Genomic DNA, 115,343 nt, shown 5'->3' with positions numbered 1-115,343 from the left:
GCTCAACGGTCCACCCTGCCCTTGCACAGTCAGGGTGTAGGTGATCGGCTTCTGCGGAAACACTGGATAACTGCCCGAAACAAGGTCGCCCCGGGGAATCACGTAATCGCTTTGCCCCGGTGCGCTGATAACCGCCGACAAGGCGGCGCGGGTCTGCCAGGTCAGGCTCACCCTGGCCGGCAGCGTGCCGCTGTAGGCAGTGGCGACAAAGGCATCCAGCGCCACCGGCGGCACATTCACAGTGAACTGCGTGGTGAAATCCGGGGTGGCTGCATTGAGGGTCTTGTAGGCATTGAGCGTGAACTGGGTGGTGGTGTCGAGCTTGATCTTGTACTGGTCAATGCCGCTCACCCCAGTGCCGATCTGCCCCTTTGCGCTGTCGAGGGTCGTGTCGCCGAACTGCAGCTTGACCTGCTGCACGTCGAAGCACTGCCAACGCAAAGTGACCTCGTCCCCCAGCTTGGCCAGATTGGAAGGGACGGCATTGAAAAAGATGATGTTCGGCGTCGGCTCGCGCTTTTGCAGCACCAGGGTGAAGTAGCCATCGTCATAACCCGGGAAGTCGCTGTATTGCAGGTAGGCCACCGTGGCCCCGCGGGGCGCCTGGGTGGTGATCTTCTCTACGACAAAAGCGGCCGTCGCGCCGCTGGCGGGCCCCAGCACGGCCCGGTTAGTGTTGACCGGCTTGAGCGTCCAGACCGGGTCGTTGGCACCGGCACCCGAGTCGGGGTTGGTCGCATCCCATTCGTAAGTCTGATGGCCGTCATGGTACGTGGCCTCGACCGACGTCTTGATGTTCCAGGCCGAGAACGGGTCTTTGGGGTCCGACGGGGTCAACGCCCCGATGCTGTCACCATAGACGAAGGACAACAGCACAGTCGGCGTGTCCACCCAGGGTTTGGTGACCAGGTCCTCGCTGGGCTTGAGGTTGGTCAACTGCAGCACCAACAGGTTTTCGATGGTGACGTTGTCCAGCGGAGTGACATAAACGCTGCTGTCAGGCAACAGTTGCACCGCCATGTTCTGGCGCAGATCGCCGGCAAACTCGGGGTAACGCAACAGGAAGATCTTGTACGGCGGCGAGATGTTCTGCCCGTTAACGCGCACACCGAGATCGGCGTTGGTCTGGCTGGTGAGGCTTGAAACAACGCTGCCAAGCTTGATGATGAGAGTGCCGCCCGCATCGATTAGCTGGCTCCCCTTGAGCACCAGCATGTTGCCCTGCACTGTCGCTGCCCAGCCGGTAGTGAGCACCTTGATCTGCGCCACATCCGCGGCATTGAACAAGGTGCCGGGGAATTGCAGGCGAATATCTACGGCCGTGAGCGCCGAGGGGCTGCGCAGGGTTAGCGTGTAGCTGCCGAGGTCCGAGCGCCCGATGTAGATTTCGGGCTTTTGAGTCGAGTCGTTCAAAAATGTCGCGCTGACAGCCATGTCGTGGCTCCTTTGGTTTACCCGGTATCTACTTGGTTTGCGGCGCAGGCGTCAGCTTGAGCCAGCCGTCCTCGGCCGTTTGCGGTGTATAGGAAAACGCGGCCCGATCGCCCACCTGGCTGGCCGGTAACGGTTCGTCCTGCGGAACCTGCTGGCCGTCCTGCAACACGCTAGTGGTCCATTCCCAGACGAATCCCGATTCCGGCGGTATCGGCAGGCTCAATCGCTGCTGGCTGCGCAGGATCGGATGGGTAAAGAAGGTCATTTCGATGTTGCGCAGCGCCGCCGCCGTGATGTCCGGTGGGATACCGATGGCCTTCACCGGCAACAGGCCCGTTGTGGCATGCACCATCGCCCGAGGGTCGACCAGCAGGCTCAGGGTTTTCTGCGCCGGGATGCGTACATCTCGCAGATCGTCAATCTGCGCCTTGGCATCGGCGTAAGGGTGTGTCGGCGGATCAATATTGGCGTGTAGATTCAGGGTGATGGTCTGCGCGGTCGGCCGCTCGATCCCCGCGACTCCCGGGCTGGGGGCCGCTGGTGCATAGAGGGTGGTGTACGGTGTGTCGCTGTCGAGCAGGTACGCCACCAATCCATCCTCGAGGTGGTCGCGATCACCCAGGCGCACCGGAATATCGATGCCGCGTATGTCGGCACTGTCGCGTTGCGTCCAGTCATAAGTCTTGTCGTTCTGGCCGGGTAACAAGCGCGCCAGTTCGTCGCTGCTGGTCACGAACGCCGGCAGCCCCTGCACCTCGCAACGCAAGCCGGCGCGCACCAGGGCCAGCGGCTGGCCCATCAGCACTGCTTGGGCCTGAGCGGCCTGTTTGTCGTCCGGCAGGATGTAGGTGTGGGCATTTTCGATGGTACCTAGCAAGGTGGCAAAAAATGCCCTGGGTTTACCCAGGATGAATGTGGCCAACTTCACAAGGTGCGGGTTGGCGTCGGCGAGGTCTTCCTGCATCGAACGGGCGGCATTGCCAGGCGCCGAATGCCAGGCAACGGCCTGCTGCGCACCAAATACCCCAAGCGAACCCAATACCTCGCCGGTGCCGGTGAACAGCATCAGCGCGTTTTCCAGGTAGTTCGGCACAATCCAACCACACAGTGGGGAGGTCGAGGGCACCGGGTTCATCTGTACTTCGTCGTTCCCGGCACTCAGCCAGCGGAACAGCAAACGACTGGGCTGGGCAATGCGAGGCGCCAAGTAGCCTTTACCTGTGACACCGTCGGGCGCCTGCATCTGCCAGGACACCGAGACCTTCTTGCTGTCCTCGAACTGCTCGGTGTCGACCAGCAGGCGTTTGCGCCCGAACACATCGACAAGTTGCAGTTTCGATAAGGTGAAATAACCGGCCCGCATCAGGTTGTACAGACTCTCCTGGCTGATCGGCACCTGTCCGGTCTGCTCGCCCGCCGCCCAAGCCACGAAATGGGTCAGGCTGTTGACGTACTGCGTGTTGTCAAAGCTGTCGACCAGCGCCGTCGGCGTCGACTCCTCGTCGTAGAACGGGTTGAACGGATTGAGCTGCAAGCCCGCCGCTCGGGTGATGAACCCGGCGTTGACCCCGCCCAACCCTTGCGCCAGCAGCGGTTTGTCCACCAGGTACTGCACGATCGCTTGCAGGTCGGGGTTGTCGTTGTGTTGCAGGTAGCGGCGCAACTGTTCGATCAGCGGCTCGGCCACCTTGGACGACAACAGGATGCTGTCGGTCAGCTTCACCCGCCCCTTGGCCGGTTGCGGCGGGGTCTTGCCGAAGACCAGTTCGATCTCTCGTTCATCCAGCTGGAACTGCTCGGTGATATAGCTGGCCTCATAGTCCTGCGATCCGCTGGTGCTGTGCTCGAAAGGCACGTAGGTGGCTTCCCAGACCAGGAACAGCGGCAGGAACGGGTCCTGCCAATCGAGCGCATGGTTCAGGGCCAGCCCCTGCGGCGCTTGCCCACTCCAGGTGAGCGTGAGGCCGTTGCTGGTTTCGCTGGGGTTTTCGATGATCGGTAGGTTTTTCCACGGGGCCGCCGCGTTTTCCGTCCAGGCTTGCTGGATCTGCGCGACGAGCGCTTGCTGTGCGGCCGCGACGTCCGTCTGTGGCGTCCCTTTGAGCGCCCCGGCGATCTGCGGCACCAGCAACGGGTCGAGCAGGCACTTTTCCCCCAGCAGACGGCTCAGATCGTCGAGAATCGGCTGCAGGTCGCGTGCTTCAGGGCTGCCGGCCGGATTGACCTTGGGCACACCGAGCGTCAACGCGCTTTGCAGGGCGGCGGCCGTCAGGCTGGCGCCGCTGGTGTTGGCGCTGACCTGGCTCAGCAATTGAGCACCAAGCCGGCACGGCAGACGTTTGACGTTACCGTTGCGCCGGGCCGGTTGCAGCGTGTCGCCGGTCACCACCAGTACCGGCTCGTTGGGCTGCCAGAAGCGCGCGGCGTTGGTGGTCTGCAATTCGAACTGGCTGTAGGAGGAGGCAAGCAGGCTCACCAACGTATTGGCCTGCGTCACCAGTTGCCCAACCAGACTCTGCGCGGACGCCTTGCTGACGTAACTGCCGTCGGCGGCCTGACTGAGAAAATCCTGTGGCCCGCAGTAAAACACCGGAATGTTTTGGGTGGCCGGGGACGCAGCAGCGGCCTTGCCGAAGGCAGCTTCGAACTTGGCCCACAAATCGAGAATCTGCTCGGCCAGGTAAGTGTTCAGTTGCGTGACGTCGAAAGGCACTGAGCCGGTATCGTCGTAGAGACCGGTGATGTACTTGTACCAATCCATGAAGATCTGCTGACGGCAGGACACGATGATGTTGAGCAACGCATCCAGGCGCTGCTGGTACAGGTTAAGCGCATTGAGCTTATCGCCCAACTGATTGTGATCCTCAGGCAGCACCACCTGTGGCGCGGCGTACTGCGAGCCGCTACCGGTCTGCTTCTGCCGAATCATCCAAATGCGCCCGGCTTGCAGGGCGCCGAAGCCGTTCTGATGTACTTCCTGCTCAAGCTGAACCAGCGTCAGCGAGCTGCCAAGCCGCTCCAGCAAACCCATCTGCAGCGCGTCCAGGAGAAATTCCAGGTTGTCTTCGATCTCCTGGCCGGCGCCGTCAAGCTGGCCCTTGGGGTCCTGGGGTTTTCTGTTGCGCCATTGCTCCTTGATCAGCGCGGCCAGTGCCGACGAACTCGAACTGCCCATGGCGGCGCGCACTGATTCGTCGCGGTCGGTCACGGGTACCAGGTAGCACTTGGGAAATCCCGGCTTCGCATTGGGGAACACCGGGTTCTGACCGGTGGTATTCCAAGGGATGTTCGCCACCTGCGCCGTGTAGACACAGCGCGAGGGAAGCTGTGCGGGCGTGGGCGTGTACTGCCACAGGTAAAACCCTTCCACCACCTGGGCGAGCAGTTGCTCCGGGGTCAGTTGCTCGTCGAGCGGCGCCTTGCCGTTGTCGACACGAGCCTGCGCGAGCGCCTGTTCGAAAGCTGTACTTTGCAAGGGGTCGTCCGCCGCGCTGCTGTGCCAGCCGCTGACCTGGTACGACACCTCGAAACGCGCATTGCCCAGGTCAAACCCCTGCCCTATATCCTGGAATGTGTCGTGGAAGCCGAATGCACTGGCGCAGTCCGGGTAATAGGCACTGAACGTCGGCCCGCTGTTGCCCAACGCGCTGATCGCACCCAGGCTTTGCCCAGGCGCCATGAAGTTGCTACCCGACAGGACGAACGCTGGCAGGTGGCGCACATCCGTCAGCGCTGTACCGGGCAAGTCCGGCTCCGGTTGCCAGGTTTGCAGCTCGAACACCCGGCCCATGCGCCGCGACGGCGGATAATAAGCGGCGCCGCCATTGCCGGCGATGTCGTAGCCAGGTGGTACATCCCAGCCCACCGGCAGGGAAATGCTGGTGCGCTGGCTGGAGGGGTAATAGTCCGAGACGTACTCCTCGGGCGTCATCAGGTAGTCGCTCTCGACCACCCACTGTTTCACTTGCGTGCCCTGCTGCCCCTGGAGGATGCGCGTCACCAGCCAGCGGTTGGGTGCCGGCGGGTAGTCCACCGTGCCGTCCGGTGCCTGGCGCCCTTGGGCTATGGTGTCGGGCAGCGCCCAGTGCAGGTGGATGCCCGCCTTGAGCTGCTCGATCACGTTCTGGCTCAAGGGATTGTAGGTGTTGCTGCTGACGTTGGCCTTGGTCCAGGTGCCGCTATGCACGATGGCGCCGTTACGGCCCGGTTCGCGCCAGGGCAGCCCCTCATAGGCGGTCGTGCCGCCGGAAAACAGCTCAGTGCTTTTGGTCACCAGGCTCGCGTCGTTCGGGCTGACCCGCAATGCCTGTACGTTGACGGGGATGATCAAGGTCATTATTCAGATCCTGCGCTGAGGTCGAACGAAACGAGGCCGACACCCTTCACCATTTGCAAGGCAAATTCGGAGGACGGCAGATGGTCGAAGCCGCTGTAGATACCCTGGATGTAGTCGCCGTACTTGGGGTCGTGCAGGTTCTTTGACAGCCGGTAAAGGCGCAGCAGCCGCCGCTCGCTCGCATCCCGGAACGGTACGCTCTGGAACACGCCAGGCACCTGCTCGCCCGCCGTATTCGTTTGGGTGGCGTTGGTGAAGTTGTAGCGCAGGTTGATGGCTTTGGGCTCAGTAGCCGCGACGCCAAAGTGCAAGCCTTCGGCGGGCTCATGGATATCCACCGAGCCCAGCGTCTGACCGTCGAGGTCAAACAGGCACAACAGCACGCCGGGGGCCAGACGCTCGAAGCGCACAATGTCCATCGCCTTGCCGTCGGGGGTATAAGCGTTCACTTCAAGCCCCGGCCAGCCCTGCACCACGTCCGAGCGCAGAATGAAACCGCTCACCACGTCCATGTCGATTTTTTCCTCGGCCTGTTCTTTCAACCCCAGCGCGATGCTGCGGCTGATCGAGGCATGCCGGGTGGTGTGCAAATTGACCCTGGCCTTGATCGCAACATCGTGGGCGATGGTCGGGTCGGCGGCATTACCGGTCACGGCCCGGCCGATACTCAGCGCACCGTCCAGCAAGCTCTGAATCCAGTTCTCGTCCAGATAGAAGAAGCGTATCGACTCCGGCGGCAACATACGCTCGTCCGGCACCAGATAGTTGAACGGGACGCCATCGAGCAGCTTGAGCTTGGCCAACCAGGTGTAGATCTCCAGCGGCACGCTGAACCGAGCGTCGCCGATGGCGAGCAACTGCGTCGCGTCCGAAAGCACCTCCCGTTGGTACCTGACGCGCCCGGCGCGAGCAACAGACAGGTTGCCGGTGGCCAGGAGTGCGTCGGGGGTTGGCAGGAAGGGCTTGAGCAAGGGATAGATCAGCGAGTCGCTTTGCAATTGCTGCTGGATTTCATCAAGCGACTGCTGCAACACGATAGCTTCCATCTGCGCCACGACATCGCGCAGGTTGTCCCGGCGCCAATTGTAGAGCAACACCGAGAAATGCTTGTTCTGCAAGGCCAGCAACTGACCCATTTGCCATGCCGCCGCATAGGAAATATCGAACAGCCCGGTGTCGGGGTCGTACTGGGTCGCGGCATCGGCGGAGGTCCAGGTCGGCGGCACGGTGTCGGTCTTGATCTGATACGGCGTCAGCGGTCCGCGGTACCACGACACGGTATTGCCTGCATCGCGGGTGTGGTGCTTGAGCGCTGTATAGCCCATTTGCAGCGCATTCTTGGCCCGCCGGGTTTCGTCCGTGTCGCCCTCCTCCACCGCCGCGACCGGCAAGCCCAGAGCAAAGTTGGCGGCGACTGTCGACGGCGTCGCCTGACCTGCCAGCGGGTTCTTTGGCTTGAGTTCGAGCAGCAACTGCTCGAACCGCTTGCCCGTACCGGTGGAGGTGAAGGACCAACTCGTCAGCGAGACCAGGCGCATGAACCCTTTGTCATCGATGGCAAACGCCGGTTCGTTCGGCGCCTGCACGGAGCGTGGCCGGCTGACTTCGCCACCGTTGTCCGAAGTGGCCGGGTCGATCGGCAGGAACGGCTCCATGGCCTCCAACGACACCAGGTGTGCGATACAACGCTTGCCGGTTTGCGGCAGGCGGTTGCCGGTGACGATGGCGAAGTTGGAAGTGCCCGGCACTTTCGAAAGGTCGTTGCGCGAGGCCGGGACGCCGTTCTGTGTCGCCTTGCGGATGATCTCGACATTGCGCACGTGGGCCATCATTTTCAAGTCGTCCAGTGACGGCGCAACGCTCCAGAACAACCCCAATGGGACATCAATGTAGTTGCAGGCGTCGTCCGCGTGCTGGCCGTAATCCAGATACTTCTCCAGCCGTGCCGCATCGCTTGAACTGTCCAGGTCTGCGGCGGCGTAGAAGTACGAATAGCCCTGCGCGATCTGCGTCTGCGGACGCTTGAAGAACAGGTCGCGCAGCTTGCCGGCGCTCGGGCTGGCACTGAACCCCTGTTGCTTGAAAGCCAGCTCGTCATCTTCGTCGAAAATCAGCACAGCCATCCAGGTGGGCACGTCGTGATCGTGCTCCTGGTCGGGAAAACTGACCACCGGCTCAGCAAGACTCGGGCGGCGCATCCAGGGCAACGTCTGTTTGGTAAACACTACATGCGCCAACGTATTGGTGTATTCGCCCTGGGTCTGGTCAGGCGGGAACACGGTCTGGATATCGTTGCTGTCGAGGGTGAAACGCGGCGCCTGCACCGCAAAGTGATACTGATTGGCATAGTGCTGCTGCTCCTGCGAGACGCGCTGGGAGACCGTGAACTGGTACTCGCCCGCCTCCAGCCCGGGCAGGTTGTGCTGGATGAATTTGACCGTCCCTTGAATGGGGTGTTCTCGATTATCAGTCACTGCTTATCTCCAACACGTAGTGATCAAATTGCACTCGTTTCCTCGCCGAGCACACGAATCAGCGGCCAGTCCCAGAGCGGGTAACGGGCCAGACGGCTGACATCGAGTGCGGCGCTGTCAAAGTTGAAACCGAGCGAGTCGAGGCTATCGACCATCTTCTTGCGTTCGGCGGCGACCGCTGCCGCCGCCAGGTCGGCCAGTTCGAAGTTGACGTTGCGGATACTGGCGGTCGCACGGGTGTAGGTCAGCACGGTGCCCTCCTCGCTGATGACGGCGGCGAAGCTGTCGCGGGTGGCGACGGTGGGTGTATCGAGCAGCCAGAGCATCTTCTTCGTGGTGTCGAAAAGCAGCGCCCAAAGGTCCGCGTCCGCGGTGATTGCCGGGTGACGGATCATTGGCGAGAGTTCCAGGCCACTCAGGGTGTTGGCGATCATCCGCGCCCCGTTGATGCCAGGGTCCTGCCCGGCCCACAGGGCCGACTGGGCGTTCTGCAAGGCGATGCCGACCGCCACTTCGTTGACCGGCACGTTGTAGTTTTCAGGTTTGGTGTAGTCCTCGCCGGCTGGCAGGCGAGTCAATTGCATCTGATGGTCGACGCTGAACTGGCTAGCCTTCAGCGCCATGGGCAGGACACCGAAATCATCGGCCCAGCCCGCACCATCGTCATTCGCGCCATGGGCCGTGGGCATCGCGGCGGGCGTGCCGCTACCGACATAGGTGAACGCGCCCGCCGGGGTGAACGGCGTATTGACCTTGAAGTCGTTGAACCGCGCCGTCTTGCTGGGAATGACCATGCTCGAGGCGATACCGAAATGATTGGGGTCGAGTACCCAGTCGAAGAAGGCCGTGCTGTCCTTGGCCTTGAGGTCGCTGATCAAACCCTGCTGGACCGTGCCCCTGACCAGTTGGGTTGGCTGTACGTCACCGGCCTTGTCGGCGTCGGTGCGGCTGAACATCTCCAGGCGTTTTGTGTCGCCATTTGCCGCCGGCAGGAACGACGTTTTGAAGTCTTCCCAAGTCACGGGATCGGGTTCGGCCCTGCCGCTGCCGAAGCGCACGCTGAAACTGATGATGTCCAGGTCAATCGTGGCTACACCGCCGAACTCGGGGCCCCAGATGTTCAGGTCGACACCCACGTGAATGGTGATTTTGACGGTGACAAACAGCAGGTTGGCCTTGAACGAGGCGCCCAGGTGAATATACGCGGCGGCTTCGTAATGGAACGGCCGCCAGCCCAGCAGAAAATCGATTCCCACGCTGAACCAGGCGCTGATCGGCCCCGATTCCCAAGTGGCCTGGACCGTGAAACCCGCCATCAGCGTGTGCGAGAGCAGCGCGAAGTAGCATTCGCCCTTGAGCACCAGCGGCCCGGTTTCATAGACCATCTGCAAGCGCGGCACGGTCGGGAAATAGTCAGGTTTCTTGAACCGCGGGCTGTAGCCGCCCATCGAGACCAGAAACTCCCCGGAGTGTTCACCGGCGAACCAGGTGTAGAACGCAAACCCGCCACTGACGTGGCAGAGCCCGGCGTAGATGAACGACGCCGGGGTCAGACGGCCATCGACGGCGATCAGTCCGCTGCTGGACTCGAAACGCGCCTCCAGCGCTACTTCGAGGTAGACGATGGGCTTTGGCGCGCCCTTGGGCACCGTCACTCGACAGATTCCGAGCAGCGCCACTTCCAGCGAGACGCCGAAGGACACCGTGAGCAAAGCGGTGGCGTCGACCATTTCGAACGAGGTGAAATCGATGCCGGCCGCCACCCAGTACTCGCCCGCCTGTGGATGAATGTACGCTGCAGTCTTGACCAGCGTTTGTTGCAACACTTGCCCAGGATTGCTCGTACCCAGGGTGGTGGGAAAGCTGTTTTCCGGGCGCTTGTTGTTCTGCGGCAGCAACGGGTAGCTGGTCAGTTGGTCGATGCTCGGCAGCCCCAGGCTACGGTTGATGCCAAAACCGCCAGCCAGCCCCGTCACGAAGAAAAACGGCGGCCCACCCAGCGGTTGCTGAAGCCGAACAAAGATAAAGAAGGAGCTTTCATCGGGCGCATAGCCACCGATGGCGGTGAGCGAGAACGTCGCCACATTGACCCGCGCTTCCCCCAGGTAGTCTTTGTCAAAGCGCAGGAAGCCACCGGCGATGCTCAGCGGACCGGTCTGCAACGCCAGGCTCATGCCATCCAGTTGGGCCGAGATGTCCAGATCCGAGCCCTTGCTATCAGGGATCTTGAAGCCAAGCCCCAGGCCCTGCAGATCGAAGGACAACATCGCCAGGCTGAACCCGGCATCGATCAGCAGCCAAACACGGCCGTCTTCGTAACGTACACCGACGCGGGCGAGCGACACCGGGCCGATGGATTTTCCCACCGTCAACCAGGCGGCATTGCCCGCCGGTGGTTTCGCCGCTACGGCCGCCACCGTCTGCGTGCTCACGGGTGCGGTATCGTCACCGGCCGAGAGCGGCAACGCTGCGCCGCCCAGTTCGATGTCGGCGGCAAAGTTGAAGCCTGCGGCAATAACCGTGGTCGAGCCCTTGGCATCCTTAGGTAACGGCAAGCGGCACGGCACCTGTGCCTGCGTCAGCAAGGCGTTGAGCTTTTGCACCTCATCGGCGCTGAGGGGCGATGCGGCGAACAGCGCCTGCACGTTCTTGATGCTGCCCAGGTTATCGTCGGTGAAGATCTTGCCCACGAGCGGCAGATCGGCCAGCGACGCTTCAAAGCCGAGCAGCATCTGGAACACGTAGTTCGAGGTACTGGCCCCGGTCTTCGGGTCCAGGGATTTGAGCGCCACGAAAGTGCCTGTGCCGTAATGGGCCGAAGTCGCCGACAGCAGCACGGTGTTGTTGCTCATGTCATAGACAAAGCTCGCCTGCGACAGGGCCAGGTCAAGTTCCGCGGGGATGGCGGGAATCGAGAAACCCAGCGCCCCGGCGATATCTGCGAACTGCAGGTAGTCGTTGTCCTGGGCTTTCCAGTTCGCCTGGATCTTCAGGCCGGGCTGGGTGCCGGAATCGAACGTCAGGGCGAAACTGAAGTTCTGCTGCCCGATCACGAAGCTGCCTGTCAGCGCTACAGATGCGTCCGCGCCGGTCTTTTTGAACAGCACCGACATCTGTGCATCGACGCTGGTGTCCAGGAGCGTGAACGCCGTGCGGGCAGCCCCGAACACCGTGTAGGCATAATTGCTTTCGCCCCCTGCCACTGTCACGCCGAAACTGTCGAACACGATGGTGCTCAGCACATCGGGCACCGGCACCGACGCACTGACCACACCCTTGACGATACTGCCCAGCGACACGCTATCGGTCATCTGCCCGCTGATCAGGTCGATATTCCAAGCGGCCGCCTGTTTGACCACCACGATCGAAAAGTCGAACGTGGTGTTGAAGATCGTTGGCAGGAACTGCGCCGAGGCCCGGATCTCGACATTAGTCGTGGGCTTCGGTCCGGCGGGCTCGGTCAGCCTGACCATCAGCGTCAGCGACTCCAGCGACAGCACGCTGGGTATCAGTGTCCAGGGGGCCTCGGTATGGATGGCGAGCGTGACCGAACTGACCGGTGCCAATTTGTTCGCCAGCACCATGCGATAGAACGTCAGGCTGATGTTCTCGAACACCTTGCTGAGCACACTTGGAATGTACTCGTCGTAGTGTTGCCCGCCCGGCAGGCTCTTGATCAGGTCCGACGCGCTGAACGTCGCACCCGGTGCCGGTTGCGCGAAAATCACCAGCGAATCGAGGCTCCGGGTGATCTCCACGCCGCAGTCGAGTTTGCCGTCGAACAGCGAGGAGATTGCGAAGCCGATCTGCTGGGGCTCATCGCCCTTCTCGCTGATGCTCACCCCGACCGCTGGCGCAGCCAGGCTCAACCGCCAGTCCCCTACCCCAATGGAAAACACACCTTCGGAAACCGGGGCGCTAAGCCGCCCGGTCGGGTACGGCGCATCTGCGGCCGGGGCGAACGGCCCATAGAACTTGTACGGCGTACTGCCCACCAGATCGCCGAGAATCGCGCCGACACCGCTGATGTTCTCCAGCCCGATCGTGGACAGGAAGTTCTGTCCTTGGGCCAGGCAAATGGAGGTCGCATCGTCCTTTGACCAGCGATAGGTCGTCTGTGCCAGCGAGGTATAGACGAAGCGCGGGTTGGCTGGTTTCAACAGCCCAAAGGGGAAGAACGTCATCCCCGGGAAGCTGGAAGCAAGCTCCCAGCCCGGCGGCAAGGTTGCACCGATAAGTACAGCCACCTTGCCATCACTGACGGTAAAACTCAGCTGGACGCCGACTTCGCTGACCTTGAGCAGCGCAGCGGTCCCGGTGTTGACTCGCACGACGCCTTGGTCGGGCCCGCTGACATCGCTGCTCTGCAGGCCCTCGACCGTCAGCTTGGTGCCTTTTTCCAACAAGAACGCGGTGGCGATGTCCGCTACCTGCTCATCGCTCAGCAGGCGGTTGTCGAGCACCACCTTACCGTTGTCCGCTGCCTGCTTGCGTAGGTCGCTTGCCAGTTGATTGATATCCACTGTGGACTCCTGCTCAAGTGATATTGGTCACTTGTTGGTTATTACCGTTGGGCTGGAACAACTTGTCGGGGATAAAGCCGGCCTTCTTCACCCCGGCAGCGATGATCGATTCCACGGCCTGGCAGATGGCACGGTTGCGAGCTTCGGCATTCCCGGCCTGGGAAGCGATCTGCGAAACGGGGAACACGCTGTTGACGATGAAGTCCTTCAGCGAGACAGGTGTGGCGGCTGCGCCCTGATTGATGACGCTCTTGGTGCCTTCAGTGATCGCATACCAGCGTTCGTAGTTGTACCGGATGCTGTTGAGGACCTTGCCCTTCTCGTCGCTGTCGAAATAGCTGTTCGTCTGCTTGAGGATGGTCGACTCAGTGGTGATGCCAAAGGCGTGCCTCTTGATGTCGAGATAGTTGGTGAGGCTGGTGTCCTCGGCCGAGGCGATGAAATACGGGCTGAAGTTCAGATTGTTCTGGTCAAGCCAGTCGATGTTCCACAGCACCGCCTGCTGGAGTACCCGGTCTGTCCTGAACACCGAGTTCAGGTAGTCCCCACCCGGGCTGCCCAGCAACCTTCGATGCGCCTGGCGATCAGCAATGATGCTGTCGGTGGTATCGGTGGCCGTTTCGCTGCCAAATCCCATCCCGATGAAGCCGCGTGCGAGCATCGCGCCTTCGGCGGCGGCCAGCCCCCGGAAGGCATTAAGGTGATAGACGTTGTCATCCACCAGCCAGGCGTAGTTCCAGCGATTGTTGGAGCTGCGCCGCAGCCATTTGCAAAACTCGATGGCCGCGTAACGGCTGGCGCCGAAACCGACATAGGGATAGTTCCCACCCAGCAGCCAGCCGGCATCGTTATGGAACGACCAACCGATGACATGCAGGTTGGGAACGGTGTGCAAGACTTTCCAGTACTTGGGGTATTCGAGAGCGTGAACAATGAGATAGATGCGCCGATTGGCATCATTGACCCGCCCCGGGTAATACCAGGCCGGTACCGGGCGCGTGTCTGGCACGATTTGGCCGCTAGGGTTTTGCTGGGTGCGTGCATTGAAAGCTTGCAGGTCCGACACATTGGCGAAGTGGGTTTGTCCCAGGTCTTGCAGAAGATCCGCACCGCGTGCGAAACCGGAGGCGATCCAGTCGCTGCGATTGCTTGAAATGACGACCAGCGGCGGCAGGGACGCAGCATTGTTTTCGGCGAGTAGAATCGCGGCCGAGGTGCCGTTGGTGTAGAAGTCCAGCGCCCGGGGCAGCTTTCCCGCGTCGCGCAATACATCGATCCTGTCGTTGACCAACTCCAGGCAATCGCTCTGGTCGGTATCTTCGAGTACCGGGGTTTCAATCGGCTGATACTTTTGACTGACCAGGTTGCCGCCATAGTTGCTTTTCACGCGCAGGGTAATCGCCATAAATACTCCTGACCCGGTTATCCAAGTGAGTGGCTGTTGCAGGAGACCGCCTGCGCGGTCCCCTGCGCTGGGCTAGGGCCTTACTTGGCAACCGCAAGGAGTTGCGTCAGCGACACCTTGAACTGCTCGAGCAATTTCGACGGCTGTACCCCCCCACCCTGCGGGGGAGCCTGAATCACCTGCAGCGCGAAATCTGCGCTGAGCTGGCCGCTGACGGGGACCTTGGCGTTGTAATAGGCGGTGACTTTGCTGACGTAGTTGGCCGGCAACGTCGCACTGGTGGCAAAAACGCGCCCGGTGACCAGCGGGGACTTACCGATCGAGATGATCTCGCCGTTGGCATCCGGAGTATCGAAGATGAAATACATTTCGGCATCCGGATCAAACCTGGAAGACGACAACGCCACCGTCACATCCACCGGATTGGCGTTATTCAGTGCAACTGTGCTCGACCAGCCGAAGCCTGTGGCGGGAGTCGGCGGCTTGGGCGGGATCGCCAGCGCAACGTAGGCCGCATTACCCGCTTCCACGATCGCCTCTTGCAGCGGGATAATCGCGCTGCCGGCAGGTGCCGGATGGTTGGCATCGGTAATGAAGGCGATCAGGTTGTACGGCGCACCCTGTACGGGTGGCGACACGTTGCTGAACAGGAACGGCGTGTCGGTGACGGCCACCCCCTGCCCTGGCGCGCTGATGCTGACAACGTTGCTCTGGTCCTGGGTGTTCAATCGGACCCACTGCAGCTTCTTGTTGATGTTATCCGCGCTGCAATACCACAGCTGAACGCTGCCGACGGCCGTCTTAGTGACATCCGTGCTCAGGTTCTTGGCCCGGACATACACGTAGTTGGTGCCGTGATAATCGACAGCCTGCGAAAAGCCCTGGTCGTAGCACTCCACGAAACTGCTGAGGTCCGCGGGGCCGGCGGGCGCACTGCGGGTGATGAGGTCCGGCGAGGCGTCGTTCGGCGGCGTCTTGCCTGGCGATGTCTGGGCCAGGTTGTTGCGCACGAATAGCCAGTTGTAGTCATTAGACATGTTGCATTCCTCCTTAAAAGGTTTCGGCCTAACGGAAGCCGCCGTTGGGAACAACGCCATTGGAACCGACAATTGTCACCAGCGTCGGCTCTACATCCAGGAGTGTCCTGTAGCCTTCGTAGCCCAGGTACCGCTCGCCGTTTTTCGAGTCCACAAACACACTGTGTTCATCGAAGTTGCAACGCTTGTAATGGTTCTCCAGGTTCTGATCCCCATCCAGCAAATCACTGATGCTGGCACGCACTGCAGCCGACAGTTCAGGTGCATTGGTCACAACAAACTGCATGGTGAAGTTTGCGGGCTTTGGCTTGCCTTTGAAGTTGACATAGAAGGTGACTTTGCCGGCATAACCACCCTGGATTTTCACATTGGTGCCGACGATAAAGTTGGGGTTGACGTTGGGGTCTGGAGCACCGGGTTTTTGCGGTACGGGGGTGTCCCCGACGGCAATGGAGTCGCCCCATTTGGTGTTGTTGTTTGACGAGAAACCGACGACCGCCCCGACCGGCACGTTGGTTATCTGGATAGAGCAGGTGAACAGCGCATCATCCCAAGTCTGGTTCATGCTGATCTGCTGCTCATAAACATCCGAGGCCGAGACCGCCTGGATATTCACGTTGTGCCAGCCCAGGTTGCGGTTGGCGTAGATCCACGCCGCGTATTGATCGACGCTGGAATTGACGCCCGACGGGAACTGCGCATTCACCGCATCGAAACTGTCTGCGACGACCGCTATCAGGCAATGGTGCTCGGTGGTTTGCGGCTTCCAGGTGAACGCATTAGTGGCAACTACTTCTCCTGGACCGGCAGTCAGGGTTTGATAGTTCTGCCGCACTTCAATGGTTTTTCTCGGATCGTTAGGGTCCTCGACGACGGAGGTGTAGTTCATCAGACTGTCTTGGTTGTACCAGACATTCGGGGCCAGGAAGAGATTCTGCGGCACCTGAAACAAATAGATGTTTTGGGAGACATTTGCCGCACTGACGTTTTTCGCGCGGACATAAAAGTTATTGCTGAAGAACTCTTTTACGTCCTGATCGTAAGCTTGGTCATACTTCGAAACCATTTCCTGGGTCGTCAGCGCACTTTGGCCAGCGACCAGTATATCGGGGCTCCCGGTCCAGCTCCCCGAGCGCGGTAATTTACCAGTGTCACTCAGATTATTTCGAATCAGAAAATCATTTTTGACAGCCATGATGAGGCCTCACATTTTAAAAGAGTGATAGTCGGAATGATGACAACTTAGATGGATGCGCCGGTTAAACCTTCTCCATGCAACATCACATCAGGTGACTTGCAACGGTCTACGGGTATCGAGGTATTGGGTAGCGTTCGACACGAACGGCGAGCGTGCGCCGGTCGGCGTTCGACAGGTGTTGCAGGAAGGGAAATGAGTTCGAGCGAATCATTGGCAAACGCATCATCGGCCTCCTTGGCCTAGGTCAGCGATCCGAGCTCTCGGCCGGAGTGGCAGAGAACCATTGCGATTGAAAATCTCGACTGCTTAACACTGGAATGCTAGATCAGAACTTTTTATGCCCGGTTGGGGGGCTGCGCTCCCCATTACCGGTGTGGCGGGTGTATCCGCTGAATGGGTATAGCAACGAGCCATCACCCTGTCTAATTTTTTCCGGCCCGGTTTGCTACCGCCGGTCGTCTGAGCATATCTCGCTGAGGATAACAATCGACAGGGGGGAGGAATGGGCTTGCAAAATCGGCTCGACGAGTCCCGGTTACTGTCCGTTCCTGTGCTGCCCATGCAATCTCAAGCGGGTATGAGCAGCTTCAGCGTTCGACTCACGACTGCCCAAACATCCGACTAATCGACTGGACAGTAAATCGCCCCAGGCGAATGATGCAAGCCAGCTGCATCGGAACAGACCTCGAATAAAAACAACGGAGGGTCGCCTACCGACTATGAACATTCTCTACGATGAACGCGTCGACGGCGTCCTGCCTGACGTCGACAAACAGGCGCTGCTGCACGCCCTGCAGACTCGCTTGCCTGACCTGGAAATCCTGCACCAGCGCGAAGCGCTCAAGCCGTACGAGTGCGACGGACTCTCGGCTTATCGCACCACGCCCATGCTGGTGGTGCTGCCGCGCCACATCGATCAGGTCCAGGGCGTGCTTCGAGTCTGCCATGAGCGGCGTGTACCGGTGGTGGCTCGCGGCGCGGGCACTGGGTTGTCCGGCGGTGCGCTGCCGCTGGAAAAAGGCGTGCTGCTGGTGATGGCGCGCTTCAACAACATTCTGCACATCGACCCCGCCGCCCGCACCGCCCGGGTTCAGCCGGGGGTACGCAACCTGGCGATTTCCCAGGCGGCTGCGCCATTTGGCTTGTATTACGCGCCGGACCCTTCCTCGCAGATCGCCTGTTCCATCGGCGGTAATGTGGCGGAAAACGCCGGGGGCGTGCATTGCCTGAAGTACGGGCTGACCGTGCACAACCTGCTCAAGGTCGACGTGCTAACCGTCGACGGCGAACATCTGAGCCTGGGGTCCCAGGCCCTCGATGCTCCGGGTTTCGATCTGCTCGCGTTGTTCACCGGCTCCGAAGGCATGCTCGGGGTGATCACCGAGGTCACGGTCAAGCTGCTGCCCAAACCACAAACCGCCAAAGTGTTGCTGGCCGCCTTCGATTGCGTCGAAAAGGCTGGCCATGCGGTGGCTGACATCATTGCCGCCGGCATCATCCCCGGCGGCCTGGAGATGATGGACAACCTGGCCATTCGCGCCGCCGAAGACTTCATTCACGCCGGCTACCCGGTGGACGCCGAAGCGATTCTGTTGTGTGAACTCGATGGCGTGGAAGCCGACGTCCACGACGACTGCCACCGCGTGCGCCAGGTGCTGGAACAGGCCGGCGCCACCGAAGTGCGCCAGGCTCGGGATGAGGCCGAACGCGTGGGTTTCTGGGCCGGGCGCAAGAATGCGTTTCCGGCGGTGGGCCGCCTCTCACCGGATTATTACTGCATGGACGGGACGATCCCGCGCCGCGAACTGCCTGGGGTGCTGCACGCTATCGCGGCGTTATCGACCGAGTACGGCCTGCGGGTGGCGAATGTTTTCCACGCCGGCGACGGCAACATGCACCCGCTGATCCTGTTCGATGCCAATCAACCGGGCGAACTCGACCGCGCCGAAGCCCTGGGCGGCAAGATCCTCGAATTGTGCGTGAAGGTCGGCGGCAGCATTACCGGTGAACACGGTGTGGGCCGCGAGAAGATCAACCAGATGTGCGCCCAGTTCAATAGCGATGAGCTGACCGTATTCCACGCCGTCAAAGCCGCCTTCGACCCGGGCGGATTGCTCAACCCCGGCAAGAACATCCCGACGTTGCATCGATGCGCCGAGTTTGGCGCCATGCACGTTCATCTGGGTCAGATACCCTTCCCCGACCTGGAGCGTTTCTGATGCGCAGCGAACACCCTATCGACGCCAGCGCAGCGCTGCTGGAGCAGGTCAACCAGGCGCTGAACGACGCCACGCCGCTGCGTATCCAGGGCTCCAACAGCAAGGCGTTCCTCGGCCGCGCAGTCACCGGGGAAGTCCTCGACACCCGCGCCCACCGGGGCATCGTCAGCTACGACCCGACGGAACTGGTGATCACCGCCCGTTGCGGCACGCCATTGGCGGAGTTGGCAGAAGTGTTGGACGCCGCGCACCAGATGCTGCCTTGCGAACCGCCCTCCTTCGGTGAGCACGCCACCGTCGGCGGCATGATTGCCTGCGGACTCTCGGGGCCACGGCGCCCCTGGTCAGGATCGGTCCGCGACTTTGTCCTCGGGACACGGGTCATCACCGGACAGGGCAAGCATTTGCGCTTCGGCGGCGAGGTCATGAAGAACGTCGCCGGCTACGATCTGTCGCGCTTGATGGCCGGCAGTTACGGCGCGCTTGGGGTGGTGACCGAAGTGTCCCTCAAGGTCCTGCCCAAACCACGGCAAACCTTGAGTATCAGCCTGGAAATGGACACCGACCGTGCCTTGCTGCGCCTGGCGGAATGGGGGCAGCAACCGCTGCCGATCAGCGCGGCGTGTCACGATGGCCAGCGCCTGCACCTGCGGCTCGAAGGGGGCGAAGGCTCGGTGGCGGCGGCCCATGAGCGCCTGGGCGGCGAGGTGCTGGACGCGACCTACTGGCAAGACCTGAACGAACACCGGTTGAGTTTTTTCGATGAGGAACTGCCCCTTTGGCGCCTGTCCTTGCCGCACAACACGCCCCGACTGGCGCTGCCAGGCATCCAATTGATCGACTGGGGCGGCGCCCAGCGCTGGCTCAAATCCGACGCCGACGCGAGGGTCATTCGCGCGGTGGTCGAAAAAGCCGGCGGGCATGGGACCTGCTACCACCCGGGCCTGATCGACAGCCCCTTCCAACCGCTGCCCGACACGTTGATGCGCTACCACCGGACCCTGAAGCAGCAACTCGATCCACGGGGCATCTTCAACCCCGGTCGCCTGTACGCGGAGCTTTGAACCATGCAGACCACCTTGAGCGAAGACGCCCGCCGACTGCCGCGCGCCGAAGAAGCCGAACGCATCCTGCGCAGTTGCGTGCACTGCGGTTTTTGCAATGCCACCTGCCCGACCTATCAACTGCTGGGCGATGAACTGGATGGCCCGAGGGGACGCATCTACCTGATCAAGCAGGTGCTAGAAGGCAATGAAGTCACGCGCAAGACCCAGGAGCATCTGGACCGTTGCCTGTCTTGCCGTAACTGCGAAAGCACCTGCCCCTCCGGCGTCGATTACCACAACTTGCTCGACATCGGCCGGGCGGTGGTCGACGCGGTAGTGCAACGCCCACTCAGTCAGCGTTTGCTGCGCGAAGGGTTGCGCAACGTCGTTCCGAATCCCGCGCTGTTCAACCTGCTGATCGGCAGTGGCCAGCTATTTCGAGCTTTGTTGCCCAACACCTTGCAGGCCAAGTTGCCTCGCCGCGTCTACCCGCCCAAACCGCGCCCGACCACGCGCCACGCCCGCCAGGTATTGATGCTTGAGGGCTGTGTGCAACCGCACCTGTCACCCAATACCAACGCCGCCACGGCACGGGTGCTGGATCGCCTGGGCATCAGCGTCATATCGACCCGCGAGGCAGGCTGCTGCGGTGCGGTGGATTATCACCTTGACGCTCAAGAGGCCGGCCTTGAGCGCGCCCGGCGCAACATCGATGCATGGTGGCCGAGCATTGAAAACGGGGTCGAGGCCATTGTGCAAACCGCCAGCGGCTGCGGGGCCTTTATCAAGGATTACGGCCACCTGCTCAGCACCGACCCGGCGTATGCCGCCAAGGCGCACAGGGTCAGTGCCCTGGCCAGGGACCTGGTTGAAGTGCTGCGCGGCGAGCCACTGGATAAGCTCGGCGTACACAGCGACCAGCGCCTGGCGTTCCACTGCCCCTGCACCTTGCAGCACGCGCAAAAACTCGGCGGAGCCGTTGAAACCCTGCTGACAAGCCTGGGCTTCAACCTGACCGCGGTTCCCGACGGCCATCTGTGCTGCGGCTCGGCGGGCACCTATTCGCTGACCCAGCCCGAATTGTCGCGGCAACTGCGCGATAACAAGCTGAATGCGTTGGAAAGCGGCCACCCCGACGTCATCGTCACCGCCAATATCGGCTGCCAGTCCCACCTCGACGGCGCAGGACGCACCCCGGTCAGGCACTGGATCGAACTGGTCGAGGCCGCGTTGCCCTCACCAGGTACTGCAGAATCCTTGCGGCTGCACGCACCGAAGCCCACAGCAAACTAGCCGGGGCGCAATGCCTGGATTGAATCGGCCCCCTGTGGTGAGCGGGCTTGCCCCGCGCTGGGGTGCGAAGCAGCCCCTGATGAAGACGAATGCGGTGTATCAGGCACGCCTCTGCGCCTGGTTTTGGGGCTGCTGCGCAGCCCAACGCGGGGCAAGCCCGCTCGCCACAACAAGCCCGCTCGCCACAGGGTTCTTTGCGCGCTCTCGAACGGGCTCGAACACGGCGGCCTTAAGCAAGCGTGAGGAACAGCGCCGAGGTCCAGACCCGGGACTGGTCGCGTTGGCGCGCGCAGATGAACAGCGGATGCTCGCGCCCCGCGTGCAGATTGAGTGGTGCCAGCTCGATCTGCCCCTGCAGTTCACGGGGCAGCGGTTCGGCGGTGGTCCTTTCCAGGGAGACTTTCAGCTCCGCCCCTGGCAGCTCTTCGATCACCTGGGATTGCGCCAGCAGTTCTTCGCCGGACAGTTCCATCAGCACCGTCGGTGCATGCACGTAGGGCTGCGGTTCGGACGGATCGCCGACCTTGATGTAATTGTCGATGCGGCTGCGGACCTGCAACGTCGCGCCGGCCAATTGCGACAGGTCGATTTCGATGCTGTCGGTGTCGCCGTTGGTGTCGGTGCGAAAGGCCAGGGTCGTGGCGTCCTTGCGCCATACGGTTTGCTCCGGATGATCGAGGCCCAAGGCACGAAAACCATTGATGACCGCGCCCGTCACCCGGATTTCGCCGGTCCAGTACGCGCCTCGATAACGGTCCTTGATGCGTGCGCCGCCCAGGCGCAGCCGGATGCGTTGGGCGGAAAACCCCAGCTCCTGATGCAGGTTGCGCGACCAGATCAGTTTATCGCCGTCGAACAGGTCCACCTGCTCCCAGCCCGCCTCGCCCAGCAATCGATAGTCCAGCGTCGCATTCGAATCGGCGCTGAAGACCTCACCCATGAAATGCTGGCCCTGACGCAGGCTGGCAAACGCACGCTCGCCCGTCGTGGCAAAGGTGCGACGGGCGCGAAGGGCCTTGCCGACACTCGAACGGTCGAAAGACTCGGCAATCACACCGGTCAACCCGCCGCGAGAGCCAAACACGGCCGTGGCCGGAACCCCGCCGCCGCAACGGCCCTGATGCTCATCGCTGTTCGCCGCGGCGCCGACCCGATAGCCACGCTGAAGGGCTTCGGCGTAGACCCAATGGAACTGGCCCCAGGCCGAGCCGACTTCGATCAAGCGTTCCAGCTCCGGATGGTGCCAGTCGAGGTTGCAGCGGCGCCCACCGACATGGGGCATCATCAGGTGACCTTCCGGGTCTTTCGCATAGGCCGCGTACAACTCGTCCACCGGCCAGGCCCCCGGTTTGATGGTGCCGGCAGTGAACTCGTTCCACTCGAAAGAGCGCACCAGGCGCCCTTGGTTGTCGAACGGAAACTCGGGCTTGCGATCGTGCAGGAACACCACATTACGGTCACCGCCCGCGCAGGAGTTGCCGCACCACTCGGTGCCGGGGTAGCAGACGAAGCGGCCGGGCTCGTTGAGTTCGTGAATCAGCTTCACCGCCTGATCCCAGCGTTGCTCGGTGATATTGAAGTCGTTGGCGGTGTAGCCGAGCACATCGAGGCCGGCGACATCGCGGCCGTAGCTGAGGTTGTAGAGCGTGTCGTTGGTGCCCACGGTGTCATCGGAGTGCACATGCAGGTCGGCGTACAGCGGGCGCAATGCGCTGCCGGCCGGATCAACCGTCACGAAGGCCTGGGCGCCACGCACACCGGGCGCCTGCACCTCGGCGGACAAACGCCACTCGCCCACCGCCCCGAGGTCAACCCCCTCGAGCCGCACCGTCGCCCACCCTTCATTGGCCAGGGTAAACGCTTGCTGGCGCTCGCCGCCTTCCGGATCAACCAGGGTCAGTACCCCGTTGAGCGGCAGGTTGCGGCACGTGTTGCCCCAGGCATCGTCGACCCGCACCAGCACGTCGAACGCCTCACCGGCGCTGATCAGGCGCGGCACAATCAGTTGCACACTCTGCGCCGGTCCCGGCACGATGTTCAGCAACGGATCGCCTGGCACCTCGGCAAATTTCGAGCTGCCCAAGGGGTCGATAAACAGCCGGAAACGGAAGTCTTTCTCGACGAAACTCTGCACCCGCGTGCCAGCCCCGCCCTGGCGACGGTCACCCAGGCGAATAGTGATCTTGTCGCCGGGATTCAGGTAGCCGTCGATGATGTCGATGATGATCGCTTTCTGGAACGGCCGTTCGTGGCCCTTCTGGTCGAAGCGCACTTTCAGGTGCTGCACGGTGGCCTGGCTCTGCCCGGGGACCAACTCGCCCGCCTGGTACTCGGCGCTGACGTAGTTGGGACCGGCCGGGTTCGAGGTCTGGAACAGTGCCCAATCGGAGTAGAACTTGAACGCCAGTTTCAACCAGGCGCCATCCGCCAGGCCGCTGCCGCCGACCTCGTAGACCAGGGTGATTTCATCCCATTGCCCGGCAATCAGCGTGTCCCGATCACAGTCGATGCTGCCGAGGAACGGGCGTTGCTTGTTGCGTTCGTAGAGGCCTTGGGGGGCGATGTAATGCCCGGCTTCGCGGGGATCGAATACGTTACTCACATGACACCTCGTGCAGTGGTCCACTGAAGGTTTGAAAGGGATCGAAGGCAAAGGACGATGCTTACTGCACGCGCCATTTCTGGTAGTGACGCTCGATGCGCCGGAACACAAAACTCTCCATCAGCCAGGCAATCAGGCCGATCAGCACAATGCCCAGCAGCACCTGGCTGCTGTTGCCGATCTGCCCGCCGGTGGAGACCATCCAGCCGATACCCTGGGAGGCGCCGATCATTTCTGCGGCGACCAGTGCCCGCCAGCCCTGGCTGAAACCGATACGCAAGGCCGCCGTCACGAAGGGCAATGAGGCCGGCAGGTAAACGTGGGCCAGCAATTGCCAGGGGTTGGCACCCAAGGTGCGCGCCGCGCGGACTTCGCCACCGCGAATGCTCTGTACGCCTTCCTGGATGGTCACCGCCATGGGGAACATTGCGGCAATGAAAATCACCAGCACGATGGAGACATAGCCCAGGCCGAAAATGATCATGATCAGCGGCGCCCAGGCAATGGGCGGGATCGCCATGAACAGGCTGTTGAGCGGCGAGATGAAATCGCGAAAGCGCGAAGACAAGCCGCCGGCCGTGCCCAGCACAATCGCGACAAGCACCGCCGCGCAGAAGCCGCCGACTTCCTCCAGGACGCTCGCCCTGAGGTGCTGCCACAGCGAACTGTCGCTGAGCCAACGCAGCGCTTCGCGCGCCACATCCCAGGGCTGCGGCAGGATATAGGTGGGAAAGCGGCTGGCCAGGGCCATCCAGATCAACAGCAGGAAGGGCAGCGAAGCCCATCCCCAATTCGGTTTTGGCAAGGACATGACAGGCTCAGACTCAGCGCGAGGCTTTTTCCAGGTAGGCGGTATCCACGATCTGCTCGGTCTTGAGCGTGGTGTCGATAAAGCCCAGGTCGTGGGAATAATTCATCAGGCGCTGGATGAATTCGATATCCGCAGGCAGCAAGTCCGCCGACCAGCCCAATCGCGTGCGCGCCTGGGCGACGATGGCCTCCGGGGCAATGGTCTTGCCGTCAGGACCCTGGACCGCTTCAAGCTTGAACGCCTCGGCGATGATGCGATTCGACTCGTCGGGATGCTCGTTGAGAAACGCGATGGCCTTGCGGTGCGCACGCAGCAGCTTGACCACGTCGTCCGGTCGCTCCTGCAAGGTCTTGGGCAGCGCAATCACCACGTACCACGGGTAGTTCGGCAGCGCCTGGTTGACGTCGAGCAGAATCCGGCTCGACCCGCGCAGCAACGATTGGCTGACAAAGGGTTCCCAGGAAAACGCTGCGTCGACGATGCCGCGCTCCAGCGCCGCGTTCATGTTGCCGGGTGGCATGTCGATGATGTCGAGGTCCTTGTCCGGGTTGAGACCGGCTTTTTCTTTCAGCACATAGCCGCGCAATAGCACGTCCATGCCACTGCCCTTCTTGACCCCAGCGAGCTTTTTGCCCTTGAGCTGCTCCAGGCTGTTGATCGGGCTTTTTGCATCGACAATCACCGCCGCCTGACCGTAATTGACCTTGGCCAGAATCCGGCTTTGCAAGCCTCGGGAGAACCATTGGTACACCGGCGGCGTGCCGACATAGGCCACGTCCAGCTCATTGGCGGCCAGCGCCTGCTGGATCACCGGGCCATCGCCCAAGGCCTTGAGGTCGACATTCAAGCCTTCCTCGCGGTAGTAACCCTGCTTGTCGGCGATCAGCGCCGGGGCGTTGGCCATGGCGAACACATACCCCACGCGCAGGGGTTTCTCTTCAGCGGCGACGGCACCTGTGCTGCTTGCCAAGGCGGCAACAGACAAGGAAAGAGCAAGCAGCGAACGTTTGATCATGGGGTTAACTCGGGTTGGCAGGTGGGGTTAGGGATGGCTTCGGCCGCGCCCATGACCTGGGAAATGCGCTCCATCAGCTCATTGCGGTAATCGAGAAAAGCCGGCAGGCGACGGGTTTTCAGGTTGGAACGCGGACGCGGCAAATGGATATCCAGTTCGCTATGGATACCGCCGGGGGCGATGTTGAGCACGATGACCCGATCGGCCAGGAACACCGCTTCGTCGATGTCGTGGGTGATGAACAGCACCGTCTGACCCAGCTCGGCCCAGATCCGCAGCGTCTCTTCATTCATACTGTTGCGGCTGATGGCGTCCAGCGCGGCGAAGGGTTCGTCCATCAGCAATACGCTGGGCTCCAATGCCAAGGTCCTGGCCAGGGAGACGCGCTGCTGCATGCCGCCCGACAACTGATGGGGCAAGCGCTGTGCCGCGCTTTCAAGGCCGACCAGGCGCAAATACTGCAACGCCTGGGCACGCTGTTGCGCCTCGCTGAGTTGCGCCGTCATCCGCAGGCCGAAACGCACGTTCTCCAGCGCGCTCAACCAGGGAAACAGCTGCGGCGCCTGAAAAACATACCCCAACTCCGAGCGCTCCGGGCGCACGGCGGTCTGGTTGATGCTGATCCGGCCACTCTGGGGTTGCTGAAAGCCTGACAACAGATTCAGCAGCGTGGTTTTTCCGCAGCCGGACGGCCCGAGGATCGCGACGAATTCGCCCGGCTTGGCGTTCAGGCTGAAAGCGTTGAACACCCGATGGCCGTTGGGGTAGCTGAAACTGATGTGGTCGACCGTCAGGGCGTCGGCTTGCGGCGGTGCGTAAGGCAGGGAGTCGGGCATGGCAAGTATCGTCAGGTCGTTTACAATGGGAATGCCTGACATAATACGTATTAATACAAGTTGTCCCAATAACCTATTTTTATAACCTTAGAAGTGAAGGCGCACCGCCCCACTCCGAGGTCCCTGGAAGCCGACCGTGTCCACGTCCATTCTGCGCGACAGCACCACCTCGCTCTACGAACAGATCGCCCATCGTTTGCTGGAAGAGATTCAGCGCGGCGATTTCGAACCCACCGGCAAACTGCCGTCAGAAGCCGAACTGGGCGAACGCTTTGGCGTGAGTCGCGTCACGGTGCGCCTGGCAGTGGGCAAGCTCAGCGACGACGGCGTGGTGGAGCGCAAGCAAGGCAAGGGCACGTTCGTCGCCGCGAAGCAGGTTCGGCATGGCCTGGATGCGTTGCGCAGTTTCCATGAAGCCTTGTTATTGCAAGGGCTCAAACCGAGCATGCAGGTGATCGGCCACACGCTGCAGCCCGTTCCGGAAGCCTTGATGGCGTTGTTTGAAGGCGCCCACGATTGCCTGCTGCTGGAGCGCCTGCATTTCGTGGATGATGAGCCCATCGCCCTGGGCCGCAGCCATCTACCGGCCGAGTTGGCCGGCGTGGTCTGGACGGACGTCGAGCATCAACCGATCTACTCGATCCTGGAATCGATCACCGGCCAGGCCGTCACCCGTGCCGACCTGGCCATCCGTGCGCAAGCAGCCGATGCAAGCCTGGCCAGTGCCCTGCACGTCAAACGCGGTGCCGCATTGCTGGTGATGGAGCGCAGCTCTTACTTTGCCGACGGCCGTTGCTGCGACCGCACCACCTTCTTTATCCGTCCGGAACGCTATGCGTTTGTCCTCAGCGGCGTATTCAAATCTGCCAAATAGCGATCTGCACAGGTCACTTGCAGATACGCGGCGCTGGGTTTCCTAGCGATAGCCCCGCGCCTGAACGTCGAACAGCTCGGCATAACGTCCACCCGCAGCCATCAGCTGGTTATGGCTGCCCTCCTCCAGAATCTGCCCGCGTTCCAACACAATAATGTGATCCGCACTGCGCACACTGGAGAAACGGTGGGAAATCAGCAGGGTCATGCGGCCCCTGGCATGCTCACGGAAGTGCTCGAACACCGCCGCTTCAGCCCCGGCATCCAGCGCGGCAGTGGGTTCATCGAGGATCAACAGATCGGCATCCTGACGCATGTACGCCCGCGACAAAGCCACTTTCTGCCACTGCCCCCCGGACAGTTCCTGGCCTCCGAACCAGCGTCCCAGCTGGGTTGAATAGGTATGGCTCAAGCGCTCGATAAATTCCGCCGCCACACCTTGAGTGGCAGCGCTGCGCCAGCGGGCCTGGTCGTCCAGGGCATCGACGTCCCCCACGCCGAGGTTTTCGCCGACACTCATCTGGTAGCGGATGTAGTCCTGGAAAATAACGCCGATGCGCTGGCGCAGGGTGTGTTCATCCCACTCCTGCAGGTCGCTGCCATCGAGCAGGATGCGGCCTTCATCCGGGGTATACAGACGGGTCAGCAGTTTGATCAGGCTGGTCTTGCCGGAACCATTCTCACCCACCAGGGCCAGGCTTTTCCCCGGTGCCAGGTGCAGGCTGATATTGCGCAGCGCGGCGGATCCGGCGCCTGGGTAGGTGAACCCCACCTGCTCGCAGCGCAGGCCATCGCCAGGGCGCGCGCCCTCGGTGAGCCGGCCGCGCGGCGTGATCACGGGGGTTTCAAGGTATTCATACAGGTCCGAGAGGAACAGGCTGTCGTCGTACAACCCGGCAATGGCGCTGAGGCTGGCGGTGATTGCGGCCTGCCCCTGCTTGAACAGCACGATGTACATGGTCATCTGGCCCAGGCTCGTCTGGCCACGCACGGTGTCGAGTACCACCCAGGCGTAGGCCAGGTAAAACGCTGCGGTGCCCAGCAGGCCCAATGCGAAGCCCCAGGCATCGCGGCGCAGCGTCAATTGGCGGTCCTCCGTATACAAGCGCTGAGCGTTGTCGCGATAGCGCTGGAGGAACAGCGGTGCCAGGCCAAACAGCTTGACCTCCTTGGCATGGGACTCGTGGGAGAGCAAGGATTCCAGGTAGTTCTGCCGGCGCGTCTCCGGTGCACGCCGGTGGAACAGGCGGAACGCATTGCCGGAAAAATGCGTCTCGGCGAAGAACACCGGCAACGCACCGACCACCAGAATCAACAGGGCCCACGGCGAAAAGTGCACCAGCAGGACAGCAAAGCTGACCAGCGAAATGAGGTTCTGCACCAACCCCAGTCCTTTGGTCACCAGGCTCAGCGGGCGCGTCGAAGCCCCCTGGCGCACGCGCACCAGCTTGTCGTAGAACTCGGCGTCTTCAAATTGCAGCAGCGAAAGGGTCTGGGCTTTCTCCAGGACCATCAGGTTGACCTTCACGCCCAGCTTCACCCGCAACAGCGACTGCTGCATCGACAGCGCCCGTTGCGCCGCCGCCAACAAAGCCAGCACACCGGCCTCGGCCAGCACGTAGCGCATCACCGGCCACACGGGGGCCTGGCTGCCGGCCGCATGAACCTGCATGGCGTGGACCACGCCATCAACGATGCGCTGTCCAATCCAGGCGGCCAGTGCAGGCAGCAGTCCGGCGACAATCGTCGCCAGCAACAGCCCCGTGAACAGTGGCCGCGAGGTTTCCCACACCAGTCCCAGTGCTCTGCGCGCCTGGGTCGAAAACGCGCTCAATCGATTGAACAGCACCATGAATGGCACGGACTCCTTGAGGGGGGGTGAAATCAGGCCGGACGGCCGAGAGCCATGGATATGGGCTGGTCACTGCGCCACTCGCTCCCGGATCCAGGCGCGCCCCGGATTATGACAGGCCGTGACACCAGAACCACGCGTATTCATCGATGTTCTTCCCAGGTGCGTCGTCGCCAGTGGTTGGCGTGACGTCTTTTGACTCGATGGCGGTTGGGCGCCCGACCTTAGGTCACGTCCTGACGCCCCGCGCGGCCCAGCGACCAGCCAAAATTCATGCCCGCCGCCGCCAGCAGGATCGCGCCTGCGCCCATCACCTGCAGGGTGCTGAGGGGATGGGCGAAGGCTACCCAGTCGACCAGGATGGCAACAATCGGATAGATGAACGACAGCGCCCCGACCAGTGCCGTGGGGATTTTCTGGATGGCGCTGTACAACAGGGTCGACATCAGCCCGGTATGGACCACCCCGATAATGATCAGGTAAGTCCAGGCGCCCTTGAGCGTTTCGCCCCCAGTGAAGTCCACGAACGGTGCCAGCACCAGCACGCCGACCACCATCTGGATCAGCACGATCAGGTGCGCGGGCAAATCCTTGAGACGCTTGGTGATCGCCGCCGCCACGGCATAGAAGAAGGCTGAAGCCAAGGCCAGGCAGACGCCCAGCACGTAGTCGGCACCGGTGGCCTGCCCACGGCCCTTGGCGGACACGATCAGCATCAGCCCGGCGAAGGCCAACAGCAGCCAGCCGACCTTGGCGATGCTGAGGCGTTCGGCAAAAAACAGTACACCCAGGCCGACCAGCATGAACGGCTGAACGTGGTAGACCACCGTGGCAATGGCAATAGAGGAATGGGTGTAGGCACCGAACAGCAGCACCCAGTTGAGGACCAGCGCCACCCCGCCCAGGCACACCAGAAGGAATTGCCGGGCAGTGATCCGGGAGCGACGCAGCACCCCAAGCGCCAGGCACGCGACCAGCATCGCCAGGGCGCCGAACAGGCAACGCCAGAACACCACCGCCTCCGGGCTCTGCCCCGACATGACGACGAACCAGCCGACTGTGCCGGAGATGACCATGGCCGAGATCATTTCGAGCGTCCCACGGGTTTGCGACTTCATCACTCACGGCTTCCTTGCTATCGACATCGCCATGGCCCAAGCCACCGTTCGCGGGGAAATAGGCTGGCAAATACAACCTTATAATGAACGTATGGCCGATATACTGAACATGGTACCCAAGAGCGTCAACCCATTTAGGGATGGTTTATAAAACAAATGAACGATATAACGAACGACCTGCCGAAAAATAATCTGACTCGAATCGATCTGCTGGCGCTGTCAATCAAGCGCGAGCGCCTGGCCGCCGGGCTTTCCTTGACCGAGCTGGCGAAGCGCGCCGGGGTAGCGAAGTCGACCTTGTCTCAATTGGAGTCGGGCATCGGTAACCCCAGCATCGAAACCTTGTGGTCGCTGGCGATGGCCATGGGCTTGCAAGTCACCCGGTTCTTCGAGCAACCCCGGCAGGCCCTGCGGGTGATTCGCGCCAACGAGGGCATGACCGCCTATGCCGAGACGGCCCATTACGCAGCGACCCTGCTTGCCGATTGCCCGGCCGGCGTACAGCGCGACATCTACCGACTCAAGGTGCAGCCCGGCGAAGTTCGTCTGTCTCAGCCTCACCCGCAGGGCACCGTAGAGCATGTGGTGCTGTGCAGTGGCAGTGCACGTATCGGCCCGGCGAGTGGCCCGGTGTTGCTCAACGCCGGCGACTACATCAGCTACCTGGCGAATGTGCCGCATGTGTTCGAGGCACTTGAGGCGGACACCACGGCGGTGATGGTGATCGAGCATTCCTGAACTGGGAGCACCTTGACGCCTGTCAAACCCGTAGCTGCCGAGCCCCGGCGAGGCGGCGTCGGCCGCGTCGGGCTTGAATCGGCAGTGCGCCCAACGCAGCCTCGCTTGCGCTCGGCAGCTGCTACGAGGGGCAAGTCCGTGAGGTGGGCAGGGGATCGCTAGCAACTTAACCCTTTCATCTCGTCCACTTTATCGAGCAGGACGCCAATAACCCCCGCCTTTTTTTTGGGGGGCCCATCAGTTGCGCGTCAAGAGCGTGTGCGGCGCAACCCCAAACGCCTTGCGAAAAGCATGACTGAAGTGGGAGAAATCGGAAAAACCGAAGTCCAGTGCGGCTTGGGAAACGCTGCGCACCTGGCCGCACTCGATAGCCGCGCGACTGGCATTCAGCCGTTCTTTCCAGATCTCCGCGACCGGGCTTTTCTGATGACGGGCGAATGCGCGGGTCACCGTGCGGGTGGACACGTGGTGGGCTTGGGCGATCAGTTCGATCGACAGTTCTCGCTCGCTCAAGTGGTGCTGGATGTAGGTCATTATCCGCGCGTAAAGATCCAACTCCTGATGAGTCGTCTTCAGGTCCTGGAGTTCCAGGCTGATCGCGAGCAGGTCAATTATCGTGTTGGAGTAACGATTGCAAATGCCTCCATCCTCCAGAAGCACGGGAGTGTTCGCCATCTGGCGCAGCATCTCGCGCAACGGCACCACACCGGGGCGGCGGTCATCCAGCACCATTGCGGTGCATTCCGCCACACGCGGCAACCGCTCGGTCAGCAACTGCCGAGGGATGCGCATCAAGTGGTTTTCGCTCCCCCCCAGGCTGAATCGGAACGGCCGGGTTGCGTCATAAAGGAACAAATTACCCGCGCCCAGTGTGGCCTTGCGCCCCTCTTGCTCAAGTTCGCCATACCCATTGAGGGTGAAGCCCAGCCACAGGTCGTCGGCGGGACCACTGCGTAAATGCCGCTCGGAACGGACCCAATGGTGCAGCGGGGACGACAGCCTGGAGACATCCAACGCCCCTACGCCGGAGACCTGGAGCGTTCCGTTGAAATCGCTCTGGGTCGAGGGTTTGCTGTCGGCCATAAGACAATGGCGACACACCACTTCTTTCCAATAATCGAAGCGACGCGGTTGCGAAACGGCAAGGGTGGAATAGTGATTGTTCTGAGCCATGGCACTCACCTTAATGCAACGACTTGAAGCAGCGACACGCTGCCGGTCGATCTTGGAAAGCAAAATTCAGACCACGCCCAGCCCTCTTTATCGCGCCCGAGCCCTGGCATCGGGCATCTGTCTTTTCCAACCAAACGGTTGTCCTGGCGAACAAAGCGAGGCGGTTCGTACCTGCCTGACTATGACCTCACAGCCTGTCCAGCCCGTTACGCCTGAACCTGAAAAAAACAAGGAGCCGCCCATGGAATCTGCGATCGACAAACACCTTAGATGCCCACGGACGTTGTCCCGCCGGGTGCCCGAGGACTACCAGCCGCCCTTCCCTATGTGGGTCGGCCGCGCTGGCGAACAATTGAAGCAGGTAGCGATGGCTTACCTGGGCGTGCAGTTTCGCGGTGAGGCGCAGCGTGAGCGTGCCCTTAAGGCCATGCGCGACATCGTCGGCAGCTTCAGCCTGCCCGACGGCCCGCAGACCCACGACTTGACCCATCACACGGACAACAGTGGCTACGACAACCTGATGATCGTCGGCTACTGGAAGGACGCCGCAGCCTATTGCCGCTGGCTGCGATCACCGCCCGTCAATGATTGGTGGGCATCGCCGGATCGCCTGAACGACGGCCTGGGTTATTTTCGCGAAATCACCGCGCCGCGTGCCGAGCAGTTCGAAACCCTCTATGCGTTCCAGACGCAGTTGCCGGGGGTGGGCGCGATCATGGACACCACCAGCGGCGAGATCGAAGAGCACGGTTACTGGGGCTCGATGCGCGATCGTTTCCCGGCGTCCCAGACCGACTGGATGAGCCCCACGGGCGAGCTGAAGGTGGTGCTGGGAGACCCGGCCAAAGGTGGCCGCGTCATCGTCATGGGCCATGACAACATCGCGCTGATTCGCTCCGGCCAGGATTGGGCTGACGCCGAGGCTGACGAGCGCTCGCTGTACCTCGACGAAATCTTGCCGACATTGCAGGACGGCATGGATTTCCTGCGCGATAACGGTGCCCCCCTGGGCTGCTACAGCAATCGATTCGTGCGCAATATCGACCTCGACGGCAACTTCCTCGACATGAGCTACAACATCGGCCACTGGCGCTCGGTCGAGAAACTGGAACGCTGGGCGGAATCCCATCCCACCCACCTGCGCATCTTTGTCACCTTCTTCCGCGTGGCGGCCGGCCTGGTGAAGTTGCGGCTGTACCACGAAGTGTCGGTCTCGGACGCCAAGAGCCAGCTGTTCGAGTACATCAACTGCCACCCGCAGACCGGCATGTTGCGTGATGCAGGTGTCGCGCAAAGCTGACCCTCGGCACCGCCCCATCCGTCCCGATTATTTTTTGGCCCTCATCTCTAGCGCATGGGGTCGGGGCCACTTTTTGACAGGCATCTGACCATGAAGTGGCAGCGGGCTGAGCTGTCCTGTTCAGCCAAGCGAGTGTCCTGTTCAACCAAGCCGCAGTGGCAAAAGAGGCCTAATTTGTTCTCCATTACTACCCGGAATGATCCGACCCCGAAAGTGCTGGAAGTGTTTGAACAGCCTCAAGTCTTCCCGCCGATCATCGATGAAATCAAGGAAAATCATGGCCATTATTCGACCCACGCTTGATCAACTGCAGGACCTCGCCACCCAGTTGCACATGCAACTGACGCCGGAGCAGGCAGCGCAGTACCTGGACCTGATGCAACCGAGTTTCGACGCGTACGACCTGGTCGATGAGCTGCCTGATTTCGTTCCGCCCGTACGCTACGAGCGCAGTTCGGGCTATCGGCCCTCGGACAAGGAAAACCCGTTGAACGCCTGGTACTACCGGGCTGAAGTGAGCGGGGCCCGGGAGGGCCTGCTGGCCGGCAAAACCGTCGCGCTGAAAGACAACATCGCCCTGGCAGGCGTGCCGCTGATGAATGGCGCCGCGCCCCTGGCCGGTTTCGTGCCGTCATTCGACGCCACCGTGGTCACGCGCCTGCTGGATGCCGGTGCGACGATCCTGGGCAAGGCCACCTGTGAGCATTACTGTTTGTCCGGCGGCAGTCACACCTCTGACCCGGCCCCCGTGCACAACCCCCATCGTCACGGTTACGCCGCCGGCGGTTCTTCCTCGGGCAGTGCGGCGTTGGTCGCGGCCGGAGAGGTGGACATGGCCGTTGGCGGTGATCAAGGCGGGTCCATCCGAATCCCGTCGTCCTTCTGCGGCACCTACGGCATGAAGCCGACCCACGGCCTGGTGCCCTACTCCGGGGTCATGGCGATTGAAGCCACGATCGACCATGTCGGCCCTATTACCGCCAACGTGCGCGACAACGCGCTGATGTTGCAAGCCATGGCCGGCGCGGATGGGCTTGACCCGCGCCAGGCTGCGCCGCAAGTCGACGACTATCACAGCTACCTGACGAGGGGCGTGCGCGGGCTCAAAATCGGTGTGTTGCAAGAGGGCTTCGCACTGGCCAACCAGGACCCTCGCGTCGCCGAGAAAGTGCGTGACGCCATCGCTCGTCTCGAGGCGTTGGGCGCGCAGGTCGAGGCGGTGTCCGTTCCCGAGCACAACCTGGCGGGCTCGTTGTGGCACCCCATCGGCTGCGAAGGCTTGACCATGCAGATGATGCATGGCAACGGCGCGGGCTTTAACTGGAAAGGCCTCTACGATGTCGGCCTGCTGGACAAACAGGTGGGCTGGCGCGAGCAGGCCGACCAATTGTCCGCGTCGCTCAAGCTGTGCATGTTCGTCGGTCAATACGGGCTGAACCACTACAACGGACGTTATTACGCCAAGGCGCAAAACCTCGCGCGCTTTGCCCGGCAGGGCTATGACAAGGCGCTGCAGACCTACGACCTGCTGGTGATGCCAACCACGCCGATCATTGCCCAACCTCACCCACCGGCGGACTGCTCGATCACTGAGTACGTGGCGCGCGCGCTGGAGATGATCGGCAACACCGCGCCACAGGACATCACCGGGCATCCCGCCCTGTCGATTCCATGCGGGCGGGTCGACGGCCTGCCCGTCGGGCTGATGCTGGTCGCCAGACACTATGCCGAAGGCACCCTTTACCAGGCTGCGGCGGCGTTTGAAGCCTCCGTGGACTGGCGCACGCTCTGAGCCGTCTACGGGCGCCGCCGGCGCCCGTAGAACAATAAGAAATCCAATGACTTTACCACCGTGTTGACTGATAGGAGTGACCCCATGAGTACAGCTACTTCAACGCCCGGCGAAAGAGCCTGGGCATTGTTTCAAGTCCTCAAGAGCAAGGAACTCATCCCGGAGGGGTATGTCGAGCAGCTCACGCAATTGATGGAGCACGGCTGGAGCCCCGAGAACGGCGCCCGTGTGGTGGCCAAGGCATGGGTCGATCCGCAGTTCCGGGCACTGTTGCTCAAGGACGGCACCGCGGCCTGCGCCCAGTTCGGCTACACCGGCCCCCAGGGCGAATACATCGTCGCTCTGGAGGACACGCCGACGCTGAAGAACGTGATTGTCTGCAGCCTGTGCTCCTGCACCAACTGGCCGGTCCTCGGCCTGCCACCGGAGTGGTACAAGGGTTTCGAGTTCCGCGCACGCCTGGTCCGGGAGGGGCGCACGGTACTGCGCGAGCTGGGGACGGAGTTGCCCCGGGACATGGTGGTCAAGGTCTGGGATACCAGCGCCGAAAGCCGCTACCTGGTGCTGCCGGTCAGGCCGGAAGGCTCAGAACACATGAGCGAAGAGCAGCTTCAAGCGCTGGTGACCAAAGACGTGCTGATCGGCGTCGCCCTGCCCCGCGTGGGCTGAAAACAACACCTCATCATCGTTCACTCCCGGAGTTTTGATTATGGATGGCTTTCACGATCTCGGCGGTTTCCAAGGCTTTGGAAAAGTCCCTCACACCATCAACAGCCTGAGCTACAAACAGGTGTTCAAGCAGGACTGGGAGCATCTGGCCTACAGCTTGATGTTCATCGGTGCCGACCACTTGAAAAAGTTCAGCGTGGACGAAGTGCGTCACGCCGTCGAACGCCTGGATGTGCGCCAGCATGTCGGCACCCAGTACTACGAACGCTACGTCATCGCGACCGCCACCCTGCTGGTCGAAACCGGCGTGATCACCCAGGCGGAGCTTGATCAGGCCTTGGGCTCCCACTTCAAGCTGGCGAATCCCGCCCATGCCGAGGGCCGCCCGGCGATCACGGGGCGGCCGCCCTTCGAGGTGGGGGATCGGGTGGTGGTGCGAGACGAATATGTGGCTGGGCACATCCGCATGCCCGCCTACGTGCGCGGCAAGGAAGGCGTGGTCCTGCACCGCACGTCAGAGAAATGGCCGTTCCCCGACGCGATTGGGCATGGCGATGTAAGCGCAGCCCATCAACCCACCTACCACGTCGAGTTCGCCGTGAAGGACCTGTGGGGAGATGCCGCCGATGAGGGTTTTGTGGTGGTCGACCTGTTCGAAAGCTACCTGGACAAGGCCGCCGGCCCGCGCGCGGTGAACCCATGACAGACGGCGCCCAGGCAAGCCGACTGCCGGTGACGGTCCTTTCGGGCTTCCTCGGCGCCGGCAAAACCACCCTGCTCAACCACATCCTGCGCAATCGCGAAGGCCTGCGCGTGGCCGTCATCGTCAATGACATGAGCGAAGTCAATATCGATGCCGAAGAAGTGCAGCGCGATGTCGCGCTGCACCGTGGTCGCGATGAGTTGATCGAGATGAGCAACGGGTGCATCTGCTGCACCCTGCGCGCCGATTTGCTCGAGCAGATCAGCATGCTCGCACGCCAGCAGCGTTTCGATTACCTGCTGATTGAGTCCACGGGGATCTCCGAGCCGATGCCGGTCGCGGAGACGTTCGCCCTCCTTGACGCTGATGGCTTCAGCCTCAGCGAACTGGCGCGCCTGGACACCTTGGTGACGGTGGTCGATGGCAGTCGTTTCCAGGAGCTGCTCGAATCGCCGGACACCGTGGCCCAGGATGACGCTACGCCGGACACGCCCAAGCGCCACCTGGCCGATCTGCTGATCGAACAGGTGGAGTACGCCAACGTCATTCTCGTCAACAAGCTGGATCTGATCGATGCAGCGCAGTATCAGGCCGTGCAGGCGATCCTCACGGGGCTTAACCCGACGGCGCGGATCATGCCGATGGCCCACGGTAACATCCCGTCAGCCAGCCTGCTCGGCACCCATCTGTTTGATTTACCCAGCCTCGCGGCGTCGCCGGGCTGGATGCGGAAAATGGAGGCGACCGACGCGCCGGTCTCCGAGTCGGACACCTATGGCGTGACGTCCTGGGTGTACCGTGAGCGCGCGCCTTTCCACCCGCAGCGGTTGCTCGACTTTCTCCAGCAGCCCTGGAGCAACGGGCGGTTGCTGCGCAGCAAAGGTTACTTCTGGCTCGCCAGCCGCCACCTGGAAACCGGCCTGCTGGTGCAAAGCGGCAAGCGGTTCCAGTGGGACTATGTCGGGCGCTGGTGGAACTTCATCGAGCCGTCGCAATGGCCCCGGGACGAATACCGGCTGCAGGGCATCAGGGCCAAATGGGACAGCGTGGTCGGCGACTGCCGGCAGGAGTTGGTGTTTATCGGCCAGGGCCTCGACACCGACGCGTTACAGCGTGAGCTCGACCACTGCCTGCTGAGCGCCCAGGAAATCGCCGCCGGCCCACTGGCCTGGCAGGCGCTGCCAGGGGCGACCGCCTTTGACCGACAGGCCCTTGCCCGCACCCCCACACAGCCCATGGCGATTGCCCCCATTTGATCCGAGATAGAGGTGCCCCATGCTCTTTTTCAGCCGAACCAGCCGCTGGGTATTGGCTCCGCTTGCCGACAGACTGGATGAGCCTGACCAGGCGAGTACACCGCTGTCGTCGAGCAACCCGTTATTGCGACGCATCCTGGCGGGCGTCGAGACATTGCTGCAAGAGCGGCGAGCCCTGAAAGCACAGACACACGCGCTGGCATTGGAAGCCACCCAACTGGCCGAACACCTGGCCCGCCGCGACGCGCTTTTACAGGAGCAGGAAGCGCGCTGGGCACTTATCGCCCAAGGCGCAGGTGAACTGTTTTGGGAACTGCAACCGGCAGGTATTGCTGCACCCGCACCGGAGTGGGCTATGAAGTGGACAGGGTCCGCGTCGATCCCGACCCAAGGTATTGATCAACTTGGCCGCTGGAACGAGCACCTGCACGCGACGGACCGGCAACGCCTGCTCGACGCGCTGGCCCGGCACCTGGCTGATCGCAGCGGGCGAACGCCCTTTGCGCTGGACGTACGCATGGCCCTTGCATCAGACGGTGACTATCGTTGGTGCAGGATCAGCGGTGTCGCGCGCCGGGATGCGCAAGGGGTACCGGTCGCCATCGGCGGAAGCCTGCGTGACATTCATGAACAGCGCCTGCACGAAGAGTCACTCGAACTGGCGGCCACACGCTTCGAGATTTCCCGTGAAATGCTCCATGACGGGCTCTGGGACATTGAGGTGGTGGCGGGTGACCCGGCGAACCCGAACAACACCATCTGGTGGTCTTCGCAAATGCGGCGACTGCTGGGGTACACCACGGTTGAGGAATTTCCCAACACATTGGAAAGCTGGACCTCACGCTTGCATCCAGACGACAGCGCGCGGGCAATCGCGGCGTTTGTCGCCCACGTCGAAGACCGCAGCGGAAAAACGCCCTTTGATGTCGATTATCGGCTCAAGCACAGCAGTGGCAATTACCGCTGGTTTCGTGGCCGTGGGCAAACGCGCCGCGCAGAGGACGGTTCCCCGCAAAGGGTGGTGGGCGCCATTACCGATATCCATGCCCACCATGAAGAAAACAGCATGCGTGAGGCTCAGGAACACCAGCACCGAGTAATGCAGGAGACCCTGCGCAAGCTGACGCACATTGTCGCCACCATCCAGGGCATCGCCAGCCAGACCAACCTGTTGGCCTTGAATGCCGCCATTGAGGCCGCCCGCGCAGGCGACGCCGGACGCGGGTTCGCGGTGGTCGCCGATGAAGTTCGCAAGCTGGCGACCCGCACCAGCCAGGCGACCCAGCAAGCGGCCGACATGATGGACAGCTAGCGCCACCGCGCCGAGTCGTGAGCAGCGCAACTATTGGCCGTACAAACCCAACAATAAGAACCAGGTATCGTTATGCGTGATTATCAAGCTGTGGCCACATCCTTCAATTACCAGCAGACCGCCGAACTGGCTTTGCAAGGCGACCTGACGGCCCTGAACGCCTGCGTCGAATGTTGCGACCGGCACGCCCACGACGACGCCGTGGCGTTGTATTGCGAAGCGCAGGATGGCAGCGCCGCCCAATACACATTCAGCCAATTGCAGGCCAGCGCTGCCCGCTTCGGCCATTTTTTGCGCGAGCAAGGGGTAAAACCGGGCGACCGGGTTGCCGGCCTGATGCCGCGCACGGTTGAACTGCTGATTGCCATCTTGGGGACCTGGCGGGTGGGCGCGGTCTATCAACCGCTCTTCACCGCATTCGGTCCCAAGGCGATCGAGCAACGATTGGGCTGCTCCAACGCGCGCTGGATCGTGACGGATGCGCAGAACCGTCCCAAGCTGGATGAGATCGGCAACTGCCCAAGCGTGATCGTAACCGGCGAGGGCCCGCAGAACCCCGGCGACTACCCGTTCTGGAGCATCCTCGACGGCCAAGACGTCGAGTGCGAACCGGTACTGCTGGACGCCAGCGCGCCATTCCTGCTGATGTGCACATCGGGTACCACGGGGCCGGCCAAACCTCTGGAAGTGCCGTTGCGCGCCATTCTGGCCTTCAAGGGTTATATGCGCGACTCCATTGGCCTGCAGCAGGACGACCGGTTCTGGAACCTGGCCGATCCCGGCTGGGCCTATGGCCTGTATTACGCGGTGACCGGCCCGCTGGCCTGTGGTCATGCCACGCTGTTCTACAACGGCCCTTTTACGGTGGAGAGTACGTGCCGAGTCATTGCCAAGTACGCCATCAGCAATCTGGCCGGCTCCCCGACGGCGTACCGCCTGCTGATCGCCGAGGGGGCAGCGTTCGCCGACGCCGTGCGCGGCCGCCTGCGTGCCGTCAGCAGTGCCGGCGAGCCGCTCAACCCACACGTGATCCGCTGGTTTGCCGAGCAACTCGGCGTGACCATTCACGATCATTACGGCCAGACGGAAATCGGCATGGTGTTGTGCAATCACCATGGTTTGCGTCACCCGGTCCGTGAGGGCTCGGCGGGTTATGCGGTGCCCGGCTACCGCATCGTCGTGCTGGACGACGCGCATAGGGAGTTGCCGGCGGGTCAGCCGGGCGTCCTGGCGGTGGATCGCGAACGCTCGCCCCTGTGCTGGTTCGACGGCTACCTGGGTATGCCCACCCGGGCCTTTGTGGGGCGCTATTACCTGAGCGGCGACAGTGTGGAGCTGAATGACGACGGCAGTATCAGCTTCGTCGGCCGCAACGATGATGTGATCACCACGTCCGGCTACCGCGTCGGGCCGTTCGACGTCGAGAGCGCGCTGATCGAACACCCGGCGGTGATCGAGGCGGCGGTGATCGGCAAGCCCGACCCGCAACGCACCGAGCTGATCAAAGCCTTTGTCGTGCTCGACAGCCAGTATCAGCCCAGCGCCGAGCTGGCCGAAGTACTGCGCCTGCATGTAAGGCAGCGCCTGGCCGCCCATGCCTATCCCCGGGAAGTGGAGTTCGTCGAGCAACTCCCCAAGACCCCCAGCGGCAAGTTGCAGCGCTTTATCCTGCGCAATCAGGAAATTGCCCGGCAGCAGGCGCCCGGGGCATGAACCCGTGGCCGGTGTACCGGAGCGCCAGGCGTGCGCGCAATCCGAGGCAAAGCGTGTGCTGAACCGATCAGACTTCCAGCGCAAAGCCTCGGAGTTATTCAAGGAGCGCAGTTTCAACCAGGTCAGCATGCGTGAACTCGCCGCCCATGTCGGCATAAGCCCGGGGGCGATCTATCACCATGTGGAAAGCAAGGAGGCGCTGCTTTACGAACTGCTGATGGAGCTGTATCAAACCCTGTTGTCCCAGGTGCACGGCATCAAGAATCGCCGATTGGCACCCGATCAACGCCTGGCCCAACTGATTGACTGTCACCTTCAATTGCATGAACACATGACCGGACACTTCAAGCTGGCGGTCATGGACGCCAATTGCCTGGGCGACCCGATGCAGGCAAGCGTCCAGCGCCTGAGGCGTGCCTATGAGTCGGAAATAATGGATCTGATCGGCCAGGCAGGCCATCCACCGGGCGGGCCGTTGCGCGAGGGCGCGCTCACGGCCATCTTGCCCATGCTGAACAGTCTACCCACCTGGTTAAGCCCGATGCTCGATAACGCCCAGCGGCGAACGATTACGAAGACCATCGCCTGTGCGGTGTTACAGGCCATTGATTCCCTGCCCTGAGCCCACCATGACCCATACTGAAACGCCAGGCTGGCCCGAGGCGGGTTGCTGGAACGCCTCATCAATCAGCACAGAACCCCGAACCGTCAGCGGCGCTGATGCATAGAGTGCAGAATCGCTGCCGATATCTGCTCAAGGGGCAACTCACGCTCCACGGCCCCCAGTTTGAACGCCTCCTTGGGCATGCCATACACCACGCAGGACTCTTCATCCTGGCCCAGGGTGCGGGCGCCGTTGTCGTGCATTTCCTTCAGGCCCCGGGCGCCGTCGTCGCCCATCCCCGTCATGATGATCCCCAGCGCGTTACTCCCGGCACTGCGGGCCACCGAACGAAACAGTACATCAACGGAAGGTCGATGCCGGCTGACCGGAGGTCCGTCGACAATTTCCACCTGGTATTGGGCGCCGCTGCGCTTGAGCACCATGTGCCGGCCACCAGGGGCAATCAGTGCACAACCGGGGATAACCCGGTCACCGTTCTTCGCCTCCCTGACCTCGATCTCGCACAGTCGATTGAGGCGCTCGGCAAACGCGGCGGTGAAGTGTTCGGGCATGTGCTGCACGATGACGATGCCCGGGCAGACCCTGGGCAAGGCGGTCAACACCAACTCCAGGGCTTGGGTGCCGCCCGTGGACGTCCCAATGGCGACAATGTTCTCGGTGGTGCGCGCCATTGCCTGGGTGCCCGCCGGCAATATGACGTCGGCCGTCAGCCTGGCGGGAGCGCGTTCGCTGGAAGGCACCATGCGCTTCATGTTGGCCCGCGCAGCGGCCTTGACGGCCCCCGCCAATTCATCGGCACTGTCGGTGAGAAACTGGCGCAGGTTGAGTTGTGGCTTGGTCACAATGCTGACCGCGCCGGCCGCCAGTGCCTGCATGGTGGTGGCCGCGCCCTTTTCGGTCAGGGTGGAGCAGATGACCACGGGCGTGGGGTGTTCGGCCATCAACTTCTTGAGGAACGTGATGCCATCCATCCGTGGCATCTCCACGTCCAACACAATCACATCCGGCCATTGCTTGTTCATTTTGTCCATGGCGAACACCGGGTCTGCCGCCGCGCCGATAACCTCAATAGCGGGGTCTTGCCCCAGGGTCGCCGTGAGTACCTGACGCACCACGGCGGAATCATCAATGATCAGCACTTTGATAAGGCTCATGTCGCACGTTCTCCATGAGGGCTGCTGGGGGTTCACTTCAAGGCCAGGTAGTTGAGTTCGATTTCGCCGTTGGCCAGATCGAACACAATCGTCCGATAACCCACGCCTTCCACATGGAAGTGTTGACACCGCAACTGATGCAGATCGAGCAGACGCATGGCCTGTTCGACATTGCGTTGGCCGACGTAATCATTGTCCGAGCGCACAAGCCCGGGAAACATGTTGCCACCGCCGAATACGCTGATCCTGAACTCCGTCGGCAGGGCCTTGATCGACTGTATTCGAGCGAGCAACAGTTCAAAGGCTTCGTTGCCGTAGCGACCATCCAGGACGCCCTGTTTGGTCACGGCGCGCTGTGGCAGCAGGTAGTGACACATGCCCCCCAGCAAGCGCCGGGGATGCCAGAACACCAATGCAACACAGGATCCCAGCACCGTACGCAGGCGAATCGCACCCGAGCCGAAAAACCACTCGCCGGGATTCAGGAACACCTCGTTGGGCGGTCGACTGTCAGGCATGCGGCCTCCGGTAGATGGAAGGCTTGACCAGCCGCAGCTGATCGGTAATGCCGTTGAGGCTCTCCGAATGGCTGACCAGAAAGTACCCACCCGGCTTGAGGTGACTGACCAGGCGCTTGACCACCTGCACTTTGGTGTCGTTGTCAAAATAGATCATCACGTTGCGCAGGAAGATCACATCGAACATCCCCAGTTTCGGCAACGGGTTATTCAGATTGATCGACTGGAAATCGATCTTCGCCGCCAGCGCCGGGTCGACCATGAAACAACCGTGGTTGGCGCCCACGCCCTTGAGGCAATACTTGTTCAACAGCGCCTCGGGGATGCCGCGTATGCCGTCGAGGGGATAACGCCCAAGGCGGGCTTTTTCCAATACCCGGCTGCTGATGTCCGACGCGACAATCTCCCAGGGCCGGCCGGCGAGGTTGTCCGCCAGCACCATTGCCAGGGTGTAGGGTTCTTCGCCGGTCGAGCAGGCGCCACTCCATATGCGCAACGGCCCGCTGCCCCGCAGCTCGGGCAACGCGACATCGCGCAGGAAATCAAAATGCTTGGGCTCACGGAAAAAGTAGGTTTCGTTGGTGGTCAGCATGTCCACCGCGACCTGCAACTCCACGCTGTCCTTCATCAACACCTTGTAGTACGCACCGTAGGTATTGAGCTTGAACACCTGCAGCCGCTTGGCCAGGCGAGCGCTCACCAACTGTTTCTTGGCATCGGACAGGCTGATGCCGGCGATTTGATAAATGAGGTCACGAAACTGCACGAACTCGGCGTCAGAGAGGATCACGTTCATCAGGACATTCCCCCAGCCTGTTCAGGCGATCGAAGGTAGCGAAGACTCAAGGTTGACCAGCGCATCGACCTGTTCCAGGGACAACACGCGGCCGATGTCCAGCAACAGCACGAAACCGCTCTCCAGTTTGCCGATGCCCAGTAAAAAGTCGGCCCTGACATCGGTGCCGAAATTCAACGAGGGTTCGATGTCCTGGTCGGCGATTTCCAGGACCTCGCTGACCGCATCGACAATGATGCCCACCGGCTTGCGCTGGGCATTGGCCTGTACCTCAAGGATCACAACGCAGGTCCTTGGAGTCTGCACCGTGCGTTCGCCGCGAAAGCGCACCCCCAGGTCGAGCACGGGCACCGCCGCGCCGCGCAGGTTAATCACCCCGCGTATGCTGGGAGGCAGCAACGGCACGCTGGTGATCGGCCCGTATTCGATGATTTCCCGGACGTTGAGCGTGCCCACGGCGAACATCTCCTCCCCCAGCACAAAGGTGAGGTACTGGCTCGGGCTCGAGACGCTGGCATTGCCTGGACTGTCGATGGGTGGGGCCATGATTCACCTCGGGTCACATACGTTTTCGTCTTCATCAGGGGCGCTTCGCACCCCGGCGCGGGGCAAGCCCGCTCACCACAACAGCTCTATCCGCCGGGGAGATACCTAGACAGCGATCAGGCCGGCTATCTCATCGACACACAGCACATGCTCGATCTGCAGGAGCGTGACGAACTCGCCTCGCACCTTGGTCATCCCCCCGATGAAGTCGGTGCGAATGTGATTGCCGAACGCCGGAGCGGGCTTGATATCGATCTCGAGTATCTCGATCACTTCGCTGACCGAGTCCACCACCACCCCCAGGACCTGGGATTCGCCCTCCTTCGCCGCCTCAAGGATGACGATGCAGGTGCGACTGCCCAGTACCGTCGTGCCCTTGCCGAAACGCGCCTTGAGGTCCACGACCGGCACCACCGAGCCGCGCAGGTTGATAACCCCCCGCAGGAATTCCGGCATCATCGGTACGCTGGTCACCTGGTTGTATTCGATGATTTCACGAACACTCAGGGTATTGACCGCGTACATCTCCTCGGCCGCCAGGAAGGTCAGGTACTGCAAGGGTTCATCCACTGGCGACGCAGCTTCGACAGCGCCCTGCATGCCGGCTGAGGTGCCCATGGGTCAACTCCCGAAGCGGACGAAACCACCGTCCGAGGAGCGACTGTCCAGGTCCTGCGTGGACATGGCTCGGCTGATCTGGGGCATCGAGACATTGCGCCCGACACGTTTGCTTTGCACGGTGAAAAACCCCATGAGTTCCTGCAGCTGCTCGGCCTGGCCACTCATTTCCTCGGCCGTCGCCGCCAGCTCCTCGGAGGCCGACGCGTTTTGCTGGGTCAGTTGGCTCATCTGCGACATCGCGCTGTTGATTTGTTCGGAACCGATGGATTGTTCTTCCGAGGCAGCCGCAATTTCCTGCACCAGGTCGGAGGTCTTGGCAATCGACGGCACAATCTCGTCCAGCAGGTTGCCCGCCCGTTCGGCCAGGGCCACGCTGTTCTTGGCCACCTCACTGATTTCCTGTGCGGCAATCTGGCTGCGCTCCGCCAGTTTGCGCACTTCGGCCGCGACCACCGCAAAGCCTTTGCCGTGCTCGCCGGCCCGTGCCGCTTCGATCGCCGCGTTGAGCGCCAGCAAGTTGGTCTGGTAGGCAATGGAATCGACGATGCCGATTTTTTCGGCAATGGTTTTCATCGCTGCCACGGTGTCCTTCACGGCTCGACCGCCTTCCGAGGCTTCCTTGTTGGCTTTGCCCGCCATGCCGTCGGTGACCTTGGCATTTTCGGTGTTCTGGGAAATGGACGCCGACATTTGCTCCATCGACGCCGAGGTCTGTTCGACCGATGCCGCCTGCTCGGAAGCCGACTGGGCCATGCTTTGGGCGGTGGCGGAGATCTCTTCCGAAGCGCTCGACAGCGAGTCCGCCGAGCCGCGCACTTCGCCGATGATTTCCGAGAGTTTTTCCACGGTGCCATTGACCGAGTGCTTCAGCTCCAGGAACTTGCCCTGGTAGTCGCCGGTAATGCTGCGGGTCAGGTCGCCGGCGGCCATCGCCGACAGCACCTCCATGGCCTCGGTGATCGGTACGATGATCGCGTCCAGAGAACCGTTGATACCGAGGATGATGCGGCGGAAATCGCCCTGGTGCCGGGCGGCGTCAGGGCGGGTGTCCAGCTTGCCGATCAGCGCACTGTCGCTGATCTCGCTGGTGTCTTCCACAAGGGCCAGGATATTGGCGCGCAGTTGCTCGACGTTTTCATTGATAAAGGCTTTCTTGCCGGGGAAACGCTCCAGGGGCGCGGACAAATCCCCTTCGCCGAACGCGCGAATACAGGCCATGGCCTTTTTCTTCACGTTGATATGGCCGTTGACCATGTCATTGATGCCCTGGCCGATATCCCGGTACGAACCCGAGAAGCCCTCGACATCGATCATCACGTCAATGTCACCTTTTTCATGCTCGCTGGACATGTGCTGCATTTGATTGATCAGCGCCAGGATGTTGGTGCGCAACAGCTCGATGTTGTCGTTGATAAAGGCTTTTTTGCCCGGAAACTGCTCCAAGGGTGCAGACAGGTCACCGTTACCGAAGGAACGTATGCAGGCCATGGCTTTTTTCTTCACCGCGATGTGGCCGTTGACCATATCGTTGATGCCCTGGGCCATGGAGCGGTAACTGCCATGAAAGCGGCCGGCATCGATCTGTGCATCGATCTCGCCCTTGTCGTGCTCACTGGACATACGGTCCATCTCCACGATCAATTCATGCAGGTTCGCGCCCAACTGCTGCATGCTCGCCATCAGGCTGGTGGTGTCTCCCGCCTTGAGCGTTGCCTTGGCATTCAACTCGCCGGCCGATAGGCGTGCCGCATAGGCTTGCACCACGGTAGGTTCCGCCCCGAGCCGGCGCATCAGATTGCGCCCCAGCAAGACGCCGATCAGCAGGGTAGCCACCAGGGTCAGGCCGCTCACCAGCAGGATGAGGGTGCGTGCGTTCTTCTCGGTGGTGGTGGCGAGCACCTGGCCCTTGCGCCCCAGTTCCAGGTTGTATTCACGCAGCTCGCCGATCGCCGAGAGCACGGCGGTCTGCAGGCGCTGGCTCGTCTCGATCAATGCACGGGCCGAGGCCTGGTCACCGTCATCGATGAGCTTGTCGAAGTGGGTCTGCAACGCCGCAAACTCAGCCAAGTGGCCGCGCAGTTGTTTCAACAACGCCGCATCGTGCTCGTCGGAGGTCAACTCGGCCTGATAGCGATCCAGGGCTTTGCCAACGGCGCTGAAATCCTGCGCCACGCTGGCCGCGTAAGCCGCCACGCTGTTTTTGTCGGTCTCGTTCAAGCGTTGCCATTGCAAGGCGTGCAGGTCGGTGAAGGCCGCGGCGGCGCGGTCGATCTCCAACAGGCTGGGCACCGTATTGACGTTGGCATAGCTGGCACTCGTATTGATTTCACCGGCCAGGTACAGGCTGGTGCCACCCAACACGAAGACACCCAGCATGGCTGTGAAAACCAGCAACATGATATTTCTGATAACAGTCATGGCGAGGCACTCCTGATGACGCTTCAATGAGTCGATAAAGGGCTTGGGATCGAACGATGGGGGGTTTCCTTGGCAACCTGTCCTAGCAAATTCGGGATATCCAGGATCAGCGCAACGGCTCCACTTCCGAGGATGGTGAACCCGCCCAGCCCATGGGCATCACCAAACACTTTGCCCAGTGGCTTGATCACGGTTTGGAACTCCCCCTGCAGGCGATCGACCACCAGGCCGGCACGCAAACCTGCGTATTGCACGACGACCACGTTTTCCCGGTTGCCTCCAGGCTCTTGCACATCAAACATGTCGCGCAGCCGCAGGATCGGCAGCACCTCGCCCCGCAGGTCCAGGTAGCCGGTTTCGGTGCCCCGCTGAGGGGCCAGCTCGATGCACTCCTCCACCATGTTCAGCGGAATCACGTAAGAAGCCTTGCCCACGCCGATCAGGAAACCGTCAATGATCGCCAGCGTCAGCGGCAGGCGGATGCGCACCGTGGTGCCCTGCCCGACTTCGCTCTCGAGGCTGACGCTGCCGCGCAACGCCGTGATATTGCGCTTCACGACGTCCATGCCTACGCCACGGCCGGACAGGTTGCTGACCTGGTCGGCGGTGGAGAATCCCGGCTCGAAAATCAGATTCAGGATGTCTTTGTCCGACGGCTGCTGGCCCTCTCCCACCAACCCGCGCTCACGGGCCTTGGCCAGGATCTTGTCCTTGGCCAGGCCACCGCCGTCGTCGGACACCTCGATCACGATGCTGCCGGATTCGTGATAGGCATTCAGGCGTACCGTGCCCTGGGCCGGCTTGCCCCGCTGGAGGCGCGTCGACGCCGGCTCGATGCCGTGGTCCATGGCATTGCGCACCAAATGGGTCAGCGGGTCGCCAATGCGTTCGACGACGGTCTTGTCCAGCTCGGTCTCACCGCCGCCGATGTGCAGCACGATGTCCTTGCCCAACTCTTTGGAGACGTCCCGCACCACACGCTGGAACCGCGTGAAGGTTGCGCCGATCTGCACCATGCGCAGGGTCAGCGCCGAGTCGCGGACTTCCTCGACCAGCCGCGATAACAGGCTGGTGGATTCGATCATCTCGCCAATCCCACTGCGTACCGCCACCAGGTTGGCGCCGGCACCGGCGATGATCAGCTCGCCGACCAGGTTGATCAGTTGGTCCAGCTTGGCGGCATCGACCCGAATCAGGTTGCCTTCGTTACTCGCCGCGCTTTTGCCGGCCTTGACCGGCGGCGTTGTCGACTCCTGGACATCAGGCTCGCTGCGCGTTTCGACCGGTGCCTGCTCGGCATCCTGGGTCACGAGCAAGGCCTGGGCCTCGGTCAATGTGCCGCAACGCACCAGCAGCTCGACCAGCGTGGCGTTGTCTTCCGGCAAGCCGTCGAGATGGGTCCGACACGCCTGCACCGTGGCATTCGGTGCAAGGATGCGAACCAGCGCGTCCTCGCGGACAAAATCAAAGGCGCCGTCGATGACCTCCAGGGAAGCGTCGCTGGCCAGTGCGAGTTCAAACCCGAGGTAGTTGGTCTCCGGGTCCATGGCGGTCATGGGCGGCAATCCATCGAACAAGGTAACGGTATGCAGCAAGCGCCCCAGTGTGCTCAGGTAACGCAGGAACGCCAAGGGGTCCATGCCATTGCGCAACACATCCGGGCCAAAGCGCAGCGACAAATGCCAATGGCCGGGACTGCCGCCTGGCTCATCCGCCGGCGCCGGCGCTTGAAGGGCCGGCGCCGGGGTCGAGACCGCAGCGTCCAGATACAGCGACAGCCGCTCAATGAGCGCTTGACCCTGAGCCCGCACCGGTTCGTCCAGGCGATCCAGGTTGCCGTCTTCGGCCAGCAGGTCGATCAATTGGCCGATATGGTCACGGGCGTCGAGGAACAACGCACTCAACGCCTCGTCGACGCGCACTTCCAGGCTGCGCACCCGGTCCAGCACGCTTTCTGCGACGTGGGTGAACTCAACGATCGGCATCAAGCCAAACAGGCCGGCCGAACCTTTAATGGTGTGGGCCACACGGAACAGGCCGTTGATGGTGTCCAGGTCCTGGGGCGACTTCTCGATCTGCAGCAGCGCATCTTCCATTTGCAACAGAAGCTCGCGACTTTCGGCAATGAACGTCTGCAGCACGTCATCCATGTTCATACGCTTACGCTCCGACCGACTGGGTGAAACTCGCATTGGTGAAGTAGTCGTCAAGGCCGCTGAGGCGAAAGGCTTCGCTCACCGTCGAACTGGGGTTGCTCAGCAACAACTGGGTGCCTTCCTTGAGAGACTCGCGCTTGATGAGGATCAACAGCTGCAAACCGGCACTGTCGAGTTCATCGACACTGGACAGGTCCAACTCCACTTCATGGGCCAGGGGAAACAACGACAACAGCACGTCCTTTTGCTCGGCAGCCGTGTAGATCGTCAGGGGGCCTTCCATGACTTGGATTCGACGTAGCATCGGGACGGCGCTTTTCATGTAAACCTCCTGGCCAGCGGTCGCTGGTCATCGCTATGGCAGGATCAACTTGGAGACGGCGGTCAGCATTTGCGCAGGCTGGAATGGCTTGACCATCCAGGCCTTGGCGCCGGAGGCCTGGCCTTGCTGCTTCATCGCATCGCTGGCTTCGGTGGTCAGCATGATGACCGGCGTAAACTTGTAGGCCGGCAACAGCTTGGCCGCCTTGACGAAACTGAGGCCGTCCATGTTGGGCATGTTCACGTCGCTGACAATCAGGTGGATTTTGCGGCCGTCCAGTTTGCTCAGGGCGTCCTTGCCATCACAGCCTTCGATCACGTCGTAACCGGCGCCTTTGAGCGTGATGCTCACCACCTGGCGGATGGAGGCCGAGTCGTCGACGATCAGAATGGTCTTGCTCATCGGAAAAACTCCTCTAGAAAAACGTGATTTCGTTGGCAGCGGCCTGGGCAGGCGCTTTACCGCCATGAATGGCGTGCTGCTCCGGCATGGTGTAGGCCGTTGACAGCTCCTGCAGCCAACGGTCACTGCTCATCGGCGCCAGGGATTGTCCGCTGAGGCTCGACTCATGACGTTCGTCCAACTGCTGCTGCAACTTGTCGAGGTCGCGGGTAATCAAGGTCAACATCTGGCTGACGCGGTCCTGGAACTGCAGGGCAACCAGCACCTGGGCAATCTCGTCGGCGACATTGGCGCTCTGCTGCTGCAGGTCATGGCTGTTGCGCACAATGGTCTGGGCGGTTGCGCGAAAATGTTCGATAACCTCCGACACCACGCGCTCCGAATCGGCGAGGGTCAGGGTGTCTTGTTCGGCGTGGTGGCGGGACATCTGCACCGTGCGGGCGATGGCGGCGTTGACGGTGATCACGGTTTCGCTGATCTTGCGCCCGGTCTCGCCGGACATGCTCGACAACTTGCGCACTTCATCGGCGACCACCGCAAACCCTCGCCCCGCCTCCCCGGCTCGCGCAGCCTCGATAGCCGCGTTGAGGGCAAGCAAGTTGGTTTGACTGGCGATGTCGCCGACGAACTTGGCCATCTGCTGAAGCTGCTCGGTGAAGCCCGAGAGCTGCATGACTTCCTTGAGCTCATTCTCCTTGTTGGTGAGCGCGGCGCGCAGGGCCACGACGATGGAATTGAGGTCACGCTGGCCGACCTCCAGCAAGTCGACCAATTGTTGCGAAGCGTCCTGGCCGCCATTGCTGGAGACGCTGTGGCTGATGTTGGATGACAGCGTGCCAAAACGCTCGCTGAGGCTGAGAATCGAGGTCTCACTGATCGAACGCGCCGCTTCTATCTGCCGCGACCAGATCGGCAGCACGCTGACGCATACCTGCGCCAGGCCGTTATCGACGGCCAGCGTCGGAGCAATGGATGCCGGTTGATCGAGCTGCTGTTGCAGGCCACGCCACTGCGCCTGGCACCTGCTGTTTGCCCACAGGCCCATGCCGATACACAACGTAAACAACGCGCCACCAGCGGCCAGCGACCCCATGCTGAAGCGCTCGCTCCAGGCAATCGCAAGCCCGCCCAGCAGACCCGCGAACGCAACCGGAAACAGGGTCAAAGCAGCGGAAGGGGGTGGTGTCGGTGCGCTCACGGTCTGTCTCCCTGTCAAGGCCTGTCGTCATGGCCTGACCGGCCATTCGACTGCTTGAAAGAGATACTGGCCCGATAATGGCACTGCCACCATCGGAGCATCCCTATTCTGGGGTAGGGATCCTGGAAAACCGCCTAGGAAAATCCCTACCCACTTAGGCTTGTCACGAAATGCCCAGGGTCATGGCGAAACGCACAATGTCTGCGGTGGAGGAGAACCCCATCTTTTCCATCAGTCGGGTCTTATGGGTACTGACCGTCTTGTTACTGATGACCAACTGCTCGGCGATCTGGTTGACGCTCATGCCGTGCGCCAGCAGGCGCAGGATCTGGAACTCGCGATCGGACAAACTCTCGACAAAGGTCTGCTGCTTCAAGCCACTGCTTTGCAGCGCGATCTGTTCCGCCAGCCCGGGGTCGAGGTAGCGTTGGCCACTGACCACTCGACGCATCGCGACCAACAGGGTTTCGGGATCGCGGTCCTTGGTCAGGTAGCCGAGCGCGCCGGCGCGTAATGCCCGTTGCGCGATATGGATTTCGTTATGCATGCTCAACACCAGAATCGGCAGTTTCGGGTATTGGGTATGCAGGCGCGCAATCAAAATCTCGCCGCTGATACCCGGCATATTCATGTCGAGCAGCAACAGGTCGATCTCGACCTGGCGCAACAGTTCGATCAGTTGCGTGCCACTCTCGGCTTCGGCCACCACCTGCACGTCGGCGACCAGCGAGAACAGTTGCTTGAGCCCTTCGCGCATGATGGTGTGGTCATCGGCGATCAGCATGCGAATCATCAATACCTATCCTTGTGCATCGGAATGAACGCCTGGACCGTAGTGCCCTGTCCAGGGTGACTGAAAATGATCACTTTGCCGCCCAGCATCAGGCCGCGCTCACGCATGCCGGCCAAGCCCAGGGTCTGGCGACCGACGGCATCCGGGTCAAAGCCCTTGCCGTTGTCCTGGACCTCGAGCACCCAGTGCGTCTCCTGCGGGCTCAGGGTGACGCTGACCTGCGTCGCTTCGGCATAACGCGCGATATTGGTCAGCGATTCCTGCACGATGCGAAACGCCGCGGTCACGTGGGTATCCGGAAGGGTCAGAGGAATCAGCGGCAGGTTCAACGCACAGGGAACCTGGGTCAGGGTGACGAATTCGGCTGTCAGCCATTCAAGACCGGACACCAGCCCCAGGTTCAGCGCGGAGGGGCGCAGGCTCGTGGACACATTGCGCACCACCTGGATGGTCTTGTCGGTCAGCGCCATCAACCGCTCGACCTGAGGGGTGAGTTCAGGCGTATCGGTGCCGAACTGAAACCTCAGCAACGAGATGCCCATGCGCAGCGCCGTCAGGTGCTGTCCCAGTTCGTCATGGATCTCCCGGGCAATCAGTTTGCGTTCCTCTTCCCGCGCCGTTTCCCGGCGGGTCGACAGGTCGCGCAATTGCGCGTTGGAATTGGCCAGGCGCCGCTCCGCCGCGCGCAGCTTGGAAATATCGCGCCCGACGGCCAGTACGCTGACGACGCGCTGGCCGTCGACCTCGGGAACAAAGTGGATCAACACCACCTTGGGCGCGGTTTTCAAACCCGACAATAGGAACTCCTGTTCCGTGGCTTTGTTCTGGCGAATCACCTGGGCCACCAATTCTCGAAAAAGCTGGGACTGGGCGTTCAGCGGCACCACTTCATCCATGGGCATGCCCATCAGTTCCGGCCAGGCCCCGCCCACCCATTTTCGCAACTGCGCATTGACGTAGAGCACCTCCCCGAGAACACTCAAGCGCGCGACGGCGTCCGGGCTGTTTTCCACCAGGGCGTTGATGTCGTGCTGGCGTTCCAGTTCTTTCTGTCGGGCCCGGGTCAAATGGGTCACATCACGACCGATCACCAACACCCGCGGGCCCACGCTGCCCGAGTCGGCCACCGGCACCAAGGTAAAGTGCAGGTTGCGCACTTCGTTGCGCAGCACCATGCCCTCCTCTGACTCCACCACCCGTTCGGCGGCCCTGCATTGGTCATGAAGGGCCTGGATTTTTTCCGCGTTGAGCCGGCCAAAGATCGACGCCAGCGCCTCGCCAATAACCTCGCCATGGGGTTTCCCAAGCACCTGCAACAGGGCCGGATTGACCTCGACACAGCGCAGATCACCCCATGGCGCAGCCTCCAGCAGGCACAACATGTCCAAGGTATGGTCGAAAATATCCCGGTAGCGGCGCTCGCGCTCCCTGAGCAAGGATTCGGAGCGCCAGCGTTCAATGGCAATCGCGGCAATGTGGCAGGTCTGGCGCACGCGCTGCAGGTCGCTCTCATCCAGCGCAGAACCGGGCGAGCGCGACAACGCGAAAGCCCCAAGGGTCTGCCCCTGATTGTCGAGGATGGGCTCGTACCAGCAGGCGGAAGAAGGCTTGAATACCGACGAATCGAGGCTTTGCGGTTCAGCAAGCACTACGCCACAGGAACAGTGAGGCAAGGCCAGTTGAAGATAACTCACCAGCAATCCCAGGGTTTCGTCCAGCGAGGCGCCCGTGGCCATTGTTTCGAAGATGCGCAGACGTGCGTCTTCAAGCACTTGCTGTTTGCGCAACTCAGTGATGTCGTGGGCCAGTGCCAGCACGCCTGCCACCTCACCGGATGGGCTGCGCTCAGCCATCAGACTGACGACACAACTCACCGCTTCACCACCGGGGCCGGCCGGCCAACTGTTGAGGAATTGAGCGGTCTGGCCTGTGGATGCCACATGACGCAGATGATCGAGGTAATCGCCGGGCTGCTCCCTGGGGCTGGCGCCTATGGCCTCGTCATAAGACATGCCGGTCAAGAGCAGGAACGTCGGGTTGACGTACGTACGCAACAGGTTGCGATCGTAGCGCACAATGATGTTGGGTGAATTCTCCGCCAGGGTGAGGAATTTCAGCTCGCTGCCCAGCAAGGTTTCGCGAAGCTGCCAGTTCTCGGTGATGTCTTCCAGTTGGGAGACAAAGCAGATCGGCTGCCCCTGGTCGTCCCGCACCAGCCCCACGGTCAGGCGCACCCAGACAACCTGGCCGTCGTGGTGGATGTAGCGTTTATGCAAGGTGGCGCCCTGCCGTGCACCGCCCTTCAATTCTTCTATCAGCTGCTTGCCCACTTCGCGGTCTTCGGGGTGGGTCAAGGCCATGAACGTGGTGCTTTGCAGCTGTGCCTCGCTGTAGCCAAGCAACCTGCAAATGACGCTGTTGGCCCTCAGCCAACGACCGTCCAGTGACACGAGGGCCAAGCCAGTGCCGGAGGAGTCGAAAATGGCTTCAAGGGGGATCTCGGAGAAGCGCTCGCTGTGGGGATGCGCGGCTGGGGGCTCAGGAAGGGGAATGATTTCAACGATAAAATAGTCGTCGCGCCACGGTGTCATCGACAGGTTCAACCGGCCGGACTGCCTCGCGGTAGCCTCGAAACACACACGGGATTGCCCATCGGCCTTTTCCAGCGCAGCATAAAAAAGCTGGCTGTCTTGCGGGCGCAGCAAGGAGAGAAACTCGGTGTTTGTCTCGGGAGGGACGCCGTTCTGATACTGCAACGTTGAAAACCCAGGGTTGCCCAACACGACCCGTGCAGATCGATCCAGGACCACAACCGCACCCGACAGGCAGGCAAATACGCCTTTAAGGGTTTGCAGCACTTCCTTGACTGCCATTACCGCTCCTGCATACGTCCACGCTTACGATGAAGACCCCACCGTAAATACTTCAAAAGTTGTTGCTGGTTCGCCCCCTGAAAGCCTGGGCACCCGGCGAAACCGGTAACCGAACCAGTCAATTGAATGTATGCCCAACGGGTGCCCACAAAAACAACACCCTATGGATAGCGTTGCCCGGCACTTGATGGAGACTATCGTAGTCTCATTTACGGCCGGCGCCAGCCAGACTAAAGATTTACGTTCAGCCGCAGGGAATCCTCACGCCGGCCTCCGGCATGCCACCCCACGTCGATGTTTTGGATGTCGAACACTCAGCCCACGCCAAGGCTCTACACATAATAAAAATAGATGATCTTATAAATTCAAAAGATAACAATATCTAATAATTAGCTTATTCCAAAAAAGACTTTCCCCACGGTTTTTTATAGGGATATCTTCATTCCACACACCGACCCCATGCCTGGCGGAGGACGTACCCCCGATCACCAGGAGCCTTCAGCAGGCTTACATGGACCCTTTCCGACATGCCAGACATCGCCGCCCCCCTACCCCGCAGAAGATTCCACCTGTCACTGCTGACCAGTTCCCTGCTGCTGGCCGGCGCGCCCTCCTTCGCCGAGGCCGCCGCCGACGAGGCCAAGCTCGATACGGTGACCGTGATCTCCACCGGTTTGCGTGGCCAGCAACGTACCGTGGCCGACAGCCCGGCGCCGATTGACGTGATCAACAGCGAACAGCTGCTCAAGACCGGGCGCGCCGAGTTGTCCGAGGCGATTGCCAAGCTGCTGCCGTCGTTCAACTTCGGCACCAATATCGCCGGCTACAACTCGGTGACGCGTCCGCTGAGCAACCGCAGCCTCGGCCCGGCCTATACCCTGGTGCTGGTCAACGGCAAACGCCGGCACAACGGTGCCACCGGCCAGCGCGGGTCGATCGACAACAGCGGCGCCAATGCGGTGGACATCGACCTGATCCCGGTCAGTTCGGTGGACCATATCGAGGTGCTTAAAGACAGCGCGGCGGCTCAGTATGGTTCGGATGCCGTGGCCGGGGTGATCAATATCATCCTCAAGGCCGGCAACAGCGGCGGGCACCTGGAAACCAGCTACGGCCAGTTGTTTTCCGGCCAGGGGGAAACGATCAAGGTGGCCGGCGACCAGGGTTTCAAGCTCGGCGACGGCGGCTTTTTCCACCTCTCCGCCGACGCCCGCAAACGCGGCGAGGCCTCTTGGAACGACAAGGCCGACAGCAGCGTGCGCGCCTTCAACGATCCGGCCAGGGAAGCGGCCTGGGACCGGGTGGCAATCAAGAACGGCGACCCGGACCTGAAAGCCTTCAACCTCGCCTACAACGCCGAACTGCCCCTGGAAGACCTGACGCTCTACTCGTTCTCCACCTACGGCGAGCGCGATGCCGAGGCCGCCAACTACTTCCGCCTGCCGACCGGCCGGGCCGCCGTGCCCGAGGTGTTCCCCGACGGCTACTACCCGCTGAACAACATCAAGGACCGCGACTACCAACTGCTGTTCGGCGGCAAGGGCCAGGCGGCCGAGTGGAACTGGGACCTGAGCACCACCTACGGACGCAACAACGTCCACCATTCCAGCGACCTGAATATCAACCCGTCCCTGGGCACCGCGTCGCCGACCAGGTTCGACAACCTGGCGACCTTTCGCTTCGAGCAGTGGGTGAACAACCTGGACGTCACCCGCCGCTACGACAGCCTGTTCAACCTGACCTCGCCGGTGCAGGTGTCGGCCGGCCTGGAGCATCGCTGGGAACATTTCAGCACCTTCGCCGGTGACCCCGAAGCCTATATCACCGGCACCTACCCGGCGGCATCGGGCGCACAGGCGGCGGTGACGATTCGGCCGGAGGATGAAGTCAGCCTGATCCGCAACAACTACGCCGGCTACCTGGACCTGGGCTTCGACCTGACCGAGCGCTGGTTCCTCGACGTCGCCGGGCGGATCGAACATTACGACGATGATTCAGGCAACACCTTCGGCCTCAAAGTGAATTCGCGCTACGAACTGACCGACAGTGTGGCCGTGCGCGGCACCGTCGGCACCGGCTTCCGCGCGCCATCCCTGACCCAGATCGGCTACACCGTGGCCGACAACCGGGTGGCTACCGATGTGAACGGCAACGTGGTGCCCGCCGTGACCCGCCTGACCCCGTCGGGCAGCAACCTGGCCAAGGCCCTGGGTGGCGATGACCTCAAGCCGGAAAAGTCACGCAACCTCGGGCTGGGCTTGACCTGGCAGCCGGCACCGCGCACCAGCATCACCGCCGACGCCTACCTGATCGACATCGACGACCGCATCGCCCTGACCAGCAATATCTACGACCAGGGCAACGGCGTGATCAACGGCATCCTCAGCGCCCAAGGCGTGCCCTCGGGGACCTGGGTCAACTATTACACCAACGCCTTCGATACCCGCACCCGTGGCCTGGACGTGGTCGCCGACCACACCACGCCGCTGGAGGCCTGGGGCGATGTGCGCTGGAGCCTGGGCTTCAACTGGAACAAGACCACTATCGAAGGCACCCGGGACACCCCGAGTGCGCTGGCCAACTCCGGCGTCACCCTGGTGGGCCGCGACCGCGAAGGCGATCTCACTGAGGCCTCGCCCAAGACCAAATGGATCCTGGGCGCCAACTGGAAGGTCGAGGACCTCGCAGTGAACCTGCAAACCAGCCGCTACGGCGCGGTCAAGACCCTGGCGGTAAACCCATCCGGCGACCGCAGCTTCGGTGCGAAATGGATCACCGACCTGGACGTCAGCTACACCTTCGTCGACCAGATCACCGTCAGCATCGGCGGCACCAACATCTTCGACGTGCGCCCCGACCGGCACGCCGTCTACAGCAACCTGGGCCTGGCGCCCTACGGTAACCCGCCGTTCTACCCCGGCGGCGGCTACTGGTACACCAAGCTGGCCTACGACTTCTAAGCCAATCGCCATACGAGGGCATCCCATTGAACACCTCCAACTTGATGAGCCGTCTATTGGCCCCTTGCGCCCTGGCATTGAGCCTGGCCGCCTGCTCACCTGCGGGCACTGACAGCCAGGCCGGCAAGACCTTGAACATCGCCTTCTTCGGCGACAACACCACCCTGGTCAGCGTCGACCCGTTCCAGGTCTATTGGCTCGAACACCGGGTGCTGCTGCGCAATATCGCCGAATCCCTCACCGACCAGGATCCGCAGACCGGCAGGATCATTCCCTGGCTGGCGAAAAGCTGGGAAATCAGTGACGACGCGTTGACCTACACCTTCCATTTGCGCGACAACGTCACCTTCAGCAACGGCGAGCGCTTCGATGCCAAGGCCGTGAAAACCGCCTTTGACAGCAACAAGGCACTGGCGACTGAGCTGCCGGCCACCTTCGGCGCGACATACCTGGCAGGCTTTGATCACGCCGAAGTGGTCGATGACTTGACCGTCAAGCTGGTGCTCGCCAAGCCCAATGCGGGCTTCCTGCAGGCGACCTCCACCACCAACCTGGCGATCCTCGCGCCGGCCTCCTACGCGCTGAGCGTCAAGGAACGCTCACTCGGCAAGATCATCGGTACCGGCCCGTTCGTATTGGCCAGCTATACCCCGGAAGTCGGCGCGCACCTGACCAAGCGCAAGGGTTACGCCTGGGCGTCGGCGAATATGAAAAACCAGGGCGAAGCGCACCTGGAGGCGGTGGACGTCACCTACATCCCCGAGGAAAGCGTGCGTAACGGCCTGTTCCTGCAAGGCAAGGCCGACATTCTGTGGCCCCGCAACCCGTTCTCGGAAGTCGACCTGAAACTGTTCCAATCCAAGGGCGCGACTATCCAGAGCCGCTCGCTGCCGGGGCCGGCGCTGAACCTGTACCCCAACACCCGCGGCGAGCGGGCACTGGCCGACAAGCAAGTACGGCTGGCGGTGCAAAAGGCCATTGACCGCAAGAGCTACGCCAGCACCGTGTACAACGCCGAATTCCCGGTGGTGGACGGTATCTACGACGTCACCACGCCCTACTTCAAAAGCCAGGGCGCCAAGCTGGCCTACGACCCGGCGGGTGCCGAGCGCCTGTTGGACCAGGCCGGCTGGGCCAAGGGCACCGATGGCTACCGGCACAAAGACGGCAAGCGCCTGAGCCTGAGCTACAACATCACCCCGGCGGAAACTGCCGGGGACGTGCTGCTCCAGGACCAGCTGCGCAAGGTCGGTATCGAGGTCAAGCTCAATGTGGTCACTCGCGCCGAATGGGTAGCCAACAACTCGGCCGGTAACTATGACCTGACCAGCACCTACATGACCCGCGCCGATCCGATCATCCTGCAGACCATCCTCGACCCTCGCACCGCCAACAGCTCGACCCTGGCCACCAATCTCTACGCAGCGCCAACCCTGGAAAAAGCCAAGGGCCTCTTTGACGCCGGCATCACCGCCACCCAAAGCGCTCAAAGGGCGGCAGCCTACGGCGACCTGCAGGACCTGCTGATCGACGAAGGCTCGGCGTTCCCGGTGTATGAGCGCGTGTGGCAGGCCGCGACGTCGCCCAAGGTGAAAAACTTCCGCTGGACCGCCGAAGGCTTCGCCCTGCTGGGCGATATCGAGGTCGGCACGCCATGAGCCGCTACCTGATCGGCCGGGTCGGCCAGGCGCTGCTGGTGCTATGGGGGGCCTATAGCATCACCTACTTCATCCTCTATCTGCTGCCGGGCGATACCTTGTCGATCATGCTCAGCGCGTCCGGCATGGAAGCCGACGCCCTGTCGGTGGAAGACCTGGCCAAGGCGCGCGCCTACTACGGCTTGGACAAAGGCCTGTTCGAGCAATATATCGACCTGCTGCTGGGGGCATTGCACGGGGACTTCGGGCAGTCGCTGTCGCTCAATCGCCCGGTGGCCGAATTGCTCGCCGAGCGCCTGCCCCAGACCCTTTCCCTGGCCGGCCTGGCGATTGTGCTGTCGCTACTCGGCGGTATCGGCCTGGCTTACCTCACCGCGTATATCCGCTGGCAACCGTTGAAAAAGGCATTGGCGCGCTTGCCGTCCCTGGGCTTTTCGGTGCCGGTGTTCTGGATGGGCCTGCTGCTGATCCAGGTGTTTGCATTTGGCCTGGGCTGGTTTCCCGCCACCGGCAGCAAGGGCTTCGAAAGTCTGGTGCTGCCGGCGGTCACCCTGGCGATTCCGAGCGCCGCGGTGTACGCCCAGGTGCTGCAACGCAGCTTCCAGGGCGTGTGGAAGGAGTCCTATATCGTCACCGCCTACGCCAAGGGCCTGAGCCGGGGCCAGGTGCAGGCCCGCCACGCCTTCCGGAACGCGGCGCTGCCGATCCTCACCCTAATCGGCCTGCAGGTGGGTAACACGGTGTCCGGCGCGGTGCTGGTGGAAACCATCTTTGCCCGCTCCGGCATCGGTCGCCTGGCCCAGGAAGCGGTGTTGCGCCAGGACATTCCGGTGGTGCTGGCCATCGTCGCGGTTTCGGCGGCGGCATTTGTCCTGGTGAACCTGCTGGTGGACCTGCTTTACCCCTGGCTCGACCCGCGCATCTCCCACACGCCCAAGGTGTCCTAGACCATGACGACGCTTACCCGGAAACTGATCCGCAGCGAAACACTCTGGCGCCGCCGCAGCCCCTGGCAACGCGCGACGGCGACACTCCTGCCATTGCTGCGCCGGCCAGGGTTCAGCCTGGCGGTGCTGGTGGTGCTGTTCTCGCTGGTCGCCGCCGTGACGCCGCAGTTGCTGAGCAGCTTCGACCCTTACGCCACCGCGCCCGCCGCCAAACTCAGCGCCCCCAACCTGACCCACTGGTTCGGCACCGATGAGCTGGGCCGCGACCTGTTTACCCGCGTGGTCTACGGCGCCAGCCTGTCAGTGCTGGCCGCCTCCCTGGCCGTCGGCATCGCACTGGTGGGCGGGCTGGGGCTGGGCATTTTGTCCGGGTTTGCCGGTGGCCGTATCGATGCGCTGATCATGCGCTTTGTCGATGTGCTGCTCGCCCTGCCCGGCCTGCTGCTGGCCCTGGCGATTGTTACGGCCATCGGCTTCGGTACGGTGCCGGTGGCGATTGCCGTGGGCATCGGCATCATTCCCGGCTTTGCCCGCACCACCCGCGCCGAAGTGCTGCGGGTGAAAACCCTGCCCTATGTGGAAGCCGCACGCCTGGGTGGTGCCAGCTGGGGCCGCACGTTGTTGCGGCACATTCTGCCCAACGCCTGGGGCCCGGTCGCGGTGCTTGCAACCCTGGATTTCGGCGCGGCGATCCTCGCCACCGCGGGCTTGAGTTTTCTCGGTTTCGGCGCCGCCCCCCCGGCGGCGGAATGGGGCACCCTGATCGCCAACGGCCGCCACTTCCTGATCACGGCGCCGTGGGTGTCCTTGCTACCCGGCCTGTTCCTGGTGGCCGTGGTGTTCAGCCTCAACCATATCGCCCGCACGTTCGAGGAGATCCAGCGATGAATACCCAACCGCGTTTAATCGATGTGCGCCAACTGAGTGTCGACTACCGTTCCGGCGGCCAGCTCAATCCGGCGGTGCGTAACCTGTCGTTTTCACTCGCCCAGGGCGAGACCGTGGCGATTGTCGGCGAGTCCGGTTCGGGCAAATCCACCCTGGCCAACGCCATCCTAGGCCTGCTGCCCGAGAATGCACAGATCAGCGCCGGTGAACTGTGGGTGGATGGTCACAACCTGACCCACGCCAGCGAACGCCAGAAACGCAAGCTGCGTGGGCGCACCATCGGCCTGGTGCCCCAGGACCCGATGGTCAGCCTCAACCCCACGCTGCGCATCGGCCAGCAGATCGCCGAGGCGCTGATACTCGCCAAGGGCAAACGCTACCCCGGCGTCGATGCCGACATTGTCGAGCTGCTGCAACAGGTGGGCATCGACAACCCGGTATTGCGCGCGCGCCAGTACCCCCATGAACTCTCCGGCGGCATGCGCCAGCGCGTGCTGATCGCCATCGCCCTGGCCGGCAACCCGCGCCTGATCATCGCCGACGAGCCCACCAGCGCCCTCGACGTGACCGTGCAGCGCAAGATCCTCGACCACTTGCAACGCCTGGTCAGTGAACGCGGCATTTCCCTGCTGATCATCACCCATGACCTGGGCGTGGCGCTCGACCGTGCCGACCGCATCCTGGTGATGCAACAGGGTGAAGTGGTAGAGCAAGGTCCGCCGCGGCAGATACTCGCGAAGCCCAGCCACGACTACACCCGTGCGCTGATCGCTGCCGCCCCCGCCTTCGCCAGGCGGCGTGAACCGTTGCTCAACCTCGACCTGGGACGTGAGCCGATCCTGAGCCTGCACAATGTCGGCAAGACGTTTGCCCTGCCCAAGGTCAAGGGCGAAGCCTCGACCTTCGTGGCCCTGGAGGACCTGAGCCTGGAGGTGTACCCCGGCCAGACCCTGGCCATCGTCGGCGAGTCCGGCTCGGGTAAGAGCACCGCGCTGCGCATCGCCCTGGGCCTGGAGAAGCCGACTCAGGGCCGGGTGCGGTTCGAGCAGCAAGACGTCACCGACCTGAGCTGGCGCGACTTCCGCCCGTTGCGCCAACGCCTGCAACTGGTGCAACAAAACCCCTTCGCGGCGCTGGACCCGCGCTTCACCGTGTTCGACAGCATCGTGGAGCCGCTGGTGTCGTTTGGCTTGCTCAAGGGCGCCGCCCTGGAACAGGCGGCGCGGGCGTTGATCAGCCGTGTGCACCTGCCCGTGAGCTTTCTCGATCGTCTGCCCCGTGAACTGTCCGGCGGCCAGTGCCAACGGGTCGCCATCGCCAGGGCCCTGGCGTTGAAACCCGACCTGCTGTTGCTGGATGAACCGGTCAGCGCCCTCGACGTGTCGGTGCAGGCGCGCATTCTTGACCTGTTGGAAGAGCTGCAACGGGAAATGGGCATCGCCTATGTGCTGGTGTCCCACGACTTGTCAGTGGTGGCCAACTTCGCCCATGAGGTGCTGGTGCTGCGCAATGGCCGCGTGGTTGAACAAGGCTCGGTGGAACGCATCTTCAACCAGCCGGCCAGCGACTACACCCGCGAACTGATTGCGGCCATCCCTGGCCGTCACGTCACGGCAAGCGCCGCCTGAGCCTGATTGCGTCCCGCAGCCCCAGGAAGGAAGCAATTGATAACACTCTTGTGTGGAATCAAACGTCACCACTGCTCACTCAGGCTGCGAGCCCGGTCGATCGAGCCTGAGCCGGGCGCCCATGTTTGAGTAAGGCCGGGAGATAAACCTTAATGACCCTATCAGCAACCGGTGCACGCCAGGATATCGAAACCCGACTGCCGCTTCTTCTGGGGGGCGCCACGCTTCTCCCATCAGCCGAAGACAGAGCTGCGACACCCACGCCTGACGAAGCCTCTGACGAAACACCCGCAGCCAAGGGCGACAAGGACCTTGCGCTGGTTTTCGCCAAGGCCCTGCATGACATTGCGAAGACCGGTCCTTCATTTGACGGCACCGACAAGCTCGACAACATCCCGCCTGAATCGACCTTCGGACAGTGGTGGACACACCTGCACAAGCTGCTTAAAAATCCACAGTTCGTGGATTGGGCACGACACAAAAATATCGATCTGTCCAAGCCTCTATCGCTCAGTTCCTTCGGCCACCTCACCGCAACGGTCAGTGGTCGACGCCAAACCTTGAGGGCTGCGGACAAGGACCCGTCATGGGAGATGGTCGTTGCGCCATTGCTGCGTGCGACAGGCATCGTGGCGGCGGGTAAGAACCCCGTGGAAGTCACGCCGGGCAGCCCCTCATCCGCGCCTTTTGAAGTCGTGGCGAATTTTTATGGCGAAGACGGAAATACAAGCGCCGCGCGAGCCGATGAGTTGCAGCGGACCCAGGCTTTCAGAAAAAACGCCGCCAACGTTCCAGAAAGTGAAGGTGCGACAGCCGTCATTCTGGACGAACTCAGCAACGAAAAAACCGCCTTGGGAGATCTTCAGGATATCAACGAATTGTCAGGGAAGCTGACGCAACTGTTGCGCAGCGGATCTCGTCAAATCGAAGCCGCGTTGAAGAGCACGACCATGACTGTGGATCCAGACTCGTCATACGGCCAACTGAGCGAGTTGGGTCAAACGGCATCGCCTACACTCGAGCAGTTTATTCTGGCCAATAACTGGATCTTGCCGAAGACAGCCGAAGAACTCGAAAACTTCAGAAATGTCATCAACAGCCTCCCGCTGCCTGCGTCTACGCTTGGCAATCTGGGTGGCACCCTGTCCTGGCCAGTGCCGCTGGAGCAATACGAGCAAAAATCGGTTTACAGTCACTTCGGCTACAACCTGAAGCTGCCAGGCCTGATCAACGATGGGACATCACGGCCGGACCCAAAGGGGGCGTTGGGTTACCTGGTAAAAAATATGCAATTTTCGGCCAGCGAATTGCGCGACCCTCTTAAGGTCATCGAGAAAATAGTCAATACGCCCAAGGCCCGTGAACTCGAATCGGCCCTGCAAGAAAAGATGGGCGAACAATGGCAAACCAGTTCGCCCCATGATTGGGTCTTGACCGCCATCACGACAACCCTGGACCAGGAGAGCATGTTTCGTCCGCAACTCAATCATGTGGCGGGATATAACCTGGCAGACGATCGTTTCAATGGAAAACCGCTTGAAACGATCAAACAGGGACTCGTCGACCACCTTATAAAGCTCAAGCGGGTATCGGCAGAAATGGCCCCAGTTGCCGCGCACCTGCTACTGGCACGTGCAGCGCCGGAACTGCTGGTAAAAGACATTCCCAATAAGGTGACTTATGGGTCGGCCGCATGGGTGGCATTGAAGGCGGCGGTAGCGCGCATCGAAGCCTACAGCCCGGGCGTCACGGCGCAGATGACCTTTGCTCAGGTATCTGCACAGGATGCCAAGGACCCGATTTCCTCTTCGGGCCAGGCGATTCAGAATTCGACATCGCGCTTGGCGTTGATCGAGTGGGGGAAATTGCACGGTACGCTCGTGCCCCGAGAAAACGACGACTATTCACAAGCGGAAATTGACCAGACCCAAAAAGCGTTTCAGGACAAAACAACGGCGTTGCAAACCGCCCTCGAACACCTTGCCGCCAAGGTACCGACCCAGCGAGATGTTGCATTGGAGGAGCTCAAGAAAAAGTTCGGCGCCGAACGCCCTTACAACCTTCCTTGCTTCAGGGATAACAGCCCGATAGGACGTGGCAACGGAAATCTTTCCAGTTCGACGCAACCGAAATTCTCGCTCTTGGATTTTTACCTTTCCAACCCTGAGTTAAATGGATTCTCCAATTGGGTATCCGATGACCCCCGATTCCCCACCTCCATGATCGCTCAACTGTCGAGCCTGCCCGACCCTAAGGCCAAGCAGGAACAAGCGTTTAATACCTACAAAAAGCAGTTCACTGATGCACATGCCACTGTTGTAAAGAACCAGATCGCCAGCCTTCCCTCGGAGGACCGGAAAGACCTCGAGTTCGGAAAAATACGCGTCTTTATTGAGGGCGAAGTCAGGAAGTCGGAGAGTTCCTATCCTGGCGGGACAATAAAAGATCAAGATCGCGTCCCAAGGCAAGCAAAGGACAAGCGCGCACTTATTTTCCAGACCGAACGTAACGGCAATAAGGAATTTTATGAAATATCCTCGCAGAAGGGGCAAATAACCAAGCGCGAAGACCTGAAAAAGAAGTTCAAGGAAGGCCTGCAAGGCGAGTGGCGCAAAATCCCCAGTCAAGTTGGTGAGGCCTGGAAAAACACAGCAATTTATGAAAAAACGCCTTCACAGGAGCAGGCCGCCAAACAAGCAGCCAGTCTGTTGCCTGTCACCACGCCGGACTCGTTCACCAGCGCACGTAGTAACTATATCGGCGATCTGGTTGCCATCCATTGCCAACCTGCATCCGACTTCAATGAATTGTTTGAATTGACCAAGGCAATCACTACATTCGATGAAGAGAAAGCCAAGGAAGCTGTTATTTCCAATATCATCCTAGGCCTGATACCGGGCGCGTCCTCGGTCAGGCACATTATCAACGGCGACCTGCTGGCCGCACTTGGCGACCTGGTTGCTGACGGTGTCACTTACCTGACAGGTGCAGCCTTCTCCAAAGGTGCAGGGGCGGCCCGCGCGGCCGGGCGGGCCAGGGCAACAGGCGCGGCGAGCCGGGCGTTTGGCCGTGGTGTGCTGCGCAAAGCGCCGGGCGTGCCTGCCAGTCATGGGCCCGCTGCGGCGGGCGCAAAATTTCCAAACGTCCGACAGTTGCAACAAAGTGGAATGAACAATGCGCAGTTCAGGGAGTTCGTCAAAAGAGCGGATATCGCTGAGGGCAGTTATCAAGTGGGCGCGAGCAGTGAGCGGATCAAAACGACCGCCATACTTGATGAAAAAACAGGTCACTGGTTCCATTATGATGCCAGTCGAGGACGACCCTACAGTACAAAAATTGACAACTTTACACCGCAGACACATCGATCCGTTTCAACTGACGCCGCTGCGTCTTCGGCTCCGCTTAACAACTTCGAGAAAAGTCTGGAGTTCGATAACATTATTCAAATGGGGAGCAAGATGGAGGACTTGAAATTTATCGGCAGCGAAATGCACGTCTTTGTTGATAAATACAAAGGAGCAAAACGTCTCAATATCGTCAGCCATGCAGCCGAAGCAAAAGATCGTCTTAATATCGTCGCCCATGGGAGCTCTCGCAGTTTCACTGACAGAGTATTGCGCAGGAGCAATCACGTATTCGTGGATGGCAAACCTCATTCAGCTCAAGAGCTGGTGACTTTATTAAGGAGCAAGGGGGTAAATCCCTCGCAATACGACAACATCAAGCTACTCGTTTGTCATGCCGGTGAAGGCGGAAGCCATTCCTTCGCTCGATTATTTCAAAAAGAGGTCCAACGCCCCGTCAAGGCGTTTGAGGGCACCGTAAGCATGAATTTCGCCCCTACCAATATGACAGGAAAACTGAACAAATATAAAGCAGACTTTGAAGGTCGGTACCACACTCCCCAGTTCGCTGAAAAACTGGCTAATGATAAAATAAAAAAAGAGTTCATCAACAAGATAAAGTTAAAAATCGAAAAGGATCATGGGAAGATGATTAAAGTCAATATGGCAGGCTTAGACGAATTACCACGCTTGGAGTTAAGCGCCATTAATTATAAGCCGGTGCATTTCCACTGAAACCATTAGCTCCCTCAGCCGAACAATCACGCGCCACAATGCCCTTCTCCTGTGCATACGCAGCCGACTTGGCTTCGATCAACGGACGCAAGGTGGCGCGGTCGGCCTGCAGCCAGTCGGTCACCAGCACCCACTTTTGCCCATCCCATTGCTGCACTCGGGCGGAACCGCCACCTTCGTGGTCGGCGCAGGACAGCTTCAACGGTGCCAGCAGACCTTCGAACCCCATGGCCTTGAGGCGCGCGGCGTCGATGTCCAGGTGCTCGAACGCCCAGCGGGTTTCTTCGCCGTTCAGCGCGCGGTTGCCGAATTTGGCCTGGCCGGTGCGCAGCGCTTCGACGGCGATCGCAGCGTTGATCAGGCCGATGTTGTAGTAGACCTTGCCGAAATAGCTGGGGTCCTTGAGGTTGCTCTTGCCGGGATCGAGGATGAACTGCCTGAGCTTTTTATGGATCTCGAAGCTGTCGCCACCGGGGAACGGCGCCAGCGCCTGGTAGCCTTTGGCGGCGGTGCCGGCGGGGATTACGTCGGCTTCGGAGCCGGCCCACACATCACCGATCAGACGGTCCACGGGGATGCCAAAGCGCACGGCAGTCTTGATGCCGACGGGGGTGGACACGCCCCAGGTACGCAGGAACACCCAGTCCGGATTGATCTGCCGCACCTGGCGCCACTGGGTCGACTGCTCGTTGCCGGGGTCGGCCACGGGGATCTGGATGTTCTCGAACCCGTACTTTTGCGCCAGCAATTGCATGGCCGCCTGGGTTTCGCGGCCGTAGGCGGAGTCGTGATAGACGGTGACGATCTTCTTGCCCTTGAGCTTGTCCAGGCCGCCTTCACGCTGGGCGATGTAGTTGATGCCCACCGACGCCTGGCCGTAGTAGTTGAGCAACAGCGGGAACGCGTAGGGGAACACGCGGCCATCGGTGGATTCGGTACGCCCGCCGGCGCCGTCGATCAACGGGATGTGGTCAATGGCGGCACGCTCCATCAGCGCGTAGGAGGCCGGTGTGCTGTGGGTGAAGAAGAACCCGGTGGGTGTGCCGTCCAGGCCGGTTTTGTAGCGTTCATAGCATTCGATGATGCGATCGGTCTTCCACTCGGTCTCGCATTCCTGCCAGACCAGCTTGACGCCGTTCACGCCGCCTTCGACTTCGTTGATGTAGCGGAAGTAATCAATCTCCCCCGCCCACCACGGAATGCCGCTGGACGCATAGGCGCCGACCCGGTAGGTGGCCAGCGGGATGAACTGTTGATCATTGGCGGCCTGGGCAACCGGCCCGCCCAAGGCGCCGAGTGCCAGCAGGCTGGCGATGACTGTGCGTTGCAGGACGTTGTGCATGGGTGTGGTTTCTTATGAAAGGTGAGGTTTCCCTCCCGTTGTCGGGTCAGCGCCAATCGGGTCACAACACAATTCATGCCAAGCCTGGAAGCCCTCAAATGCGAGGGTTGGCGCTGTACCGGCCACCCTTCACGACCAGGACAAACGAACACTTTATTGAACCGCTGTTGCGCTACCAACACTGCGCTCGGTCGTCAGCGTCGACCTGCAACTGAAAAACCTCACCAACCGCTACTACGAGTACGCCTGGTATGGCCCGGACGGCGCCAAAGTGTCGCTGCACTCACCGGGTGACGGGTACACCGAGCCTGGACGAGGTGCCGAGTGGTGAGGGTGGTTGCTTCCGTGGCGGCCTTCGGGCCGACCATGCGCTGGAGTTGGAATGAGTACATATCCGTTGCTGCGGTAACGACCACCTATGGTTCCGCTCTTACAGCGGGTCACTTTGGAAAAGCCCCAAAGTAACCAAAGGGCTCTTGCCCCAACACTCGGCACCTCGCCTAGGCTCGGTGTGCCCTCACTCCGGCTTGAATCCGTGGGCCGCCGTCATGGGCCATCCTTGGCCCAGGACGGCTAACCCGGCGTCCTGCCGGGTTACCCACGGATTCAAGCCTGCGTTCGGCCAGCGTGTTTAACGGGGCGCCTAGGATCAAGATCAAAAGCCAGAGCAAAAGCAGAGCAGAAGCAGACCGAGTTCTAGCTGATATGTGGAGATCCAAATGTGGGAGGGGCGGTGCGACGATTCGACTTGCCCCGATAGCGCCGGGTCAGTTAAAAAATAAGTGATGACACTCCCTCATCGGGGGCAAGCCCCCTCCCACATTTTTAACCCAGTACACCAGACCCAACTCCGGTCGGCTCTCAGGCCGCCGCGCTTTGGCGTTTGATCTCAAATCGCCCCGTCAAACACGCTGGCCGAACGCAGGCTTTGGAGCGTGGGTAACCCGGCAGGACGCCGGGTTAGCCGCACTGGGCCAAGGATGGCCCATTGCGGCGGCCCACGCTCCAAAGCCGGAGTGAGGGCACACCGAGCCTAGGCGAGGTGCCGAGTGTTGGGGCGAAGCGTTTTTGGTTACTTTTGGCGCTCTTCCAAAAGTGACCCGCTGTAAGAGCGGAACCCTAAGTGGCCGTTACCACAGCAACGGATATGTACTCGGTCAAATCCAACGACATGGTCGGCCCGAAGGCCGCCACTGAAGCAAGCCACAGACCGCTTAAAGTTGTGTAGATACCTATGGCCATCGGGGGGGACAAGCGCCCTCCCACATTTAGGTCGCGGGCCATCAGTTAGAGAGGCGCCGGATCCCGAGCCGTCACAAGAACAATCTCCCCGCCCCAATAAAAAAATGCCCACCCCCGGCAAGGGATGGGCATTTTCCCTCCAACCATTACTGCTTGGCGTGCTTGGCCTGGACTTCAGGCATCGCCGAAGAATGATGGTTAAGAATTTTCCACTGGCCACCCACCTGCTCATAGACGAAGGTGTAGCGCGCCTGCACCTGACGCACCTTGCCATCCGACTCGGTCAGGGTGAAGGTGTAGACGCCACTGTCCATGGCCACGTTGCTGCCCAGCTGGCGGATCTCGCGGTAGTTGATCTGGCCCACCGGCTTGAGCGCCAGGAAGTGGTCGAAGTAATCGGTGATCTGCTCCGGCGTCGTGCGCACCTGGTTGGACACGGTCGGCTGCAACACAGCACCCGGCGCGTAGAGGTCGACCACGGATTTCACGTTGCCGGTCTGCAGGGCGCTGTTCCAGCGGTCGAATAAACCGGCAATCTCGCGGTCTTTGACATTGGCCGGGGCCTGGGCGACTTCACGGTAGACATACGGGGCCGTCTCGGCGGCGTGAACAAACGGTACGCTCAGGGCAAACATCAGGGCGATCGGGGCGATCTTGAATTTCATGGCGTTACTCCAGTGGTCGTCGTTGCGGCCACTTTGCCAACCTGCCCGCCGGCCGCCATCGGCCAACCGGAGGTATTTACCTATGCCATTTGGCAGATAGCGCCCAAGGTGTCCGACCCTGTTTAATAGCTACCCTCGCGCCCGCAGCAAAAAATGGAGCATCACCCATGCATGACACGCCCCATGATCCCGGCAGCGCCCTGGCCATGCGCGCGCACTTTCGCCAATCGCAAAGTCGTACGGCGCGCCTGCGCCTGTTGGTGGATACCGGCCAGGAATTGCGCCAACTGGCCCCCGACGCGATGCGCGAACGCGTGCTTGCGCGGGCCTGCGCGTTTCTGGCCATGGACCACGGGCTGCTGCAGGAATGGGACGCCGAGGGCATCGCCTATACCAGCGCCCGCCATGGCAACCCGTCGCGCGTGGGCAGCCTGGCCGCCCTCGCCGACCGCAGCCTGCGCACCGCGTGTTGGCAGGAGCAGCCATCCGAGGACGTGCCCAGCGTCTTGCAAGTGCCGTTGCGCGCCGGTGACGGCGATGCCTTTGGTGTACTGGTGCTGGGCAATAGCGTCAGCCTGCGGGCGCCGGAGCACGAAGACAGCGAATCCCTGCAACTGCTCGCCACGCTGCTGGCCGCCCACCTGGAAAACGACCGGCTGCTGAGCACCCTCAAGCTGCGCGACAAAACCCTGTCCGACCTGGTCAACCGCTTGCTCCGCGCCCAGGAAGACGAACGCAAACGCGTTGCCTACGACCTCCACGATGGCCTGGCGCAAACCCTGGCGGGCCTGCACCAGCGGCTGCAAGGCTTTGCCGGGCGCTGCCCGCCGCTGCCGGAGGCATTGGCCGCCGACCTGGAGGCGATTCTTACCCTGGCCCAACACTCGGTTGGCGAGGGTCGGCAACTGATTGCGGGCCTGCGTCCCACGGTGCTGGATGATTTCGGCTTGTTCAAAGCCCTCGATAAGGAGGCCGACCGCCTGCGTGACGCCGGCATCAACGTGGTGTGGCAGGCGCACTGTGAGGCGCGCTTACCCAGCCAGGTGGAAATCGCCTTGTTCCGGATCGGCCAGGAAGCCATCAACAATGTGCTCAAGCATGCGCGCGCCAGCCAGGTGCAACTGGCCCTGGCGCTGCACGACGGCCAGGCGTCCCTGCGGCTGGACGACAATGGCCGAGGCTTCAAGGCAGAGCCATCAGCGGATGACGCCCAGCATCTGGGCCTCGCCACTATGCAGGAGCGCGCCAGCCTGTTGGGCGGCAGCTTCACCTGCGTCAGCTCCGTCGACGGCGGTACCCGGCTGCACGCGCGAGTGCCTGCGCACTTGATTGGAGTCCCGCAATGACCCACGTCCTGCGCCTGGTGCTGGCGGACGACCATGAAGTCACGCGCACCGGTTTCGTCTCCCTGCTGGCCGGCCATCCGCAGTTCGAGGTGGTCGGCCAGGCCAGCGATGGCCTGCAAGCGGTGGCGCTGTGTGAGCAACTGCTGCCGGATATTGTCATCCTCGACATCCGCATGCCCGGGCTCAATGGCCTGGGCGCCGCACGCTTGCTGCAACAACGCCTGCCGGCGGTGAAGGTGGTGATGTTCACCATGGACGACAGCCCCGAGTACCTGGAGGCGGCCATGAATGCCGGTGCGGTGGGCTACTTGCTCAAAGACGCCAGCCGCGCCGAGGTGATCCATGCGCTGCAACACGTGGCCGCCGGCGGCGAGGCGCTCAACACGGCGGTCAGCGCCCGGCTGTTGCGGCGCATGACCGAACGCCAGGCCAGCGGTGCCGCCCCCGGCGAACCGCTCACCCCACGGGAACGCCAGGTCCTCGGCCTGGTCGCCAACGGCATGAGCAACCGCGCCATCGGCGAACACCTGGGCATTACCACCGGCACGGCCAAGGCCCATGTCGAGCGGGTGATCGGCAAGCTCGGCGCGGCTGACCGTACCCAGGCCGCCGTGCGGGGCATCGCCTTGGGCCTGGTGACACCCACATGAGGCGGCCCAAATGAGAAAGCGCTGGGCCGACCTGCCGCTGCGCGGCAAGGCGCTGGTGGTGATTTCACTGCCACTGGTGGTGCTGTTGCTGTCCCTGGTGCTGATCTACACCACGGAACGCCAGACCGCCCGTGCCGAAGAAGATGTGCGCCGGGTTTTACGCGTGCAAAGCGATATCCAGGCCGTGCATACCCTGCTCGCGGAAGCCGCCGCCAGTGTGCGCGGTTACCTGCTCACCCGCCGCGAAGACTTCCTGCCCAGCTACCTGAACGCCAAGCCCCAGATCGAGTCGGCCCTGCGCCGACTGGACCGCAACGTACGCGATCCACGGGTGCGCGAGCAGCTCAGCGCGATCAAGCCGCTGATCGACGGCAAGGTCGACGGGCTGGAGGAAATGCTCAAGGACAGCGGCGCCACACCGGAGTCCATCAGTGCCATCCTGATCAGCAACAAGCACATCCTCGACGCCCTGCGCCAACACATCAGCACCATGCTTACCCTTGAGGCGTCGTTGCTGGCCGAGCGCAGCGCCGCCGCCTCCGAAACCCGCCAACGCTTGTTGCTGTCGACCTGGCTGGCGGCGATCTGCGGGTTGTTCGGGGCGATTGTCGCGGTGCTGTTTCTGTCCAAGGGCATCGTCGCCCGGGTGCAGAATGTGCAGCGCAACGCCCAGCGCCTGGCCCTGGGCTCGCCGCTGCTGCCACAGCCGCCGGAAAAAGACGAAATCGGCCAGTTGGGCACCAGCCTGGTGGAGGCCGGGTTATTGCTGGCCGAACGCGAACGCGCCTTGCGCGACAACGAAGAACGCTTGCGGCTGATCATCGATGGGGTCAAGGACTACGGGATCTTCGCCCTCGACACGGCGGGCCATGTCACCAGCTGGAACAACGGCGCCGAGCGGATCAAGGGCTATACCGAACAGGAGATCATCGGCCAGCATTTCTCGCTGTTCTACCTGCCCCAGGAATGCCCGCAGCACCCGGACATGGCGTTACGCGAGGCCACCCGCAACGGCGATTACACCGAAGAAGGCTGGCGCTGCCGCAAGGACGGCACGCGGTTCTGGGCCAGCGTGGTGATCACGGCGCAGTACGACGGCACCGGCGCCCTGCGCGGTTTTTCCAAGATCACCCGCGACATCACCGACCGCCGCGCGGCGGAGATCGCCCTGCGCACCGCCCGCGAGGAAGCCGAACGCGCCAGCCGCGCCAAAAGCCAATTCCTGTCGCGCATGAGCCACGAACTACGGACCCCGCTCAACTCGATCCTGGGCTTTGCACAACTGCTGGACATGGACGCACCCAAGGCACAAAAAGCCGACGTCGGTCATATCCTGCGCGCCGGCCAGCACCTGCTCACGCTGATCAACGAAGTGCTGGACATCGCCAAGATCGAGGCCGGAAGCCTGGCGTTGAATATCGTGCCGATCCCGCTGGCGGGCACCTTGCAAGAGGCGCTGACGCTGGTGTCGCCCATGGCCGCCGACGCGGGCGTGCAGTTGCGGCCGCTGCCGGCACTGGCGGCGGATACGGGCATCGTTGCCGACCGCCAGCGCCTGACCCAGGTGCTGCTGAACCTGCTGTCCAATGCGATCAAATACAACCGGCGCGATGGCCAGGTGAGCCTGGAGGTCGATATCCGTGGACAACGAATCAGCGTGGCCGTGTGCGATACCGGCAACGGCATCGCCGCCGATCATATGGGGCAACTGTTCAAGCCTTTCGAACGCCTGGGGGCCGACCCGAATGTGGAAGGCAGCGGCCTGGGCCTGGCACTGAGTAAAAGCCTGCTGGAGAACATGGACGGCCGACTCAAGGTGCAGAGCCAGCCCGGCGTCGGCTCGCGCTTCACCCTGGAACTGCCCTTCGTGCGCGTGGCCCACGCCCAGAGTATTGCCACGCCCGGCATCGACACCGAATTGAAGCGCCCGCCCCCCGTCGTCAGCACCTTCGAGGGCAAGGTGTTGTACATCGAGGACAACCTCTCCAGCCTGGCGCTGATCGAAACCCTGCTGCAACGTCGGCCCGGCATACGCCTGCTGTCGAGCATGCAAGGCCAACTGGGTCTGGACCTCGCCGCGCAGCATGCGCCACAGTTGATTCTGCTGGATGTGTCGCTGCCGGACATCAATGGCTTGAAGGTGCTGCAACGCCTGCGTCAGTCACCGATCACCCGCGACACACCGGTGCTGATGATCACCGCCGACGCCAGCGACCTTACCCGCCAGGCCTTGCAGGAGGCCGGCGCCACCGCGGTATTGAACAAACCGATCAACGTGCCGGCGTTTCTCGCCCACCTCGACCAAGCTTTTCCGGAGCCCGCGTGAACCTCGACCTGCGTATCCTGATCATCGACGACCAACGCCCGAACCTCGACCTGGTGGAGCAATTGCTGGCGCGCGAAGGGCTGACCAACGTGCTGAGCAGCACCCAGCCGCTGCGCACCCTGGAGTTGTTCAACAGCTTCGAGCCGGACCTGGTGATCCTCGACCTGCACATGCCGGAGTTCGACGGCTTTGCGGTGCTGGAACAGCTCAACCGGCGCATTCCCCAGGGCGAATACCTGCCGATCCTGGTGCTCACCGCCGACGCCACCCGTGACACGCGCCTGCGTGCCCTGGCCCTGGGCGCCCGGGACTTCATCAGCAAACCCCTGGACGCGCTGGAAACCATGCTGCGGGTATGGAACCTGCTGGAAACCCGGGTGCTGTACAAGACGCTGCGCACACTGGTGCCGGCGGACCGGATTGAGTTGTTGCAACGTAGCGGTTCAACGGCTATTCGACGCGGCTAGGACGATTGGCTCACAAATCCACCACGTAGCCAGCGCCGGGCAGTTGTATACGGCGGCCCGACACCGGACAATCCCGCGCCCGTCCATTTCGCCCTACAGGGATATTCCGCGCATGGCTGCTTCCAATAAATGGCTGATGTCATCGGTTGCTTATTACCTCGATTTCTTCACCGTTCCGCTGTTTGTGGTAGCTGCCCTCTATCTGGCGCCATTTGAGCCCTGGCTGGCACTGTCGGGCCTACTGGCCTGGACGCTGGTGGAGTATTCGGCGCACCGCTTTCTGTTCCACTCGCTGTATCGCCGCGAGCATTGGACCCACCATCTCGACGTGCTGGCCTACATCGGCGTGTCCAGCTGGAAAACCAGCTCGACCTTCGCCGTGCTGTTGTTGCTCGCCTGGTCCACCGGCCTCACCTCGGAGTTTATCGGGGCGGTGACGGGCTATTTCGTCTACATCTCGCTGCATTACGTGATGCACCGCCCCGGGCATTGGGCCTACGCCTTTATTCCGGGGCTGGTGGCCAATCACGACCTGCACCATCGCAAAGGCATCGAGAAGAACTTCGGGGTGTCTTCACCGCTGTGGGACCATGTGTTCGGCACCTACATCCACGCCAAATATGTAAACGGTTAAAGCGCGCCCAACTGCCTCATGAGCGTCAGGTTGTCCTCGATATGCCAGTTGGCGGCAATCTTGCCGTGTTCGATCCGATAGATATCGGTGGCAATAAAGTCCACGGCCTGGCCGCGGCCCTTGAGTTGGCCAAAGGTGCCGGTGAAATGCCCGCGAAAATGCAGGTGCACCACCGCGCGGTCACCAGCGATGATCATTTGTTCAATCTCGCAGCCGAGGTCAGGTACTGCGGCCCGAAAGGCGCGCGACGCCAGCAACGGGCCTTCCGGACCTGGTTGACGGCCCTGTGGGGGTGTCTTGTCGACAAAGTCAGCAGCCAGCGCCTCACGGGCCAGGCGCTCCTCACCGGTATGCCAGAAGGTGTCATAGCGACGTGCGACGGTTTCCATCACCGCCAACTGGCTCGGGGTGAGGCTCTTGTCGGCTACCAGGACAGCCGGCTTGACCAGATCGGTGTTCGCCGCCATGGCGGCCCCGGAAAGCGCCAAGGCGATTGCGGTCGTGCCAAAGCGCAAAAAAAGGGTTGGGCGTTTCATTGAGTCATGTCCTTGAGTGGCTGCCACGTGGCGGTTCAGATCGTCTCGCTTTCCCTTAGGCTGAGCGGATTTTCCAGGGTGTATCGGGCGATGGCGTCCTTGCGCATGAAAGCCACGCCGGGGTGGCTGTTGGCATAGCGCAGGAACTGGTCCCACACCCGCACCATCTGCGGTGTACCGCTGATGCGATCATGGGCGCTGATCGACATCATGCGACGCCGGCTGCCGGCCTCTTCGTAGAGCTGGTCGAATTCCTGCTTCACCTGTTCCAGAAACTGCGACGGTGAGTAGTTGCGGCCTTCGACCAGGACGATGTCGTTGTTGCGCAAGGTGTAGGGCACCACGACAAAGTCCTTGCCATTGACCTGTTCGATAAAAGGCTCGTCGCGGCTGACATCATCGATGTGATAGACGTAGCCCAGCTCCTGCAGCAACGACAAGGTATTGGGCCCACGACGCAGCCAGTTGCAGTTGTAGCCCACGACCGGCTGGCCGGTGACGTCCTGCAACATGCTCGCGGCCTGGCGCAAGAAGCTGCGTTCCTGGTCGCGGCTCATGGCAAATTGCGAGCTCCAGTGCGGGCCATGGCCGGACGCTTCGTGACCGCGCGCGACAATCTCGCGGGCCAACTCAGGGTGACGTTTTACCGCGTCACCAATCATGTGGCACGTCACCTTCACACCATGACGTTCCCAGAGGTCGAGCATTCTCGGAATGCCTTCCCGGTAGCCGTAGGCGAACCAGGTCGCGGTGGCCAGGTCGGCAGGAACGCTGTCGGGAAAGTCCACCTTGGGGAACGGGCTGTCGGTGCCCTTGAGCGGTTGGCCGCCGGCTTCGAACTGCATGGAGACCGACACCACCAGGCGCGTGTCTCCTGGCCAGAACCGCCCTCCTCGCTGAATCCGCGCCGACGCGGGCGTACCCGCTCGTCCCTCGGGCCCGGTGGCCGCGCTGGCCGGGTTGAGTATCGATCCCGCTGCCAGGACGGCTGCACCTGTGCCGGCCTGGGGCCAGGAATGTACGCCGTTGTGGATTGATCAATGACATCGCGTTGACTCCGTTGAATAGGCACGGATGCAACCTTAGTTCTTTTGGTTTAGCTTGATAATTGAGCCATTTTCAAAAACCCTCTTCGGAAACCCCGAACAATGCCCTTGAAGAATCTTGAGTTGTTTCTGCTGATTGTCGAGAAAGGTGGGTTGTCGGCGGCGGGCCGCGAGTTGGGTTTGTCGCCTGCCTCCGTTTCCGAACGCCTGGCCCAGCTGGAGCACTTCTACGGCGCCAGCCTGCTCAAGCGCACGACCCGCGCCATCCATCTGACGGATGAAGGCCGTGTGCTGGTCGAGGGTGCCCGCCGCCTGCTGGCCCAGGCCGATGAGTTGCACAACCGCATTCGCCAGGGGGCCCACACGCTGTGCGGCCCCATTCGCCTCAGTGCCCCGCAGGACCTCGGCCGCCAGTACATCGAGCCGATCCTGACGCAGTTCATGGACGAGCATCCCGGCGTCAGCATTGACCTGGATCTCAGTGACGGCTACGTCGACCCCGTGAGCCAAGGCATCGACTTCGCGGTTCGCTACGGCGCGCTGGCCGACAGCACATTGCACGCCAGAGCGTTGGGTGAAAACCGCCGCGTGGTATGTGCGTCCCCGCATTACCTGACCCTCAATGGCACCCCACTTGAACCTGAGGACCTGACCCGCCACGAATGCCTGGTGATGCGCCTGGGCATCAACATTGCCCGAGAGTGGCGCTTCGAAAAAAACGGCCGAACCCATCGAATCAGGGTCCCCGGCCGCAGGATCGCGAACGACGGCGCTCTGGTGCGCCAGTGGTGCCTGGCCGGCCATGGCCTTTGCCTGAAGTCGGTATGGGACGTGCGCGCGGATCTCGACGCGGGGCGCCTGGTGGAAGTGCTCAAAGACTATGACTTGGGCAGCACCGCGCTGAATATTGTCTACCCACCGACGCGGGCCCAGCCCAGGCGCGTGAAACTGCTGATAGAGCGCCTTGTTGCGCAGCTGTCCGATGAAGGCGTTACGTAGATGCCGCGGGCTTCATTGCAGGGTGCGCAACACACTGTTGTCATCACGCCCATTGATAGCTCCCTAACGAAAGCCCCATGCTAGAGGGCTAATCTCGCGCTTATATCATTCCGAATGATAGTTACCTTTGCTTCATTCGATTCGTGACATACCGCCTCGCCGCGCATGATCCGCCCATCTCAAATACATTGGCGGATGCACCTCATGGAACAGTCACTCAAACATTTGCGCTTCCCCCTGGCGATCCTGGCCGTGGTGGTGATGAGCGCGTGCGGCAAGACCCCGGACCAAGCGGCCGCCATGCCACCAGCGAAGGTCAGCGTGGCCAAGGTGCTTGAGCAGCCGGTCAACGAGTGGGATGAATTCACCGGTCGCCTGGAAGCGCCCGAAACCGTACAGATTCGTCCACGGGTCTCTGGCCAGATTGACCAAGTCGCTTTCACCGAAGGCGCTTTGGTCAAGAAAGGCGACCTGCTGTTCCAGATCGACCCGCGTCCGTTCCAGGCCGAAGTGCGCCGCCTGGAAGCCCAACTGGCTCAAACCAAAGCCGCCGCCACCCGCAGCGACAACGAAGCCCAGCGCGGCGAACGCCTGCGCCAGAGCAATGCGATCTCCGCCGAACTGGCCGACTCGCGCACCACCGCCGCCCAGGAAGCCCGTGCCGCCGTCGCCGGGATCCAGGCGCAGTTGGACCTGGCCAAGCTGAACCTGAGCTTCACCCGCGTGACTTCGCCGATCAGCGGCCGCGTCAGCCGTGCGGAAATCACCGCCGGCAACCTGGTGACCGCCGACGTCACCGCGCTGACCAGCGTGGTCTCCACCGACAAGGTCTACGCCTACTTCGACGCCGATGAACGTGTGTACCTCAAGTACACCGAACTCGCTCGCCAAGGCCGTCGTGGCGCCACCACCCCGGTGTACCTGGGCCTGTCGAATGAAACCGGTAACCCGCACCTGGGCCAGATGAACTTCGTCGACAACCAGGTCAACCCGGCCACCGGCACCATCCGTGGGCGCGCCGTGTTCGATAACAGCAAGGGCGAATACACCCCTGGCCTGTATGCGCGCCTGAAGCTGGTCGGCAGCGGCACCTACTCCGCCGTGCTGATCAATGACGAGGCCGTCGGCACCGACCTGGGCAAAAAGTTCGTGCTGGTGATGGAAGGCGACAAGCCGGCGTATCGCGCGGTGGAACTGGGGCCGAAGATCGAAGGCCTGCGCATCGTGCGCAGCGGCCTGAACAAGGACGACACCATTATCGTCAAGGGCCTGCAACGCGCGCGCCCCGGCTCGCCGGTCGCCCCGGAAACCATTCCGATGGCCAGCAAGGAAACCCTCGCCGCCTTGGCCCAACAACGACAAGCGCTTGAAGCCAGCAACCTGGAGCAAGTGGCGCCGGAAAAAACCGCGCCCAAGCTCGCAGCCGTTGCGTCTCCACGCGGTTAAGGGATACGACTCAAGATGAATTTTTCCAAGTTCTTCATTTCACGGCCGATCTTCGCAGCGGTGCTGTCGCTGTTGATCCTGATCGCCGGCGCGATCTCGCTGTTCCAATTGCCGATCAGCGAATACCCGGAAGTCGTGCCGCCGACCGTGGTGGTGCGTGCCAACTTCCCGGGCGCCAACCCCAAGGTCATCGGTGAAACCGTGGCCGCGCCGCTGGAGCAAGCCATCACCGGCGTCGAGGGCATGCTGTACATGTCCTCGCAATCGACGGCCGACGGCAAGCTGACCCTGACCATCACCTTCGCCCTGGGCACCGACCTGGACAATGCGCAGGTGCAGGTGCAAAACCGGGTGACGCGGACTCAGCCAAAACTGCCTGAGGAAGTGACGCGCATCGGTATCACCGTGGACAAGGCCTCCCCCGACCTGACCATGGTGGTGCACTTGACCTCCCCGGATCAGCGCTACGACATGCTGTACCTGTCCAACTACGCGATCCTTAATATCAAGGATGAGCTGGCCCGCCTGGGCGGCGTCGGCGACGTTCAGCTGTTCGGCATGGGCGACTACTCCCTGCGTGTCTGGCTGGATCCGAACAAGACCGCCTCGCGCAACCTGACCGCCACCGATGTGGTCACCGCGATCCGCGAACAGAACCGCCAGGTGGCAGCCGGTGCCCTGGGCGCCCAGCCTGCACCGTCTGACACCAGCTTCCAGTTGTCGGTGAACACCCAAGGCCGCCTGGTCACCGAGGAAGAGTTCGAGAACATTGTGATCCGCGCCGGCGCCAACGGTGAAATCACGCGCCTCAGGGACATCGCCCGGGTCGAATTGGGGTCGAGCCAATACGCACTGCGCTCGCTGATCGACAACCAGCCGGCCGTCGCGATTCCGATTTTCCAGCGCCCCGGCTCCAATGCCATCGACATCTCCAACGATGTGCGCGCCAAGATGGCCGAGCTGAAAAAGAGCTTCCCGGCCGGCATGGATTACCGCATCGCCTATGACCCGACGATCTTTGTGCGCGGTTCCATCGAAGCGGTGGTGCACACCCTGTTCGAAGCGCTGATCCTTGTGGTGCTGGTGGTGATCCTGTTCCTGCAGACCTGGCGCGCCTCGATCATTCCGTTGGTGGCGGTGCCGGTTTCGTTGATCGGGACCTTTGCGGTGATGCACCTGTTCGGGTTCTCCCTCAACGCGCTGTCGCTGTTCGGATTGGTACTGGCCATCGGCATCGTGGTGGACGACGCCATCGTGGTGGTGGAGAACGTCGAACGTAATATCGAGCTGGGCCTGGAGCCGTTCCCGGCGACTGAAAAAGCCATGAGCGAAGTGACCGGCCCGATCATCGCCACGGCGCTGGTGCTGTGTGCGGTGTTCATCCCAGCGGCGTTTATCAGTGGCTTGACCGGGCAGTTCTACAAACAGTTTGCCTTGACCATTGCGATTTCGACGGTGATCTCGGCGTTCAACTCGCTGACCCTGTCCCCTGCCCTGGCCGCCGTGTTGCTGCGCGGTCACGACGCACCGAAGGATCGTTTCTCGAAGGTCCTCGACAAGCTCCTCGGTGGCTGGCTGTTCCGTCCCTTCAACCGCTTTTTCGAAAAGTCCAGCCATGGCTACGTGAGTACCGTACGCCGGGTGATTCGCGGCACGGGCATTGCCCTGTTCGTGTACGCCGGCCTGATGGTGCTGACCTTCTTCGGGTTTGCCCACACCCCGACCGGCTTCGTACCGGCCCAGGATAAGCAATACCTGGTGGCCTTCGCCCAACTGCCCGACGCTGCGAGCCTGGACCGCACCGAAAACGTGATGAAGCGCATGTCGGAGATCGCCCTGAAGCAGCCCGGTGTGGAAGCTGCGATTGCCTTCCCCGGCCTGTCGATCAACGGGTTCACCAACAGCCCGAACAGCGGCATCGTGTTCGTGACCCTGAAGCCGTTCGATGAGCGTAAAGACCCGAGCATGTCCGCCGGGGCGATTGCCGGTGCGTTGAATGGCCAGTACGCCAACATCGAAGAAGCCTACATGGCGATCTTCCCACCGCCGCCGGTACAGGGCCTGGGCACCATCGGCGGGTTCCGCCTGCAGATCGAAGACCGTGGCAACCTGGGCTATGACGAGCTGTACAAAGAAGTGCAGAACGTCATCACCAAGAGCCGTGGCGTGCCCGAGTTGTTCGGCCTGTTCACCAGCTACACGGTCAACGTGCCCCAGGTCGATGCCGCCATCGACCGCGAAAAGGCCAAGACCCACGGCGTGGCGATCAGCGACATCTTCGACACCCTGCAGGTCTACCTGGGTTCCTTGTATGCCAACGACTTCAACCGCTTCGGGCGTACCTACCAGGTCAACGTGCAGGCTGAACAACAGTTCCGTCAGGACGCCGACCAGATCGGCCAGCTGAAAGTACGCAACAACAAGGGCGAAATGATCCCGCTGGCGACCTTTATCAAGGTCAGCGACACCTCGGGGCCGGACCGCGTGATGCACTACAACGGCTTTATCACTGCCGAAATCAACGGCAACGCGGCTCCGGGCTACAGCTCCGGCCAGGCCCAGGCGGCGATTGAAAAACTGTTGAAGGATGAACTGCCCAACGGCATGACTTACGAGTGGACCGACCTGACCTATCAGCAAATCCTCTCGGGCAACACCGCGCTGTTCGTGTTCCCGCTCTGCGTACTGCTGGCGTTCCTGGTCCTGGCCGCCCAATACGAAAGCTGGAGCCTGCCGCTGGCGGTGATCCTGATCGTCCCGATGACGCTGCTGTCGGCCATTACCGGGGTAATCATCTCTGGTAGCGACAACAACATCTTCACCCAGATCGGCCTGATCGTACTGGTGGGCCTGGCGTGCAAGAACGCGATTCTGATCGTCGAGTTCGCCAAGGACAAACAGCAGGAAGGCCTCGACCCGCTCGCTGCGGTACTGGAAGCCTGCCGCCTGCGTCTGCGGCCGATCCTGATGACCTCGTTCGCCTTCATCATGGGTGTGGTGCCACTGGTGTTGTCCAGCGGCGCCGGTGCCGAGATGCGTCATGCCATGGGCGTGGCGGTGTTCTCCGGGATGATCGGGGTGACCTTCTTCGGTCTGTTGCTGACACCAGTGTTCTACGTACTGATCCGTCGCTATGTGGAGCGCAGCGAAGCGCGCAAAGCGGCCAAGGCCTTGAAGCTGGAGACACAGCAATGAGTGTGAAAGTATTCCTGCCGAGCTTGCTGGTCCTGGCGCTGAGCGCCTGTGCCGTGGGCCCGGACTACAAGACCCAGACCCCGGAGGCGGCGAACATCACCGCCGCCGCGGACGCCAAGCAATATGACCACGCCAAGTTCGAAGGCATCTGGTGGCAGCAGTTCGACGACCCGACCCTCAACCAGCTGGTCACGCAATCGCTGCAAGGTAACCGTGATCTGCGCGTGGCGTTTGCCCGTCTGCGGGCCGCGCGGGCGATTCGTGATGACGCCAGCAACGACGCCATGCCGACCATTACCAGCCGCGTCAGCAGCGACCAGGGCAAGGGTCAGATCCCCGGCCAGACCACCAGCCGGGTCAAGACCGAGCGGTACGACCTGGGCCTGGACATGGCCTGGGAACTGGACCTGTTCGGGCGCATCCAGCGCAACCTGGAGGCCACCGATGCCGACCAGCAAGCCGCCGAGGCCGACCTGTACCAACTGCAAGTTACCCTGATTGCAGAACTGGTGGACGCCTACGGTCAACTGCGCGGCGCGCAACTGCGTGAACGCATCGCCCTCGACAACCTGAAGAACCAGCAGGACTCGCGCACCATCACCGTCAGCCTGCGGGATGCCGGCGTGGGTGACCAACTCGACGTGGAGCGCGCCGACGCACGCCTCGCCGCAGTGGAAGCCAGCGTGCCGCAACTGCAGGCCGAACAGGTGCGTGAGCGTAACCGCATCGCCACCCTCCTCGGCCAGCGTCCCGACAAGCTGACCGTGGACCTGAGCCCGAAAGACCTGCCGGCGATTGCCAAGGCGTTGCCGATCGGCGACCCGGGGCAACTGCTGCAACGGCGCCCGGACATCCTCAGCGCCGAACGCAAACTGGCCGCCGCCACCGCGCGTATCGGCGTGGCCAAGGCCGACCTGTTCCCACGGGTCAGCCTCAGCGGGTTCCTCGGCTTCACCGCCGGGCGCGGTTCGCAGATCGGCTCATCCGCCGCGAATGCCTGGGCCCTGGGCCCGAGCATCACCTGGGCCGCCTTCGACCTGGGCAGCGTACGTGCCCGTCTGCGTGGCGCAGACGCCGAAGCCGATGGCGCCCTGGCGACCTACGAGCAGCAAGTGCTGCTGGCGCTGGAAGAGTCCGAAAATGCCTTCAGCGATTACGGCAAGCGCCAGCAACGCCTGGTCTCGCTGATCCGCCAAAGCGAATCCAGCCGCGCCGCCGCCGACCTCGCCGCGATCCGCTACCGCGAAGGCACCGTGGACTTCCTCGTCCTGCTCGACGCGCAACGGGAACGCCTGGCCGCCGAAGACTCCCAGGCCCAGGCCGAAGTGGACCTGTATCGCGGGATTGTGGCGATCTACAAGGCGCTGGGGGGTGGCTGGAAGCCGGACACCGTCGTGGCGACTGCGAAGTAACGTAAAGAGCTCCTTTGGTTGGTCGCATCCAGCCAATTTTTAGCCCCGTGGTCCGATTGGTCATGGGGCTTTTTTTGGCTGGCCGGAAGGCTACCTGGCCGCCTTGATTTGCTGATCACGGTGCATGCGCATCGGAATATTGACCTTCGAAGCGGCCTTGTTGGCGATCTCTACGGTGGTCCACTCGAACATCCTGGAGACCCAATAAGTCAGCTCCCCCTCCTCGTTCATCACCTCATAACGCCCATTCGTGTCCGGAACCAAGCGTGCTTCACGCATCAACGGTATCAGCGGTTTGAGACGCTCGGGGTCGGTGATATTGAAGGCGATACTCAGTTGCTTGAGCCGGTCGGCTTCGTCGAAATAGGCCCCCACCACATAGATCGGCACATCGCCCAAAAGATAGCGGCTGGAAGGCTCAATCGCGCGGTAGTAAGGCATCGGCACCGAATAGGAGAGGTTGCTCTCCAGTTCCACCTTCGGAAAATAACGCTGCAGGATGTCCATGACCTGCGAGCGAGGCATCCCCAGAGTGAAATCACCGATCCCCAGCGCCGACCAGGCGGTGAGCGGGAACAGAGCACAACAAATACAGATCAACCATGACTTAAGCACTACCTGTCTCCCTGAAGGCTTATCCGGCATCGTTAAGAATCAAACTGCGGTAATGCCCAGGATTGGACCCCACCCACTTGCGAAACGCCTTATAAAACGAACTGGTATCGGCAAACCCCAACCGCGCCGCGATCTCGGCAAAGCTGATCTGCGGCTCGGCCAGCCACACAATCGCCAATTCCTTGCGCACGCTGTCCTTGAGTCCCTGATAGCTCTGCCCTTCTTCCGCCAGGCGGCGGCGCAGCGTGGAAGCGGAGATACACAGCGTGGCCGCAAGGCCCTCGGTCTCAGGCCAGGTGTCGGGAGGCATTTGCCGCAGGTCGTGCTTGATGCGCGTAGCCAGGCTGTCGGGGTTGCGGTATTTGACCAGGATGTTGGCCGGCGCGTGGGCGAGGAAGCGCTTGAGTTCTTCCGGGCTGCGCTTGATTGGCAGGTCGAGGCAGTCGGCGGAGAAGATCATGCGGGTGCGTGGCCGATCAAAACGCAGGTTGTCGGAAAACATCACCTGGTAGTCATCGCAAAAGTCCGGCTGCGGGCAGCGCAGTTCGATGGCCAGGATCGGGATGCGCCGGCCTGCCAGCCAGCAGGCGACGCCGTGCACGATCATCCAGTAGGTGAAATAGGTGAATGCGCGCTTGGGCGCCGGCTCGGGTTCGAGCAACACGATTTCCGCCAGGCTCTGTTGGCGCACCAACTGGGCCGGCAGGTGTTCCAGCATCAGCGAGAGGAACCCCAGGCCGGTGTGCAGGCCCGCTGCCAGGCTGGGTTGTGCAATGGCGGCGCGACAGAGGAACTCCAGGCTACCGGACTTGAGCTTGCGCGGGTCCATGCCGAAGAACTCATCGTCCATGCGCCTGGCCAGCAGACGCCACAAACGTGCGTAGGCAGTAGCCGGAACCCGGGCGTCGGGTTGCTCCAGCAATGCTGGATCGATCCCGACCTTGCTCAAGGCTTCGACGGTGGCCGGCCCCAGTGCGCAGCTCTGCAACAAAGCTTCGCGCACAAGATGGATGGAGATGGTGTCTTTTTCCGACATGGGAGGTTGGGCAATCCGGCGGCGCTATCGATGCCGCGCATCATAAGGTGGCTTGCGATTCGCCACCACCGTTCAGCCATTGTTCAGCAAACGTCAAGTTTTCCTGTTTAGCAATGAGTATCATTATGTTACAACTTAGCTTCCTATCTACTTAAGCTGCGGTGCCCGATGCTTGTTCCCTTTTTAATCATGCTGCGCGAAGGCATTGAAGCCGCGCTGATCGTCGGCATCATCGCCAGTTATCTGCAACAAACCGGCCGCGGCCAGTGGATGCCGGCGGTGTGGATCGGCGTGTTCCTCGCCGCTGCCCTGGCCTTGCTGGTGGGCGGTGGCCTGGAACTGGTCAGTGCCGAGTTTCCGCAGAAACAGCAGGAATTGTTCGAGGGCATCGTCGGCCTGGTCGCCGTGGGCATCCTCAGCTCCATGGTGTTCTGGATGCGCAAGGTCGCGCGTTCCATCAAGCATTCGCTGCATGCCTCCCTTGATCAGGCGTTGACCGGTTCCAAACACCAGGTCACGGCATTGATCCTCATGGTGTTCTTCGCCGTCGCTCGTGAAGGCCTGGAAACCGTGTTCTTCCTGCTGGCCGTGTTCCAACAGAGCGAGGGCCCAGGCGCACCGATTGGCGCCCTGCTCGGCCTGGTCCTGGCGATCATCGTCGGTTTCCTGATCTACACCGGCAGCATGCGCCTGAACCTCGGTGCGTTTTTCCGCTGGACCGGCCTGTTCATCCTCGTGGTCGCCGCCGGCATCCTCGCCAATTCGGTGCAAGCCCTGCATGAAGCGGGCGTGTGGAACCACTGGCAGACCGTGCTGTTCGATTTCAGCGCCGCATTGCCGATGGACAGTCCCCTGGGCTCAGTGCTGGCCGGCATGTTCGGCTACCAGGAAGCGCCGACCATCAGCACCTTGGGCGCCTATCTGGTTTATCTGGTGGTGGCGCTGGTGATGTTTTTCCTGCCCGCGGCATCGGCCAAGCCTGCCGCCCGCCCTTCTTCCGTTTCCAGCCAGTAAGGACCGTCTCTTGTCCAACCCAACGCCTCAACCCGCTTCGCCCCCCCGCGCCCTGCGCTGGGCGGTGGCCGGCTCGGTGGTCGTGATGATCGCCGCCGGTGGCCTGTTCTATTACGCCTCGCAACTGGCGGCCAGCAAGCGCCAGACCAACCACGATGAAATCGCCGTGACCATCCATGGCCACGCCTGCGAGCCCAATGCACTGACGGTGCCGGCCGGCCGGGCGAGCTTTCGCATCATCAACCGCTCTGACCGGGCGGTAGAGTGGGAAATCCTCGACGGCGTGCTGGTGGTCGAAGAGCGCGAAAACATCGCCCCCGGCCTGAGCCAGGTGATCAACGCCAACCTGCTGCCTGGCGACTATGCGATCACGTGCGGCCTGCTGAGCAACCCGCGCGGCACCCTGCATGTGACGCCAACCGCAGAATCCGACGCCCAGGCCAAGGCCAAGCCGTCGATGGTGGCGTTTATCGGCCCGCTGTCGGAGTTTCGTGTGTACCTGAGCAGCCAGGGCAGTGCCCTGGTCAAGGCCGTGACCGCCCTGCAACAGGCGATCGACGCCGGTGACCTGGCTCAGGCACAAGCGCTGTATGTGCCGGCCCGTGAAGCTTACCAACGTCTGGCCCCGGCCTCGCAGCGCCTGGCCGAGCTGGACAACGCCATCAACGCCCGTGCCGATTATTTTGAAAAACGTGAGCAAGACCCAGCCTTCAGCGGCTTCCATCGCCTCGAATACAGCCTGTTCCAGCAACGCAGCCTTGATGGCCTGGGGCCGATTGCGCAGCGCCTGGTGAGCGATATCACCCGCCTCAAACAGCAGTTGCTGGCGCAGTCGCTGCCGCCGGAACAACTGGTGAGCATCGTGGTGCGCAACCTCAACAGCCTGGCGGATGTACGCGCCATCAGCGGTGAAGAAGAGCGCTACAGCCATGTCGACCTGAATGGTTTCGCCGCCAACCTGGAGGCCGCGCACAAGGTGGTCGAGCTGATGCGTCCGCTGCTGACCAAGTCCGCCGCCGACCTGCTGCCGACAGTCGACAGCGCCCTCGCCGCCTTCGATGCCGAGCTCCAGGGATTCAAGCTCGACAAGGGCTACGCCACGTATGACAGCGTTACCGCCGATCAGCGCAAGCAGATCGCCGACAAGGCCAAGGCTCTGGCCGCCGCACTCGATGGAATCGACCCCGCCCTTGGCCTTTCCGGCCTGCAGTGAAGACGACCGCACACATGAGTGATTCAGAACAGTTTTCAGCACAACGCCGCCGTGTCCTCCTGGGCATGGCTGCCACCGGTGCCGCCATCGCCGGCAGCACACTGACCTGCCCGGCCATGGCGGCCGCCGCCGAGCAAGTCACCACCGCACCGCGCAGCGACAAGACCCAGGACCACCACGATTTTTTCGGCCAGCACCAGAGCGGCATCGTCACCCCACGCCCGGCCTGCGGCATGGTCGTGGCGTTCGACGTCCTGGCCAGCGACCGCGAAGACCTGGAGCGCCTGTTCCGCACCTTGAACGAGCGCATCGGCTTCCTGATGACTGGCGGCACCGTACCCCAGGTCGACCCGAAGCTGCCGCCCACCGATTCCGGCATCCTCGGCCCGGTGGTCACGCCGGATAACCTGACCATCACCGTGTCGGTCGGCGCATCGTTGTTCGATGAGCGCTTCGGTCTGGCCGCCGTCAAACCCAAGCGCCTGATCCGCATGGTGGGCTTCCCCAACGATGCGCTGGAACCGGCGCAGTGCCACGGCGACCTGAGCCTGCAATTCAGCTCCAACACCCCGGACACCAATATCCACGCCCTGCGCGACATCGTGAAGAACCTGCCCGACCTGCTGCTGGTGCGCTGGAAGCAGGAAGGCAGCGTGCCGCCCCAGGCACCGGCCAAGCCCGGCGAACCGGCACAAAGCGCGCGCAACTTCCTGGGTTTCCGCGACGGCTCGGCCAACCCGAACTCCAACGACAACAAGGCCATGGACCAGATTGTGTGGGTCCAACCCGGCAGCGACGAACCCGGCTGGGCGGCCCATGGCAGCTACCAGGCGGTGCGCATCATCCGCAACTTCGTTGAGCGCTGGGACCGCACGCCCCTGCAGGAGCAGGAAAGCATCATCGGCCGCGTGAAGACCAGCGGCGCCCCCATGGATGGCCAGAAAGAATCCCAGGTGCCCGACTACAGCAAGGACCCGGAAGGCAAGCTGACCAAGCTCGATGCCCATATCCGCCTGGCCAATCCGCGCACCCCGCAGACCCAGGCCAACCTGATCCTGCGTCGGCCGTTCAACTACTCCAACGGCGTCAATAAAAACGGTCAGCTGGACATGGGGCTGTTGTTCATCTGCTACCAGGCTGACCTGGAGAAAGGCTTTATCAGCGTGCAAACCCGGCTCAACGGCGAACCCCTGGAGGAATACCTCAAGCCGGTCGGCGGCGGGTACTTCTTCACCTTGCCGGGGGTCACGGGACCCAAGGATTTCATCGGGCGCACGCTGCTCGCTGCTACACCTCCTCAAACCACTGCCCACACCTAAAACAAACCAGAGCGGAAAACGTCCCATGAAGAAGTCGACTATCGCGTTGTCGTTGTTAATGACCCTTTCGCCGCTGGCAGCGTTTGCCGCTACCGCGCCGTTGGACCTGGTAGGCCCGGTGTCGGACTACAAGATCTACGTCACCGAAGAAATCGGCGAGCTGGTCACCCAGACCCAGGCGTTCACCGACGCCATCAACCAAGGCGACCTGGCCACCGCCAAGAAGCTCTACGCGCCGACCCGCGTGCACTATGAGTCCATCGAACCGATCGCCGAGCTGTTCAGCGACCTGGATGCGTCGATTGACTCCCGTGTCGATGACCACGAAAAAGGCGTGACCGCCGAAGACTTCACCGGTTTCCACCGCATCGAGTACGCGCTGTTCTCCCAGAACACTACCAAAGGCCTGGAAGCCCTGACGGCCAAGCTCAACACCGACGTCAACGACCTGAAAACCCGTGTCGATGGCCTGACTTTCCCGCCGGAGAAAGTTGTCGGCGGTGCTGCGGCGCTGCTGGAAGAAGTCGCCGCCACCAAGATCTCCGGTGAAGAAGACCGCTATAGCCACACCGACCTGTATGACTTCCAGGGCAACATCGACGGCGCGAAGAAAATCGTCGACCTGTTCCGTGGCCAGATCGAGAAACAGGACAAGGCCTTCCTGGCCAAGGTCGACAAGAACTTCGCCAGCGTGGACAAGATCCTGGCCAAGTACAAGACCAAGGACGGCGGCTTCGAGACCTATGACAAGGTCAAGGAAAACGACCGCAAGGCACTGGTGGGTCCGGTCAACACCCTGGCCGAAGACCTGTCGACCCTGCGTGGCAAGCTGGGCCTGAACTGATCCGTGGCTGTCCAGGCTCGCAGCGAGCCTGGGCGGCCCCTATCAGTCCCGAACCCTGAAATGCTTCAAGGGTGCACCCTCAGGCTCGCCAGAGCTGGGATTGATCACATACCACCCGGCGTTTTTCTGGATCGCCTGGACTTCAAGATCCCCCACGTTGCCTGTTCGAGCGCCCGACACAGCCTTGAATGATCGAATGCCTCCCGGGAAGAGGCAACCTTGTACGCCCACCGCCCAACGACACTTCTCGAATGCCGTGGTCGGCATATAGAGACCGGGCGCCAGGCGAGCGACTTCACCGTTCCTGATTTTGCGTAGCGCATCAACGGTTTTCGACCCGGATTTGAACACGTCAATCGTACCGTCCAGGGGATTGAACAGGCTACGCAGCAACGGTGCGGTGCCTTTGAGCCCTGGCAGGCTGAATGACTTGCCATTGAACAGCACCAGCTTTTTTACGCCGCGCAAAAATCGGCTCACCCCACTCAGCCCCCCTGTGGCGGCGAACGACGCGAAATCAATCAGCAAGCCCTTGAGTCCATCCTTTACATTGCCGTGTGCAACATCTGAAATCGCCCCCACAAACGGGATCAGGCTCAGCATCATACGGGCGTTCTCGGCGTTGAACAGCTGAGTGCCGGAGGTAAACGGATAGGTGCGTCGGCTCTGTAAACCCGGGGGCTGGTTGGCAAACTCAATCAGCGTCGCACGCTTGCCGTCAAAGCTGTGGGCCAGCAAAGCGCTGACAATTTGCTGGGTTTTGGTTGAAGCAAAGGTATCGGGCACACGCCGGATCGCCCTATCCCCAGGGCGTAGCTGCGGCGTCGGCGGCAGTTCTGTGGGTACTTTCTCGATAATCACCTTCGATTTGGCACCCGCACGCGGCAGCGAACCTGAACGGTAGGCCTCTACATCGAAGGCTTGCTCAGTCCCAAGCCGGAACGGCCTGCGCACATAAGCAAATGGCCCGTGGGGCTTGCGGCCTTCTTCGACGGCACCATCGAGTTTCAATCGATAAGGCAAATCGGTGCGCTTGACCATCTGCATTGATCGCGGGAACACCTCGTAGTAACCGAACCTTGGCTCGACCGCGCCCGTTTCATAACGCAGCAGCAGGCCATGCTTGCCACAGTGTTCGTCGACCTTGGAGTCAGGGCCCTGATCGTCCTCCAGGGCTTCCCCGGTTTCCTGGCGTACGGTGAAAAACTCTATGTTGCCTGACTCAAGCGCCAGGCGTTCCTGCGCGGGCAACTGGGCAATCATCAGTTTCAGCGCAGTAGCCTGAGCCACGCGGGTATCGGCAATGTGCTGATCGACGGCGGCCGCCACCAATGGGGCGATCTCTGGCACCTGCCGGATGCGCGCCTCGAACGTTGCCTGGGAAATCCTGGGATGGATGAACCGGTAGCGTCGCTCCCCATTGATCCGTGCATTGAGCCAATGATCGACGGCCAGCAACGGGTCATCGCGAACCTGCTCCGTCAGAATGACATCGGTCAGCAACGGCCGACGGGATTCCAGATGCGCATGCTGGCGAGGTTCAAAAGGCACGTCCGTGTCCAGTTCAAGCCTGAATCCACGCAGTTCATCGGCGGTCATTTCCGGGAACAACGACAGCAGCCGCTCGATCAGCAAGCTGCGCTGAGTCGGCGGTTCTTTCGTCAGTGTGCTGAAGGCCTCGCGGATCTGCTTCTCCCGCGCGGTAAAGGCCTGTGTCGCGGCCTGATAATCCCCTGGAGAATATTGGTTGTCGTGGGTCATGGGGAAAATGCCGGTCATGACCGCCCAGTCCAACAAGGGCCTGGTCGCCAGGATCTTGAGCAGCGCCTCTTGTGTGGCACCACCCGCGTCAAGGCGCGCGAGTGCCATGATTTGCGTAAGGTTCATCAATCGCGAACTGCCCGCGCCGGACAGTGCATCGGCTATTGCGCAGCCCAGGCGCATTTCCAGCCAGCCGGTGGAGCCGATCTTGATGCTTTGCGGGTCACGGTTGAAGGCCTGCGCGGCCTCCGTCGGCACACCCGGATCGGCCTTGATCAGCATCTCCGGTGCAGACTGGGCCAGGAACAGGTGGGCGAACAGGGACGACAGCGTGGCATCGACCCCCTTGCTTTCCAGGTGTTTTTCCACGTCCTGGCGCACATCCTTGAGCGTGCGGCCCAGGTTGCCTGGCTGGTAAAGCCAATACCCGGCCACTACGCCTGGCCGGCCCGGCACTGGAGCGTTCACACTCAGCTTCAGCGCCGCCGCCAGGAGTTGATGGCGCTTGGCTTTACTCAAGGGCTGACCGTCGGCCACGGCGTAAAGCTTCAGGCGCTTGGCCAATTCGTCGGCCTTGGCGATGCAGGGTGGCGAATCGAAAAAGTCGGCAAGACGGCGGTCCGGATCATGGGGCGATTGCTCGACCACACTGGAGCCGGTAAAGCGTCCAAGCAATGCCACCACCGCTGGCGCCATGCCTTTCAACACCTCGCGATCATCGGCCGACAACGCGGCACCCACGCTCTGCTCATAGGGCAGCATGACCGCATAATCGCCTGCCGACAGCGGCGGCGGGAACGACGTATTGAACCAACTCAATGTGGCACGCACGTCACTCACCGTCTGCGGCGCATCAGGGGCATAAAACGCCAACGCCTGCCGCGCGTCATAGGTGCGAGTGCTGTACAGGGCGTTTCCGGTCTTGCCACTCATGCGCAGCAAATCATCGAGATACGCGTTCATCTGGCGAGCCGACTGTTGTGCTTCTTCGCTGCCGGTGGCCAGGGTTTTCTGGATTTCCTCGTCGAAATACGCCTGCAGCGATTGCCATTGACCGGCAGCGTTGCGTATCTGCAGGGCCCCCTCGGACAACCGGTATGCGCGGCCCTCTCCCGCGTCCCCCACGTTCGCCAGGAAATCCTGGAAGGTCGGCGTCGCCAGAAAGGCATTGAACTGCTTTCGTGGCTCTTGGCTGAGTTGATCCAGGGTCGATCCCCTCGCAATGGAGACCGTATGATCATCCAGCTTGAGTGATTCACCGCCCTCCTTGCCCTCGATTATCGGCTGCAATTGGCCAACCAATTGCCTGCGCACTGCCTGATCATCGTCCTGTTGCAGCAGGCGCTTGAACTGTTTCTCCCACTGATCACGCAAGGAGGAAGAAATCGCGGGCCATCCCTCGCGCTTGAGTTGTGTGCCCAATGCCGCCGCGGCCCGCTCATTGAGCGGCGGCCTTACGCCGTAGAAATCCAGCACTACGTCACGCGGCACTGCACTTTGAGTCGGGCTCATAGCAACTGGCACCCCCAAGTCATTGGGAGAAAGAACCTGCTGGATGGCGTGGATCTTGGTACTGACCTCCCACCAGCCCGAACCATCCGTTAATGTAAACCGCTCAAAGGTATCCTTGCCCTCACGCGTCACCATGCCTGCCACCGAATCTCGAAACACGCGCACGGTCGATAGCTTCAACCCCTTGGCTTCAAACCAGGCTTGCACGGCCGGTTCAGTGATTGCGGCGTTGTATAGCTGGAGAAAGGGGGCGATGGACGCATTGGGCGGGATGAGGTTTTCGGGCGGACTGCCCGTGGTCAGCCACTGAACCAGCCGTTTGTGCAACGTGGTATCCGCGACAGCGGCGCTGGGGAAATTGCGCCGTGACGTTACGGTATCGGATACAGCACGTTGGGACCGGCTGTCAGGGACCGCGACAGGGTGCAACACCGCCGCCTGGGAGGGCGCCTGAAACTCACTGAGCGCCGGGACAGTACTGCTGAATCGAGTGGTGTACATATCTATTAACCCCTGGCCAATTGAACGGCGAGAGTTCTCGTCCCTTAGAACAGTCAATAGACAACGTACAGCACACGCCAAAGACGCTGCAGAGGCAAAGTCTCAACACATCGAGCCTGCCGCAACGCACCCGTTACTAGAGAATTCGGTACAACAACCGCTCGATTCGTACACGGCTGACCCGGCGCAAAAACTTGCCGACGGCCTCGGGATAATCCACCAGGGTTTGCAAATCCTGGTAACGCTCGATCCGCGTGGTGTGCTGGAAAATCTGCGCCAGCTCCGTGCGTCGCGGCTCCAGCCACTGGCCTTGGGGGTCATCGACGAGCAAGGCGTTTTCCAGGTCGAGACGAAACGCCCGTGGGTTGAGGTTGTTGCCGGTGAGCAAGGTGTAGCGCTGATCGACCCACATGCCCTTGAGGTGGTAGGTGTTGTCGCCGTCGCGCCACAGATGCAGGTTCAACTGGCCGCTGTCGATCACCGGTTGATGACGCTTGGCAAAGCGGCGCAGGCTGATTTCGTACAGGTACGGCAGTGCCGAGATCACCTTGAAGGGTTCGCTGGGCGGGATGTAGAAATCGTTGGCGGTCTTGTCGCCGACGATGATGTCGACCTTCACCCCGCGCGCCAGGGCGCGGTTGATTTCGCGGGTCACCGGCAGCGGCAGGTTGAAGTACGGCGTGCAGATGGTCAGTTGATGCCGGGCACTGGCGATCAGTTCGAGAATCACGCGGTTCAACGGGTTGTTCTTGCCCACGCCGAGCAACGGGCTGACAGACAGGTGGCCGTTGGGCAACTGCCCTGCCGTGGTGTCGTAGGCCGCGTGCTTGAGCCGGCTGCGCAGGTCGCCGATGTCGTTGCGCAGGCTGCGGGTGGTCGGCGGGTTCGGCAGGTCGAGGCGGTGCACGGCCTTGGAGGCCACCAGGCCGTGTTCCACCAAGTGCTGCATGGAATCCGCCAGGGGCTGGCTGTGGATCAGGTGGTAACGGTCGAAGCGGTATTTATCGAACTTGTGCAGGTACACGTTGTTCAGGCTGGCACCGCTGTACAGCACACTGTCATCGATCACAAAGCCCTTGAGGTGCAGCACGCCGAACAGCTCGCGGGTTTGCACCGGTACGCCGTACACCGGCACTTCACTGGCATGGCGCTGCGTCATGGCCTGGTACCAGGCGCTGTTGCCCGGTTGCTTGCCGGCGCCGATCAGCCCGCGCTGGGCGCGCAGCCAGTCGACCACCACCACGATGTCCAACTCCGGCCGTGCAGCCTTGGCGGCGTGCAGGGCGTCGTAGATCTCCTGCCCTGCCTCGTCCTGCTGCAGGTACAACGCGACGATGTAGATACGGCGGGTGGCCTGGGCAATATTCTCCAGCAGGCAGCGACGGAACGCATCAGCGCCGGACAGCACGTCAATGGCGTCGGGAGTCAGGGGAAAACCGCGCAGCTTGGGCAACAGGGAGCGTTTGAAGAACGACGGCATAAGGCTCGCAATGGGTCGAATCCGAAGAGGTCCCGAGCTTACACCATGGGGGTGCTCAGGTCTCGCAGTGGCAGAGAGTAAAATTCCTGTTGACCAAGAAGAACGATCGTTCTACTTTAGCAGCCATGAACGACATGACCCAGAATGAAACCCGCGACATTATCCTCGACGTCACCGAGAAGTTGATCTATCGCCACGGCATCGCCGCCACCGGCATGGACTTCCTGGTGAAAACCGCCGGCGTCTCGCGAAAAAGTATTTACCGTTACTTCGCCAATAAAGATGAGCTGGTGATCGCGGCCCTGCAGCGCCGTGACGAGCGCTGGATGCACTGGCTGCGCGGCGAGGTGGAGCGCGTCGATGGCAGCGGCGCACGCTTGCTCGCGCTGTTCGACGCGCTCAAGGCCTGGTTCGGCTCGGCGGATTTTCGCGGCTGCGCCTTTATCAACACCAGTGGCGAAACCGGCGACCCGCACGACCCGGTTCGCCTGCTGGCCAAGGCCCATAAACAGAAACTGTTCGAGTACGCACTCGAACTGTGCCAAGCACATGGTACCCCCGACCCCGAACGGCAGGCCGCGCAACTGCTGATCCTGATCGATGGCGCCATTACCGTTGCCCTGGTCATGGGTGATTCAACAGCCGCTGATAATGCGCAATGCATGGCGCGAACGTTATTGGGACTGTGAACGCACCCGCCTGGCAACTTTCGATAACGCTGTATGGTTTTGAGGAGCCGCCTGATGTCATCTACCGCAGAAACACGTCCGCCCTTGCCGCCGTTTACCCGTGAATCGGCGATTGAAAAAGTGCGCCTGGCCGAAGACGGCTGGAATTCCCGCGACCCGCACCGGGTGTCGCTGGCTTATACCCTGGACACGCACTGGCGTAACCGTGCCGAATTCGCCCATAACCGCGAAGAGGCCAAGGGCTTTCTCACGCGCAAATGGGCCAGGGAGCTGGATTATCGGCTGATCAAGGAGCTATGGGCCTTTACCGACAACCGCATCGCCGTGCGCTATGCCTACGAATGGCACGACGACTCGGGTAACTGGTTCCGCTCCTATGGCAATGAGAACTGGGAGTTCGACGAGAATGGCCTGATGGCCAATCGTTTTGCCTGCATCAACGACCTGCCGATCAAGGAGAGCGAACGCAAGTTCCACTGGCCGCTGGGACGGCGCCCGGATGAGCATCCGGGGTTGTCCGAACTCGGGCTTTGACTGAAGCCGCAAGCTTGAAACTTCAAGCTTGCGGCTCATTGCTCAATCCTGATTGAGGCCCACTCGATACAGCACGCCATCGTCCTCATCCGTCAGCACATACAGAAAGCCATCCGGCCCCTGCCGCACATCGCGAATGCGTGCCTTCAAGCCGCCCAGCAAGCGCTCCTCATGGATAACCTTATCGCCATCGAACTGCAGACGAATCAGTTCCTGGCTGGCCAGCGCACCGATGAACACGTTGTGCTGCCACGCCTTGAACCGGTCGGCGTCGTAGAAGGCCATGCCACTGATAGCCGGTGATTTCTCCCACACATGGTGGGGCGCCACGGTGCCTTCTGCGGTCTTGCCCTTGGCCTCGGGAATCGGTGTGAGCGAATAGTTGATGCCGTGAGTCGCCAGCGGCCAGCCGTAGTTCTTGCCCCGCTCGATAATGTTGATTTCATCACCGCCGCGCGGCCCGTGTTCGTTTTCCCAGAGCGTGCCACTCCATGGGTTCAGCGCCAGCCCTTGCGGATTGCGCTGGCCGTAGGACCAGATCTCGGGACGTACCCCGGCTTGACCGACAAACGGGTTGTCATCGGGCACGCGGCCATCCGGGTAGATCCGTACGACTTTGCCCTGCAGCTTGTCGAGGTCCTGGGCGGTCGGGCGGTCGTTGTTTTCCCCCAGGGTCACGAACAGGTAGCCATCGCGGTCGAAGGCCAGGCGCGAACCGAAGTGGTTGCCGGTGGAGAGTTTCGGCTCCTGGCGCAGGATCACGTTGAAATCGGTCAAGCCACTCAGGTCCGGCGCCAGGCGCCCGCGACCCACAGCGGTGCCGGCCGTGCCGCCCTTGCCGCCGCCTTCGGCGTACGTCAGGTAGACCATGCGGTCCTGCTTGAAGTCCGGCGACAGCACCACATCGAGCAAACCGCCCTGCCCCTTGGCCCACACCTCGGGCACGCCGGTCAACGGCGCAGACAGCTTGCCGTCCGGACTGACAAAGCGCAGGCGCCCCGGACGCTCGGTCACCAGGAACCCTTGCTGGTCGGGTAAAAACGCCACGGCCCACGGGTGATCGAGGCCTTTGACGATCGGGGTCGCGGTGATGCTGCCTTGTTCACTGGGGAACTGCTGCCCATCGGCGGCATAAACGGCCGTCTGCGCAAGCAGCGTGGTGGCGCACAGGGTGGCGAGCAGGGTTTTGCGTATCAACATAAGACAGCGTCCTTACCGGCGATTGCCGTTGGCATCATAGGTGGGGGCTTTGGAGTCGGTGGCTGGACGGCTGGGGGCCGCATCGCGTTGCGGATAGCGATTGCCGATACCACCGTTTTCCAGGGTCGGTGTGCGCGGCGTCGGCACGGTCTGAATACCGCGCACCGCCGGCGTATTGGGTTGGGTGCCCTGCATGCTGTTGGGATTGGCCCGGTGGATCGGGCCGTTATTGGAATCGCTTCTGCCGGGCAGGTTTTGCGCGAGGGCAACTGGCCCAAGTGCCAGGCCTAGCACCAGCACCGCGAGATGACGCACGCAGCTGTTCATGACAAAGCCTCTCTGGGGCGAGGAGTACGTGCTTTCGATACCACGCTACGCCCTGGGTTCGGCTTTCGTAACTAAATAGTTTCTCATCAGGTGTAACACGATCTGTCCGCGCATCTGCCCGGGGAAACTTTTCACGCTGCCGTCGAGTCACCCGAACACAGCTTCTTCTTAAGGAATCGCACGTATGCCACGGGCAATCTGGAAAGGCGCCATCAGTTTCGGCCTGGTTCATATTCCGGTATCGCTGGTCTCGGCCACCTCCGCCCAGGGCGTGGACTTCGACTGGCTGGACAAGCGCAGCATGGACCCGGTGGGCTACAAGCGCATCAACAAGGCCACCGGCAAGGAGGTCACCAAGGAGAATATCGTCAAGGGCGTAGCGTTTGAGAAAGGCCGCTATGTGGTACTCAGCGAAGATGAGATCCGCTCGGCCCACCCCAAGTCGACCCAGACCATCGAAATCATCGCGTTTGTCGCCAGCGACCAGATTCCGTTGCAGAACATCGACACGCCCTACTTCCTGGCCCCGGATAAACGTGGTGGCAAAGTCTACGCACTGCTGCGCGAAACATTGAAGAAAACCCGCAAGGTCGCCCTGGCCAATGTGGTGTTGCACACCAAGCAACACCTGGCGGCACTGATGCCCCTGGAGTCGGCGCTGGTGCTGGTGATGCTGCGCTGGCCGGCTGAAGTGCGCAGCCTGGATGAACTGGAACTGCCCAGCGAGGTGACCAAACCCAGCCTGGCCAAGGGCGAGCTGGACATGGCCAAGCGCCTGGTGGAAGACATGAGCGCAGACTGGCAGCCCGAGGACTATCGCGACAGTTTCCAGGAAAAGATCATGGCGCTGGTGGCGAAGAAAGCCAAGGCCGGCAAGATCGAAGACGTCGAATCCCAGGAAGGCAGCGAGGAACGCAAGTCGGCCGATGTGATCGACCTGACCGAGCTGCTCAAGCGCAGCCTGGCCGGCAAGCCGACGACGAAAAAACCGGCCGCGAAAAAAGCCGGCAAAAAGGCCTCTTGAGCCTGACGTATGCGGGAGAACCACATGGCCAAGCCCCTGAGCGAATACAACCGTAAACGCGATTTCGAGGTCACCGCCGAGCCATCAGGCCGCGCACCGGGTCGTAAGCCCAAGGCATCGGCCCTGAGCTTCGTGATCCAGAAGCACGACGCGCGCAACCTGCACTATGACTTCCGTCTTGAGCTTGACGGGGTGCTGCTCAGTTGGGCAGTGCCCAAGGGGCCGAGCCTGGACCCGAGCCAGAAACGCCTGGCCGTGCACGTTGAAGATCATCCCCTGAGCTATGGCGGTTTCGAGGGCAGCATCCCGGCCGGCCAGTACGGCGCCGGCGATGTGATCGTGTGGGACCGCGGCATCTGGCAACCCCATGACGACCCGCACAAGGCCTATGCCGCCGGCAAACTCAAATTTACCCTGGTCGGTGAAAAGCTCTCCGGTGACTGGGCGCTGGTACGTACGCGCCTCAAGGGCAGCGGCGACAAGGAGCAGTGGCTGCTGATCAAGGAAAAAGACCAGCAGGCCCGCCCCGCCGCCGAATACGATATTGTCCAGGCCCAGCCAAAGAGCGTCCTCAGTGACGCCTCGGTCGGTGAACCCAAGGCCAAGCCTCGCGCCAAACCACAGAAGCGGGCAACCGCCCTCCCCGAACAATTCGCCCCGCAACTGGCAACCCTGGTAGACCGCGCGCCCGAAGGCGACTGGCACTACGAGATCAAGTTCGATGGTTACCGCATGCTCGCCCGCATCCGCGGCGGCGAGGTACGCCTGTTTACCCGCAATGGCCATGACTGGACCGAGCGCCTGCCACGCCAGGTCAAGGCCCTGCAGGCCCTGAAGCTCAAGGACAGCTGGCTCGATGGCGAGATGGTCAGCCTTAATGACGACGGCCTGCCGGACTTCCAGGCACTGCAAAATGCCTTTGAGCTCGGCCGCAGCCTGGACATCGTCTACTACCTGTTCGACGCACCGTTTTTAAACGGCAGCGATCAACGCCAGGCGCCACTGGAGGAGCGACGCGCCGCGCTCAAAGACGCCTTGTCCGGCAGCCGCAGCAAACTGCTGCGTTTTTCCGAAGCATTTGCCGCCAACCAGCGCGATATCGTCGAAAGCGCATGCGAGCTGGCGTTGGAAGGCGTGATAGGCAAGCGTAAGGGCAGCCCCTACGTCTCCAGTCGAAGTACCGATTGGATCAAGCTCAAATGCCGCCTGCGCCAGGAGTTCGTGATCGTCGGCTACACACGCCCCCAGGGATCACGCAGCGGTTTTGGTGCGCTGCTGCTGGCCGTCCATGCCGATGGCGCGCTGGTCTATGCCGGGCGCGTGGGTACCGGGTTCGACCAGGCCTCACTGAAAAACATCCATGCCCGGCTCAAGCCTTTGGAACGCACGGCGTCGCCCCTGGCAAAACCGCTGACCGGCACCCAGGCGCGCGGCGTGCATTGGGTAGAGCCGACGCTGGTCGGTGAGGTGCAGTTTGCCCAATGGACCCGAGAGGGTGTGGTACGCCAGGCAGCGTTCATGGGCTTGCGCACGGACAAACCCGCCGCGCAGGTCATTCAGGAGCAGCCCCGCGCGGCCAAAACCCTGAAAGCATCGGCGGCATGCAAGGCCAGCGGGGTGACGATCACTCACCCCGACCGCGTCATCGACCCGCAAAGCGGCACGCAGAAACAGCAATTGGCGCAGTTCTACGAAGGCATCAGCGAATGGATCCTGCCCTTCCTGCGCCATCGCCCCGTGTCCCTGCTCAGGGCTCCGGAAGGCATCGAGGGCGAGCAGTTCTTCCAGAAGCACTCGGAGCGCCTGGCGATTCCGAACATCAAGCAACTGGACCCGGCACTGGACCCAGGCCATGCGCGCCTGATGGAGATCGACACGACGAAAGCGCTGGTTGGGGCCGTGCAAATGGGCACCCTCGAACTGCATACCTGGGGCGCCACTTCGGACAAGATCGAAACCCCGGACCTGTTTGTGCTGGACCTTGACCCGGACCCGGCGCTGCCCTGGAAAACCATGCTGGAAGCCGCTCAGCTCACCTTGTCGGTACTCGACGAGCTGGGGTTGGAAGCCTTCGTCAAGACCAGCGGCGGCAAAGGCTTGCACCTGGTCATACCGTTGGCGCGGCGGGATGGCTGGGACACGGTAAAAGCCTTTGCCAAAGCCATCGCCCAGTTCATGGCCCGGCAGTTGCCCGAGCGTTTTACCGCCACCTCCGGGCCAAAAAACCGCGTAGGCAAGATCTTCATCGATTACCTGCGCAATGCCCGTGGCGCCAGCACAGTGGCGGCCTATTCGGTACGCGCACGGCCGGGCTTGCCCGTGTCGGTACCGGTAAGTCGTGAAGAGTTCAAAGGCTTGCGCAGTGCCCAGCAATGGACGGTGGCCAATCTGCTGGAACGTTTGCAAGGCTTGAAGGAAGACCCGTGGGCGGGCTATGCCAATCGGCAAAAAATCAACAGAAAGATGTGGGATCAATTAGACGCCACGCCACCGAAGTGAGTGGCGCCCGGACCGGTTCAGATCAGCAGGAAGAGAGCCGCCAGGGCAGCGAAGATCGCCCACTTTTCCAGGTAATAACGCGTGCGGTTGCGCTTTTTCAGTTCTTTGCCACGCAGACGGATCGTGTACAGGCGAGTAAACGCGCGGTTGAGCCCACCCGTCTTGTCGCCGGAGTCATTGGGCGAGCCTGCGGCCGCCATCACAGTGCGGCTGAACCAGCGGTTGAAGGCGGCGGCCCAACGGTATTTCATCGGGCGCTCGATATCGCAGAACAGGATGATGCGGTTCTGTTGTGTAGTGTTTTCAGCGTAGTGAATATACGTCTCGTCAAACATCACCGGCTCGCCATCACGCCAGTAGTAACTTTCGCCGTCCACATTGATGTAGCAGCCCGGATCATTCGGCGTGTCCAGGCCCAGGTGGTAACGGTAGGAACCGGCATACGGGTCACGGTGGCGCACCAGCTTGGAGCCCGGCGGCAACTCGGCGAACATTGCCGCCTTGATCGAGCCGATGCCCTGCACCAGCTCGGTGGTACGCGGGCACAGCTTCATCGCCGAGGGGTGGCTGTCGCCATACCATTTCAGGTAGAACCGCTTCCAGCCGGACTTGAAGAACGAGTTGAAACCTACGTCGTTGTATTGGTCGGAGCGTTTGATTTCGCCCGCACGCATCAGAGCCTGGCCTTCCCGGCGAATCTCCTCCCAGTGCTCTTGCAGCGGGCTCAGTTCGGGAAAATCGCTGGGTGATAAATAAGGGCGGCCGGGCAGTTTGGAGAACAGGTAAAGGAAGCAGTTGATCGGTGCCAGGAAGGTCGAATGATCACTGAGTTGGCGACCCAGCTTATGCCGCACCCGACCACGCAGGTGTACATACGCAATGGAGGCAACGTAAAGAACAACAATGATGAGTTTCAAGGGATTTCGTCACATGTCAGAAGAAAACAGGCTGCTCCTGCGCGCCCACAACGGCTGAGGATGGATAGCAGCGTCTGAAATCACAATTCACACAATTGGCACGACCGGCTGAGTAATGTCCCGATACGTGGTCCGTGGCAGTTATTTAGCCACAGTTTGTAACCAAAAGTTAATCAAGAATTGTGAAAACCTGTCTAGTGAATGTGCCGGGCAGGCGCCTCGACGGCCGGCCTTGGGGCACGGCAACCACCGATCATCGAACGGCGAAAGATGGTAAAAGGCAGCACCGCCGGCAACGCCCGGTAATTACCCCCTCAGCAAAAAGGAATTTGTATGTCAGCCCTTTCAGATCCGGATAGTCAAACCCTTCAAGGCGTTTGGGAGCAAACCTCACTTGAAGACAGTGGCGTACTCAATCCCATCGATGCCCACAGCGCTCCGGGCGCTTTAACCACTATCAGCGGCGATCGTTTCGAAGTGAAGACCGTCAGTGGCGAAGTATTGTTGGCGGGTCGGTTTTTCCTGGACAGCAGCACGGTTCCCAAAAGCATTACCTGGGTGGACGCCCTGGGCGATGACGCCGGCAAGCACTTGCCCGCCAGTTATCGCCTGGAGGGGGATTCATTTGTGTTCATTGCGGCGGATGAAGGAATGCCCAGACCTATCGTGTTCAGTACCGGCCCAGGCCAAACCATGCGCACTTTCGTGCGCCGCGCGTGATGCTGCGCGCCATCCGAACGCGCGACAGCAATTTCACAAAGCCTTCACTTTCAGCCCTATAGGGTGAAGCCTACCTACTCCAGTAAATCCCTTGGCCCGCCAGTTCGCGGGCTTTTTTTTGCCTGGTGCGAATCGGCTCAGGCGGGACGCTTGGTGGCGGCCAGCGTGAAGCACAGGGGTAACTGGGCAGGCTGGTGCTCGTACTGGTCGTAAAGTTCTTCGCGATTGGAGTGGGCATATTCCTGCAGATGGTCGATCTGCAATTGCGCAGCAATCGCCGCGCTCACCACATCCCCCAGGGTGTGCACATACCAATAGGAGGTCGGCCCCGCCACTTCGCCCTGCCCCTCATAGACAATCGACTCCTGCAGCACAAAAGGCTCACGCTGGAAGTACGAACTGGCCGGCAACAGTGGGTCTGGCGCACGCGGGTCGAACATTTCCAGAAACGGGTGGGTTTCATACATCACCAGCGTGCCACCGGGTTTCAAGGTCCTGGCGACATGGCGCATGAACAGCGCCACATCCGGCATCCAGCCCAACACGCCGATGGTCACCAAGGCGATGTCGAAGCGCTCGTGCAAGCGTGATGGCAACTGGTGGATATCGCTTTCGATGAATTCCGGGTGGTGGGGCGAAACGTCGGCAAGCTCACAGGCCTGCTGCAGGAACGCCCGGGATTGGTCCACACCGACCACCGAACGCGCGCCCAGGCCAAACAGCGACAGGCTTTCGCGACCGTTATTGCAGCACACCTGCACCACCTCTTTGCCGGCAACGCCGATGTCTTGCAACAGCCCGGTAAGAGTGGGGTCCAGGCACGAAAACCCAGGGTCGCGGACCCCGTTAAGCAGGGCGCTCCAGGTCTCGGTGGTTTTGTGCAGGTCGGCGGAGTGATCCCAGGCGTCCTTGTTGCAGGCAATCGCCTGTTGAGCTGAGGGCATGTCCATTGCGTCTCCAGATAAGTCATACGGCGAGGCAAAGAAAATAAGCCACAAGCCTACAGATTAAAACCCCAGCAGCAGGCGAAACTAAATGAACTGCGCGCAGGTCACTAGCGCAATGAGTGTTCAGCCTTTGAACGCCCCCTGCGAAGTCCTGATCATGGCCACACACGCCGACCTGCGTAATACCCTGTCCCTGGACAGCCTGAATTTTTTCCTGGCGGATGTGCGCGACGGCCTCGGTCCATACCTGGCCATCTACTTGCTGGCGGTGCACAAATGGGATCCGGCCAGTATCGGCGTAGTCATGACCCTGGCAGGTATCGCCGCGCTGATCACCCAGGGCCCGGCGGGTGCCCTGATCGACCGCACGCGCAGCAAACGCGCTGTGATTGCCGTTGCCGCCCTGCTGGTGACCGGCAGTTGCCTGTTGCTGCCCTTCGTCAGTTCATTCAGCCTGGTTGCCTTGACCCAGGCGGCCAGTGCCATCGCCGCATCGGTGTTCGCGCCGGCGATCTCCGCGATTTCCCTGGGCATTACCGGGCCACGTGCGTTCACCCGGCGCACCGGGCGCAACGAAACCTTCAACCACGCCGGCAACGCTGTGGCGGCGCTGTTGGCCGGTGGCCTGGCGTACCTGTTCGGACCCGTGGTGGTGTTCTACCTGATGGCCTTTATGGCGGTGGCCAGCGTCGTGGCTGTCAGTTGCGTCTCGGCCAAGGCGATCGACCATGAGGTAGCCCGGGGCTTCGACCCTGCCCACCACAGCGACCATGAGCAGCCGTCCGGCATTGCGGTCTTGCTGGCCAACCGGCCGTTATTACTGTTTGCGGTCTGCTGCGCCCTCTTCCACCTGGCCAATGCGGCGATGCTGCCACTGGTCAGCCAGAAGCTCTCGCAGATCAACCTGCAGATGGCCACGCCACTGACCTCGGCCTGTATTGTCGCCGCACAATTGGTGATGGTGCCGACGGCCTGGCTGGTGGGCAGCAAGGCGGACGTGTGGGGGCGCAAGCCGCTGTTGCTGTTCGGCTTCATGATCCTGCCGCTGCGTGGCGTGCTCTACACCCTGTCCAGCGATCCCTACTGGCTGGTGGCCGTGCAGATGCTCGACGGCATCGGCGCAGGGATCTTCGGTGCGCTGTTCCCGGTGATCGTCAAGGACCTGACCCAGGGCACCGGGCGTTTCAACGTCAGCCTGGGGGCGCTGTCCACGGTATTTGGGCTGGGCGCGGCCTTGAGCAGCAGCCTGGCCGGTTTTGTGGTGCAGCAGGCCGGCTACAATGCGGCCTTCCTCACCCTGGCCGGGGTGGCGGGCGTCGCGTTGGCGCTGTTATGGCTGGCGATGCCGGAGACCCTGGCAAAACCCTTCTTCGCGCCTCACGCATCTACCGCCTGATATGAGCGACACTGTGCGCCAAACCCAAACAGCAAATGGAGTTGCCCCCATGAAGAAATACATCCTGTATCCGCTACTGCTTCTGCTCGCAGGATGCAGCACGGGGCCCTATCTGCATCCGGAGTCGACGGTGGGCAGCAACGCCCTGCTTTCGCGCACCTGCCCCGGCCCGAAAGCGGCGATGAGCTATGCCCCACTGGCAGAAGAACTCAACTGGGTTCATGTGCTGGTCTACGTGGCGCCACCCGGCACATCCAGCTGGCCGGGTAACCAGCGCTCAACCGCTGCTGAACTGCGCCTGTTCGGACGGCTCTACCCATCTAATACCTCAGTGCAGCGCACAGCAGCCGTCAAACAGGCCGAGCCGGCGCTTTGGGTCAGTGCAGCGTCGCCCGTCGTCACGGTCACCCTGGCGAATGGGCAAAGCTATCCTGTCACCATTGAACAACTCAAAACCGGTTTCGACCCCAGGAAAACATTCGACAGCGAGTTCAAAGGGACAGCATTGGGGCAAGGCGACATGGATGATTTCACGCTCACCTTCCCGGACATATTCGTCAACGGTGAAAAAGTCCCTATGGCCCCGATTCACTTCAAGAAACGCGAAGAGCGTTATGCGCCTGTGTTTAATTGCTGACAGGCCGGTTTTTTGGCGCTCAGCCGACTCTGTTATCGTGGGTCCTTCGACCGCAATGGAAGCATCGAAGAATGTATGGTCTACACTACCGCTCGGCCCCTCACACGCGCCCCATGACCGACATGCAGCTCGCGCAGGCAATCGCAACAACTTACTGAGCGCGGCCTCGTCGAGAATGGCTTGCCACATTCAAAGCACTGAACATCCCTCGTCGGCCGCCATACAACTGTCGCCTGACATATGCGACAATGCGCGCCAAATTCCAACACACATCCCCCATTTTTTGCTCAGCGACCGGGTTTCGCGCCTTGATGTCGCTGTTGATGCATGCCTGAAGGCTCCTGCCGCCACGCTCGCAACCCATTGATAGGTAAAGTAATTGATCTCCACAGCTAACATCACCATGCAGTTCGGCGCCAAGCCGCTCTTTGAGAACGTCTCGGTCAAGTTCGGCGCCGGCAACCGGTATGGTCTGATCGGTGCCAACGGTTGCGGCAAGTCGACCTTCATGAAAATCCTCGGCGGCGACCTCGATCCGTCCGGCGGCCAGGTCATGCTGGAGCCGAATGTGCGCCTGGGTAAGTTGCGCCAGGACCAGTTCGCCTACGAAGAATTCACCGTACTCGACACCGTGATCATGGGCCACGAGGAGCTGTGGAAGGTCAAGGCCGAGCGCGACCGTATCTACTCGCTGCCGGAAATGAGCGAAGACGACGGCATGGCCGTGGCCGAGCTGGAAACCGAGTTCGCCGAGATGGACGGCTACACCGCCGAATCCCGTGCCGGTGAACTGCTGCTGGGCCTGGGTATTCCCCTGGAACAGCATTTCGGCCCGATGAGCGAAGTCTCCCCCGGCTGGAAACTGCGTGTGTTGCTGGCCCAGGCGCTGTTCTCGGACCCGGAAGTGCTGTTGCTCGACGAACCGACCAACCACCTGGACATCAACACCATCCGCTGGCTGGAAAACATCCTGACCCAGCGCTCCAGCCTGATGATCATCATCTCTCACGACCGTCACTTCCTGAACAGCGTGTGCACCCACATGGCTGACCTGGACTACGGCGAGCTGCGCCTGTTCCCGGGCAACTACGACGAGTACATGACCGTGGCGACCCAGTCCCGCGAGCAACTGCTGTCGGATAACGCCAAGAAGAAAGCGCAGATCTCCGAGCTGCAGTCCTTCGTCAGCCGCTTCTCGGCCAACGCCTCGAAAGCCAAGCAGGCCACTTCCCGCGCCAAGGCGATCGACAAGATCCAGCTGGCCGAGGTCAAGCCTTCGAGCCGTGTGAGCCCGTTCATCCGTTTCGAACAGAACAAGAAGCTGCATCGACAGGCGGTCATCGTCGAGCGCATGGCCAAAGGTTTCGGCGGCAAGCCGCTGTTCAAGGACTTCAGCTTCCAGATCGAAGCCGGCGAGCGCGTGGCGATCATCGGCCCGAACGGTATTGGCAAGACCACCCTGCTGCGCACCCTGGTCAACGAACTGACGCCGGATGCCGGCAGCATCAAGTGGACCGACGCCGCGGAACTGGGCTACTACGCCCAGGACCACGCCCACGACTTCGAAGACGACGTCACACTGTTCGACTGGATGGGCCAGTGGACCCAAGGCGAGCAAATGATCCGTGGCACCCTGGGTCGTATGCTGTTCTCCAACGATGAAATCCAGAAGTCCGTAAAGGTGATCTCCGGTGGTGAGCAAGGCCGCATGCTGTTCGGCAAGCTGATCCTGCAGAAGCCGAACGTGCTGATCATGGACGAACCGACCAACCACTTGGACATGGAATCCATCGAGGCGCTGAACCTGGCGCTGGAGAACTACCCGGGCACGCTGATCTTCGTCAGCCACGACCGTGAGTTCGTATCGTCCCTGGCCACCCGCATCATCGAGTTGAGCGCCAACGGTGTGATCGACTTCAGCGGCACCTACGACGATTACCTGCGCAGCCAAGGCGTGGTGTTCTAACAGTAGCGACCTGAAACCCTGGGGAACAGGCTCGTTGTGGTGAGCAGGCTTTTGTGGTGAGCGGGCTCGCCACAGTAAGCCGGTTTCTCAGCCAAAGTAGTTAGCCTGCTTCCTTTTCCCCCAAGCCCTTGCCATGATGCATTCACCGCCCGCCCGCGAACGAGTGCCCATGTCTGCTGCCGCCCCCAGTTCACTGTCGATCACCCTGCAGATCGTCTCCATCGTCTTCTACACCTTCATCGCCTTTATCTGCATCGGCCTGCCGATTGCGGTAATCCCGGGCTATGTCCATGAGCAACTGGGCTTCAGCGCGGTGGTGGCCGGGATTACCATCGGCTCGCAGTACCTGGCAACCCTGCTCAGCCGCCCCATGGCCGGGCGCATGTCCGACAACGTCGGCACCAAGCGCGCGATTGTGCTGGGGCTGGCGGGCATCCTGATCAGCGGAGTATTGACGTTCTTCGCCACCCTGGTGGACAGCCTGCCCAGCCTGAGCCTGGGGATTCTGATCCTCGGCCGGCTGTTGCTGGGCGTGGCCCAGGGCCTGATCGGCGTGGGCACCATCAGTTGGTGCATGGGCCAGGTCGGGGCGGAGCACACGGCGCGGTCGATTTCGTGGAATGGCATTGCCTCCTACGGCGCCATCGCCATCGGCGCGCCGCTCGGAGTGGTGATGGTCGCCGAATATGGCTACACCAGCCTGGGTATCGCGCTGTCGGTATTGGCGGCGCTGGGCCTGGTGCTGATCCGCAATAAACCCTCGGTGCCGGTAGTGCGCGGCGAGCGCCTGCCGTTCTGGGCGGTGTTCGGGCGCATTGCACCCTTTGGTGCCAGCCTGTGCCTGGCATCCATCGGCTACGGCACCCTGACCACCTTTATCACCCTGTATTACCTCAATCGCGGCTGGGCCGGCGCGGCGTACTGCCTCACGGTGTTTGGCGTGTGTTTTATCCTCTCGCGGCTGCTGTTCATCTCCGCGATCAGCCGGTTTGGCGGCTTCAGGGCGGCGATTGCCTGCATGATCATCGAGACCCTGGGCCTGACGCTGCTGTGGCTGGCACCGTCCACCGGCGTAGCCTTGATCGGTGCAGGGCTGACCGGCTTTGGCTTGTCGCTGGTGTACCCGGCGCTGGGCGTGGAGGCCATCAAGCAGGTGCCGAACAGCAGTCGCGGTGCGGGCCTGAGTGCCTATGCGGTGTTTTTCGACCTGGCCCTGGCGATTGCCGGGCCGTTGATGGGCGCCGTGGCGCTGAACCTGGGTTACAGCTGGATTTTCTTCTGCGCAGCGCTGTTATCGGTCACGGCGCTGGGCGTGACCTTGCTGCTCAAGCGCCGCGCTTACTGATCGGCGGTCTGCAAACCGGCGCGGGTAGCCTGGCCGAGGGTGTGGCTGAAAAAACGCCCGGCTTCGGAGATCAGGTCGCGGTGGATACCTTCACGGTCGACGCCGTCGGCATCGGTGCAGATGGCCGGCATCGCGGCCAGTTGGTCGCTGTCGCACGGCGCCATGAATACGAAGTGCCCTGCCCCCGCCAGCAGCTTGAAGTCCGGTGGCTCCGGCAGTTTGCGTGCCAGGGCGGCGGCGTTCTTGTCGACCGCCACCAGCTTGTCGCCATCGCCGCTGTAGAGCAGCACCGGCACATGCACGTCGGCCAGGGTGTGGCGGCCGAACATCAGGCTCAACGGCGCCATCAACATCAAGGCATGAATGCGTGGGTCGGATTGCGGTTGCAGGTCGTCACGGTCCACCACCAGTTCGCCCTTGGTGGTGCAGGCATCACGATCTTCGGGGCGTTCCTGGCAATAACGGCGCAGGCGGTCGAAGTCCGGCTTGGCACCGGCCAGGATCAACGCGGTTTCGCCACCGGCCGAATAGCCGATAACGCCCACCTGATCGACGTTGACGAACGGCGACAGCATCGCGTCGGCCAGGGTCGCGGTGATCGCTTCGGAAATCTGGATCGGCCGGCCGTACAGGTTACTCACCGTGCCCAGGCGGCTGTGGTCCTTATAGTTATCGCCGGGATGCAACACCGCGACCACCACAAAGCCTTTGCGCGCCAGGGAGGTGGCCAGGTCATGCAGGGCCAGCGGCGTACCGGTGTTGCCATGGGACAGCATCAACATCGGGAAGCGGCCAATGGCGATCTTGGAATCTTCGCTGGCGGCGACGTGATAGGGACCCAGTTGCGTGCTGTGTTCAGCGTCGGTCGATGGGTAGAAAGCCACGGCTTTCATCGGCTGCTGGTCCAGCGGGTCGAGAAAGCTCATGCGGTGGAAGCCCACACTCCAATGGGGGTGCGGCGCGGGCGCAGCGTGCACTGAAATCAGGCCGCCGAGCAGGGAAAGAACCATAACAGCACAAAGACGCATCATGAGGATGTCCACCTTTGCTGCGTGACCACGTTCAACACCCGCGGCATGTCTATATGAAAAGTCCATGGTTCAAGGCACTCGCATCGGGTGATAAACCCATGCGTGCATAACCTGGGCCAAAGTAATGACAACGGGTAAACGAAAAAACTCCGTATTCCGGTCGTTTCAGGCGACAAGAATACAGAGTTTAGGCGCCCGGCTTCGGATTGAAACCGAGCAGAGGCGAAATTTACATAAGCCTTACGCCGCGGCGAACAATTGTTCGTTGATGAGCACGTTAGCGTCGCTCAGGGATTTGCTGCGCACTTCATCACCGTAGGCCAGGCCATGGGCGCGGACGAATTCGATGTCGGTAATGCCGAGGAAGCCCAGCATCACTTTGAGGTATTCCTCGTGGGCCACACCGGTTGCCTGGCCGACATGCATGCCGCCGGAGGTGGACACAATGACGACTTTCTTGTTACCGCACAGGCCTTCAGGGCCCGCTTCGGTGTAACGGAAGGTCTGGCCGGCAACGGCGATGCGGTCGATCCAGGCTTTCAACTGGGTTGGAATGGTGAAGTTGTACATCGGCGCACCGATCACCACGGCGTCGGCGGCGAGGAATTCGGCCAGGCTGTTGGCACTCAGGTCGGCCTCGTGTTGTTGCGCGGAGTCACGCAATTCGGCGGCGGTGCCCAGGGCGCCCAGGGTCGCGCCGGAGAAGTGGTTGATGCCTTCGCTGGCGAGGTCGCGATAGGTCACTTCCACACCTGGCTCGGCCGCTTGCCAGGCCTTGACCACGCCAGCGCTGAGCTGACGGGAAGCCGAGTTGTCGCCGAGGATGCTGGAATCGATGTGCAACAGTTTCATGGTGGATCTCCGAGTGTGGGATCGACAGTGGCGATCAGATGGAGGGGATGCTACGCATGAAACCAATAGTCGATAAGACGCCTGAAATGCGATAGTTTGTCCCACTGACAGGACAATAGGCTGACCATGCAAGACCTCAACGACCTCTACTATTTTGCCAAAGTCGTCGAAGCCGGCGGTTTTGCGGCGGCCGGGCGGCTGTTGGGCATTCCCAAATCGCGGCTGTCGCGGCGCATTGCCGAGCTGGAAGAGCGCCTCGGCGCGCGCCTGCTGCAACGCACCACGCGGCAACTGACCCTGACCGCCGTCGGCGAGCGCTACCTGCGCCACTGCCAGGCGATGCTGCTGGAAGCGGAAATGGCCGATGAGGCCGTCGCCAGCATGTCCAGCGAACCCCGTGGGCGCCTGAGGGTGACGTGCCCGGTGGGCCTGGCGCAAAACATGATGCCGGATGTGGTCGCGGGTTTCCTGGCTGCCCACCCCCAGGTGCAGTTGGAAATGACCCTGGTCAACCGCCGTGTCGACCTGGTAGCCGAAGGCATCGATGTGGCGCTGCGCGTGCGCGAACTGGGCGATGAAGACCCGCTGCTGGTCACCAAGCGCCTGCGCCCCGCCCAGACGGCCCTGGTCGCCAGCCCGAACTTTTTGCACGGTCGGCACATCAACACCCTCGACGACCTCAAGCAACTGCCGATACTCGGCGCGCTGGAAGCTGACCGCATGGTGCACCAACGCATCCTCGATCCCGAAGGCAACCCCCACGACCTGGTGATGGAAGCGCGCCTGGGCGTCGATGACTTCAACGTACGCAAGGCCAGCGCCATCATGGGCCTGGGCTTTACCGTGCTGCCGATGATGTACTGCGAAGAAGAACTGGCCAGCGGCCGGCTCGTACAATTGCTGCCGGAGTGGTCGTTGCCGGGCGGCTGGCTGCAGGCCGTCTACCCGCATCGCCGCGGCGTGCTGCCGGCGATTCGCGCCTGGATCGATTACCTGGAAGAAGGCTTCAAAAGCTGCGGAGACCGCCTGCTATGAAAATGACCGAAGCACAGGTCGCGACGTTCTGCCTGAGCCTGCCCGGCGCGCGGGAAGACTACAAATGGGGCGGCGTGCGGGTGTTCTCGATCGCCGGCAACAAAATGTTCGCCCTGCAAAACCTGCGCGGCGACTCACTGGCGTTCAAGGTCGACAAGGACTTGTTCCTCGGCCATGTGGACCGTCCCGGCATCCACCCGGCGCCGTACCTGGCACGCGCGCAGTGGATCATCATGAACACGCCCTACCCGCTGGGGGCCGAGGAACTGCGTAGCCTGTTGCAGCGCTCCCACCAGTTGGTGGTGAGCAAACTGCCCAAGCGCACGCAGGTGGGGTTGCTGCTAGAGAACGGACAGTAGCGTGCCACCGAGGAACAACTGGTCCAGCCAGAACACCTGGTGCAACAACACGATCACCCAGAACAGCACCTGGTAAGACACTTTGCGCGTCTTGTGCCGGAACACCTGCTGGGCAATCAGCGCCCCCGGCCAGCCGCCCGCCAGTTCCACGGCGTGGAGAATGTTTTCCGGAGTGCGCCAACTGTCGGTGCGAGACTTGCGCTTGTCGCTCCAATACAGGAAAAACGCGATCACGCTGACCATCCCATAGGCCGCCAGCGGGATCACGGTTTCGCCGCGTTGCCACACCAATACCGACCCCACCAGCGGCGCCGCGCACAGCAGCACAAAGATCGCCGCTTTCAAGCGCGGATGCTGAACCATCATGCCTTGGCCGCCGCCCAGTCGATCCAGCCGAATTGCCAGGTCGCCAGGATCAACAGGCCGAACGCAATGCGGTACCAGGCGAACGCCGCGTAGCTATGGCTGGCGATGAACTTGAGCAGGCCCTTGACCGCGATCATCGCGAAGATGAACGAGGTGACGAAGCCGATGGCGAACACCGGCAGGTCCGCCGGCTGGAACAGATCGCGGTATTTGTAGCCCGAGTACACCGCCGCACCGACCATGGTCGGCATGGCCAGGAAGAACGAAAACTCGGTGGCGGTCTTGCGCGACAGGCCGAACAGCAGGCCGCCGATGATGGTCGAGCCGGAGCGCGACGTACCCGGGATCATCGCCAGGCACTGGGCAAAACCGACCTTGAGCGCGTCTTTCCAGGTGATGTCATCGACGCTTTCGGCGTGCACTTCATGCTCGCGGCGCTCGGCCCACAGCATGACGATGCCGCCGATCACCAACGCGGTGGCCACAGTGATCGGGTTGAACAGGTAATGGTGAATCAGGTCGGCAAAGATCACCCCCAGCACCACGGCGGGCAGGAACGCGATCAGCAGGTTGACCGTGAAGCGCTGGGCGTTGCGCTGGGTCGGCAAGCCGGTGACCACATCGAGGATCTTGCGCCGGAATTCCCAGACCACCGCGAGGATCGCACCCAGCTGGATGATGATGTTGAACGCCATGGCGCGTTCGCCGCCGAAGTCGAGCAAATCGGCGACGATAATCTGGTGGCCGGTGCTGGAGATCGGCAGGAACTCGGTAAGCCCCTCCACGACGCCAAGAATCAATGCCTGAATGGCGGTCCAAAAATCCATGCTTCCCCCAAAGGTCATGCGCTGTGGCATGCCTTATCAATCTTTTAATGGTTCACTGACGAGCGCACTCAAGTGCCCGGTGTTGACCATGGTCAATGCCGGCCTGCAAAAATTCTGTGAAAAATCAGGCAGTACTCAGGTTTTGCGATTTCAGGCCGAAAGCCTATCAGACAAGGCGTAAAAGTCGATGCGACGCCCACAATTATAAAAAGCCCGGAGTGACAGGACGATGAACAGTTTGCGCAATATGTCGATCAGCCGACGCCTCTGGATGATCCTGATCGTCGCCGTGCTGATGCTGATGGCCCTGGGTTTGCTGATGCTCAAGCAGATCCACGACGACCTGTACCAGGCCAAGCGCCAGCAGACCCAGCACGTGGTCCAGACCGCCAGCGGGATCCTGACGTTTTATCACAGCCTCGAAACCACCGGGGTTATGACCCGCGAAGCGGCGCAAAAACAAGCCCTGAGCGCGGTGCGCGGCTTGCGCTATGACCACGACGACTACTTCTGGATCAATGACCTCACCCCCGTGATGATCATGCACCCGGCCAACCCCAAGCTGGACGGCCAGAACCTCTCGGCCATCCGTGACCCCGACGGGTTTGCCGTGTTCAACGAGTTCGTGATCCTGGCCAAGGCCAAGGGGGCCGGCATCATCAACTACCGCTGGCCGAAGCCGGGTGCGGAGGCGCCGGTGGCGAAAACCTCGTATATCCAGTTGTTCGAGCCGTGGGGCTGGATCATCGGCTCCGGCGTGT

Annotated in this window: 85 protein-coding genes and 4 pseudogenes (2 of these 89 only partly in view); 46 read left to right on the top strand and 43 right to left on the bottom strand. The window is 61.7% G+C overall.

Annotated features, from left to right (window positions below; translation table 11 throughout):
- The 7 genes from BB029_RS26150 to BB029_RS26120 all read right to left on the bottom strand — a co-directional run.
- A protein-coding gene (locus tag BB029_RS26150) for a hypothetical protein (protein ID WP_065941384.1) crosses the window boundary here: on the bottom strand, positions 1-1,434 show its 5' portion. 891 nt of this gene lie to the left of the window's left edge; 1,434 of the gene's 2,325 nt are visible here — the first part of the coding sequence; the start codon lies at positions 1,432-1,434; the stop codon falls past the left edge of the window.
- A gap of 28 nt (positions 1,435-1,462) precedes the next feature.
- Complete coding sequence (locus BB029_RS26145) at positions 1,463-5,770, bottom strand: hypothetical protein (RefSeq protein WP_065941383.1); 4,308 nt, start codon at positions 5,768-5,770, stop codon at positions 1,463-1,465.
- Entirely contained in the window at positions 5,770-8,244 is a 2,475-nt protein-coding gene (locus BB029_RS26140) for a hypothetical protein (RefSeq protein WP_065941382.1), read from the bottom strand. The genes BB029_RS26145 and BB029_RS26140 overlap by 1 nt, the downstream gene beginning before the upstream one ends.
- Positions 8,245-8,267: 23 nt before the next feature.
- The gene (locus BB029_RS26135) at positions 8,268-12,767 is read right to left on the bottom strand and encodes a DUF6603 domain-containing protein (RefSeq protein ID WP_065941381.1); all 4,500 of its coding nucleotides are present in this window, start codon (positions 12,765-12,767) and stop codon (positions 8,268-8,270) included.
- Between the two features lie 13 nt (positions 12,768-12,780).
- Positions 12,781-14,172: a hypothetical protein gene (locus BB029_RS26130; RefSeq protein ID WP_065941380.1), complete on the bottom strand. Its 1,392-nt coding sequence runs from the start codon at positions 14,170-14,172 to the stop codon at positions 12,781-12,783.
- 80 nt (positions 14,173-14,252) lie between these two features.
- Positions 14,253-15,209 carry a hypothetical protein gene (locus BB029_RS26125; RefSeq protein WP_065941379.1) on the bottom strand — a complete coding sequence of 319 codons (957 nt, stop codon included), beginning with the start codon at positions 15,207-15,209 and terminating at the stop codon, positions 14,253-14,255.
- Between the two features lie 28 nt (positions 15,210-15,237).
- The gene (locus BB029_RS26120) at positions 15,238-16,404 is read right to left on the bottom strand and encodes a hypothetical protein (protein ID WP_141155030.1); all 1,167 of its coding nucleotides are present in this window, start codon (positions 16,402-16,404) and stop codon (positions 15,238-15,240) included.
- Between the two features lie 722 nt (positions 16,405-17,126).
- Here BB029_RS26120 and glcD point away from each other — a divergent pair.
- The 3 genes from glcD to glcF are packed head-to-tail and all read left to right on the top strand — an operon-like array spanning position 17,127 to position 20,965.
- Positions 17,127-18,626 (top strand): glycolate oxidase subunit GlcD, encoded by a 1,500-nt coding sequence (gene glcD / locus BB029_RS26115; RefSeq protein WP_065941377.1) that lies wholly within the window; start codon positions 17,127-17,129, stop codon positions 18,624-18,626.
- Positions 18,626-19,690, top strand: a complete 1,065-nt coding sequence (glcE, locus tag BB029_RS26110; RefSeq protein WP_065941376.1) for a glycolate oxidase subunit GlcE — start codon at positions 18,626-18,628, stop codon at positions 19,688-19,690. The genes glcD and glcE overlap by 1 nt, the downstream gene beginning before the upstream one ends.
- Positions 19,691-19,693: 3 nt before the next feature.
- Positions 19,694-20,965 (top strand): glycolate oxidase subunit GlcF, encoded by a 1,272-nt coding sequence (gene glcF, locus BB029_RS26105; RefSeq protein ID WP_065941375.1) that lies wholly within the window; start codon positions 19,694-19,696, stop codon positions 20,963-20,965.
- 229 nt (positions 20,966-21,194) lie between these two features.
- Here glcF and BB029_RS26100 read toward each other — a convergent pair whose 3' ends face one another.
- The 4 genes from BB029_RS26100 to BB029_RS26085 all read right to left on the bottom strand — a co-directional run bounded on the left by BB029_RS26100 (position 21,195) and on the right by BB029_RS26085 (position 26,229).
- A complete protein-coding gene (locus BB029_RS26100) occupies positions 21,195-23,567 on the bottom strand; it encodes a hypothetical protein (protein WP_065941374.1) in 2,373 nt (790 codons plus the stop codon).
- Between the two features lie 61 nt (positions 23,568-23,628).
- On the bottom strand, positions 23,629-24,378 hold the full coding sequence (locus BB029_RS26095) for an ABC transporter permease (protein WP_065927692.1): 750 nt from the start codon (positions 24,376-24,378) through the stop codon (positions 23,629-23,631).
- A 13-nt stretch (positions 24,379-24,391) separates the two neighbouring features.
- Positions 24,392-25,393 (bottom strand): ABC transporter substrate-binding protein, encoded by a 1,002-nt coding sequence (locus BB029_RS26090; RefSeq protein WP_065941373.1) that lies wholly within the window; start codon positions 25,391-25,393, stop codon positions 24,392-24,394.
- A complete protein-coding gene (locus BB029_RS26085) occupies positions 25,390-26,229 on the bottom strand; it encodes an ABC transporter ATP-binding protein (protein ID WP_065941372.1) in 840 nt (279 codons plus the stop codon). Before BB029_RS26085 ends, BB029_RS26090 begins: the two co-directional genes overlap by 4 nt.
- A 136-nt stretch (positions 26,230-26,365) precedes the next feature.
- On the opposite strand from BB029_RS26085, the gene BB029_RS26080 reads away from it, so the two are divergent.
- Positions 26,366-27,103, top strand: a complete 738-nt coding sequence (locus BB029_RS26080; protein WP_065941371.1) for a GntR family transcriptional regulator — start codon at positions 26,366-26,368, stop codon at positions 27,101-27,103.
- A gap of 42 nt (positions 27,104-27,145) precedes the next feature.
- Here the strand turns inward: BB029_RS26080 and BB029_RS26075 are convergent, their stop codons facing one another.
- The gene (locus tag BB029_RS26075; RefSeq protein ID WP_027605705.1) at positions 27,146-28,954 is read right to left on the bottom strand and encodes an ABC transporter ATP-binding protein; all 1,809 of its coding nucleotides are present in this window, start codon (positions 28,952-28,954) and stop codon (positions 27,146-27,148) included.
- Between the two features lie 224 nt (positions 28,955-29,178).
- On the bottom strand, positions 29,179-30,072 hold the full coding sequence (locus tag BB029_RS26070; protein ID WP_065941370.1) for a DMT family transporter: 894 nt from the start codon (positions 30,070-30,072) through the stop codon (positions 29,179-29,181).
- Between the two features lie 156 nt (positions 30,073-30,228).
- On the opposite strand from BB029_RS26070, the gene BB029_RS26065 reads away from it, so the two are divergent.
- Complete coding sequence (locus tag BB029_RS26065) at positions 30,229-30,810, top strand: helix-turn-helix domain-containing protein (RefSeq protein WP_065941369.1); 582 nt, start codon at positions 30,229-30,231, stop codon at positions 30,808-30,810.
- Positions 30,811-31,047: 237 nt separating this feature from the next.
- Here BB029_RS26065 and BB029_RS26060 read toward each other — a convergent pair whose 3' ends face one another.
- Complete coding sequence (locus BB029_RS26060) at positions 31,048-31,983, bottom strand: helix-turn-helix domain-containing protein (RefSeq protein WP_065941368.1); 936 nt, start codon at positions 31,981-31,983, stop codon at positions 31,048-31,050.
- Positions 31,984-32,224: 241 nt separating this feature from the next.
- On the opposite strand from BB029_RS26060, the gene BB029_RS26055 reads away from it, so the two are divergent.
- The 10 genes and pseudogenes from BB029_RS26055 to BB029_RS26020 all read left to right on the top strand — a co-directional run bounded on the left by BB029_RS26055 (position 32,225) and on the right by BB029_RS26020 (position 41,350).
- On the top strand, positions 32,225-33,283 hold the full coding sequence (locus BB029_RS26055) for a phenylacetaldoxime dehydratase family protein (RefSeq protein ID WP_065941367.1): 1,059 nt from the start codon (positions 32,225-32,227) through the stop codon (positions 33,281-33,283).
- 90 nt (positions 33,284-33,373) lie between these two features.
- Positions 33,374-33,586 (top strand): hypothetical protein, encoded by a 213-nt coding sequence (locus BB029_RS33415; protein ID WP_168166842.1) that lies wholly within the window; start codon positions 33,374-33,376, stop codon positions 33,584-33,586.
- The gene (locus BB029_RS26050) at positions 33,561-35,075 is read left to right on the top strand and encodes an amidase (protein ID WP_065941366.1); all 1,515 of its coding nucleotides are present in this window, start codon (positions 33,561-33,563) and stop codon (positions 35,073-35,075) included. The genes BB029_RS33415 and BB029_RS26050 overlap by 26 nt, the downstream gene beginning before the upstream one ends.
- Positions 35,076-35,159: 84 nt before the next feature.
- On the top strand, positions 35,160-35,744 hold the full coding sequence (nthA, locus tag BB029_RS26045) for a nitrile hydratase subunit alpha (RefSeq protein WP_065941365.1): 585 nt from the start codon (positions 35,160-35,162) through the stop codon (positions 35,742-35,744).
- A 40-nt stretch (positions 35,745-35,784) separates the two neighbouring features.
- Positions 35,785-36,447 carry a nitrile hydratase subunit beta gene (gene nthB, locus BB029_RS26040; RefSeq protein WP_027605698.1) on the top strand — a complete coding sequence of 221 codons (663 nt, stop codon included), beginning with the start codon at positions 35,785-35,787 and terminating at the stop codon, positions 36,445-36,447.
- On the top strand, positions 36,444-37,703 hold the full coding sequence (locus tag BB029_RS26035; protein ID WP_065941364.1) for a GTP-binding protein: 1,260 nt from the start codon (positions 36,444-36,446) through the stop codon (positions 37,701-37,703). The genes nthB and BB029_RS26035 overlap by 4 nt, the downstream gene beginning before the upstream one ends.
- A gap of 19 nt (positions 37,704-37,722) precedes the next feature.
- Positions 37,723-38,736: pseudogene (locus BB029_RS34060) on the top strand (PAS domain-containing protein); the annotation flags it as partial.
- Positions 38,722-38,991 (top strand): annotated as a pseudogene (locus BB029_RS34345) (methyl-accepting chemotaxis protein); the annotation flags it as partial. The pseudogenes BB029_RS34060 and BB029_RS34345, both read left to right, overlap by 15 nt.
- A gap of 96 nt (positions 38,992-39,087) precedes the next feature.
- Positions 39,088-40,728, top strand: coding sequence for an AMP-binding protein (locus BB029_RS26025; protein WP_065941362.1), 1,641 nt, complete (start codon positions 39,088-39,090; stop codon positions 40,726-40,728).
- A 58-nt stretch (positions 40,729-40,786) separates the two neighbouring features.
- On the top strand, positions 40,787-41,350 hold the full coding sequence (locus tag BB029_RS26020; RefSeq protein WP_065941758.1) for a TetR/AcrR family transcriptional regulator: 564 nt from the start codon (positions 40,787-40,789) through the stop codon (positions 41,348-41,350).
- An 86-nt stretch (positions 41,351-41,436) separates the two neighbouring features.
- Here BB029_RS26020 and BB029_RS26015 read toward each other — a convergent pair whose 3' ends face one another.
- The 13 genes and pseudogenes from BB029_RS26015 to BB029_RS25960 all read right to left on the bottom strand — a co-directional run bounded on the left by BB029_RS26015 (position 41,437) and on the right by BB029_RS25960 (position 55,150).
- Positions 41,437-42,507 carry a chemotaxis response regulator protein-glutamate methylesterase gene (locus tag BB029_RS26015; protein WP_065941361.1) on the bottom strand — a complete coding sequence of 357 codons (1,071 nt, stop codon included), beginning with the start codon at positions 42,505-42,507 and terminating at the stop codon, positions 41,437-41,439.
- 32 nt (positions 42,508-42,539) lie between these two features.
- Positions 42,540-43,025, bottom strand: coding sequence for a chemotaxis protein CheD (locus BB029_RS26010; protein WP_065941360.1), 486 nt, complete (start codon positions 43,023-43,025; stop codon positions 42,540-42,542).
- Positions 43,018-43,821 carry a protein-glutamate O-methyltransferase CheR gene (locus tag BB029_RS26005; protein WP_027605691.1) on the bottom strand — a complete coding sequence of 268 codons (804 nt, stop codon included), beginning with the start codon at positions 43,819-43,821 and terminating at the stop codon, positions 43,018-43,020. Before BB029_RS26005 ends, BB029_RS26010 begins: the two co-directional genes overlap by 8 nt.
- 21 nt (positions 43,822-43,842) lie before the next feature.
- A complete protein-coding gene (locus BB029_RS26000; RefSeq protein WP_065941359.1) occupies positions 43,843-44,367 on the bottom strand; it encodes a chemotaxis protein CheW in 525 nt (174 codons plus the stop codon).
- Positions 44,368-44,472: 105 nt separating this feature from the next.
- Positions 44,473-44,985 (bottom strand): chemotaxis protein CheW, encoded by a 513-nt coding sequence (locus tag BB029_RS25995; RefSeq protein ID WP_371263367.1) that lies wholly within the window; start codon positions 44,983-44,985, stop codon positions 44,473-44,475.
- Positions 44,986-45,107: 122 nt separating this feature from the next.
- Positions 45,108-45,825, bottom strand: a pseudogene (locus BB029_RS33910) (methyl-accepting chemotaxis protein); the annotation flags it as partial.
- Between the two features lie 63 nt (positions 45,826-45,888).
- Positions 45,889-47,406 (bottom strand): annotated as a pseudogene (locus BB029_RS33905) (MCP four helix bundle domain-containing protein); the annotation flags it as partial.
- A gap of 23 nt (positions 47,407-47,429) precedes the next feature.
- Complete coding sequence (locus tag BB029_RS25985; protein WP_065941357.1) at positions 47,430-49,562, bottom strand: chemotaxis protein CheA; 2,133 nt, start codon at positions 49,560-49,562, stop codon at positions 47,430-47,432.
- 4 nt (positions 49,563-49,566) lie between these two features.
- Positions 49,567-49,884, bottom strand: coding sequence for a lipid asymmetry maintenance protein MlaB (locus tag BB029_RS25980; protein ID WP_027605686.1), 318 nt, complete (start codon positions 49,882-49,884; stop codon positions 49,567-49,569).
- A 33-nt stretch (positions 49,885-49,917) separates the two neighbouring features.
- Positions 49,918-50,286 carry a response regulator gene (locus tag BB029_RS25975; protein WP_027605685.1) on the bottom strand — a complete coding sequence of 123 codons (369 nt, stop codon included), beginning with the start codon at positions 50,284-50,286 and terminating at the stop codon, positions 49,918-49,920.
- A gap of 13 nt (positions 50,287-50,299) precedes the next feature.
- Entirely contained in the window at positions 50,300-51,331 is a 1,032-nt protein-coding gene (locus BB029_RS25970) for a methyl-accepting chemotaxis protein (protein ID WP_256558451.1), read from the bottom strand.
- Positions 51,332-51,647: 316 nt separating this feature from the next.
- Entirely contained in the window at positions 51,648-52,277 is a 630-nt protein-coding gene (locus tag BB029_RS25965; protein WP_065927714.1) for a response regulator transcription factor, read from the bottom strand.
- Positions 52,277-55,150 carry a PAS domain S-box protein gene (locus tag BB029_RS25960; protein ID WP_065941356.1) on the bottom strand — a complete coding sequence of 958 codons (2,874 nt, stop codon included), beginning with the start codon at positions 55,148-55,150 and terminating at the stop codon, positions 52,277-52,279. The genes BB029_RS25965 and BB029_RS25960 overlap by 1 nt, the downstream gene beginning before the upstream one ends.
- A gap of 527 nt (positions 55,151-55,677) precedes the next feature.
- On the opposite strand from BB029_RS25960, the gene BB029_RS25955 reads away from it, so the two are divergent.
- From BB029_RS25955 to BB029_RS25930, 6 genes are all read left to right on the top strand, one after another.
- Positions 55,678-58,110, top strand: coding sequence for a TonB-dependent siderophore receptor (locus BB029_RS25955; RefSeq protein ID WP_065941355.1), 2,433 nt, complete (start codon positions 55,678-55,680; stop codon positions 58,108-58,110).
- Between the two features lie 44 nt (positions 58,111-58,154).
- Positions 58,155-59,768: an ABC transporter substrate-binding protein gene (locus BB029_RS25950; protein ID WP_065941354.1), complete on the top strand. Its 1,614-nt coding sequence runs from the start codon at positions 58,155-58,157 to the stop codon at positions 59,766-59,768.
- Positions 59,765-60,715: an ABC transporter permease gene (locus tag BB029_RS25945; protein WP_053138972.1), complete on the top strand. Its 951-nt coding sequence runs from the start codon at positions 59,765-59,767 to the stop codon at positions 60,713-60,715. The genes BB029_RS25950 and BB029_RS25945 overlap by 4 nt, the downstream gene beginning before the upstream one ends.
- A gap of 3 nt (positions 60,716-60,718) precedes the next feature.
- Positions 60,719-61,603 (top strand): ABC transporter permease, encoded by an 885-nt coding sequence (locus BB029_RS25940; protein WP_065941353.1) that lies wholly within the window; start codon positions 60,719-60,721, stop codon positions 61,601-61,603.
- A complete protein-coding gene (locus BB029_RS25935; protein WP_065941352.1) occupies positions 61,600-63,231 on the top strand; it encodes an ABC transporter ATP-binding protein in 1,632 nt (543 codons plus the stop codon). Before BB029_RS25940 ends, BB029_RS25935 begins: the two co-directional genes overlap by 4 nt.
- Before the next feature lie 152 nt (positions 63,232-63,383).
- Positions 63,384-67,310, top strand: coding sequence for a hypothetical protein (locus BB029_RS25930; protein ID WP_065941351.1), 3,927 nt, complete (start codon positions 63,384-63,386; stop codon positions 67,308-67,310).
- On the opposite strand, the gene BB029_RS25925 is transcribed toward BB029_RS25930, so the two are convergent.
- Both BB029_RS25925 and BB029_RS25920 read right to left on the bottom strand, forming a co-directional pair.
- Positions 67,282-68,652, bottom strand: coding sequence for an ABC transporter substrate-binding protein (locus BB029_RS25925; protein ID WP_065941350.1), 1,371 nt, complete (start codon positions 68,650-68,652; stop codon positions 67,282-67,284). The genes BB029_RS25930 and BB029_RS25925 overlap by 29 nt on opposite strands.
- A 1,388-nt stretch (positions 68,653-70,040) precedes the next feature.
- Positions 70,041-70,559, bottom strand: coding sequence for an SgcJ/EcaC family oxidoreductase (locus tag BB029_RS25920; protein WP_027605675.1), 519 nt, complete (start codon positions 70,557-70,559; stop codon positions 70,041-70,043).
- A gap of 167 nt (positions 70,560-70,726) precedes the next feature.
- Between BB029_RS25920 and BB029_RS25915 the strand changes: the two genes are divergently transcribed.
- The 5 genes from BB029_RS25915 (at position 70,727) to BB029_RS25895 (ending at position 75,982) form a co-directional block, all read left to right on the top strand.
- Complete coding sequence (locus BB029_RS25915; protein WP_065941349.1) at positions 70,727-71,905, top strand: sensor histidine kinase; 1,179 nt, start codon at positions 70,727-70,729, stop codon at positions 71,903-71,905.
- Positions 71,902-72,555, top strand: a complete 654-nt coding sequence (locus BB029_RS25910) for a response regulator transcription factor (RefSeq protein ID WP_065941348.1) — start codon at positions 71,902-71,904, stop codon at positions 72,553-72,555. Before BB029_RS25915 ends, BB029_RS25910 begins: the two co-directional genes overlap by 4 nt.
- A 10-nt stretch (positions 72,556-72,565) precedes the next feature.
- On the top strand, positions 72,566-74,881 hold the full coding sequence (locus BB029_RS25905) for an ATP-binding protein (protein ID WP_065941347.1): 2,316 nt from the start codon (positions 72,566-72,568) through the stop codon (positions 74,879-74,881).
- A complete protein-coding gene (locus tag BB029_RS25900; protein ID WP_065941346.1) occupies positions 74,878-75,348 on the top strand; it encodes a response regulator in 471 nt (156 codons plus the stop codon). The genes BB029_RS25905 and BB029_RS25900 overlap by 4 nt, the downstream gene beginning before the upstream one ends.
- Before the next feature lie 112 nt (positions 75,349-75,460).
- Positions 75,461-75,982 carry a sterol desaturase family protein gene (locus BB029_RS25895; RefSeq protein ID WP_065941345.1) on the top strand — a complete coding sequence of 174 codons (522 nt, stop codon included), beginning with the start codon at positions 75,461-75,463 and terminating at the stop codon, positions 75,980-75,982.
- Here BB029_RS25895 and BB029_RS25890 read toward each other — a convergent pair.
- Both BB029_RS25890 and BB029_RS25885 read right to left on the bottom strand, forming a co-directional pair.
- Positions 75,979-76,518, bottom strand: a complete 540-nt coding sequence (locus BB029_RS25890; RefSeq protein WP_065941344.1) for an ester cyclase — start codon at positions 76,516-76,518, stop codon at positions 75,979-75,981. The genes BB029_RS25895 and BB029_RS25890 overlap by 4 nt on opposite strands.
- A 35-nt stretch (positions 76,519-76,553) precedes the next feature.
- On the bottom strand, positions 76,554-77,363 hold the full coding sequence (locus tag BB029_RS25885) for a polysaccharide deacetylase family protein (protein WP_256558437.1): 810 nt from the start codon (positions 77,361-77,363) through the stop codon (positions 76,554-76,556).
- A gap of 303 nt (positions 77,364-77,666) precedes the next feature.
- Between BB029_RS25885 and BB029_RS25880 the strand changes: the two genes are divergently transcribed.
- The 4 genes from BB029_RS25880 to BB029_RS25865 all read left to right on the top strand — a co-directional run bounded on the left by BB029_RS25880 (position 77,667) and on the right by BB029_RS25865 (position 84,616).
- The gene (locus BB029_RS25880; RefSeq protein WP_065941343.1) at positions 77,667-78,563 is read left to right on the top strand and encodes a LysR family transcriptional regulator; all 897 of its coding nucleotides are present in this window, start codon (positions 77,667-77,669) and stop codon (positions 78,561-78,563) included.
- Between the two features lie 204 nt (positions 78,564-78,767).
- The gene (mexE, locus tag BB029_RS25875; protein ID WP_027605656.1) at positions 78,768-80,009 is read left to right on the top strand and encodes a multidrug efflux RND transporter periplasmic adaptor subunit MexE; all 1,242 of its coding nucleotides are present in this window, start codon (positions 78,768-78,770) and stop codon (positions 80,007-80,009) included.
- 15 nt (positions 80,010-80,024) lie between these two features.
- Positions 80,025-83,204: an efflux RND transporter permease subunit gene (locus BB029_RS25870; RefSeq protein ID WP_065927735.1), complete on the top strand. Its 3,180-nt coding sequence runs from the start codon at positions 80,025-80,027 to the stop codon at positions 83,202-83,204.
- Positions 83,201-84,616 carry an efflux transporter outer membrane subunit gene (locus BB029_RS25865; protein ID WP_065941342.1) on the top strand — a complete coding sequence of 472 codons (1,416 nt, stop codon included), beginning with the start codon at positions 83,201-83,203 and terminating at the stop codon, positions 84,614-84,616. The genes BB029_RS25870 and BB029_RS25865 overlap by 4 nt, the downstream gene beginning before the upstream one ends.
- Before the next feature lie 90 nt (positions 84,617-84,706).
- Here BB029_RS25865 and BB029_RS25860 read toward each other — a convergent pair whose 3' ends face one another.
- Both BB029_RS25860 and BB029_RS25855 read right to left on the bottom strand, forming a co-directional pair.
- Positions 84,707-85,231 carry a hypothetical protein gene (locus BB029_RS25860; protein WP_141696586.1) on the bottom strand — a complete coding sequence of 175 codons (525 nt, stop codon included), beginning with the start codon at positions 85,229-85,231 and terminating at the stop codon, positions 84,707-84,709.
- 19 nt (positions 85,232-85,250) lie between these two features.
- Entirely contained in the window at positions 85,251-86,267 is a 1,017-nt protein-coding gene (locus BB029_RS25855; protein WP_065941340.1) for an AraC family transcriptional regulator, read from the bottom strand.
- A gap of 168 nt (positions 86,268-86,435) precedes the next feature.
- On the opposite strand from BB029_RS25855, the gene efeU reads away from it, so the two are divergent.
- Genes efeU through efeO (BB029_RS25835) form a run of 4 tightly spaced genes read left to right on the top strand, consistent with a single transcriptional unit; the run spans position 86,436 to position 90,657 of the window.
- Positions 86,436-87,281, top strand: a complete 846-nt coding sequence (efeU, locus tag BB029_RS25850) for an iron uptake transporter permease EfeU (protein ID WP_065941339.1) — start codon at positions 86,436-86,438, stop codon at positions 87,279-87,281.
- 10 nt (positions 87,282-87,291) lie between these two features.
- The gene (efeO, locus tag BB029_RS25845) at positions 87,292-88,494 is read left to right on the top strand and encodes an iron uptake system protein EfeO (protein WP_065941338.1); all 1,203 of its coding nucleotides are present in this window, start codon (positions 87,292-87,294) and stop codon (positions 88,492-88,494) included.
- A gap of 14 nt (positions 88,495-88,508) precedes the next feature.
- Positions 88,509-89,813 (top strand): iron uptake transporter deferrochelatase/peroxidase subunit, encoded by a 1,305-nt coding sequence (efeB, locus tag BB029_RS25840; protein WP_065941756.1) that lies wholly within the window; start codon positions 88,509-88,511, stop codon positions 89,811-89,813.
- 25 nt (positions 89,814-89,838) lie between these two features.
- Positions 89,839-90,657: an iron uptake system protein EfeO gene (gene efeO, locus BB029_RS25835; protein WP_065941337.1), complete on the top strand. Its 819-nt coding sequence runs from the start codon at positions 89,839-89,841 to the stop codon at positions 90,655-90,657.
- 42 nt (positions 90,658-90,699) lie between these two features.
- Here the strand turns inward: efeO (BB029_RS25835) and BB029_RS25830 are convergent, their stop codons facing one another.
- Positions 90,700-94,359, bottom strand: coding sequence for a hypothetical protein (locus BB029_RS25830; RefSeq protein WP_256558436.1), 3,660 nt, complete (start codon positions 94,357-94,359; stop codon positions 90,700-90,702).
- Positions 94,360-94,567: 208 nt separating this feature from the next.
- Positions 94,568-95,911: a CDP-diacylglycerol--serine O-phosphatidyltransferase gene (pssA, locus tag BB029_RS25825; protein WP_065941336.1), complete on the bottom strand. Its 1,344-nt coding sequence runs from the start codon at positions 95,909-95,911 to the stop codon at positions 94,568-94,570.
- 125 nt (positions 95,912-96,036) lie between these two features.
- On the opposite strand from pssA, the gene BB029_RS25820 reads away from it, so the two are divergent.
- Both BB029_RS25820 and BB029_RS25815 read left to right on the top strand, forming a co-directional pair.
- A complete protein-coding gene (locus tag BB029_RS25820; protein ID WP_065941335.1) occupies positions 96,037-96,600 on the top strand; it encodes a TetR/AcrR family transcriptional regulator in 564 nt (187 codons plus the stop codon).
- Positions 96,601-96,654: 54 nt separating this feature from the next.
- Positions 96,655-97,134 carry a nuclear transport factor 2 family protein gene (locus BB029_RS25815; protein WP_065941334.1) on the top strand — a complete coding sequence of 160 codons (480 nt, stop codon included), beginning with the start codon at positions 96,655-96,657 and terminating at the stop codon, positions 97,132-97,134.
- 42 nt (positions 97,135-97,176) lie between these two features.
- Here BB029_RS25815 and BB029_RS25810 read toward each other — a convergent pair whose 3' ends face one another.
- Together BB029_RS25810 and BB029_RS25805 are read right to left on the bottom strand one after the other, a co-directional pair.
- Positions 97,177-98,334: a PQQ-dependent sugar dehydrogenase gene (locus tag BB029_RS25810; RefSeq protein ID WP_065941333.1), complete on the bottom strand. Its 1,158-nt coding sequence runs from the start codon at positions 98,332-98,334 to the stop codon at positions 97,177-97,179.
- A 12-nt stretch (positions 98,335-98,346) separates the two neighbouring features.
- Complete coding sequence (locus tag BB029_RS25805) at positions 98,347-98,661, bottom strand: hypothetical protein (protein WP_065941332.1); 315 nt, start codon at positions 98,659-98,661, stop codon at positions 98,347-98,349.
- A gap of 184 nt (positions 98,662-98,845) precedes the next feature.
- On the opposite strand from BB029_RS25805, the gene BB029_RS25800 reads away from it, so the two are divergent.
- Both BB029_RS25800 and ligD read left to right on the top strand, forming a co-directional pair.
- On the top strand, positions 98,846-99,685 hold the full coding sequence (locus BB029_RS25800) for a Ku protein (protein ID WP_065941331.1): 840 nt from the start codon (positions 98,846-98,848) through the stop codon (positions 99,683-99,685).
- A 24-nt stretch (positions 99,686-99,709) separates the two neighbouring features.
- The gene (gene ligD / locus BB029_RS25795; protein ID WP_065941754.1) at positions 99,710-102,184 is read left to right on the top strand and encodes a DNA ligase D; all 2,475 of its coding nucleotides are present in this window, start codon (positions 99,710-99,712) and stop codon (positions 102,182-102,184) included.
- Between the two features lie 17 nt (positions 102,185-102,201).
- On the opposite strand, the gene lpxO is transcribed toward ligD, so the two are convergent.
- Positions 102,202-103,101: a lipid A hydroxylase LpxO gene (gene lpxO / locus BB029_RS25790; protein ID WP_065941330.1), complete on the bottom strand. Its 900-nt coding sequence runs from the start codon at positions 103,099-103,101 to the stop codon at positions 102,202-102,204.
- Between the two features lie 333 nt (positions 103,102-103,434).
- On the opposite strand from lpxO, the gene BB029_RS25785 reads away from it, so the two are divergent.
- Positions 103,435-103,821 carry a TIGR03067 domain-containing protein gene (locus tag BB029_RS25785; RefSeq protein WP_065941329.1) on the top strand — a complete coding sequence of 129 codons (387 nt, stop codon included), beginning with the start codon at positions 103,435-103,437 and terminating at the stop codon, positions 103,819-103,821.
- Positions 103,822-103,958: 137 nt separating this feature from the next.
- Here BB029_RS25785 and BB029_RS25780 read toward each other — a convergent pair whose 3' ends face one another.
- Entirely contained in the window at positions 103,959-104,771 is an 813-nt protein-coding gene (locus BB029_RS25780) for a bifunctional 2-polyprenyl-6-hydroxyphenol methylase/3-demethylubiquinol 3-O-methyltransferase UbiG (RefSeq protein WP_065941328.1), read from the bottom strand.
- 154 nt (positions 104,772-104,925) lie between these two features.
- Here BB029_RS25780 and BB029_RS25775 point away from each other — a divergent pair, with 154 nt between their 5' ends.
- From BB029_RS25775 to BB029_RS25760, 4 genes are all read left to right on the top strand, one after another.
- Positions 104,926-106,164: an MFS transporter gene (locus BB029_RS25775; RefSeq protein ID WP_065941753.1), complete on the top strand. Its 1,239-nt coding sequence runs from the start codon at positions 104,926-104,928 to the stop codon at positions 106,162-106,164.
- A 49-nt stretch (positions 106,165-106,213) separates the two neighbouring features.
- Positions 106,214-106,801 carry a hypothetical protein gene (locus BB029_RS25770; RefSeq protein WP_065941327.1) on the top strand — a complete coding sequence of 196 codons (588 nt, stop codon included), beginning with the start codon at positions 106,214-106,216 and terminating at the stop codon, positions 106,799-106,801.
- A gap of 379 nt (positions 106,802-107,180) precedes the next feature.
- Complete coding sequence (locus tag BB029_RS25765) at positions 107,181-108,767, top strand: ABC-F family ATPase (RefSeq protein WP_083236492.1); 1,587 nt, start codon at positions 107,181-107,183, stop codon at positions 108,765-108,767.
- Between the two features lie 169 nt (positions 108,768-108,936).
- Positions 108,937-110,112, top strand: a complete 1,176-nt coding sequence (locus BB029_RS25760; protein WP_065941325.1) for an MFS transporter — start codon at positions 108,937-108,939, stop codon at positions 110,110-110,112.
- On the opposite strand, the gene BB029_RS25755 is transcribed toward BB029_RS25760, so the two are convergent.
- Both BB029_RS25755 and BB029_RS25750 read right to left on the bottom strand, forming a co-directional pair.
- Positions 110,106-111,143, bottom strand: a complete 1,038-nt coding sequence (locus BB029_RS25755) for a dienelactone hydrolase (protein WP_065941324.1) — start codon at positions 111,141-111,143, stop codon at positions 110,106-110,108. The genes BB029_RS25760 and BB029_RS25755 overlap by 7 nt on opposite strands.
- Positions 111,144-111,383: 240 nt before the next feature.
- The gene (locus BB029_RS25750; protein WP_065941323.1) at positions 111,384-111,995 is read right to left on the bottom strand and encodes an FMN-dependent NADH-azoreductase; all 612 of its coding nucleotides are present in this window, start codon (positions 111,993-111,995) and stop codon (positions 111,384-111,386) included.
- 126 nt (positions 111,996-112,121) lie between these two features.
- On the opposite strand from BB029_RS25750, the gene BB029_RS25745 reads away from it, so the two are divergent.
- Together BB029_RS25745 and BB029_RS25740 are read left to right on the top strand one after the other, a co-directional pair.
- Positions 112,122-113,030: a LysR substrate-binding domain-containing protein gene (locus BB029_RS25745; protein ID WP_065941322.1), complete on the top strand. Its 909-nt coding sequence runs from the start codon at positions 112,122-112,124 to the stop codon at positions 113,028-113,030.
- Positions 113,027-113,389, top strand: coding sequence for an MmcQ/YjbR family DNA-binding protein (locus tag BB029_RS25740; protein WP_065941321.1), 363 nt, complete (start codon positions 113,027-113,029; stop codon positions 113,387-113,389). Before BB029_RS25745 ends, BB029_RS25740 begins: the two co-directional genes overlap by 4 nt.
- Here the strand turns inward: BB029_RS25740 and BB029_RS25735 are convergent.
- The gene (locus tag BB029_RS25735) at positions 113,372-113,755 is read right to left on the bottom strand and encodes a DUF1294 domain-containing protein (protein WP_065941320.1); all 384 of its coding nucleotides are present in this window, start codon (positions 113,753-113,755) and stop codon (positions 113,372-113,374) included. The genes BB029_RS25740 and BB029_RS25735 overlap by 18 nt on opposite strands.
- Positions 113,752-114,582, bottom strand: coding sequence for an undecaprenyl-diphosphate phosphatase (locus BB029_RS25730; RefSeq protein ID WP_065941752.1), 831 nt, complete (start codon positions 114,580-114,582; stop codon positions 113,752-113,754). Before BB029_RS25730 ends, BB029_RS25735 begins: the two co-directional genes overlap by 4 nt.
- Before the next feature lie 229 nt (positions 114,583-114,811).
- On the opposite strand from BB029_RS25730, the gene BB029_RS25725 reads away from it, so the two are divergent.
- Positions 114,812-115,343, top strand: partial view of a methyl-accepting chemotaxis protein gene (locus BB029_RS25725; protein ID WP_027607911.1) — the beginning only. 1,103 nt of this gene lie beyond the right edge of the window; 532 of the gene's 1,635 nt are visible here — the first part of the coding sequence; the start codon lies at positions 114,812-114,814; the stop codon falls past the right edge of the window.

This window comes from Pseudomonas sp. S3E12 (assembly GCF_001702295.1).
Taxonomy (GTDB): domain Bacteria; phylum Pseudomonadota; class Gammaproteobacteria; order Pseudomonadales; family Pseudomonadaceae; genus Aquipseudomonas; species Aquipseudomonas marginalis.
Note: the sequence above shows the minus strand (reverse complement) of the source record. Positions and strands in the feature narration are given on the sequence as shown.

Bases quoted from the DNA above. Each gene is read 5' to 3' on its own strand.
- BB029_RS26090 (WP_065941373.1), bottom strand. From the start codon at position 25,393: ATGATCAAACGTTCGCTGCTTGCTCTTTCCTTGTCTGTTGCCGCCTTG.
- glcD (WP_065941377.1), top strand. From the start codon at position 17,127: ATGAACATTCTCTACGATGAACGCGTCGACGGCGTCCTGCCTGACGTC.
- BB029_RS26055 (WP_065941367.1), top strand. From the start codon at position 32,225: ATGGAATCTGCGATCGACAAACACCTTAGATGCCCACGGACGTTGTCC.
- BB029_RS25735 (WP_065941320.1), bottom strand. From the start codon at position 113,755: ATGATGGTTCAGCATCCGCGCTTGAAAGCGGCGATCTTTGTGCTGCTG.
- BB029_RS25730 (WP_065941752.1), bottom strand. From the start codon at position 114,582: ATGGATTTTTGGACCGCCATTCAGGCATTGATTCTTGGCGTCGTGGAG.
- BB029_RS33415 (WP_168166842.1), top strand. From the start codon at position 33,374: ATGAAGTGGCAGCGGGCTGAGCTGTCCTGTTCAGCCAAGCGAGTGTCC.
- nthB (WP_027605698.1), top strand. From the start codon at position 35,785: ATGGATGGCTTTCACGATCTCGGCGGTTTCCAAGGCTTTGGAAAAGTC.
- BB029_RS25905 (WP_065941347.1), top strand. From the start codon at position 72,566: ATGAGAAAGCGCTGGGCCGACCTGCCGCTGCGCGGCAAGGCGCTGGTG.
- BB029_RS26095 (WP_065927692.1), bottom strand. From the start codon at position 24,378: ATGTCCTTGCCAAAACCGAATTGGGGATGGGCTTCGCTGCCCTTCCTG.
- BB029_RS25810 (WP_065941333.1), bottom strand. From the start codon at position 98,334: ATGTTGATACGCAAAACCCTGCTCGCCACCCTGTGCGCCACCACGCTG.
- BB029_RS26005 (WP_027605691.1), bottom strand. From the start codon at position 43,821: ATGAACGTGATCCTCTCTGACGCCGAGTTCGTGCAGTTTCGTGACCTC.
- BB029_RS25930 (WP_065941351.1), top strand. From the start codon at position 63,384: ATGACCCTATCAGCAACCGGTGCACGCCAGGATATCGAAACCCGACTG.
- mexE (WP_027605656.1), top strand. From the start codon at position 78,768: ATGGAACAGTCACTCAAACATTTGCGCTTCCCCCTGGCGATCCTGGCC.
- BB029_RS25980 (WP_027605686.1), bottom strand. From the start codon at position 49,884: ATGAAAAGCGCCGTCCCGATGCTACGTCGAATCCAAGTCATGGAAGGC.
- BB029_RS26050 (WP_065941366.1), top strand. From the start codon at position 33,561: ATGGCCATTATTCGACCCACGCTTGATCAACTGCAGGACCTCGCCACC.
- BB029_RS26130 (WP_065941380.1), bottom strand. From the start codon at position 14,172: ATGGCGATTACCCTGCGCGTGAAAAGCAACTATGGCGGCAACCTGGTC.
- BB029_RS26145 (WP_065941383.1), bottom strand. From the start codon at position 5,770: ATGACCTTGATCATCCCCGTCAACGTACAGGCATTGCGGGTCAGCCCG.
- BB029_RS25855 (WP_065941340.1), bottom strand. From the start codon at position 86,267: ATGTCGGAAAAAGACACCATCTCCATCCATCTTGTGCGCGAAGCTTTG.
- BB029_RS26035 (WP_065941364.1), top strand. From the start codon at position 36,444: ATGACAGACGGCGCCCAGGCAAGCCGACTGCCGGTGACGGTCCTTTCG.
- BB029_RS25805 (WP_065941332.1), bottom strand. From the start codon at position 98,661: ATGAACAGCTGCGTGCGTCATCTCGCGGTGCTGGTGCTAGGCCTGGCA.
- BB029_RS25775 (WP_065941753.1), top strand. From the start codon at position 104,926: ATGGCCACACACGCCGACCTGCGTAATACCCTGTCCCTGGACAGCCTG.
- BB029_RS26085 (WP_065941372.1), bottom strand. From the start codon at position 26,229: ATGCCCGACTCCCTGCCTTACGCACCGCCGCAAGCCGACGCCCTGACG.
- BB029_RS25865 (WP_065941342.1), top strand. From the start codon at position 83,201: ATGAGTGTGAAAGTATTCCTGCCGAGCTTGCTGGTCCTGGCGCTGAGC.
- BB029_RS25770 (WP_065941327.1), top strand. From the start codon at position 106,214: ATGAAGAAATACATCCTGTATCCGCTACTGCTTCTGCTCGCAGGATGC.
- BB029_RS25800 (WP_065941331.1), top strand. From the start codon at position 98,846: ATGCCACGGGCAATCTGGAAAGGCGCCATCAGTTTCGGCCTGGTTCAT.
- efeO (WP_065941337.1), top strand. From the start codon at position 89,839: ATGAAGAAGTCGACTATCGCGTTGTCGTTGTTAATGACCCTTTCGCCG.
- BB029_RS25890 (WP_065941344.1), bottom strand. From the start codon at position 76,518: ATGAAACGCCCAACCCTTTTTTTGCGCTTTGGCACGACCGCAATCGCC.
- glcF (WP_065941375.1), top strand. From the start codon at position 19,694: ATGCAGACCACCTTGAGCGAAGACGCCCGCCGACTGCCGCGCGCCGAA.
- BB029_RS26120 (WP_141155030.1), bottom strand. From the start codon at position 16,404: ATGGCTGTCAAAAATGATTTTCTGATTCGAAATAATCTGAGTGACACT.
- BB029_RS25740 (WP_065941321.1), top strand. From the start codon at position 113,027: ATGAAAATGACCGAAGCACAGGTCGCGACGTTCTGCCTGAGCCTGCCC.
- BB029_RS25760 (WP_065941325.1), top strand. From the start codon at position 108,937: ATGTCTGCTGCCGCCCCCAGTTCACTGTCGATCACCCTGCAGATCGTC.
- efeB (WP_065941756.1), top strand. From the start codon at position 88,509: ATGAGTGATTCAGAACAGTTTTCAGCACAACGCCGCCGTGTCCTCCTG.
- BB029_RS26025 (WP_065941362.1), top strand. From the start codon at position 39,088: ATGCGTGATTATCAAGCTGTGGCCACATCCTTCAATTACCAGCAGACC.
- BB029_RS25910 (WP_065941348.1), top strand. From the start codon at position 71,902: ATGACCCACGTCCTGCGCCTGGTGCTGGCGGACGACCATGAAGTCACG.
- BB029_RS25895 (WP_065941345.1), top strand. From the start codon at position 75,461: ATGGCTGCTTCCAATAAATGGCTGATGTCATCGGTTGCTTATTACCTC.
- BB029_RS25975 (WP_027605685.1), bottom strand. From the start codon at position 50,286: ATGAGCAAGACCATTCTGATCGTCGACGACTCGGCCTCCATCCGCCAG.
- BB029_RS25915 (WP_065941349.1), top strand. From the start codon at position 70,727: ATGCATGACACGCCCCATGATCCCGGCAGCGCCCTGGCCATGCGCGCG.
- BB029_RS25970 (WP_256558451.1), bottom strand. From the start codon at position 51,331: ATGGGCCTGTGGGCAAACAGCAGGTGCCAGGCGCAGTGGCGTGGCCTG.
- BB029_RS25945 (WP_053138972.1), top strand. From the start codon at position 59,765: ATGAGCCGCTACCTGATCGGCCGGGTCGGCCAGGCGCTGCTGGTGCTA.
- BB029_RS25785 (WP_065941329.1), top strand. From the start codon at position 103,435: ATGTCAGCCCTTTCAGATCCGGATAGTCAAACCCTTCAAGGCGTTTGG.
- BB029_RS26000 (WP_065941359.1), bottom strand. From the start codon at position 44,367: ATGGCCCCACCCATCGACAGTCCAGGCAATGCCAGCGTCTCGAGCCCG.
- BB029_RS25925 (WP_065941350.1), bottom strand. From the start codon at position 68,652: ATGCACAACGTCCTGCAACGCACAGTCATCGCCAGCCTGCTGGCACTC.
- BB029_RS25745 (WP_065941322.1), top strand. From the start codon at position 112,122: ATGCAAGACCTCAACGACCTCTACTATTTTGCCAAAGTCGTCGAAGCC.
- BB029_RS26125 (WP_065941379.1), bottom strand. From the start codon at position 15,209: ATGTCTAATGACTACAACTGGCTATTCGTGCGCAACAACCTGGCCCAG.
- BB029_RS25985 (WP_065941357.1), bottom strand. From the start codon at position 49,562: ATGAACATGGATGACGTGCTGCAGACGTTCATTGCCGAAAGTCGCGAG.
- BB029_RS25780 (WP_065941328.1), bottom strand. From the start codon at position 104,771: ATGGACATGCCCTCAGCTCAACAGGCGATTGCCTGCAACAAGGACGCC.
- nthA (WP_065941365.1), top strand. From the start codon at position 35,160: ATGAGTACAGCTACTTCAACGCCCGGCGAAAGAGCCTGGGCATTGTTT.
- BB029_RS25940 (WP_065941353.1), top strand. From the start codon at position 60,719: ATGACGACGCTTACCCGGAAACTGATCCGCAGCGAAACACTCTGGCGC.
- BB029_RS26015 (WP_065941361.1), bottom strand. From the start codon at position 42,507: ATGAGCCTTATCAAAGTGCTGATCATTGATGATTCCGCCGTGGTGCGT.
- BB029_RS25935 (WP_065941352.1), top strand. From the start codon at position 61,600: ATGAATACCCAACCGCGTTTAATCGATGTGCGCCAACTGAGTGTCGAC.
- BB029_RS25920 (WP_027605675.1), bottom strand. From the start codon at position 70,559: ATGAAATTCAAGATCGCCCCGATCGCCCTGATGTTTGCCCTGAGCGTA.
- BB029_RS25750 (WP_065941323.1), bottom strand. From the start codon at position 111,995: ATGAAACTGTTGCACATCGATTCCAGCATCCTCGGCGACAACTCGGCT.
- glcE (WP_065941376.1), top strand. From the start codon at position 18,626: ATGCGCAGCGAACACCCTATCGACGCCAGCGCAGCGCTGCTGGAGCAG.
- BB029_RS25960 (WP_065941356.1), bottom strand. From the start codon at position 55,150: ATGGCAGTCAAGGAAGTGCTGCAAACCCTTAAAGGCGTATTTGCCTGC.
- BB029_RS25955 (WP_065941355.1), top strand. From the start codon at position 55,678: ATGCCAGACATCGCCGCCCCCCTACCCCGCAGAAGATTCCACCTGTCA.
- BB029_RS26010 (WP_065941360.1), bottom strand. From the start codon at position 43,025: ATGCCTGACAGTCGACCGCCCAACGAGGTGTTCCTGAATCCCGGCGAG.
- BB029_RS25950 (WP_065941354.1), top strand. From the start codon at position 58,155: ATGAGCCGTCTATTGGCCCCTTGCGCCCTGGCATTGAGCCTGGCCGCC.
- BB029_RS25820 (WP_065941335.1), top strand. From the start codon at position 96,037: ATGAACGACATGACCCAGAATGAAACCCGCGACATTATCCTCGACGTC.
- BB029_RS26060 (WP_065941368.1), bottom strand. From the start codon at position 31,983: ATGGCTCAGAACAATCACTATTCCACCCTTGCCGTTTCGCAACCGCGT.
- BB029_RS25755 (WP_065941324.1), bottom strand. From the start codon at position 111,143: ATGATGCGTCTTTGTGCTGTTATGGTTCTTTCCCTGCTCGGCGGCCTG.
- BB029_RS26070 (WP_065941370.1), bottom strand. From the start codon at position 30,072: ATGAAGTCGCAAACCCGTGGGACGCTCGAAATGATCTCGGCCATGGTC.
- BB029_RS25965 (WP_065927714.1), bottom strand. From the start codon at position 52,277: ATGATTCGCATGCTGATCGCCGATGACCACACCATCATGCGCGAAGGG.
- efeU (WP_065941339.1), top strand. From the start codon at position 86,436: ATGCTTGTTCCCTTTTTAATCATGCTGCGCGAAGGCATTGAAGCCGCG.
- ligD (WP_065941754.1), top strand. From the start codon at position 99,710: ATGGCCAAGCCCCTGAGCGAATACAACCGTAAACGCGATTTCGAGGTC.
- BB029_RS25815 (WP_065941334.1), top strand. From the start codon at position 96,655: ATGTCATCTACCGCAGAAACACGTCCGCCCTTGCCGCCGTTTACCCGT.
- BB029_RS25885 (WP_256558437.1), bottom strand. From the start codon at position 77,363: ATGCAGTTCGAAGCCGGCGGCCAACCGCTCAAGGGCACCGACAGCCCG.
- BB029_RS26075 (WP_027605705.1), bottom strand. From the start codon at position 28,954: ATGGTGCTGTTCAATCGATTGAGCGCGTTTTCGACCCAGGCGCGCAGA.
- pssA (WP_065941336.1), bottom strand. From the start codon at position 95,911: ATGCCGTCGTTCTTCAAACGCTCCCTGTTGCCCAAGCTGCGCGGTTTT.
- BB029_RS25870 (WP_065927735.1), top strand. From the start codon at position 80,025: ATGAATTTTTCCAAGTTCTTCATTTCACGGCCGATCTTCGCAGCGGTG.
- BB029_RS25880 (WP_065941343.1), top strand. From the start codon at position 77,667: ATGCCCTTGAAGAATCTTGAGTTGTTTCTGCTGATTGTCGAGAAAGGT.
- BB029_RS25995 (WP_371263367.1), bottom strand. From the start codon at position 44,985: ATGGGCACCTCAGCCGGCATGCAGGGCGCTGTCGAAGCTGCGTCGCCA.
- BB029_RS26065 (WP_065941369.1), top strand. From the start codon at position 30,229: ATGAACGATATAACGAACGACCTGCCGAAAAATAATCTGACTCGAATC.